Origin of the sequence: Hallella seregens ATCC 51272, assembly GCF_000518545.1 — a bacterium.
Taxonomy (GTDB): domain Bacteria; phylum Bacteroidota; class Bacteroidia; order Bacteroidales; family Bacteroidaceae; genus Prevotella; species Prevotella seregens.
This window is the reverse complement of record NZ_JADU01000001.1, coordinates 230687-346029: the sequence shown is the minus strand read 5'-3', so window position 1 is coordinate 346029 and position 115343 is coordinate 230687. Positions and strand designations below refer to the sequence as shown.

The 115343-nt window shown below is 56.1% G+C and carries 87 protein-coding genes, 6 tRNA genes and 1 pseudogene (2 of these 94 running past the window's edge); 28 read left to right on the top strand and 66 right to left on the bottom strand.

All coding sequences use genetic code 11. The features are described from left to right. A protein-coding gene (locus L888_RS0101550; protein WP_027951598.1) for a DUF4861 domain-containing protein crosses the window boundary here: on the top strand, positions 1–825 show its 3' portion. Its footprint begins 387 nt before the window's first position; 825 of the gene's 1212 nt are visible here — the last part of the coding sequence; its start codon lies off the left edge, out of view; it ends in the stop codon at positions 823–825. Positions 826–873: 48 nt separating this feature from the next. Here L888_RS0101550 and L888_RS0101545 read toward each other — a convergent pair whose 3' ends face one another. From L888_RS0101545 to nspC, 9 genes are all read right to left on the bottom strand, one after another. After that, positions 874–1458: a 4'-phosphopantetheinyl transferase family protein gene (locus tag L888_RS0101545; RefSeq protein ID WP_027951597.1), complete on the bottom strand. Its 585-nt coding sequence runs from the start codon at positions 1456–1458 to the stop codon at positions 874–876. A 22-nt stretch (positions 1459–1480) separates the two neighbouring features. Continuing rightward, positions 1481–2788, bottom strand: a complete 1308-nt coding sequence (gldE, locus tag L888_RS0101540; RefSeq protein ID WP_027951596.1) for a gliding motility-associated protein GldE — start codon at positions 2786–2788, stop codon at positions 1481–1483. Positions 2789–2805: 17 nt separating this feature from the next. After that, a complete protein-coding gene (locus L888_RS0101535) occupies positions 2806–3315 on the bottom strand; it encodes a single-stranded DNA-binding protein (protein WP_027951595.1) in 510 nt (169 codons plus the stop codon). Positions 3316–3325: 10 nt separating this feature from the next. Next, a complete protein-coding gene (locus L888_RS0101530; RefSeq protein WP_005843786.1) occupies positions 3326–3877 on the bottom strand; it encodes a hypothetical protein in 552 nt (183 codons plus the stop codon). A 30-nt stretch (positions 3878–3907) separates the two neighbouring features. After that, positions 3908–3980, bottom strand: a tRNA-Gly gene (locus L888_RS0101525). A gap of 16 nt (positions 3981–3996) precedes the next feature. Then, positions 3997–4080: transfer RNA gene (locus tag L888_RS0101520), tRNA-Leu, on the bottom strand. Between the two features lie 24 nt (positions 4081–4104). Next, positions 4105–4186, bottom strand: a tRNA-Leu gene (locus L888_RS0101515). A gap of 39 nt (positions 4187–4225) precedes the next feature. Continuing rightward, a tRNA-Gly gene (locus L888_RS0101510) sits at positions 4226–4301 on the bottom strand. A gap of 199 nt (positions 4302–4500) precedes the next feature. After that, positions 4501–5682, bottom strand: a complete 1182-nt coding sequence (nspC, locus tag L888_RS0101500; RefSeq protein ID WP_027951594.1) for a carboxynorspermidine decarboxylase — start codon at positions 5680–5682, stop codon at positions 4501–4503. Positions 5683–5812: 130 nt separating this feature from the next. On the opposite strand from nspC, the gene L888_RS0101495 reads away from it, so the two are divergent. Continuing rightward, on the top strand, positions 5813–6421 hold the full coding sequence (locus tag L888_RS0101495; protein WP_027951593.1) for a beta/alpha barrel domain-containing protein: 609 nt from the start codon (positions 5813–5815) through the stop codon (positions 6419–6421). Between the two features lie 73 nt (positions 6422–6494). Beyond that, a complete protein-coding gene (locus L888_RS0101490; RefSeq protein WP_027951592.1) occupies positions 6495–7433 on the top strand; it encodes a ribose-phosphate pyrophosphokinase in 939 nt (312 codons plus the stop codon). Positions 7434–7779: 346 nt separating this feature from the next. Here L888_RS0101490 and nqrF read toward each other — a convergent pair whose 3' ends face one another. From nqrF to L888_RS0101460, 6 genes are read right to left on the bottom strand one after another with little or no spacing between them, the layout of a single operon-like run. Beyond that, the gene (gene nqrF, locus L888_RS0101485) at positions 7780–9051 is read right to left on the bottom strand and encodes an NADH:ubiquinone reductase (Na(+)-transporting) subunit F (protein ID WP_005843795.1); all 1272 of its coding nucleotides are present in this window, start codon (positions 9049–9051) and stop codon (positions 7780–7782) included. Positions 9052–9060: 9 nt separating this feature from the next. Next, positions 9061–9669: an NADH:ubiquinone reductase (Na(+)-transporting) subunit E gene (gene nqrE, locus L888_RS0101480; protein WP_005843797.1), complete on the bottom strand. Its 609-nt coding sequence runs from the start codon at positions 9667–9669 to the stop codon at positions 9061–9063. A gap of 5 nt (positions 9670–9674) precedes the next feature. Then, entirely contained in the window at positions 9675–10307 is a 633-nt protein-coding gene (locus L888_RS0101475; protein WP_015298385.1) for an NADH:ubiquinone reductase (Na(+)-transporting) subunit D, read from the bottom strand. Between the two features lie 5 nt (positions 10308–10312). Then, the gene (nqrC, locus tag L888_RS0101470) at positions 10313–11014 is read right to left on the bottom strand and encodes an NADH:ubiquinone reductase (Na(+)-transporting) subunit C (protein ID WP_027951591.1); all 702 of its coding nucleotides are present in this window, start codon (positions 11012–11014) and stop codon (positions 10313–10315) included. Positions 11015–11063: 49 nt separating this feature from the next. Further along, positions 11064–12224 carry an NADH:ubiquinone reductase (Na(+)-transporting) subunit B gene (locus L888_RS0101465; protein WP_027951590.1) on the bottom strand — a complete coding sequence of 387 codons (1161 nt, stop codon included), beginning with the start codon at positions 12222–12224 and terminating at the stop codon, positions 11064–11066. A gap of 45 nt (positions 12225–12269) precedes the next feature. After that, on the bottom strand, positions 12270–13622 hold the full coding sequence (locus tag L888_RS0101460; RefSeq protein ID WP_027951589.1) for a Na(+)-translocating NADH-quinone reductase subunit A: 1353 nt from the start codon (positions 13620–13622) through the stop codon (positions 12270–12272). A 205-nt stretch (positions 13623–13827) separates the two neighbouring features. On the opposite strand from L888_RS0101460, the gene L888_RS0101455 reads away from it, so the two are divergent. From L888_RS0101455 to rho, 3 genes are all read left to right on the top strand, one after another. After that, entirely contained in the window at positions 13828–18264 is a 4437-nt protein-coding gene (locus L888_RS0101455; protein WP_245594796.1) for a translocation/assembly module TamB domain-containing protein, read from the top strand. Positions 18265–18417: 153 nt separating this feature from the next. Continuing rightward, the gene (gene rpsA, locus L888_RS0101450) at positions 18418–20196 is read left to right on the top strand and encodes a 30S ribosomal protein S1 (RefSeq protein WP_027951587.1); all 1779 of its coding nucleotides are present in this window, start codon (positions 18418–18420) and stop codon (positions 20194–20196) included. 465 nt (positions 20197–20661) lie between these two features. Then, the gene (gene rho / locus L888_RS0101445; protein ID WP_027951586.1) at positions 20662–22665 is read left to right on the top strand and encodes a transcription termination factor Rho; all 2004 of its coding nucleotides are present in this window, start codon (positions 20662–20664) and stop codon (positions 22663–22665) included. Positions 22666–22769: 104 nt separating this feature from the next. Here rho and L888_RS0101440 read toward each other — a convergent pair whose 3' ends face one another. Further along, positions 22770–24977 carry a tetratricopeptide repeat protein gene (locus tag L888_RS0101440; protein WP_027951585.1) on the bottom strand — a complete coding sequence of 736 codons (2208 nt, stop codon included), beginning with the start codon at positions 24975–24977 and terminating at the stop codon, positions 22770–22772. Positions 24978–25002: 25 nt separating this feature from the next. Further along, on the bottom strand, positions 25003–25929 hold the full coding sequence (locus L888_RS0101435) for an ABC transporter substrate-binding protein (protein ID WP_027951584.1): 927 nt from the start codon (positions 25927–25929) through the stop codon (positions 25003–25005). A gap of 107 nt (positions 25930–26036) precedes the next feature. On the opposite strand from L888_RS0101435, the gene radA reads away from it, so the two are divergent. From radA to L888_RS0101420, 3 genes are all read left to right on the top strand, one after another. After that, positions 26037–27446 (top strand): DNA repair protein RadA, encoded by a 1410-nt coding sequence (radA, locus tag L888_RS0101430; protein WP_027951583.1) that lies wholly within the window; start codon positions 26037–26039, stop codon positions 27444–27446. A 47-nt stretch (positions 27447–27493) separates the two neighbouring features. Next, complete coding sequence (queC, locus tag L888_RS0101425) at positions 27494–28147, top strand: 7-cyano-7-deazaguanine synthase QueC (RefSeq protein ID WP_027951582.1); 654 nt, start codon at positions 27494–27496, stop codon at positions 28145–28147. A 400-nt stretch (positions 28148–28547) separates the two neighbouring features. After that, positions 28548–29795: a phosphoglycerate kinase gene (locus tag L888_RS0101420; RefSeq protein ID WP_005843826.1), complete on the top strand. Its 1248-nt coding sequence runs from the start codon at positions 28548–28550 to the stop codon at positions 29793–29795. A 68-nt stretch (positions 29796–29863) separates the two neighbouring features. On the opposite strand, the gene L888_RS0101415 is transcribed toward L888_RS0101420, so the two are convergent. From L888_RS0101415 to L888_RS0101390, 6 genes are all read right to left on the bottom strand, one after another. Next, positions 29864–31903: a TlpA family protein disulfide reductase gene (locus L888_RS0101415; protein ID WP_027951581.1), complete on the bottom strand. Its 2040-nt coding sequence runs from the start codon at positions 31901–31903 to the stop codon at positions 29864–29866. A 13-nt stretch (positions 31904–31916) separates the two neighbouring features. Next, positions 31917–33167, bottom strand: a complete 1251-nt coding sequence (locus tag L888_RS0101410) for a TlpA disulfide reductase family protein (protein ID WP_027951580.1) — start codon at positions 33165–33167, stop codon at positions 31917–31919. Positions 33168–33181: 14 nt separating this feature from the next. Beyond that, entirely contained in the window at positions 33182–34243 is a 1062-nt protein-coding gene (locus L888_RS0101405; RefSeq protein WP_044248383.1) for a TlpA family protein disulfide reductase, read from the bottom strand. A 68-nt stretch (positions 34244–34311) separates the two neighbouring features. Then, positions 34312–34385 (bottom strand) — tRNA-Arg (locus L888_RS0101400). Between the two features lie 285 nt (positions 34386–34670). Continuing rightward, positions 34671–37991 carry a family 78 glycoside hydrolase catalytic domain gene (locus L888_RS0101395; protein ID WP_027951578.1) on the bottom strand — a complete coding sequence of 1107 codons (3321 nt, stop codon included), beginning with the start codon at positions 37989–37991 and terminating at the stop codon, positions 34671–34673. Between the two features lie 21 nt (positions 37992–38012). Next, positions 38013–41684, bottom strand: a complete 3672-nt coding sequence (locus tag L888_RS0101390; RefSeq protein ID WP_245594795.1) for a LamG-like jellyroll fold domain-containing protein — start codon at positions 41682–41684, stop codon at positions 38013–38015. Between the two features lie 220 nt (positions 41685–41904). Here L888_RS0101390 and L888_RS0101385 point away from each other — a divergent pair, with 220 nt between their 5' ends. Beyond that, complete coding sequence (locus L888_RS0101385; protein WP_027951576.1) at positions 41905–44106, top strand: AraC family transcriptional regulator; 2202 nt, start codon at positions 41905–41907, stop codon at positions 44104–44106. 428 nt (positions 44107–44534) lie between these two features. On the opposite strand, the pseudogene L888_RS0101380 reads toward L888_RS0101385, so the two are convergent. From L888_RS0101380 to L888_RS0101370, 3 genes and pseudogenes are all read right to left on the bottom strand, one after another. Continuing rightward, a pseudogene (locus tag L888_RS0101380) lies at positions 44535–44732 on the bottom strand (glycosyl hydrolase 115 family protein); the annotation flags it as partial. Positions 44733–45088: 356 nt separating this feature from the next. After that, complete coding sequence (gene glgP, locus L888_RS0101375; RefSeq protein WP_005843840.1) at positions 45089–47650, bottom strand: alpha-glucan family phosphorylase; 2562 nt, start codon at positions 47648–47650, stop codon at positions 45089–45091. A gap of 14 nt (positions 47651–47664) precedes the next feature. Further along, complete coding sequence (locus L888_RS0101370) at positions 47665–49335, bottom strand: glycogen/starch synthase (protein ID WP_005843841.1); 1671 nt, start codon at positions 49333–49335, stop codon at positions 47665–47667. A 133-nt stretch (positions 49336–49468) separates the two neighbouring features. On the opposite strand from L888_RS0101370, the gene L888_RS0101365 reads away from it, so the two are divergent. Then, positions 49469–49906, top strand: a complete 438-nt coding sequence (locus L888_RS0101365; protein WP_027951574.1) for a hypothetical protein — start codon at positions 49469–49471, stop codon at positions 49904–49906. An 85-nt stretch (positions 49907–49991) separates the two neighbouring features. Here L888_RS0101365 and L888_RS0101360 read toward each other — a convergent pair whose 3' ends face one another. From L888_RS0101360 to dnaE, 5 genes are all read right to left on the bottom strand, one after another. Then, positions 49992–50507, bottom strand: coding sequence for a toxin-antitoxin system YwqK family antitoxin (locus L888_RS0101360; RefSeq protein WP_005843843.1), 516 nt, complete (start codon positions 50505–50507; stop codon positions 49992–49994). Between the two features lie 339 nt (positions 50508–50846). Then, the gene (locus tag L888_RS0101355) at positions 50847–51971 is read right to left on the bottom strand and encodes an energy transducer TonB (RefSeq protein WP_027951572.1); all 1125 of its coding nucleotides are present in this window, start codon (positions 51969–51971) and stop codon (positions 50847–50849) included. Positions 51972–52200: 229 nt separating this feature from the next. Further along, positions 52201–52518: a thioredoxin gene (gene trxA, locus L888_RS0101350; protein WP_005843846.1), complete on the bottom strand. Its 318-nt coding sequence runs from the start codon at positions 52516–52518 to the stop codon at positions 52201–52203. Positions 52519–52629: 111 nt separating this feature from the next. Continuing rightward, the gene (gene tsaE / locus L888_RS0101345; protein WP_027951571.1) at positions 52630–53043 is read right to left on the bottom strand and encodes a tRNA (adenosine(37)-N6)-threonylcarbamoyltransferase complex ATPase subunit type 1 TsaE; all 414 of its coding nucleotides are present in this window, start codon (positions 53041–53043) and stop codon (positions 52630–52632) included. 45 nt (positions 53044–53088) lie between these two features. Beyond that, the gene (dnaE, locus tag L888_RS0101340) at positions 53089–56808 is read right to left on the bottom strand and encodes a DNA polymerase III subunit alpha (protein WP_027951570.1); all 3720 of its coding nucleotides are present in this window, start codon (positions 56806–56808) and stop codon (positions 53089–53091) included. A gap of 131 nt (positions 56809–56939) precedes the next feature. On the opposite strand from dnaE, the gene L888_RS0101335 reads away from it, so the two are divergent. After that, the gene (locus tag L888_RS0101335) at positions 56940–57632 is read left to right on the top strand and encodes a phosphatidylserine decarboxylase family protein (protein ID WP_005843852.1); all 693 of its coding nucleotides are present in this window, start codon (positions 56940–56942) and stop codon (positions 57630–57632) included. 26 nt (positions 57633–57658) lie between these two features. Continuing rightward, positions 57659–58369, top strand: a complete 711-nt coding sequence (locus tag L888_RS0101330; protein ID WP_044248335.1) for a CDP-alcohol phosphatidyltransferase family protein — start codon at positions 57659–57661, stop codon at positions 58367–58369. A gap of 86 nt (positions 58370–58455) precedes the next feature. On the opposite strand, the gene porX is transcribed toward L888_RS0101330, so the two are convergent. From porX to L888_RS0101300, 6 genes are all read right to left on the bottom strand, one after another. Then, the gene (porX, locus tag L888_RS0101325) at positions 58456–60030 is read right to left on the bottom strand and encodes a T9SS response regulator signal transducer PorX (protein WP_027951568.1); all 1575 of its coding nucleotides are present in this window, start codon (positions 60028–60030) and stop codon (positions 58456–58458) included. 2 nt (positions 60031–60032) lie between these two features. Further along, positions 60033–63530 carry a type IX secretion system periplasmic lipoprotein PorW/SprE gene (porW, locus tag L888_RS0101320; RefSeq protein WP_027951567.1) on the bottom strand — a complete coding sequence of 1166 codons (3498 nt, stop codon included), beginning with the start codon at positions 63528–63530 and terminating at the stop codon, positions 60033–60035. Positions 63531–63615: 85 nt separating this feature from the next. Then, positions 63616–63999: a hypothetical protein gene (locus L888_RS0101315; protein WP_027951566.1), complete on the bottom strand. Its 384-nt coding sequence runs from the start codon at positions 63997–63999 to the stop codon at positions 63616–63618. An 89-nt stretch (positions 64000–64088) separates the two neighbouring features. After that, positions 64089–65342, bottom strand: coding sequence for a 3-phosphoshikimate 1-carboxyvinyltransferase (locus tag L888_RS0101310; RefSeq protein ID WP_027951565.1), 1254 nt, complete (start codon positions 65340–65342; stop codon positions 64089–64091). A gap of 17 nt (positions 65343–65359) precedes the next feature. Further along, positions 65360–66526 carry a zinc-dependent metalloproteinase lipoprotein gene (locus L888_RS0101305; protein WP_027951564.1) on the bottom strand — a complete coding sequence of 389 codons (1167 nt, stop codon included), beginning with the start codon at positions 66524–66526 and terminating at the stop codon, positions 65360–65362. Next, a complete protein-coding gene (locus L888_RS0101300; protein ID WP_156924970.1) occupies positions 66526–66816 on the bottom strand; it encodes a hypothetical protein in 291 nt (96 codons plus the stop codon). The genes L888_RS0101305 and L888_RS0101300 overlap by 1 nt, the downstream gene beginning before the upstream one ends. On the opposite strand from L888_RS0101300, the gene L888_RS0101295 reads away from it, so the two are divergent. Continuing rightward, a tRNA-Pro gene (locus tag L888_RS0101295) sits at positions 66790–66862 on the top strand. The two genes, L888_RS0101300 and L888_RS0101295, sit on opposite strands and share 27 nt — an antisense overlap. Positions 66863–66988: 126 nt before the next feature. Here L888_RS0101295 and L888_RS0101290 read toward each other — a convergent pair. From L888_RS0101290 to L888_RS0101225, 14 genes are all read right to left on the bottom strand, one after another. After that, positions 66989–67600, bottom strand: coding sequence for a class I SAM-dependent methyltransferase (locus L888_RS0101290; protein ID WP_027951562.1), 612 nt, complete (start codon positions 67598–67600; stop codon positions 66989–66991). After that, entirely contained in the window at positions 67597–67980 is a 384-nt protein-coding gene (locus L888_RS0101285) for a hypothetical protein (RefSeq protein WP_235777467.1), read from the bottom strand. Before L888_RS0101285 ends, L888_RS0101290 begins: the two co-directional genes overlap by 4 nt. 23 nt (positions 67981–68003) lie before the next feature. Continuing rightward, on the bottom strand, positions 68004–68876 hold the full coding sequence (locus L888_RS0101280; RefSeq protein ID WP_027951561.1) for a hypothetical protein: 873 nt from the start codon (positions 68874–68876) through the stop codon (positions 68004–68006). A 92-nt stretch (positions 68877–68968) separates the two neighbouring features. Next, positions 68969–70939, bottom strand: coding sequence for a TonB-dependent receptor plug domain-containing protein (locus tag L888_RS0101275; RefSeq protein WP_027951560.1), 1971 nt, complete (start codon positions 70937–70939; stop codon positions 68969–68971). Positions 70940–70995: 56 nt separating this feature from the next. Further along, entirely contained in the window at positions 70996–71787 is a 792-nt protein-coding gene (locus tag L888_RS0101270; protein ID WP_027951559.1) for an HmuY family protein, read from the bottom strand. Positions 71788–71794: 7 nt separating this feature from the next. Then, positions 71795–72679, bottom strand: coding sequence for a calycin-like domain-containing protein (locus L888_RS0101265; RefSeq protein WP_245594794.1), 885 nt, complete (start codon positions 72677–72679; stop codon positions 71795–71797). Between the two features lie 51 nt (positions 72680–72730). Beyond that, on the bottom strand, positions 72731–73207 hold the full coding sequence (locus tag L888_RS0101260) for an Ig-like domain-containing protein (protein WP_027951557.1): 477 nt from the start codon (positions 73205–73207) through the stop codon (positions 72731–72733). Positions 73208–73408: 201 nt separating this feature from the next. Then, positions 73409–73939 (bottom strand): hypothetical protein, encoded by a 531-nt coding sequence (locus L888_RS0101255; RefSeq protein ID WP_027951556.1) that lies wholly within the window; start codon positions 73937–73939, stop codon positions 73409–73411. A gap of 113 nt (positions 73940–74052) precedes the next feature. Next, positions 74053–75117: a Gfo/Idh/MocA family protein gene (locus L888_RS0101250; protein ID WP_027951555.1), complete on the bottom strand. Its 1065-nt coding sequence runs from the start codon at positions 75115–75117 to the stop codon at positions 74053–74055. A gap of 11 nt (positions 75118–75128) precedes the next feature. Further along, positions 75129–76196: a radical SAM protein gene (locus L888_RS0101245; protein ID WP_027951554.1), complete on the bottom strand. Its 1068-nt coding sequence runs from the start codon at positions 76194–76196 to the stop codon at positions 75129–75131. Positions 76197–76296: 100 nt separating this feature from the next. Next, positions 76297–78000 carry a sigma-70 family RNA polymerase sigma factor gene (locus L888_RS0101240; RefSeq protein ID WP_027951553.1) on the bottom strand — a complete coding sequence of 568 codons (1704 nt, stop codon included), beginning with the start codon at positions 77998–78000 and terminating at the stop codon, positions 76297–76299. A gap of 316 nt (positions 78001–78316) precedes the next feature. After that, the gene (locus L888_RS0101235; protein WP_027951552.1) at positions 78317–79120 is read right to left on the bottom strand and encodes a class I SAM-dependent methyltransferase; all 804 of its coding nucleotides are present in this window, start codon (positions 79118–79120) and stop codon (positions 78317–78319) included. Positions 79121–79140: 20 nt separating this feature from the next. After that, positions 79141–80892, bottom strand: coding sequence for an ABC transporter ATP-binding protein (locus L888_RS0101230; protein ID WP_027951551.1), 1752 nt, complete (start codon positions 80890–80892; stop codon positions 79141–79143). After that, positions 80889–82670 carry an ABC transporter ATP-binding protein gene (locus L888_RS0101225; protein WP_044248327.1) on the bottom strand — a complete coding sequence of 594 codons (1782 nt, stop codon included), beginning with the start codon at positions 82668–82670 and terminating at the stop codon, positions 80889–80891. Before L888_RS0101225 ends, L888_RS0101230 begins: the two co-directional genes overlap by 4 nt. A gap of 364 nt (positions 82671–83034) precedes the next feature. On the opposite strand from L888_RS0101225, the gene L888_RS0101220 reads away from it, so the two are divergent. The 9 genes from L888_RS0101220 (at position 83035) to L888_RS0101180 (ending at position 94920) form a co-directional block, all read left to right on the top strand. Continuing rightward, positions 83035–85629 carry an SLBB domain-containing protein gene (locus tag L888_RS0101220; protein WP_027951549.1) on the top strand — a complete coding sequence of 865 codons (2595 nt, stop codon included), beginning with the start codon at positions 83035–83037 and terminating at the stop codon, positions 85627–85629. A 72-nt stretch (positions 85630–85701) separates the two neighbouring features. Further along, entirely contained in the window at positions 85702–86724 is a 1023-nt protein-coding gene (locus tag L888_RS0101215) for a GumC domain-containing protein (protein ID WP_027951548.1), read from the top strand. Positions 86725–86727: 3 nt separating this feature from the next. After that, a complete protein-coding gene (locus tag L888_RS0101210) occupies positions 86728–87630 on the top strand; it encodes an AAC(3) family N-acetyltransferase (RefSeq protein ID WP_027951547.1) in 903 nt (300 codons plus the stop codon). Continuing rightward, on the top strand, positions 87627–88967 hold the full coding sequence (locus tag L888_RS0101205; RefSeq protein WP_027951546.1) for an oligosaccharide flippase family protein: 1341 nt from the start codon (positions 87627–87629) through the stop codon (positions 88965–88967). The genes L888_RS0101210 and L888_RS0101205 overlap by 4 nt, the downstream gene beginning before the upstream one ends. Continuing rightward, on the top strand, positions 88964–90322 hold the full coding sequence (locus L888_RS0101200) for a hypothetical protein (RefSeq protein WP_027951545.1): 1359 nt from the start codon (positions 88964–88966) through the stop codon (positions 90320–90322). Before L888_RS0101205 ends, L888_RS0101200 begins: the two co-directional genes overlap by 4 nt. Further along, on the top strand, positions 90315–91403 hold the full coding sequence (locus L888_RS0101195; RefSeq protein WP_027951544.1) for a hypothetical protein: 1089 nt from the start codon (positions 90315–90317) through the stop codon (positions 91401–91403). Before L888_RS0101200 ends, L888_RS0101195 begins: the two co-directional genes overlap by 8 nt. Before the next feature lie 35 nt (positions 91404–91438). Further along, positions 91439–92554, top strand: coding sequence for a glycosyltransferase (locus tag L888_RS0101190; protein WP_027951543.1), 1116 nt, complete (start codon positions 91439–91441; stop codon positions 92552–92554). Between the two features lie 55 nt (positions 92555–92609). Then, on the top strand, positions 92610–93740 hold the full coding sequence (gene rffA, locus L888_RS0101185; protein WP_027951542.1) for a dTDP-4-amino-4,6-dideoxygalactose transaminase: 1131 nt from the start codon (positions 92610–92612) through the stop codon (positions 93738–93740). Further along, positions 93688–94920, top strand: coding sequence for a glycosyltransferase (locus tag L888_RS0101180; protein ID WP_394331037.1), 1233 nt, complete (start codon positions 93688–93690; stop codon positions 94918–94920). The genes rffA and L888_RS0101180 overlap by 53 nt, the downstream gene beginning before the upstream one ends. A 71-nt stretch (positions 94921–94991) precedes the next feature. Here the strand turns inward: L888_RS0101180 and L888_RS0101175 are convergent, their stop codons facing one another. Further along, positions 94992–95750 (bottom strand): glycosyltransferase family 2 protein, encoded by a 759-nt coding sequence (locus L888_RS0101175; protein WP_005843911.1) that lies wholly within the window; start codon positions 95748–95750, stop codon positions 94992–94994. Between the two features lie 103 nt (positions 95751–95853). Here L888_RS0101175 and L888_RS0101170 point away from each other — a divergent pair, with 103 nt between their 5' ends. After that, positions 95854–96960: an MraY family glycosyltransferase gene (locus L888_RS0101170; RefSeq protein WP_027951540.1), complete on the top strand. Its 1107-nt coding sequence runs from the start codon at positions 95854–95856 to the stop codon at positions 96958–96960. Beyond that, positions 96957–97532 carry a sugar transferase gene (locus L888_RS0101165; RefSeq protein WP_005843915.1) on the top strand — a complete coding sequence of 192 codons (576 nt, stop codon included), beginning with the start codon at positions 96957–96959 and terminating at the stop codon, positions 97530–97532. The genes L888_RS0101170 and L888_RS0101165 overlap by 4 nt, the downstream gene beginning before the upstream one ends. A gap of 15 nt (positions 97533–97547) precedes the next feature. On the opposite strand, the gene L888_RS0101160 is transcribed toward L888_RS0101165, so the two are convergent. The 3 genes from L888_RS0101160 to L888_RS0101150 all read right to left on the bottom strand — a co-directional run bounded on the left by L888_RS0101160 (position 97548) and on the right by L888_RS0101150 (position 100705). Then, positions 97548–97991 carry a lipocalin-like domain-containing protein gene (locus tag L888_RS0101160; RefSeq protein WP_027951539.1) on the bottom strand — a complete coding sequence of 148 codons (444 nt, stop codon included), beginning with the start codon at positions 97989–97991 and terminating at the stop codon, positions 97548–97550. Continuing rightward, positions 97988–99559 carry a capsule assembly Wzi family protein gene (locus L888_RS0101155; RefSeq protein ID WP_027951538.1) on the bottom strand — a complete coding sequence of 524 codons (1572 nt, stop codon included), beginning with the start codon at positions 99557–99559 and terminating at the stop codon, positions 97988–97990. The genes L888_RS0101160 and L888_RS0101155 overlap by 4 nt, the downstream gene beginning before the upstream one ends. 75 nt (positions 99560–99634) lie before the next feature. Beyond that, a complete protein-coding gene (locus L888_RS0101150; protein ID WP_027951537.1) occupies positions 99635–100705 on the bottom strand; it encodes a substrate-binding domain-containing protein in 1071 nt (356 codons plus the stop codon). A gap of 402 nt (positions 100706–101107) precedes the next feature. On the opposite strand from L888_RS0101150, the gene L888_RS0101145 reads away from it, so the two are divergent. The 3 genes from L888_RS0101145 (at position 101108) to L888_RS0101130 (ending at position 107010) form a co-directional block, all read left to right on the top strand. After that, positions 101108–104191 carry a SusC/RagA family TonB-linked outer membrane protein gene (locus L888_RS0101145; protein WP_245594792.1) on the top strand — a complete coding sequence of 1028 codons (3084 nt, stop codon included), beginning with the start codon at positions 101108–101110 and terminating at the stop codon, positions 104189–104191. Between the two features lie 30 nt (positions 104192–104221). After that, positions 104222–105715: a RagB/SusD family nutrient uptake outer membrane protein gene (locus L888_RS0101140; protein WP_245594791.1), complete on the top strand. Its 1494-nt coding sequence runs from the start codon at positions 104222–104224 to the stop codon at positions 105713–105715. A 239-nt stretch (positions 105716–105954) separates the two neighbouring features. Beyond that, positions 105955–107010 carry a hypothetical protein gene (locus L888_RS0101130; protein WP_027951533.1) on the top strand — a complete coding sequence of 352 codons (1056 nt, stop codon included), beginning with the start codon at positions 105955–105957 and terminating at the stop codon, positions 107008–107010. 203 nt (positions 107011–107213) lie between these two features. Here L888_RS0101130 and L888_RS0101125 read toward each other — a convergent pair whose 3' ends face one another. The 11 genes from L888_RS0101125 to L888_RS0101070 all read right to left on the bottom strand — a co-directional run. Next, the gene (locus L888_RS0101125) at positions 107214–107720 is read right to left on the bottom strand and encodes a histidine phosphatase family protein (RefSeq protein ID WP_027951532.1); all 507 of its coding nucleotides are present in this window, start codon (positions 107718–107720) and stop codon (positions 107214–107216) included. Between the two features lie 349 nt (positions 107721–108069). Continuing rightward, positions 108070–108903, bottom strand: coding sequence for a DNA adenine methylase (locus tag L888_RS0101115; RefSeq protein WP_027951531.1), 834 nt, complete (start codon positions 108901–108903; stop codon positions 108070–108072). A 44-nt stretch (positions 108904–108947) separates the two neighbouring features. Beyond that, positions 108948–109151: a hypothetical protein gene (locus L888_RS0101110; RefSeq protein ID WP_245594799.1), complete on the bottom strand. Its 204-nt coding sequence runs from the start codon at positions 109149–109151 to the stop codon at positions 108948–108950. Between the two features lie 242 nt (positions 109152–109393). Further along, on the bottom strand, positions 109394–111871 hold the full coding sequence (locus L888_RS0101105; protein ID WP_027951529.1) for an SGNH/GDSL hydrolase family protein: 2478 nt from the start codon (positions 111869–111871) through the stop codon (positions 109394–109396). A gap of 8 nt (positions 111872–111879) precedes the next feature. Then, the gene (locus L888_RS0101100) at positions 111880–112695 is read right to left on the bottom strand and encodes a hypothetical protein (RefSeq protein WP_156924968.1); all 816 of its coding nucleotides are present in this window, start codon (positions 112693–112695) and stop codon (positions 111880–111882) included. Next, complete coding sequence (locus L888_RS0101095; RefSeq protein WP_027951527.1) at positions 112688–113203, bottom strand: hypothetical protein; 516 nt, start codon at positions 113201–113203, stop codon at positions 112688–112690. Before L888_RS0101095 ends, L888_RS0101100 begins: the two co-directional genes overlap by 8 nt. Continuing rightward, entirely contained in the window at positions 113193–114038 is an 846-nt protein-coding gene (locus tag L888_RS0101090; protein ID WP_027951526.1) for a hypothetical protein, read from the bottom strand. Before L888_RS0101090 ends, L888_RS0101095 begins: the two co-directional genes overlap by 11 nt. Positions 114039–114042: 4 nt before the next feature. Beyond that, positions 114043–114318 carry a hypothetical protein gene (locus L888_RS0101085; protein ID WP_027951525.1) on the bottom strand — a complete coding sequence of 92 codons (276 nt, stop codon included), beginning with the start codon at positions 114316–114318 and terminating at the stop codon, positions 114043–114045. Next, on the bottom strand, positions 114303–114833 hold the full coding sequence (locus L888_RS0101080) for a hypothetical protein (RefSeq protein WP_027951524.1): 531 nt from the start codon (positions 114831–114833) through the stop codon (positions 114303–114305). The genes L888_RS0101085 and L888_RS0101080 overlap by 16 nt, the downstream gene beginning before the upstream one ends. A gap of 11 nt (positions 114834–114844) precedes the next feature. Next, positions 114845–115288 carry an N-acetylmuramoyl-L-alanine amidase gene (locus tag L888_RS0101075; protein WP_027951523.1) on the bottom strand — a complete coding sequence of 148 codons (444 nt, stop codon included), beginning with the start codon at positions 115286–115288 and terminating at the stop codon, positions 114845–114847. After that, positions 115275–115343, bottom strand: the 3' portion of a protein-coding gene (locus L888_RS0101070) for a YrzE family protein (protein WP_027951522.1). It continues 195 nt past the right edge of the window; only the last 69 of its 264 coding nucleotides appear in the window; its start codon lies beyond the right edge, outside the window — the gene reads right to left on this strand; its stop codon occupies positions 115275–115277. The genes L888_RS0101075 and L888_RS0101070 overlap by 14 nt, the downstream gene beginning before the upstream one ends.

Sequence of the window (115343 nt, the reverse complement as noted above, 5' to 3'; positions counted from 1 at the left end):
TCCATCACCATAGACCGGCGCACGGCCAATCCCTACAACGTGCTCCACCATCACGGGGTGGCTTTCGAGAACGAACTCATCGCCATGCGCATCTACATGGACAAGCGGCAAACCCTTGATCTTTATGGAAAATTCCGCAAACGGCTGGAGCTTGAAGCCACGCAGTTCTACACCTCCAAGGCACAAAAGGCCGAGGGCTACGGCGACGACGTGCTGTGGGTGGGCAACACTTTCGGGCTGGGTGCCCTGCGCGGATGGGACGGCAAGGAGCCCACACTGCTCGACCAAGTGGCCCGCCGCACGCAGCGCATCGTGGCACAAGGCCCCGTGCGCACCATCGTGGAGGTGGAAGATGGGGGCTGGACCATCGTGCCGGACACCCGGCCGGTGAACATGACGCTGCGCTACACGCTCTATGCCAAGCACCGCGACATGGAGGTGGACGCCACTTTCAACCGCGATCTGGACGGGCAGGAGCTGTCGACAGGCATCATCAACGTGAAAAACTCCACGGAATATACCGACCACGACGGCCTGCGCGGCTGCTGGGGCACCGACTGGCCCTCCACCGACACGCTGAACTGGAAACGCGAGACGGTGGGGCTGGGCATCTATGTGCCGCGAGATTATCGCGTGCGCGAGCTGCCCGCCGACAAGGACAACTATGGATTCGTGGTGAAGCCCGTGGGCCGACACCTGCACTACGGCCTGGCCTACACCAGCGACAAAGAGGACTTCGGCTATCACTCGGCACAAGAGTGGACAGCCTTTCTGAAAGAATGGAAACGGGAAACAGAACATCCCGTTACCGTGGAAAAGGAGTAACGGGAGACGGTAGAACGGCCGCCGCTTCAATAGGAAGCAAAAGTGAGTTCAGTCCACGGCGTGGGTGAGCACGAAATCGCCGTTCAGCTCATAGTCCACCTCGACGCGGCGGGGATGTTTCAAGTCCTCCACCACCACCCGTCCCTGCGCTGCGGGCACGAACGGCAGGAGGCGCATCTCGAAATATTGCAGGTTTTCGCGGCCCAGTAGCTTGTACACCGTTTCCTTGGCGCTCCAGTTAATGAGCTGGCAGGCAAGGCTGTCGCCATCTTCGTCGGGCCGGACAAAACGGTCTCTGACCCGACTCACCCGATCCGAAAAGAACTCAATGTCTACGGCAACTGCCTTGCTGCGCGACTGAATCAAGGCTGCCCAGCCGCGCGTGTGGCTGATGCTGATGTTCCAGCCGTCGACCAGCGGCCGGCCCGTCTCGTCGTGGTCGATCACCAAGTCGGCCCGGCCCGTCATCTCGCGCAGCAGGGCATAGGCCGTGAGCCGCTCGCGCAAGCGGCTGGCCGAGTGGTAGCGCGACAGGTCTTCGGGCGGCACGGGCAGTGCGGCGACATCCTCCGTCATCTGCCACAAACCCAGACGGACATCGGCTCCAAGCTGTTGCAGTCGTATCAAGGGCATGGTATGGAATCCTCGGGCACGCTCAGCCCACCGTCACTTTCACCCGGCTGATGCGCCGTCCTTCCACGGCCATCACCTCGAAAGTGTAGTTCTTGTACTCTATTTTCTCGTGAATGCTCAGAAAATCACCCTTAAGTTCCAGCAGCAATCCGGCCAGCGAATCGGCATCGCCCTCCACTTCGGCAAACTCTTCATCGTCGATTTGAAGTATCTTGCAGAAGTCGCTCAGCAGCGTCTTGCCCTCGAAAAGGTAGGTGTTGTAGCTCAACTTGGAGTAGGTTTTCTCGTCTTCGTCGTACTCATCGTTGATTTCGCCCACGATTTCCTCGAGTATATCCTCCATCGTCACCAGTCCGCTGGTGCCGCCAAACTCGTCGACGACGATGGCCATGTGCACCTTGTTGCTCTGGAACTCGCGCAGCAGGTCGTCTATTTTCTTGGTCTCGGGCACGAAATAAGGCGGTCGGATGAGGCTCTGCCAGCGGAAACCGCCACCCTTGGACAAGTGGGGCAACAGGTCTTTGATATACAGCACGCCACGAATATGGTCGTCGTTTTCTTGATAAACAGGGATGCGGCTGTAGTTGTTATCCACGATACACTTCAGCACATCCTGATAACTGCTGTGAATTTCTATGCCCACAATGTCCTGTCGGCTGGTCATCACCTCCTTGGCCGTCTCGTCGCCGAAGCGGATGATGCCCTGCAACATGCTCTGTTCGTCCTTGATGTCTTCCTTGTCGGTGAGTTCGAGGGCCTGCTCCAGGTCGTCCACGCTGAGCTGTCGGTTCTCCCGGGGCACGGCCTTCTCGGCAATGACGCCACTCTTGATGAGCACCGTCTCGAGCGGCCAGAACAGTCTTCGGAAGAAGAGCACGCCGCCGATGGCGCGCCGGCAGAACTTCAACGGGTCCTGACGACCGTAGACCTTGGGCATAATCTCGCCGAAAAGCAGAAGCAGGAACGTGAGCAACACCGTGATGCAAAGGAACTCCAGCCACTCCACTTTGAAGTGAACCAGATGCCCGAAGATGTAGTTGCAGAGCATGATGATGGTCACATTCACGAAGTTGTTGGTGATAAGGATGGTGGCCAGCGTGCGCTCGGAGTCGTCGCGAAGCTGCTGAATGCGCGCGTCGCGGGCATCCTTGCCGGGGTTCAGGTCGTCGATGTCCTGGGGCGAGAGGCTGAAAAAGGCAATCTCCGAGCCGCTGGCGAAACCGGACAGCAAAAGCAGAAAAGCAGCCAATAGGGCTGCCACGACGATGCCTACGGTCAAGGGCTGGAACTCCACCCACTCTCCGGCCTGTTGTAAAGCTGAAATATCCAATGTTGTCAGTGTGAGATTTAGAAAGGCAGACCGCCGTCGTCGGGCGTTTCGGCCGCCGTCGGGGCTGCTGTGCCGGGCATGGACACCGGCTGGGAGCCGTCGGATGAGGGACGGGAACCGTTGCTCGTAGGACGGTTAGGGTCGGTTGCAGGACGGTTGGAGTCGCTCGCGGGACGGTTGGGGTCGGTTGCAGGACGGGTTTTCGGCGTGAGCATTTCCATATTTTCCACCAGAATTTCGGTCACATAGCGGCGCTTGCCCTGCGGATCATCGTAAGTGCTGTAACGCAGACGACCCTCTATGTAGAGTTTGTCGCCCTTGTGGACGTACTGTTCCACGATTTTGGCCAGCTGACGATAGAACAGCAGGTTGTGCCAATCGGTGTGATCGGGCACCTGCGTGCCGTTCTTCAGCGTATATCCCCGCTCTGTAGTGGCAAGCGAGAGCTTGGCCACGGCCTGGTCGGCATCGTAGTAACGCACGTCGGGCTCCTTGCCCACGTTGCCTATCAGCATCACCTTGTTCATCGCCGCAGCCTTACTTCCACATGCCCAGATACTTGAACCGGAAGTTCTTGCCCTTGGCCGAGGGGAATTGGCTGCGGGTATCCACCCGGTCACGCAGGTGTTCCACAATGCGATTGTAGCAGTCTTGTCCAGAGTTGGCCTTGCAGCGGGCCACGAAATGCGTGTCGCGATACTCGTGCTTGCCCGTCGAAGGAACCATCACCACCCGTTTGAAGTCAAGGTCGCCCTCGTACCAACCGGCGCGTTCTTCGACCAAGCGTGCCATCTGATTGTCGGCGGCACTGCGCCTGTCCTGCCCATTGCCGTTGCCCGAAGCGCGCAGACCCTTTTTCTGCTTGAAGTCAAGCATGGTGGCAGCCACCGTCTTGATGACGATGAAATACACATGAGCACGCACTTTGTACCTCTTGGGAAAGAAGACTTCACTGGCAGCATAGTCGCGAATATCGGCCTCTAGATCGGGAGTGACGGCTATCTCTTGGATGGATCTCAGAAAATCAATGGCTTCGTCAGCATTGGAAACAAGTGTTTCCTTATCGAAATATCTTAAATATAAATTCATGGATGGCGATGTTGCTCTAATAGAAAAACGAGCGGCAAACGAGACTCGAACTCGCGACCCCGACCTTGGCAAGGTCGTGCTCTACCAACTGAGCTATTGCCGCACACCAAAATTACAAGTGAAGAGGAGGAGACTCGAACTCCCACGACACAATTGTCACTACCCCCTCAAAGTAGCGCGTCTACCAATTCCGCCACCTCTCCAGCATGTAAATACTTTGAATAATGTGCCCAGAACAGGACTCGAACCTGCACGTCGTTAAACACACGCACCTGAAACGTGCGCGTCTACCAATTCCGCCACCTGGGCATGAAGGGTTCCCGACCCATCGTTGGTTTATTCAAAGTGTGGAGCGGCAAACGAGACTCGAACTCGCGACCCCGACCTTGGCAAGGTCGTGCTCTACCAACTGAGCTATTGCCGCATGGATTCTGTTTCCAGAAGCATTTCCCTAAATGCGGTTGCAAAGGTACGACTTTTTTTCTTTCTCGCAAACTTTTGGGCGGCTTTTTTTCTATAAAACGCCATTTAATCTTTACACCTTATTAATATAAGAGGGCACTCGGACGGGCCGACGGCCTCCTGCGCCCACGACATGTGCCGACGGGCAGCCGGCCGTCGGGCTAATCCATGCGCGAGCGATAATCGACATAGGTATATTCGCGCAGCCACTCCAACTCGCCGTTCTCACGAGCCAGCCCAATAGCGGGATGGGAAATGCCGTTGAACATGCTGGTCTTGACGGTGGTATAGTGCAGCATGTCCTCGAATATCACGTTCTCGCCCACCTGCAGTTCGTGGTCGAAAACCCAGTAGCCCATGAAGTCTCCGCTTAGGCAAGAGTTGCCGCCCAGGCGGTAAACGTGGTCGCCATGACAGCCCCGAAGCAGTCCGTCGGCATCGGATTCGATGGTGCGTGCACCCCTTACAGCCGGCCAGTAAGGCATCTCAAGGCAGTCGGGCATGTGGCAAGTGAAGCTCACGTTGAGGATGGCCGTGCGGATGCCCTTGTCCTCCACCACGTCGACCACTTGACTCACCAAGGGCCCCGTCTGCCAGCCAAAAGCGCTACCCGGCTCAAGGATGACATGCAGATGGGGGTGGCGGCCGTGAAACTCGCGCAGGGTGCGAACCAGCAAGGGCACGTCGTAGTCGCGGCGAGTCATGAGATGACCACCTCCGAAATTCACCCAGTGCACCTGCGACAGCCACGGGGCGAAGCGTTCTTCGATGTGTGCAAGCGTGCGTGCAAACACGTCGGCTCCACTCTCGCAGTGGCAATGGCAGTGCAGTCCGTCGATATAACCGGGCAGTCGGGCGGGCAGCTTGTCGGCCGTTACGCCGAAACGCGAACCCGGTGCGCAGGGATTGTAGAGCAGCGTCTCCACCTCGCTGTATTCAGGATTGACGCGCAGCCCCAGGCTGATGTCGCCGTTGACGGCGAGCGTGCGACGCGCATATCGTTCCATCTGCGTGAGCGAATTGAACGTCAAGTGACTGGAGCAGCGGGCTATGTCGTCTATCTCGTCGTCGGTATAGGCCGGTGAGAACGTGTGCGTGGGACTGCCAAACTCCTCGAACCCCAGCCTGGCCTCACCGAGCGAACTGGCCGTGGTGGCACGGATATACTCGCGGAAAATGGGAAACGTCTTCCACAGCGCGTAGGCCTTGAAAGCCAGGATAATCTCCACGTCGGCCTCGCGGGCCACGCGCGATATGAGCGCAAGATTGCTGCGGAGCCTCGTCTCTTCCAGAATGTATGCCGGCCGGCGGAGCCCCTCAAAGCTGTCCAGATTTACCTTCATTTTGTCTGTCTTTTCATGCAAAGTTAGGTTTTATTTTCCAATAATATTGCGGATTCAAAGGAAAATTCCTACATTTGCACACGAAAACGGCATAGGCGGCGCGCGACGTCAGCGACGAAAGATATCAACGATGAAATTGATAATCATGACCAAATCCACATTCTTTGTGGAGGAAGACAAAATACTCACGACTCTCTTTGACGAGGGAATGGACAGCCTGCACCTGTACAAGCCGGGGTCATCGCCTCTTTATGCAGAGCGTCTGCTCTCCCTGATACCCGAGGATTACTACCGCAGAATCAGCGTCCACGGCCATTACTACCTCAAAGGCGAGTACAAACTCGGCGGCATTCACTTGGACAATGCCGCGGAAGACGTGCCACAGGGCTACAAAGGCGACGTGAGCCGCACGTGCACCGACCTGTCACAACTCAAAACAATGAAGAAAAAATCGAAGTATGTGTTCCTGAAAAACATCTTCGACTGCATTGAATTTCCCGACGAAAAATCCAACTTCACCCTGCGTCAGCTCGAAGAAGCCTCGGCGCAGAGCCTCATCGACCGCCACGTCTACGCACTGGGCGGCATGGGCATCGACAACATCGGCGTGGCCCGGCAGCTGGGTTTCGGCGGCGTAGTGGTCTGCGGCGACCTGTGGAACCGGTTCAACATCCACAACCAAGCCGATTTCAAGGACCTCATCAGCCACTTCGGGAGGTTGCGCCGCGCCGTCTACTGAGGCACCGCAGCCGCCAAAACCAACACCCCCAACGACCATTAACACAACACCATAAATCATAACGCTGAACGAAATGAGTGAAAACAGCTCTTTTTTGGTCTTCTCGGGCACGAGCACGAGATACCTTGCAGAGAAAATCTGCGCCAGTCTGGGTTGTCCTTTAGGCAACTTGGTGGTTACCAAGTTCTCAGATGGCGAGTTCGCCGTGTCCTACGAGGAGTCTATCCGCGGCCGCGATGTCTTTCTGGTACAAAGCACTTTCCCCAACTCCGACAACCTGATGGAGCTGCTGCTGATGATTGATGCCGCCAAGCGCGCCTCGGCACGCAACATCATTGCCGTCATTCCTTATTTCGGATGGGCCCGTCAAGACCGCAAGGACAAGCCCCGCGTGAGCATCGGCGCCAAGCTCGTGGCCGACCTTTTGAGCGTGGCAGGCATCGACCGCCTCATCACCATGGACCTCCATGCTGACCAGATTCAAGGCTTCTTCAACGTGCCCGTGGACCACCTCTACGCCTCGGGCGTCATCCTGCCCTACCTGCAAGGCCTGCACCTCGAAGACCTCGTCGTAGCCTCGCCAGACGTTGGCGGCTCCAAGCGCGCCAACACTTATGCCAAGTATCTGGGCTGCCCGCTCGTGCTCTGCAACAAGACACGCGCCCGCGCCAACGTGGTGGACAGCATGCAGATCATCGGTGAGGTGAAGGGCAAGAACGTGGTCATCGTGGACGACATGGTCGACACGGCCGGCACCATCACCAAGGCCGCCGACATCATGACGGCCGCCGGCGCCCTGAGCGTGCGTGCATGCGCCTCCCATTGCGTCATGAGCGGCCCGGCCAGCGACCGTGTGCAGGACTCGGCCCTGCAGGAGATTGTCTTCACAGACTCCATTCCTTACACCCACCGCTGCTCCAAAGTGAAGCAGCTGAGCGTGGCCGACATGTTTGCCGAGACCATCCGCCGCGTGGTGAACAACGAGAGCATCTCGTCGCAATATCTGGTGTAGGCTCGCCGCAGTCCTCGCCATCCCGCACATCCCGGGCAGCCATCGCGTTGCCCGGGATGTGCCGTTCTGGCGGATGCCGGCCGACATGGCCATGCGTCCGACCCGTAGCGGCCGTGCGACGACGGCGCAAAGGCGGGACGATTGCGCCGTAACGGCAACGCGACTACACCGTAACGGCAATGCGATTACGGCGCAAAGAAAATGCGGCTGCACCGTAGCGGCCCGTCGGCAACACCGCCGCATGCCTCAGACGGGCCTTTGCAGCCCTATTCACGCCACGGCAAACGTAGCGGCGGGCCCTCTCCATCGAAGAGAGGGCCCGCCGCAAGGGTATGGCGGTCGGCCATCAGCCAAAATTGTCGTACATAATACTGTCGCTTTCCACACCCAACGAATCCAGATAGTCGGTGACGGTCTTGATGAGCATGGGGGGGCCGCAGAGATAATATTCGCAGTCTTCGGGGGCCTCGTGGTCCTTGAGATAGGTGTCGCGAATGCAGTTCACGGCAAAGCCTGTGTAATAGTTCACGCCGGCGGCGTCGGCCTTGGGATCCTGGCGGTCGAGCGAAAGGTGGAAGTGGAAATTGGGGAACTCGCGCTCCAACTCCCAGAAGTCTTCCAGGAAGAAAGCCTCGCCCAGCGCACGCGCCCCGTAGAAGAAGTGCATCTCACGGTCTGTGGTGTGGAGCGTCTTGGTCATGTGCATAATCTGCGCACGCAGGGGCGCCATGCCGGCACCGCCGCCAATCCATACCATCTCGCGCTTGGAATCGAAGTGCGGATGGAAATCGCCGTAGGGTCCGCTCATCATTACCTTGTCGCCTGGCTTGAGCGAGAAGATGTAGGAAGAGCCGATGCCTGTGGGTACATTCTGGAATCCCACCTGCGGTCGAGGCAGGAACGGCGTGGAAGCGATGCGCACCGTGAGGGTGATGATGTCGCCCTCGGCCGGGTAGTTGGCCATGGAGTAGGCGCGAACGGTAGGCTCCGGGTTGTGGGCCTTGAGCGAAAAGAGGTTGAACTGCTTCCACGGGCCGATGTAATCTTCGCCGATGAGTTCCTTGTCGAAGTCGCGGTCGTAGTCGATGGTGTCGTAGGCCGGAATCTTAATCTGCGCATACGAGCCCGGCACGAAGTCCATGTGCTCGCCCGGCGGCAGGGCCACCTTGAACTCCTTGATAAACGAAGACACGTTCTTGTTGGAGATGACGGTGCACTCCCACTCCTTCACACCGAGTATGGACTCGTCGATCTTGATCTTGAAATCGCCCTTTACCTTGCACTGGCAACCCAGCCGCCAGTGGTCCTTAATCTGCTTGCGCGAGAAGTGTGGCTTCTCCGAGTCGAGAATTTCTCCGCCTCCCTCGAGCACCTGCACCTTGCACTGGCCGCAGCTGGCCTTGCCGCCGCAGGCCGAAGGAAGGAAGATGCCGTTGGCATTGAGCGTGGACATGAGGCTCTCGCCCTGGGCCACCTCCAGCTCTTTATCACCGTTGATGGTGATGGTGACGTTGCCGCTGGGACTAAGATACTTCTTGGCCACCAGCAAAATGATGACCAGCAGGAGTATCACGACGAGGAATACCCCCACACTGCTCAATATAAAAGTTGTGTTCATACCTTGTTGTTAAATTTTAAGTCCCGAGAAACACATCATGGCCATGGCCATGAGTCCCACGGTAATAAAAGTGATGCCCAGTCCCTGCAACGGCTTGGGCACGTCGCTGTACTGCATTTTCTCGCGGATGGCACCCATGGCCACGATGGCCAGCATCCAGCCGAGGCCGGAGCCGAAAGCATAGACCACGGCATCCCACACCGAACCGATGTACTGCGTGCTCGAGGGATCCATGTTGATGCGCTGCTGCATAAAGAGCGAAGCACCCATGATAGCGCAGTTCACGGCTATGAGCGGCAGGAAGATGCCCAGCGAACTATAGAGCGACGGGGAGTAGCGTTCGACCACCATTTCCACGATTTGCACCATGCCGGCAATGACTGCAATGAACAGGATGAAGCTGAGATAGGACAGCCCCAAAGGGTCGAGCACGCAGGTCTGCAGCAGGTAATCCACGGGCACTGTAACCACCAGCACAAAGGTGACAGCGGCTCCAAGGCCCAGCGAAGTCATCACATTCTTCGACACGGCAAGGAAAGAACACATGCCCAGAAAGAAGGCGAATATCATGTTGTCCACAAAAATGGACCTGAAGAAAAGACTAATGAGATGTTCCATGACGATTACTTGTTATCTTCTTCTTTGTAAAAAAAGGCACGGTGCACCCAGATGACGCAGCCCAACAGGATGAGGGCCATGGCCGGCATGGTCATCATTCCGTTGTTCATATAGCCCAGATCGTACAGGGCATCGGGCACCACCTTGAAGCCCAGCAACGTGCCACGGCCCACCAACTCGCGCACAAAGCCCACGACGACCAGTATCATGGCATAGCCGAGACCGTTGCCAATGCCGTCGAGGAAGCTGGGCCACGGTTTGTTCATCATGGCAAAGGCCTCCAGCCGACCCATGAGAATGCAGTTGGTGATGATGAGACCCACGTAGACCGACAGCTGCACACTCACGTCATAAGCAAAGGCTTTGAGCACCTGGCTCACGATAGTCACCAACGCTGCCACCACCACGAGCTGCACAATGATACGGATACGCATGGGGATGGTGTTGCGGATAAGGGAGATGATGACGTTGGAGAATGCCGTGATCACCGTCACGGCCAGACCCATCACGATGGCAGGTTTGAGCTGCGAGGTGACGGCCAGTGCCGAACAGATGCCGAGCACCTGGACGAGAATGGGGTTGTCCAGGTTGAGCGGATTGCCCAACACCTCCTTATTCTGTTTTGAAAATAGTGCCATAATCTTTATTTGTCGTTTAAGAAGTTCATATATTTGCCCAGACATTCCTTGAGCATGTCGGTCACTCCATTGGAAGTGAGCGTGGCTCCAGTGACTGCATCGACCTGCGTGGAGGCGTCGTCCACCTTCTTGACCACCGAGAGGGCGATGCCGCTGCGGTCGGTACCATGGAACAGCTTCTTGCCCCGGAACTGTTCCTGCCAGGCCTGGCTGTCCTTGATTTCGGCTCCCAGTCCGGCCGTCTCGCCCTCGTGGTTGAAATAGGCACCATAGACGGTGGCCTTGTCATCGTTGAGTGCGATGTATCCGCTGATGGGACCCCACAGGCCCATGCCGTAAACGGGGATGACATACTTGGTCTTTCCGTCCACCCGGCAGAGGTAGAGAGCCAGCCGCCCAGCCTTGTAGTCGGCCGAGTTAAGCTTGAATCCGGCCGAGGTTCCGCCCTGCGCGCCTGGCTGCGTCACCTTTCCGGAAGCATCGATAACCTCGTCGGCCACGACTACCTCCTTGTATTTGGCAGCGGCGGAAGCATCGTCGAGGTTGCGAATGTTGAGTGAATAGAGTATCTGCTTCTGCTTGTCGAGGGCCACATTGGTGTCCTGCATAGGCTTGAGCGCCTGGAAGACGAATGCCAACAGGAAAGCCACGATGACCACCAGCACGGCAGAATAGATGATGGTATAGGAATTGGAATTTGTTTTCATGCCTTATAAATTCATGCGATGTACACCTTATTATTATATCATCCGCCACTTATTGACGGCTCGCACGCCTGGCACGCTTCGAGATGTTGGACTGAACGACGCAGAAATCAATCAGCGGCGCAAACATGTTGCCGAAGAAGATGGCCAGCATCATGCCCTCGGGATAGCCCGGATTCATGACACGAACAATGATGGCCAGCGCGCCGACGAAGAATCCGTAGACGTATTTGCCGGTCTCGGTGCGCGCCGAAGTCACGGGGTCGGTGGCCATGAACACGGCACCGAAACAGAAACCTCCAAGCACCAAATGCTCGTACCAGGGAGTCTGCGTGGAGCCGGCGGCCGTGAAAACAAGGGCCATGACAATGCCGCCCACGAAGACACTAAGCATGGTTTTCCAGCTGGCGATGCCGGTCCAGAGCAGAATCACCGCCCCAATGGCAATGGCAATGACCGAGGTCTCGCCGATGGAGCCGGGGATAAAGCCCATGACCATGTCGGCCAAACTGGCATCGGGCACGATGCCCTGCCCTATCTCGCCGAGCGGCGTGGCGGCCGTGAAGCCGTCGGGCAGGTCATAACCCAGTCCCAGGATGCCGTGCTGGCAGATCCATACCTTGTCGCCCGTCATCTGGCTGGGATAGGAAAAGAAGAGGAACATGCGGGCGGCGACAGCCACATTAAACACGTTCATGCCCGTCCCGCCAAAGATTTCCTTGGCAAAAATCACGGCAAAGGCCACGGCCAGAGCCAGCATCCACAACGGAATGTTGACGGGAACTATCAGCGGAATGATAATGCCCGAGACCAGAAAACCCTCCTGTATCTCTTTGTGTTTCCACTGGGCCCAAGCAAATTCGATGCCCAGACCGACGATGTAGCTCACCAGAATCTTGGGCAACACGGCCAGAAAACCGTAGCAGAACATCGGCAAAAAGCCGGTCTGCGCCAGCTGACCGGCAGCCAGGGCGTTTTGATAGCCCACGTTGTACATGCCGAAGAGCATGGCCGGAACCAGCGCAATGACCACAAAACTCATGATGCGCTTCGAGTCGATGGCATCGTGGATGCTGGCTCCGGTGGCCGATGTGGCATTGGGCACAAAGAGGAAGCTCTCGAAACCCTCGAAAACACTCCGGAAAGCATGGAGCCGACCTCCATCCTCGAAGTGGGGTTTGATGCCCTCAAAATATTTCTTTAATGCACTCATTTTGCAATTTGGATTACTTCTGTTATAGTTAACGGATGGCCAGGTTCAGGCGTTCTCCTTGCGGAGCGTGTCGAGACCCGCCCTCACAATCTGCTGGAGCGGCAGCTTCGAGGAGTCCACGAACTCGGCCAGAGCGAAGTCTTCGGGGCTCACTTCATAGATGCCGAGCTGCTCTTGCTTGTCTATATCGCCGGCGATGATGGCCTTTATCAGATATTCGCCATAGATATCCATGGGCAACACACGGTCGTACTCGCCACTCATAATCAGGTGACGCTCGCCGCCCTTGATGCGGGCGTCGAGGTCGTAGGCCTTGCTCTTGCCCTGAAGCCAGGAGAAATAGCTGCGCGACACCGAGAAATCGTTGGTGCGCGGGAGTATCCATCCCAGCATCTCGTCGCGGTCGTCGCCCTCGGGAATGACCGTCACCTCTGAGGTGTGAGCCCCCAGATAGCCGTCGATGCCGGTCTTGCGGCCCGTGAGCGGATTGCCGTTGAGAATGCGTACATGCCCTGCAGAGGCCACGCGTCCGGCCAAAAGGTCGGCCAGCGGCGTGCCCACCAGCACGTCGGCATACACAGGCTCGCTGACGCAGCTGCCGGCAATGGCCACCGTGCGACGCAGGTCTACACGGCCGGTGAGGAACAGACGGCCGAAGAAAATGACCGCCGTGGGATCCACTGTCCACACCACTTCGCCCTTGTTGACGGGTGCAACGTGGTTGACCTGCACGCCTACATTGCCGGCGGGGCAAGGCCCGTCGAACACGTGGAGCTCGGCATTCTTCACACCCGTGAGGGCCGGGGCCGACTGCCGCGCGCCAATACCCAAATACACGGGAGCCATGCGCGAGAGGGCTGTGATGCCCACTTGGAATGCCTCTTCGTTGCCTTGGAGTTCAAACTCGAAGTCGCCGGCCAGCGGCATGTCGCGCAGAGCCGAGACGAAGACGGCCTTGGGCGTGGTGTCGGGCGTGGCCGAGACAGCATAAGGCAGCTGGCCAATATAGCCGAAGAGGCCCGCATCGAGCAACGCCTGGCGGACGCCCTCGCCGTCAAGCGCGCCGGCATCCATGCGCCCAAAGTCGTGCGCCTCCTGCTGTGCGTCGGCCTTGACCTTGACGCAAAGCACCTTGCGACGCTCGCCCCGAACCACGGACACAACCGTTCCGCTCACGGGAGAGGCAAACTTCACCTCGGGGCATGCCTTGTTCAGGAACAGAGCCTCGCCGGCCAAGACGTGATCGCCCTCCTTGACGGCCACCTTCGGGGTGACGCCGACAAAGTCTTCGGGCATCAATGCGTACTCCGCAGAGCACGCTATCTCCACCTTTTTTTCCGCGGCCCTGCCTTTCAGGTTAATGTCTAAGCCCTTTCGCAACTTAATTACATTTGCCATAGAAATCTATAATTGTTAGTTGATAATGTGACATTTTAATGGCATGCGCATCAGTAATCACCCTGTGAAACATTCAAATTCTTGTAATTCCCTGCATGTCGCCATGCAAAATGCGATGCAAATTTAGCCAAAAATAGCTTAATTGTGACAAAAAACGGGCTTTTATTTCAGTATGGGCATTATTTTTTTTAAATTTGCAACCTGTTTGAAAAGACTTAAACACACCGTCAACGCCCTGATATGGCTCCTGGCAGGACTGTATCTGGGCATCGCCATCTTTGTCAACATTCCTGTCGCGCAGTCGTTCATCGGGTCGCAGGTAGCCTCGGCACTCGCACAGAAACTGGGCACGAAGGTGTGGGTGGGGCGTGTGGACCTGGGACTGCTCAACCGCGTTGTCATCGACGACGTGCGGCTGCTCGACCAGCAGGGCAAGGAAATGCTGCGCGCCACGCGGCTCTCGGCCAAGCTGGATTACGTGGCCTTGATGGAGGGTCGCATCTCCGTCACCTCGGCCCAGCTCTTCGGATTGAAGGCCAGACTCTGCCAAGCCACGGCCGACGCCCGCCCCAACTATCAGTTTGTACTCGACTCTCTGGCCTCCAAGGACACCACACGGCACACCCCGCTCGACCTCGAAATCAACAGTTTGGTCATCCGTCACGGCGAAGTGAGCTACGACCGGCTGGACCAGCCCGCCCGTCCGGGGCTGGATCTGCACCATCTGCACGTGAGCAATATCAGCGCACACCTTATTTTAAATGCACTGCGCGACGACTCGGTGAACCTGAACGTCAGGAAGATTGCGCTGCGCGAGACCTCGGGGCTCGACGTGCGACAGCTGACGCTGCGCCTCGCAGCCAACCGGCGGACGGCCCGGCTGCACGACTTTGTCCTCGAGATGCCCGCCACGCGGCTGTCGCTGGGCGACATCACGGCCACCTACCAGATGGACGGCAAGCAGCTGGAACTCCCCACCCTGCAATACAAGGGCAGCATCCTGCAGTCGGCAGTGACGCCGGCCGACGCGGCCGCGCTGCTGCCACAGCTCGGAAAATTCACACGGCCCGTGGTGCTGCGGGCGGCCTTTTCGGGCACAAGCACCAGCTTCCGGCTGAACCGACTGGAAGCCGCCATGCCCAAACCCGGCCGCCAACTGGGACTGCAGACGGCAGCCGACATCAGAATAGACGTGAGCGGCTCGGTGAGTTCGTGGAACAGCAAGCCGCGATGGGCAGCCTCCATCGCCGAGTTCTCCATCGACAAGGCCGGACTGGAGCTGCTGGCCGGAAGCATTCCCGATGTGGCCGCGCGGCTCGAAAACATCAGCTACCGCGGCACGGCCGGCGGTTATGGACGCGACCTGGCCACCAAGGGCGTGCTGCGCTCGGGGGCCGGCAACGCCCGCGTGGCGCTGGGCATGCACGCCGACAACTTCTCGGGACGGCTGGAAACCGACGGGCTCAACCTCGCACAGCTTCTGGCCAACGACAAGTTCGGGCAGCTGGCCACCCACATCAGCGTGGACGGCAACCTCAAGCAGAAGCGCTATCGGGCCAAGGGCAGCGTGACGCGCATGGACTACAACGCCTACGCCTACCGCAACCTGTCGGTGGACGGAACTTTCGACAATGGACTGCTCAACGGCAAGCTCAGCATCGATGACGAGAATATCGCGGCTGAATTTACCGGTAAACTGAACGCGAACACGGGTAAAACGGCCGCCGATTTCACCGCCAACGTGACGCGTTTACGGCCTAATGCTTTGCACCTGCTCCAAGGAAGGCTGGCCGAAGCCGTCTACGGGGCCGACATTGCGGCCTCTTTTACCGGCGACAACCTGAATACGGCGCGCGGAAAAGTGGCCGTAAGGCGTTTCGCCATGCGATCGCCCGAGTCCGAATACACCCTCGACTCACTCCTGCTGCAGGCCGGCAACGATGCGCGCGGCCACTACCTGACGCTGCAGAGCGACTTTGCCGACGCCTCGGTGACGGGCCGTTTCGACTACGCCACCATCATCCAGAGCGTGAAAAACACCATTGCCAGCAAGCTGCCGAGCATCCAGCAGCTCACCCCCATCAAATACCGCGCCACCCGCGGCAACAACTTCGACCTGCAGGCCACCGTGCGCCGGACCGACTGGCTGCGGCAGTTCTTCGGCATCGACCTGGCGCTGGCCCGCCCGCTACGGCTCAGCGGCAGCATGGACAGCCGGTCGGCCCACATGGAAGCCAACCTGCAGGTGCCCGACATCAGCTACGGAGGCGGGCACTACAAGGACGTGTCGGTCGTGGTTTCCTCGCCCAATCAGCAGCTTTGCGCCGACATCCAGCTCACCAAGATGGGCGACGACGGCATTGGCGCCGACTACCGGCTGGAAGCCTCGGCGCACGACGACCAGCTGGCCTCCGTGTTCTCGCTGGACAACCACGCCCGCAAGCAGCGTCTGCGGGGCAAGCTCAATGCGGTGGTGCAGTTCGCCCAGGGCCGCAACGGACAGGCCGAAGCCCACGTGGGCATCGCGTCGTCGCAGCTGAATGTGGGCGACACCGTGTTTGCCATCCACCCCGCCACCATCATCTACAGCCGGCAGCGGCTGGAGGTCAACGACTTTGCCGTGACCAGCGGACGGCAGCACATCCGCATCGACGGCGTGACCACGCGGGAGAGCGACGACTCGCTGCTCGTCGATCTGAACGGCGTGAACGTGAGCTATATCCTCGACCTGGTGAATTTCCATGCCGTAGAGTTCAGCGGTTATGCGTCGGGACGGGCCTACGTGTCACGCCTGTTCAGCCGCCCCGAAGCCCGCGGACGGCTGCGCGTGGACGACTTCCGCTTTGAAAACGGACGGCTGGGCACGCTGCACGCCCAGGTGGGCTGGGACCGCGAAAAGGAGCAGATAGACATCGACGCACAGGCCGTGGACACCATGCACAGCGGCGGCCCGCTGCCCCACCCCCGGCTCACCACCATCAACGGCTACGTGTCGCCCAAACGCAACTACATCGATCTGGGCATCGAGGCCGACAACACGCGCGGCGAATTTGTCCGGAGCTTCTGCTCCAGCTTCATGAACCGTGCCGACATCGACGCCCGCGGGCAGCTCCGGCTGTGGGGCGACCTGAATAAGCTGAACCTCACGGGCGAGATGGTGGCCAACGGGCGCATGGGGCTCTCGCCGCTCAACGTGGAGTATACGCTGCGCAACGACACCATCCGTTGTCTGGTGAACGAGATACGATTTGCGGGCGACACCATCCTCGACCGCAACGGCAACGTAGGCGTGGTGAGGGGAAGCCTCCGCCATCAGCACCTGTCCCGCCTCACCTACGACCTCAAGGCCACCGCCCGCCACCTGCTGGCCTACGACTGGGCGGGCGGCAGCTCATTCTACGGCACCGTCTATGGCACGGGCGAGGTGGCCATCAAGGGCAAGTCGGGCGAGGTGAACATCGATGTCAACCTCACGCCCGAGCGGGGGTCGCAGGTGGTCTACGACGTGTCGCGACCCGAAGCCGTAGGCACGCAAGAGTTCATTCACTGGGCCTCACGCGACTCGCAGGCCCTCGTCCCGCCGTCGGGACAGCCGGCTCCGCCGGCCGGAAGCGACGAGGATGCCCCCGACGAGCCCGACATTCCCACCGACATCCGCCTGAACTTCCTCATCAACACCACGCCGGAAGCCACGCTCAAGCTCGTCATGGACAAGGCCACGGGCGACTATATCAACCTGAACGGGTCGGGAACCATCCGGGCCGCCTACTACAACAAGGGTGGGCTCGACATCTTCGGCAACTATCTCATCGATCACGGACTCTACAAACTCACCATCCAGAACGTCATCAAGAAGGACTTTGTCTTCGCCCAGGGCGGCACCATCGTCTTTGGCGGCGACCCGTACCGCGCGCTGCTCAACCTCAAGGCCCAGTACATGGTCAACTCCGTGAGCCTCTCCGACCTGCAGATAGGCCGCAGTTTCTCCAACAACAACATCCGCGTGAACTGCATCATGCACATCACCGGCACGCCCGGCGCGCCCAGGCTGGCGTTCGACTTGGACATGCCCACCGTAGGGGCCGACGCCAAACAAATGATCTACAGCATCATCAACAGCGAGGAAGAAATGAACCAGCAGGTGCTTTACCTGCTGGCCATCGGCCGTTTCTACTCGCAGGGCAACAACAATGCGGCGGCCGAGGGCAACGGCGGCAACAAGACAAGCCTGGCCATGCAGAGTCTGCTCAGCGGCCAAATCAGCCAACAGCTCAACACGGTGCTGGGTTCTGTCGTGAAGAACAACAACTGGAACTTCGGCGCCAACATCTCCACCGGCGACGAAGGATGGAACAATGCCGAGTACGAAGGACTGCTCAGCGGCCGGCTTCTCAACAACCGACTGCTCTTCGACGGCCAGTTCGGCTACCGCGACAACGCCAACGCCACCACCTCGTTCATCGGCGACTTCGACCTGAAATACCTCATCTTCCCGAACGGCAACCTCAGCATCCACGTCTACAACCAGACCAACGACCGCTACTTCACTCGCAGCTCGCTCAACACGCAGGGCATCGGCTTCATTCTGAAACACGATTTCAACAGCTGGAGGGAGCTGTTCCGGCTACGCCGCAAACGTTAAAAAAGAATAAAGCCTTTCCCTCCTTTCACCCCAATTCCCTCTGATTCAGAAAAAAAAGGTACCTTTGCCCCCGATTTGCGAGGGCGTGGCCACGCCATGCCCGAATGATTCACATAAAGTCTAACTTTATTAATTACAAAACATTTAAATTTTATGTCTGATTTCAAGAACGTTCAGCCATTGGACGACTTCAACTGGGACGAGTTTGAAAATGGCGCCGGCAAAAGTGTCGGCAAGGCAGACCTCGAGAAGGCCTACGACGAAACCCTCAACAAAATTCAGGAGCACGAGGTTGTTGAAGGCACGGTAATCTCCCTCGACAAGAAAGAGGTCGTGGTCAACATCGGCTACAAGAGCGACGGCATCATCCCCGCTTCCGAGTTCCGTTACAACCCCGAGCTCAAGGTTGGCGACAAGGTTGAGGTCTATGTAGAGGACCAGGAGGACAAGAAAGGCCAGCTCATTCTCTCTCACAAAAAGGCTCGTTTAAGCAAGAGCTGGGAGCTCATCAACAAGGCTCTCGAGAACGACGAGGTTATTCAGGGCTACATCAAGTGCCGCACCAAGGGCGGCATGATCGTTGATGTGTTCGGCATCGAAGCTTTCCTCCCCGGCAGCCAGATCGACGTTCACCCCATACGCGACTACGATGTGTTCGTAGGCAAGACCATGGAGTTCAAGGTTGTGAAGATCAACCAGGAGTTCCGCAACGTTGTGGTTTCCCACAAGGCGCTCATCGAAGCCGAGCTGGAAGCCCAGAAGAAAGAAATTATCTCTCACCTGGAGAAAGGACAGGTGCTCGAGGGTACCGTCAAGAACATCACCTCCTACGGCGTATTCGTCGACCTCGGCGGTGTCGACGGACTCGTTCACATCACCGATCTGTCCTGGGGCCGCGTCAGCGATCCGCATGAGGTGGTGGCTCTCGACCAGAAGATTCAGGTCGTTATCCTCGACTTCGACGAGGAGAAGAAGCGCATCGCCCTCGGTCTGAAGCAGCTCACGCCGCATCCTTGGGATGCGCTCGACGCCAACCTGAAGGTGGGCGACCACATCAAGGGTAAGGTTGTGGTGATTGCCGACTACGGTGCTTTCGTGGAAATCCAGCCCGGTGTAGAGGGTCTCATCCACGTCAGCGAGATGTCTTGGAGCCAGCACCTGCGCTCGGCACAGGAGTTCCTCCACGTGGGCGACGAGATAGAGGCCGTTATTCTGACCCTCGACCGCCAGGAACGCAAGATGTCGCTCGGCATCAAGCAGCTCAAGGAAGACCCCTGGGAGACCATCGAGCAGAAGTATCCCGTGGGCAGCAGACACACTGCCAAGGTGCGCAACTTCACCAACTTCGGCATCTTCGTCGAGCTCGAAGAGGGCGTCGACGGCCTGATTCACATCTCAGACCTCTCTTGGACCAAGAAGGTGAAGCATCCGTCAGAGTTCACCACCGTGGGTGCAGCAATCGATGTTGTCGTTCTTGAGATCGACAAGGAGAACCGCCGCCTCAGCCTCGGCCACAAGCAGCTCGAGGACAATCCCTGGGACGTTTACGAGAGCATCTACACGCCCGGCACCGTTCACGAGGGCAAGATCACCGAGATGATGGACAAGGGTGCCGTGATTACCCTGAACGAGGGCGGCGAGGGCTTTGCCACACCGAAGCACCTCACCAAGGAAGACGGCTCGCAGGCCCAGCAGGGCGAGGAGCTCCCCTTCAAGGTCATCGAGTTCAACAAGGACAGCCGTCGCATCATCCTCTCCCACTCCCGCACGTTCGAGGAGGGCAAGGACGACATCAAGCCGCGCCGCCACTCTGCTGCAAACAGCCGCAAGCAGAACGACGCTCCCGTCATCAACAATGTTGCTGCCGGCACTTCGCTCGGCGACCTCGACGTGCTCGCCAAGCTGAAAGCCGACCTCGACAAGAACAAGTAAGCCAAGGCCACAGGCCAACGGCCAATCCTCATAGGGCCGCTTCCCGTCATCAGGGGAGCGGCCCTTGCTGTTTCCGCACGCCGCCGGGCGTTCTTTCCCGTGGAAAGCGCAAAGTCCCCGTGGTGTCCGGGGCCTTGAAAAGCACCGCAAGCTGGGCTCGCGGCCTTGCCCGTGATGCTTTCGGGAGTTCCCGAAAGGCTCCCGGCCATTTCTTGCATGGCATAGGCGTAGGGTCCGGCCTCCGAACCGTCCCCACACGGCAAAACCGCACATGCTCCTGTCCTTTGCCAAACTGCCCGCCACCCAAGGAGCCGCTCGTCTTTAATATATGTTAATCGTTATCAATTATTCCAGCGTTGTCTGCCCATTCTCATCGTTTTTCAGTACCTTTGCAACCAATTCAACACAGCGGGTGTTTCCATCCCGGAAACATTCTTCATTTCAACACCATTTTTTATACAATATATGTATAGCAAAGACGAATTATTAGCTAAAAGTATCTCCGAGCTCGAAGATATTGCGCATCAGCTTGACCTCAATCCGCAGGACCACGGCGACCAGGAACAGCTCATTTATGCTATTCTGGACAAGCAAGCCGACGAGGAAGGCAACAAAAACCCACTTGGCTCTTCCAAGCGCAAGCGCACGCGCATTGCAAGACAGGAGACCGACCGCGTCTATTCCGTGAAAGGCAAAGAGGGAGAGAACTTCGATACCAAGAAAAGCAAGGCAGCCAACGCCCCGCAGCAGCTCTTCAAAGACCTGCCCCAAGTTGCCGAAAAACCGGCCGAGCAGCCCGCCGCCGCCGAGGAGACGGACAACGACCACATCAAGGCTCTGGAGGCCGAACTGGCCGCACTGCCCAAGCACCGCGGACCCAAGACCAAGCGTGAGCGCGAACTCATTGCCGAGATTGAGGCTGCACGCGGCACCGCCTACACGGACAAGGACAACGGCGGGGAGCCTGAGGACGAAGACACCAACGACAATACAAACGGGCAGCTCGACGCCGACTTTATCCCCGAAGCCACCTTTGCCACCAGGAAGAACGAAGACAGCGAGGGCGACAGTAGCGACCTGATAGCCCAGCTGCAAGCCAAGGTCAAGATGCACAACGAGTCTAACGGCGACAATGCCGAGCCCGCACCCGACGGCATCTGGGGCGGCGATCCCGCCGACGGCACCGACTTTATCCCCGTCGTCGACCTGCCCATCGAAGATCAAGGGGCCGTACCCAACTACGACATGTTCGACAACCCCACGACTCCCTACCCGCAGCCCGCCGTTCCGGCTTATCAGCAGCCCATGGAGCTGCCCTCGGGCAATGGCGCACAGTCACCTTACGACTTCTCCGAACTGATTGCAGCCAACGGCGTGCTCGAGATTATGCCCGACGGCTACGGATTCCTGCGCTCCAGCGACTACAACTATCTCTCCTCGCCCGACGACATCTACGTGGTTGGCAACCAAATCAAGCACTACGGTCTGAAGACCGGCGACGTGGTGCAGTGCCACGTGCGGCCGCCCCGCGAAGGCGAGAAATACTTCCCGCTGACGAGCATCGACAAAATCAACGGCCGGCTGCCGTCCGAGATTCGCGACCGCATGCCTTTCGAGCACCTCACTCCTCTCTTCCCCGAAGAGAAGTTCTCGCTCTGCGGCGACCCCGCCACCACCAACCTCTCCACGCGCATCGTGGACCTGTTCTCCCCCATCGGCAAGGGGCAGCGCGCCCTCATCGTGGCCCAACCCAAGACCGGTAAGACTATCTTGATGAAGAACATTGCCAACGCCATCGCCGCCAACCACCCGGAGGCTTACCTCATGATGCTGCTCATCGACGAGCGGCCGGAGGAGGTGACCGACATGGCACGCACCGTCAATGCCGAGGTCATTGCCTCAACCTTCGACGAGCCGGCCGAACGCCACGTGAAGATTGCCGGCATCGTGCTCGAGAAAGCCAAGCGCATGGTGGAGTGCGGGCACGACGTCGTGATATTCCTCGACTCCATCACCCGTCTGGCCCGCGCCTACAACACGGTGTCGCCGGCCAGCGGCAAGGTGCTCACCGGCGGTGTGGACGCCAACGCCCTGCAGAAGCCCAAGCGGTTCTTCGGCGCTGCCCGCAACATCGAGGGCGGCGGTTCGCTCACCATCATCGCCACGGCCCTCATCGACACGGGCTCGAAGATGGACGAGGTGATCTTTGAAGAGTTCAAGGGAACCGGCAACATGGAGCTGCAACTCGACCGCTCGCTCTCGAACAAGCGCATCTTCCCGTCGGTCAACCTCGTGGCGTCGAGCACGCGGCGCGACGACCTGCTGCAGGACAAGACCACGCTCGACCGCATGTGGATTCTGCGCAAGTACATTTCCGACATGAATCCCATCGAGGCCATGAACTCCATTCACGACCGCATGCAGACCACGCACGACAATGCAGAGTTCCTCATGTCGATGAACGGATAGCCCCGCCGCTGTCCCATCCACACAGCGCAAGCCCTGCCTTTGGAACCGTCCAAGGGCAGGGCTTGCTGCTTTTTAGAAACGAAGTGAGGCGAAAGCGCAGGTATTTACTCCACCAGCCCGGCAATCAGGCGGCGGTCTACGGCCGGAATGCCGTACACGTCGAGCAGGGCGGCGTCTTTCTGAAACTGGGCGAGCACATCGGGCACAGGTTGTCCCTTGTCACGGCTCATGGCCGTCCAGCGCTTCATCAGCTCCACGGCCTCGCCGCCATGTCCCATGAACCACTGGGCGTAGCCCGCATTCAGGCAGTCGGCCGGCGTGCACTCCTTGCTCTCCACAATGTGCCGATAGTGTCGGGCGGCCTGGTCGGCATGCCCCAGCCACAGGTGGCCCCAGGCCAGTGCACGCTCCACGTTCAGGTTGTCGGGCTGCTCGTAGGCCAGGCGGAAGAGCATCTTTTGCCCCTCTTCTGCCCGTCCGTCGTTGATGAGCGCGATGGCTTGGCTGAGCGCCAGCTGGGGCTGGTCGGGATGGCGTTCGCAAAGCCATCCATAACGCTCGGCCGCCTCGTGATAGTCCTCCACCCTGAAGCTGGCGCGGGCATAGCCCCGCACGGCCTGCTCGTCGTCGGGCTGCAGCTCGCACAGACGGGCGTAGAGGGCCTGTGCCTGGAAATACTGCCCCTCGTGCATGCAGAGCAGGGCCTCCATGCGCATGTCGTCGGGGCGGTCGGTCTGCTTGTAAGCGTAGAAAAGCGCGGACAGCGCCCCGTACATCTGCTGCTTGAGCAGGAACCGCTGCACGCGCCGCGCCTCCTCGCCCATGCGGCCGAGGCACACGCCGCGCTGCATCAGCAGGAAGCGTGAGTCGGCAAAGGGGTCGGCAAAGCTCGTCCGAAAGTCCGACAGGCGGAAGAAACGATAGAGGTCTTGCAGGTACATGCGCCGCACGTAGGCCGGCGACTGCAGGTCGGTCTCGCCGTCGCCCGCAATCTCCATCGTGGCCTCGCCGCGCAGCAACATCTCGCGGATGTTGGCCGGAAGATTGGCAAACACGGTGGAAAGTCCCAAGGCAAAGCTGTATTTGTCGGAGTCGCAGAACGGGCCCGACTGGAACAGATGGGCCATGAAAGCCGAGCCCAGCAGTTCGGTGGGCAGGTGGCGCAGCTGCGGATGGTCGGGCGAGAAGGGCACAAACCAGTTGCTCAGCGTATAGAAAAAGGAGAAACGCTTCATCTGCGAGAAGCCGCCGAAGTAGATGTCGGCCCCCTGCCGGCGCATGTCCATCATCTTCCGGATGCTGCGCTCCATCTCCTCCATCTTCTTGTCGGCCGCATCTGGATGCAGGATGTCCTCGAGCGCGTCCTCGTCTTTCTCCTTGATGCCGAAGCGGGTAATCTCCAGATTCCGGTTCTTCATCAACGTGGGCATGACGTCCTGCTGCAAGCGGGCGTGGTCGCGCTCGGCATTTCGGCAGTAGACCACCTGCATCTGCAGCTCCAACAGCTCTTGGCGCACGTTCTGCGCATCGAGCAGATAGCGCACGCGGGCCGCCACCCGGGGGAACAAGGCCAGCACCTCGTCGTCCAGGGCAAAGGCCCATCCCACCAAGGCCCGCTGGCGCACGTGCTCGTCCTGGGCCATGGCGTAGACCTCGGTCAAGGCCAGCAGCCGTTCGGGGTCGCCCTGATTCATGGCCCCAAGCATGAGGGCCGTGACCAGCAGCTGGGCATCGGCCGCGTCGACCGTGGGCGAGACGAGCAGCTCGGCCATGTCGCGACCGAAATCACGGCTCCACTGATGAGAGAAGACCATGGCGTCGAACAGCCGCTGCGTATAGGCATGGTGGGCGTCGTAGACGGCGCGGAGCCGCGACTGCCGGGCCTCGTCGGGCTCCAGCGAGCTCACGGCCACGTCCGAGACAAAGGCCTCAAGCTGCCGGCGGATGGCCTCGGTCTCGAACGTCAGGCCGTCGCGGTGCTGCACATGAACGGCGAGACGGGCATCGTGGGCCGTCAGGCCGTCAAGCTCAATGTCGCGCACCAGCCGGTAAAGCCGCCGGAACAGCTGCCCGTAGAGCTCCTCGCGCTTGGCGTCGGGATAGCCCCGTAGCAGGAAGTCGCACATCAGCCGGTAGTCGGCCTCTATCTCTTCCAGGCGCGTGCGCTGCGCATCGTAATGATGGTCTTCGACAAACCGGCGGGCGGCACGCAGGGCCTCGCCCAGGGTGCCGCCGTCGGCCATGCGGCGACGCAGCTGTCGCAGCGTCTCCTGCTGGGCGTTCCAGTCGCCGTGTTGCTGATGATGTTCCATATCAATAGGTGGGTATGAGCGTTGGTCATGAGCCCGTGCCGTTGCGTCGGCGGGCCCGCTCCACGTCCCCGGGGCGCGGCGCGGCGGCATGGGCATAGTGCAACCGGGGCAGGGCGGCTATGGTCTTGCCATCCACATCCATGTACTTGCGGATGACGGCGGCGTAGCGGGCCATGCCGTTGCGGTTGATGGAGTCGCACGCTTGGTTGTACGCTTTCACGAAGAGTTGCAGCTGCCGCCGGCGCCGCTTGTCCTTGAGGGCACGCTCGCTGAAGGCGATAACACCCAGCCGAAGGCCCTTATCGCGGCTGTCCATCAGAACCGGGTTGCGGTGCAGACGGGCCACGGTGGCCTGGGGCTCGGGAAGCAGCATGGCGTCCATCTCGTTGTTGAGCAGCATGCGCAACCGCACATGCACGTCGTTCACCTGTATGCGGTACACGTCGTGCTTGGGCTTCGCGCTGTCTACGGCCATGTCGGCCAGCCAGTCGGTGGCCGAATGGCGGGTCATGGCTATCATCTTGTCGGAGAGTTGCTTCAGTTCCTGCACGCGGGCCAGGCGGTTGGCCACGAGCTGCCACTGGGCGTTGGTGGCGGCCACATAGCGCAGCGGCGTGCCCTTGCGACGCAGCCGCTCAGTGCGCACCAGGTCGGTCGCCACGCCCTCCACGTGTCCGCCGGCGATGAGGGTGTCGCCGTCCATCTGCGAACTGCGCGCACGCAGACGCACGTCCACGCCGGCAGCCCGGAACAGGCTGTCGTCCACACCGACAAACAGCGGCAGACAGTCCATCGTGGGTGTGGTGGCAATCTTCAGCGCGGCCGAGTCCTGGCGGGCCAAGGCCCGGCGTTCGGCCCGACTGAGCCGCTGCCGTTCCTGCGCCGAGGGGCCGCAGGAGCCCGCGACAGCCGCCATGACGGCGGCAACGATGAGGGAATAGAGCTTATTCATTGCGTTGCAAAGTTAAGCATTATTTTTGCAACTACAGAAAAAAATGGTACTTTTGCAGCGATTAACATCCGGCAAACGGCATCCGCCTGACGGGGTGCACATTCATGATGGCAAAGGACAAGACAATGTATGTATGCAGCCATTGCGGCTACGAGTCGGCCAAATGGCTGGGCAAATGCCCCTCGTGCGGCGAGTGGTCTACGTTTAAGGAAATCAAGGTGGCGGCTGGCAGCGGCACCCATGCGGCCCGCAACGCGGCCATGACGCTGCGCCGCGGCGACACGGCCGCCCACGCCCACGCGGGTTCTGCAAGCCGTCCCGTGCGGCTGCAGGAGATTTCATCCAGGGACGAACCCCGTATCGACACCCACGATGCAGAGCTCAACCGCGTGCTCGGCGGCGGCATCGTGCCGGGCAGCATCGTGTTGCTGGGCGGCGAACCGGGCATCGGCAAGTCCACCCTCACGCTGCAAACCATCCTCGCCATGCCCGAACGCCACATCCTCTACGTGAGCGGAGAGGAGAGCGCCCACCAAATCAAGATGCGCGCCGAACGCCTGAACCCCGCCCATCCCGACTCTATTTTCATCCTCTGCGAAACCTCGCTCGAGCACGTTTTCAGCCACGTCGAGGAGGTGAGGCCCGAGCTGGTGGTCATCGACTCCATCCAGACCATGGCTACCGAGACCGTAGACTCCTCGCCGGGCAGCGTCACGCAGGTGCGCGAGTGTGCGGCCGCCCTGCTGCGTTTTGCCAAGACCAGCGGTGTGCCCGTGGTGCTCATCGGCCACATCAACAAGGAGGGCACGCTGGCCGGGCCCAAGATACTGGAGCACATTGTGGACACAGTGGTGCAGTTTGAGGGCGACCAGCACTACATGTACCGCATTCTGCGCAGCATCAAGAACCGCTTTGGCAGCACCTCCGAGCTGGGCATCTACGAAATGCGGCAGGACGGACTGCGCCAGGTGAGCAACCCCTCGGAGCTGCTGCTCACCGAAGACCACGAGGGTCTCTCGGGCGTAGCCATCAGTTCGGCCATCGAGGGCGTGCGCCCTTTCCTGGTCGAGACCCAGGCCTTGGTGTCCTCTGCGGCCTACGGCACGCCGCAACGCTCGGCCACGGGCTTCGACCAACGGCGGCTCAACATGCTGCTGGCCGTGCTCGAAAAACGGGTGGGCTTCAAGCTCATGCAGAAAGACGTGTTCCTCAACATCGCCGGCGGGCTGCGCGTCACCGACATGGCCATGGACCTGAGCGTCATTGCCGCCGTGCTCTCGAGCAACGTAGATACCCCCATTGAGCCCGGCTGGTGCATGTGCGGAGAGGTGGGACTGAGCGGCGAGGTGCGGCCCGTGAGCCGCGTGGAGCAGCGCATCGCCGAGGCCGAGAAGCTCGGTTTCGGCCACATCATCCTGCCCGCCTACCACCTCAAGAGCCTCAACGCCCACAGATTCTCCATAGAGCTCCACCCCGTGCGCAAGGTCGAGGAGGCCCTCCGCGCCCTCTTCGGATAGCTCTGGCACGGCGGCGGGGGCCGCCCATTCCTCATATTCTCTTCCAAATGAAAGATTCCATCATCATTGTCAGCGGTGGCATGGACTCCATCACCATGCTCTACGAGTTCCGCAACCGCATTGCCCTGGGCCTATCGTTCGACTATGGCAGCAACCACAACACCCAGGAGCTGCCCTTGGCCCGGATGCACTGCCGGCGGCTCGGCATTCCCCACGTCACCATTCCCCTGGACTTCATGTCCCGCTACTTCAAGTCGAGTCTGCTTGAGGGCGCAGCCGCCATTCCCGAGGGCGACTACGACGAGCAGAACATGCTGTCCACGGTGGTGCCTTTCCGCAACGGCATCATGCTGAGTATCGCCGCGGGCATGGCCGAGAGCCGCGGGCTGAAGCGCGTCATGATGGCCAACCACACCGGCGACCACACCGTCTATCCCGACTGCCGGCCGGAGTTTGTCGAGGCCATGTCGGCCGCCACACGTGCGGGCACCTGGCCGGGCATTGAGGTGTGGGCTCCCTACACCGGTCTGACCAAGGCCGGCATAGCCCGCCGTGGCAAGGCCTTGGGCCTCGACTACGCCGAGACGTGGAGCTGCTACAAGGGCGGCGAACGGCACTGCGGCAAGTGCGGCACCTGCCGCGAACGGCGCGAGGCACTGGCCGAGGCCGGCATTGCCGACACCACGCCCTACGAAGACTGACGCGACGGCACCATGGTGGCGTCGCCGTCGCACCAAAATCGCCGTGCGAAAAACCTGCAATCTCAGCGCGAAAAACCCGCAGACGCGCGGCCAAAACGGTGGAATCGCAACGCCGTTACGGCTCAATCGCGGGGCCGCCAAACCGCCATGGCCGCGGCGCGAGGCATATGCCGCACCGCAAAACCCCGTCTGCCCCCGGGCCACAAGGCCTCGGGGGCAGAATCGTACAGGGCGGTGGCACGCCTCCGCCCGCCGCTTTTTGTCATATACAGCTGACAATCACCGCCCCCGTGACGAAAAAAAAGCAAAAAACCAAGGGCCGCAGTCCCCGTTGTCCCAGAAAAACAGTATCTTTGCAAGTGATAGTACAGACTTTCACTAACTATAAATACAAGCTAAAATGACAATCGAAGAATTTAACTTTGCCGGTAAGAAGGCAATCGTTCGCGTAGATTTCAATGTGCCATTGGACGAGAATGGCAACGTCACCGACGACACCCGCATCCGCGGCGCCCTGCCCACACTGAAGAAAGTGCTGGCCGACGGCGGTGCCGTCATCATGATGAGCCACATGGGCAAGCCCAAAGGCAAGGTGAACCCCAAGCTCAGCCTGGGCCAGATCGTGGGCAAGGTGTCCGAGTTGCTGGGCGTTGACGTGAAGTTTGCCAAGGACTGCGCCAACGCTTCCACCGAGGCCGAGGCCCTGAAGCCGGGCGAAGCCCTGCTGCTGGAGAACCTCCGCTTCTATCCCGAGGAGGAGGGCAAGCCCGTGGGCGTGGAGAAAGGCACACCCGAATACGACGAGGCCAAGAAGGCCCTCAAGGTGTCGCAGAAAGAGTTTGCCAAGAAACTCGCCTCCTATGCCGACGTTTACGTGATGGATGCCTTTGGCACCGCCCACCGCAAACACGCCTCGACGGCCGTCATCGACGAGTTCTTCGATGCCGACCACCGCATGCTGGGCTACCTCATGGAGAAAGAAGTGAAGGCCGTGGACAGCGTGCTCAACAACATCAAGCGGCCTTTCGTGGCCATCATGGGCGGTTCCAAGGTATCGTCGAAGATTGGCATCATCGAGAACCTGCTGGGCAAGGTCGACAAGCTCATCCTCTGTGGCGGCATGACCTACACCTTCTCGAAGGCTCACGGCGGCGAGATTGGCGACTCCATCGTGGAACTCGACAAGCTGGACGTAGCTCTCAGCGTGGAGCAACTGGCCAAGAAGAACGGCGTGGAACTCGTGCTCGGCACCGACTCCGTATGTGGTGACGCTTTCTCCAACGACGCCAACCGCCGGGTATATCCCTCAGACGCCATCCCCGCCGGCTGGGAAGGCATGGATGCCGGCCCCGACACGCAGAAGGCTTTCGTCGAGGCCATCAAGGGTGCCAAGACCATTTTGTGGAACGGCCCGGCCGGCGTGTTCGAGTTCGACAACTTCACCGCCGGCTCGCGCGCCATTGGCGAAGCCATTGCCGAGGCCACGGCCGAGGGTGCTTTCTCGCTCATCGGCGGCGGCGACTCCGTGGCTTGTGTCAACAAGTTCGGGCTGGCCGACAAGGTTTCGTACATCTCTACCGGCGGCGGCGCCCTGCTCGAGGCCATCGAGGGCAAGGAGCTTCCCGGCGTGGCAGCCATCAAGGCCTGATCGCCTCCCGCCTCATCAATAAGCGTCCTCCCCATCCGGGGAGGACGCTTCTGCTTGTCAGGGGTTGCCTATTCGCTCAATTGCCTCATCAGCCGCTCAAATTCCGGCAAGTTCCGTGGGTCGGCATCTGTATCCATGACGTTGCCTTGCGGGTCTATCAGCCGGTAAGTGGGATAGGAATTCAGCCGAAAATACTTCTCTATAGCCTGCTGCTGACTGCGTGGCAAGTTGTAGTGCACGCAGTTTTCCCGAGTCAGCCGGTATTCCTGAATCGTATTTTTCCAAGATTCCTCGGGGCTGTTGCTGGCCAAATACATAAATATCATATCGTAAGGGGTAAGCGTTTCATATAGGGATTCACTGTGCGACAATGCTTCCTTACAAGGGGCGCACCATGTTCCCCAGACATCTATCAGGACATAATGACCGCGATAAGGCTCCGTCATCTTGGCCAACAGTTCCTTGCCCTCCTTGATTCCGGCCAAGGGTTCGTTAGATTTCAGGCAGGTTGCGTTCTTGAAATCCTGCCGTTCCAGAGCCTGATACCTGAGATGCTCGGCCATGACACGAGCCTTTGCCGCGGGCATCCCCACATCGGCATGGAGCCTTTCGAGCAGGGACGGGGCCAAAGAATGACGATTGCGGCTGATGATCTGGCTGTAACGGCCGGCCATCAGCATGTCTTTCAGGTCCGGGCTACATCCCAGTGAGTCCACCGCACGCTTGTAATCCCTAAGCCGGGCTCCCTCCATTTCCACGGCATACTTCTGCGACAAGTTGGCATATGCGTCCCAAATCTCAAGATTGTCATTCTGGTACGCTTCATACACCTTTATTTTCTCTTCGTCGCCTTTAGCCTTTTCAATAGTCTGCCACATGTCTGCAATGAGCTCATCCCATTTTTGCGCTTGCTCTTTTTCCTCGTCTGTCAGTGTTGTATGGTACAATTCTGCGGCCTCCCGAAGCTCTTCCGAAAAACTCTTTTCCATACCATCATCAAGCAAATCGTTCATGAACCATACCAACTCACGATACAGCGTGAAAGGACACGCAGGGTTTTCTACGAAATGTTGAAGGGCGTAAGCGCGGATATGAGGCGGCAATCTGAACGACGGACTCGAATATTTAGCCTGACTGATCGTGTAGGCCTCGCCGTATTTCATCTTCGCCCGGGTGTATTCCTTGAAACGTTCCGACAGGCGGGGATGGGCAGCCAACATCTTGTTGAAAGCCGTTTCGTTCGCTTTCCGGCTGTCTGCCACCTCTTGCATAAAGTGAGGAAAGTCCTCGGATTCGTCCTTCCTCTTGAAAGAGGGGGCGAAATCGGTCATCAGAATCTCATTCTGCAAGCGTGCATGCTTTCCCATGATGAAGCGTTCGCCTGTTTCAAAATCGCACAAAAGGAAATAGGTCTCCCCGGGTTCAAACACCGACATGACGCGACAGCGTTGCCAGTCAAGGTAGACTTCGGTGGTATTGAGCAGCGGGAGCGTCAGGCAGAAGTGCCCGTCCGGGTCTGTTTTTGCGGAAAAGCTCTTTTCCTGATTGGTCATCACATCTGTAAATGTCACGTCGAAATCGCTCTTCTGCGATTTTTCCTTTGCAGACATGTGGCGCAGCCATCCCTCGATGGTCACCGAATCTTCACGAAGACAACCCGTGTCCTTGATGGGCGAAGCGTCTTTCGTCGGATAGTCGGGCAACCGATTTGTCACGATTCGCCGGCAAACGACAGGGCTGCGGTTACCTATTGTCATCTTGCACAAACCGTTTTTGCGCATGTCTGCCCGTACCGACAACTCCTCCTTGCCGTCTGTCAGCAGGAAAAGCCACCGGCTGCCCTGCCGCATCCTTTGCTTGTATTGCCAGAAACGAGCGTCGCAAACAGCCCCCTCGGCATAGAAGCTGATTTCCCAATCACCTGTCTCCGTGTTTCTCCAAGCGGATGGGGCAAGTGCATCGTCAATGATGCCATTCGTCGAACATGGGTTGCCCAACACCGCCATACTATTAAACAAGAGGATGACAAGCAGAAACCGCTTGTACATTTTCAGGATTCTGAAGATGGAAGCACCTGCCACCAGGTGTGAAATTTTAGAGGATTTCATGTGTTACGGATGTCTATAATTGTTCGTTAAGTATCTTTTCCAATTCGTCGGGCTCGGGAGATATGGCCAGAATGGTTCCTTTTTCGTCGATAAGGAAACCGCCGCCACCCGACTGGTTGAGCCCATTCTTGAGCCAGACATGATGCTGGTCGTTAAGTTCCAAAAGGTTCGGCCAAGGGTAACCGTCTTGTTTTGCAGCAGCCTCCATCCGTCCCGTTTCTTTCTCTCGGGCAATGCCAATCACCTGAAAGCCCTTGTCTTTATACTTCTCGTAAATGGGAACGACAGCCTTGGCATGCCACCTACAGGGGACACACCAGCTTGCCCATAGATCGATGAAGACGACCTTGCCCTTATACAGGGACGACAATCTTACAGTGTTGCCGTTCGGTCCCCGCACTTCATAGTCGATATACGGTTTGCCCACCTGCAATCTTGAAGCCGCCACGCCGTAGGAGGCTTTCTGATGATAGGGATGGCCCGCCATATAGTCGGCATAGTGGTTCAGATAAAGCTCTATATATTTTTCCTGAGTCCTGGAAAATTGGTTGGAAGCGACCCCCCTGCTTATCTCGGCAAGCCCATAAAAGCATCTGTGGTTTTCATACCATTTTGCCAACTCCACATGGTAATCATCCATCAATGCGCCATACTCCGCCTCTGTCTTTCTGCCCAATTCCGAAAAACCGTCTTGGGGAAAGAGCTGCAACAAACTGTCCCGCTGCGCTCCCTGGGCACATTTCAACTTCTCATAAACCTCATAAACGATTGGTTTAAAATACTGCCTTGCCTTATCCAAACTATCTCTTTGGGCTGCTTTCCTTAAAAACTTAGGCTTGTAGCTGGAGTAAATAGAATCTTTATAAGTAGAATATTTAATCTTCATCCGGTTCTCCTTTCCATCCGATTCTATCCTGAAAGCATCATCGTCTCCATCAGCTGCACGGGGAATGACGATATGAACATTTGCATTCTCCACAATGAAGTTCGCAACGCGCATGCTCCCCTGTTTAAACTCGCTTAGCAAAACGACTTCATAGCACCGGAGTATATCTGTGTTCAGGTCGTACGAAAACCTGCCGTTCTGAATGTTCACGGTGATGAAATCGTTTACTCTCGGGTCTGTTCCGAGTTCGTATAAAACGACTTGTTTTTCTTCTTTGTCTTCTACTTCGCCGGTAATATGACAAGTAACAGGCTGGGCTGAACTCATGCAAAAGGCCGGCAGCAGTAAGGCGACGGCGAGAAACAGTTGCTTCATCATGCAAATATAAAAGGTTATGGGGTGGATTCTTTCAGCCGGTTGCCGTCCAAAAGATGCTGAATGAAAGCGTAAATGTCTGAGTCGGGGGGGGTAGCATACCTCAAGATACGCCCGTCTGGCGATATGAGCACCAGTGTTGGAAAGGCGTTGACCAGATAGTCTTCCGTGACCTTGCAGTTTTTCGGAGCAAAGACGTTGTGCCAAGGCAGATGGTTTTCCTGCACCGCCTTGCGCCACCTCTCCTCATGGTCATGGCAACTGATGCCGATGACGGCCATCCGGCCCTTGTTTCTTTCGTAAAATTCTTTCAGTCCCGACAGTCCTTTCAAGCAAGGCATGCACCAACTTCCCCAAAAATCCAACAGGACGTAACTACCGCGGAAAGACGACAATTGGAGTTCCGCACCATGAATATCCATCAGCTTAAAGTCCTTGGCCGGCTGCCCCACAAGGGTCGGCTGGTTTTTGCCTCGCGATTGTTTGGTTTGAACAGCATGCAATGTCCAATCAAACAAGGGGCGCATCCGCCCATTCCGCACCTCGGGCGAGAGCAAGTCGAAGGCTTCTTGCAGCTTCCTTTCATCCATGACAAAACTTGTAACGTAGTCGGTAATCAACGTTACACATGCCTCATCGTCCCTGTTTTGCTTGACATAATCCAGAATAGCCACATATTTATCCTCGCTGTCACGATAGGCAGACGACCTGACAAAGCGGCGTGCCTGGGCATATTGCCGGAAGAAACGTGTTCCCTCCATCTCGCTGTAACTCTTGAAATGCAGAGATTCGCCGGGGAGAATGACAAAGCGTTCGGCCCAGTACTCACCCCTCCTCTCCAAAGACGCAGGAGTCGTGACGTTCATGATAGCCGGAGAGTTTAGCTTTACGTCATAGCTAAACCGGTCGTGCTTCATCAGTACGGTATCTGCCATTTCCCTCCCGGAACCGCATTCCGTGACAAATACCAACAGCGTGTCGCCCCAATTGCGGCATTCGGCCGTGACGCGGCACACGCTTTGGGCGGATACCGACTGTAGGAACAAAACCAAAAAGATGAATGCAAACAATCGTTTCATGGCGGTAATCATGAGGGTTGGTATATGGCACACAAGACGATTGGTTCTTGAGGCCGTCTTGGATGAGGTGATTTCGACGGGACTCGAACCCGTAACCTACTGCTTAGAAGGCAGTTGCTCTATCCAGTTGAGCTACGAAACCAGTATGTTTTATAATAACCCCAAGCTCCTTTTATTGTACGACAGCCGTTGGCTTGGAAAGCTGTAATCCTCATTCGACAGAGCAATTGCACCGTCCCTGAGCATTAGGACGGTGCAAAAGTACGTAATAAAATTGAGAAAGGACAAGGCACCCAACGGACGAAGACGAATATTAAGGGAAATTAACTTATCCTTTAACGTGGGCGGATTCCAGAAGCAAGTGTAAAGTTAGACGAATATCATTCGTCTTCATGCCGAGTACACAGCTGTTGTTTCCTGTGGCCTTTCATTTCCGAATGTATTTGTTGCCGTCAATAATACAGATGCCTCTCATGGTCTGCGACAAGACACGCTGACCATTCAGATTGTAAACCGCCGGAACGCCCTTGCCTGTTTCCGAATTGTGTCTGTGGATGCCCGTTATCGAGCCCTCGTCCAGCGTGAAGCTATAACTGCCCGAACCCAACACCACTTGGGTCTCCGTGTCACCGTAGGTCACGGAGAACACACCGTTCTGACCGGCCGCAATGTCCGCGCCGTTCTCCTTGAGCACCTTGCCTGAAACCGTGGGTAGGGCGACGGTGGCCGTGGTGCCGGCAGGCACAGTAAACTGAAAACGATAGCCGTCGGCGGTGCGCTGCCATGCCGAACGGATGGTGCCGTAGGCGCATTGCGTACTGACATCCATGCTGTTCAGGTCGGCCGGGATGTAGGGGCATATGTCAAAGGTGCGGAAAGCATCCCCTGTATTCTGTATGCCGCCCAGCTGCGTGTAGAACCATTCCTCGATGTGGTTCATCATGCAATGGTTCTGCGAGAAAGCCCCCACGTCCCAGTATTCGGGCGTGGTGGTGTAGCCCTGCACAACCCAATAGCCATACGACGGGCAATCGGTCTGCTTGGCCATCTGCCACACCACATGGTTGTAACCGTATTTGGCCAACGACATGAAGACGGGCTTCAGGGCTATCTCGCCCGTTTTTACCTTGTAGTTGTCGGCCTCCACCCGGGCGGCCAGCACGTCGGCCACCGCCTGCTCGTCGCCGTCGGGCACCAAGCCGTAGTAAAGCGGCATGGCCTGTTCACCCTGACGGCCGCCACCACCGCTGACGCCGGTGTACCGATGGGTCGCAGCCGTGTAGAACTTTGCATTGAAAGCCGCCTTGATGTTTGCCGCCAAGGCGTTGTAGGTGGCGGCATCGCCGGCATGTCCCAATTCGGCAGCCATCTCGGCCATCACCCTCACTAAATAATAATAGGTGGTGGTCTCCGTAAACTCGGTGGGCACCAGCGGCGACACGCCGGCCGTTTCCTGTCCCCAGTCGCTGAGAACGCTGAACGAGTTGTTGATGATGTAGTTGGTTGTGTTGGCCGTGTAGTGGTCCAACAGCGATTTCATCTGCCCGTAGTTCTGCGTCATCAAGCTCTTGTCGCCATAGTAGCGCCAGTTGCGATAGGGCACCAATATGGCCGCCCCGCCCCAGTTGGGGTCGTCGCCATAGACCTCCATATAGTAGGGAGCCACCGACGGCACGCGGCCGTCGGCACGCTGTGCGTCGAAGCAGTCCATGACCACTTTCTTGTAAAAGTTCTGCATCTGGAAGTTCATGTTCAGCGACACGTACATTTCATTGGGCACGTCGAGCCATCCCAGCTTCTCGCGATGCGGACAATCGGTGATGCTGTTGTAGAGTTGAGAGGCAATGGCATCGCGGCAGATGACGTGGATGTCGTTGACAAGCGGGTTGGAAGTCTGCACTGTGCCGTGGCATTCCATGTCGCTACGAATCCGCATGGCGGTGAAAGCCGATGCGTCGGGCTGCTCGTCGAGGCCTATGATTTGGAGATAACGGAAGCCATGGTACATGAATTCCGGCCCCCACTCTTCCTCGCCGTCGCCCTTGAAAGTGTAGGTCTCGTAGGTGTCGGCCGGCCCTGTGTAGTAGTTCTCCATGAAAACGGAGCCGTCGGCATTGAGACTCTCGCCGCAGCGCAGGGTGATGGTCTGCCCGGCACGCCCGCGCAGCCTGAACCTGTACTGCCCGGCAAAATTGCGCCCGAAGTCGACCATGCGCAGCGTGTAGCCGCCACTCTGCACGGTCTTTACGGTGGCGGCCTTCCATTGTTCCACCACCCGCAGCGGTTCGTACATACGGCTACGAAAGGTTCCGAAGCCGCTCACCTTGGAATGGGGGCTACTGAACTGCGGATTGCTGATGACGGAGGCCCGTGCCCAGCCGTCGATGACGGCCGGTGTAATGACGGTTTCCAGCTGTGCGTCGTAGTCCTCGCCTCCCCACCAATTACTGCCCAGCGTGGGCGACGGCGCCGTGCGCCAAGTGTTGTCGGTGACAATGCGCTCGCTGGTGCCGTCGGTGTACTCCACCAGCAACTCGGCTTTCAGGCCTGTCTCACCGTTATTCCTCACTTCACCTTTCGAGAAACGTCCCGGAAGATAATCGATGTCGTAGATGCCGCCCGCCACACGCGCCAGCAGTGTGTTCCCACCTTGTTGCAACAAACGGGTCACATCGTAAGTGCTGTAAAGCAACGTCTTCTCGTATTCACTCTCTCCCGGCTCCAGAACAGCGTCGGTCACGGCATGGCCATTCAGCTGCATGGTGAAGACACCCATGGCCGAAGCATAAATGCGGGCGCGCTTCACGGCTTTGTCCAGAGAAAAGTTCTTTCCATAATAAGGTACGCGCCCATCGCCCGCCTTGGCATAAGCCACCGTATAACTACGGTTGTCGGTAGCGGTCTCGACGGTGAATGCGGCAGGGAAATTGGCCGCAATGCTGTTTCCTCTGCCTACGGCATGATCGTTCTGGCGCGGATAGAGCTTGATCTTGGTGATGTTTATGACGCTGCCTAGGTCGGCCGTCAGCACGACCGGCACAGATGGATTCTGGTGTGTCGTCCAGCCAATGTGCGCACCGTTGCCCACAAGTCCGTCGTTGACGTATGCCACGTCCCAGCCATATTGGGGCAGTGACCATGAGTCGGAAGCCGTAAAGGCGGCCGATGCCGCCACATTGGTTTCGCCCTCGTAGATTTCCATCTCGTCGAGTTGCGCGAAAGAATAGTTGGCGTCTGTTGCTGCACGGAAGCCCAGTTCCGACACGTTCAGCCGCACATACCGGCAGGTGACGGGCGCATCGAACGTTATCACCATTGGGTCAAGCGTTTGGTGATGCCGGCCTATCCACTGTGCCGTCCATTCGGAGGGTTGCATGAAAGCCGTCTCAAAGGTGGAGCCGGCCGATGCCGTTTCGCCATTGTTCCCAACAACAGTGACATTCCAAGCGTAGGCCGCACAACTTTGCAGGGCCGTACCCGCATAGGCAATGCCAAACTGCCGGACAGAACGGATGGTGCCCGAAGTCCAGACGGCATTGCCCGAAGCGTCGCGCACCGTGATGGCATACGACTGCTGCACGAAGCCGCGGCCGGCATTCTCTATCTGCCAGCTAAAGGTCGGCATCGGCGTATCGATACCCAACGGCTGCTTCAAGTCGTTCACCCGCAGATGGCCGACCGTAACCGAGGCCTGGGCTGTGATGGCTACCAAGAGCAGCCATGCCATAGAAATGAGAGTCTTTTTCATCGGTGTTCTTGGTTTGGTTCCCTATTTGACAATGAATTTGCGGCCGTTGCGGATATACAGGCCCCTTTGGGGCAGACGGATCTTTCTGCCTTGCAGGTCGTAAACATATCCATTGCTCGTTTTCTCTACAATTGCACTTTCCCTAATGCCATTGACCTCCGGATGCTTGTAAGCAAGGGTGAAGTTGTCCCATACCAACCAAGTATTGCCGCTTGACGGCTCCTTGACGCCGATGGTGAGCGTACCGCCGCTGACATTGAGCGTGACTGAGAGACTGGCGTAGTCAGCATGGGCAGCCATCTTGTCGCGCTGGGTGTCGAAATCGGAGCCGGAACAGCTCTGCCTGACGACGGCCGTCTTCGTCTCGTTGCCGCAGCTGGCATAGAGGCAGCCAGTGTTGGGCCCCTCGCCATTGACAAGCTGGCAACTGACGGTGTACTCGCCATCGGGCAATCCCGCGATGGTCTGCGAGAAGTCGAAGTTGACAGAGTGCCACACCTCCACGGCACCGTTGAAGCGCTGGTTGCCCCACGTGCCGGCTATGGTCCAGCCCGTGCCGTCGACGGTAGCAAAGTCAGGGTTGACAATAAGCGAGGTGGCATCCACAGGATAGGCTCCGCCACCCATGACATGGAGCATGAAACTGTAGGCGACGCCTTGGTAAGTGGCCGTGTCCTGGGTATCCTCCATCAGACTGGGCACCACGCAGGTTGCCCCCGTCGTACCGTTATCCCACGTGATGTCGGCCGTATTGGCAAACGAAGGAACAACCAGCTTCAGCTCGGCCCGGCTGCCAGGCAGCAAGGTGGCCTCATTGGCGAGCTTGCCATTGACCGTCTGCTGGGCCGGCACAACGTTCAGCACGAAACGGCTCTCACTGACGGCTCCGCTCTGGTTGGCATACTGACAGGTATAGGTGCGGCTTTCCATTAACGCGGGAATGATGACCACACTTTCCTTGGTGCCGTTGTCCCACAGAAAGTCGTTGGTCCAACCTGTTGCAGGGCCAGCATAGAGAATGACAGGGGTACCCTCGAGCACGGTCTTTTCTGTCGTGCGCTCTATGATGCCACCAACGGTTACCTCCTCCGTCATCACGTCGGGGGCGGCATCACCGCTGACCGCAATGGCAAAGGCCTGATGGCTGACGGCCCCGTTCGCAGCAGTGTAGCTGACGCGGTAGATGTAGCTACGGTCGGCCTTCACAGTGATGTTGCGCGTGGTTTCGCCCGTGTTCCAGAGCCAGCGGCCGCTGTCCTCGGCACCGTCGGGCAGCTGCGGGACGAGCGTGACTTCGCTGCCGTCGGCGGGGATGGCCCTCGAGGGACACACCTCGTACTTGTATCCCAACCCGCCAAGGTTGGTCTGGTTGGTGTAGGTCACACCTTTATATATTATATCACCCGACAGGGGGGTGATGGCCTCTTCTGTCGTGACGGTGGGTCGCCAGCTGGTGAGGGTGGAAAAGCCGAGGGCATCGAAACCGCCCGAGTTCTGGCTGTAGTTACCCCCGCCGCCGTCGGGGCAGACCTTGGCACTGGCCTGCTCGGCATACTGCAGCTTGACGCCACGCAGCCCCTCGTAATAGCCGATGGCGCGGTCCCAATAGGGGCGGAACTCGCCCTGCCCACCAGTGTTGGGCCCTGTCTGCTGCCATCCTGCACCCATCGTGCCCCGGCAGTCGGCATAGTTGTAGTTGATCCACGGCAACGAGTTGGCGGCTACGCCACCGAAATTCATGGCAGCCACAAACTCTGTGCCGGCAGCGATACGGTCGTTCATATAGGCAAAGAGATCATCGCCCTGATTGAGTCCCACGGTACAGATGTCGAGGGCCAGACCGAGTGCCATCAAGGCATGTCCCTGGTCGCGGCCGCTCTCCTGCATCTGTCCGAGGAAACCCAAGGGGCCGCGCGTGTCGGACTGCACCACAGGCACAAGATTGCCTATGAACTCGTTGCAGCCGTCGTTCAGGATGACCGTATTCTTCGACCGATCCTTATAGTTGCCCACGTGGTCGTACTTATAGAACGAGACACCCTGGTTGTACATGTGCACGTCGTCGCACAGAATGCCAATGTTCATCACGCAGAGCGCATTGCAAAGTCCCCAGTTGCTCCAGTAGTGGCCGGGGCGCGCGCCGAGATTCGAGTAGCGGGCGTTGAGCCACGTGTCGTGACGACGACGCAGAAAGTCGATGGCGGGATTATAGAACACCCTGACTATCCACCGTTTGAACTCCTCGAAATCCTCTCTGCTCCAGCCGTCGTAGTCGCGCATCAGCTCGGCAGCGTTGGCCCACTCATGGCCATAGATGCCAGCGGCCAGAGAGACATTAGTATCGCCACCCAGCCCTTTGCACACCCTGGCCCACTGCATCATGATGCGCACGGCGGCATCGGCATTGGCTTTTGTTCCGCCAATCTTCCAGCGCAGGGCGTTCTGGTAGGCCATAGCTGCCCCACGGGCACAGTTCATGTAGTTTTGTCCACTGCGCCCGCCACGCACAACCGTCTCCGTGGGCCATGTAGCCACGTCTGCCTGCGCATATCCATTGGCACAGAGAATGTCCCATGCTTTCTTGATGCGTGTGTCGCCGTTGGCCAGTAATTGCTTGGCCCGGTCGATGTCTGTCTGCGAGACGATGCCACCGGGGTGGATGAATCCATGATTTTCTGTCCTCTCGAAGACCTGCTTGGGCGCATAGCCCTGCGTAGCCTTGGCCTTGCCGAGCGCAGACTGGAGCGAAGCCACATATTCGTCGAGTAGCGTCTGTGAGGCACGGCCCGACTGGATTTCCCTTTCGGCAATGCTGACAGCATCCTGCAATTCGGCAAGGGCATTGGGTGCATAGCCTGTGGCTGCCGATGTGAGGAAAGTCTTGCATTCCCCAACCGTCTGCCGCAGCAGGGTGAAGTCGCCCGGCATGCCGTATTTGTATTCCTCTTCCATCTCCGCAGCCACGGCGGCAAGCGCTGCCACTTGCCCGTCGCCGAGCGCGGTGTCGTAGACCCGAAAGTCGCTGACAAGCGTCTGCTTCAGGTAGCTGTCCGATGCGAACGGCGGACGGCCTATCCAGTTATAGGCCGGCACGGCGGTCAGCGCATTCTTCAGTACGGGCATGTTGGATGCCTGTCCCACGCGTTTGCCATCGACAAACAACTCGCCATGCCGGCCGCTTTGCCGGTAAAGCATGTGCATCCAACGGCCTTTGGACGACTCGCTTCCCGTCTGTATGCCGGTCTCAGCACCCCAGCCGCCTGTCGATGTGGCCATGCGCTGGGCATTCAATCGATAGGCCATATAGGGCGAGGCCGTCTGCGTGTTGGCTGCCGACTGCGAGAAACACCACAGGAAATAGCCCGCACCCGAGAGCGATGCTTTCGCATCCACACGATAATAGACCGACACGGTAAAGTCGGTAAGGTTTCTCACAACCTCACCTGCATTCTTGGTCATGTCGAGATAGCCCGTACCGCTTCCCAAGTCGAGTACGTGGCGGCGACCCATCTCCACCACTTTGGCCTCACCCATGAGCTTGGCCGTCACGCCCGACACTGGGTCGGTGACGCTCTGACCCGATACATTCTCGAAGTTGAACTGCATTCTCAGATTTTCTTCCTGTGCGTTCGCAATGCCTGTCCAAACAAGCAGCATCAGCACAATAGCCAGCATTTTTCTTCTTTTTGTCATTTTGTTTTAGGTTTCCGTTTCTGTTGCAAAAATACGCATTTCGCTTTATTTTCCTTTTTCCCCATCGTCCAAATCCGATAGGCACCTATGTTTCCCCCTCATTTTGCACGTTTATGCCCATCGTTTTGGATGCTTTTAACCATCGTTTTTAAATGGAAAAGATTATTGCCGGTATATTTTTTGTAACTTTGATGCCTAAAACCGAGAAGACAATACGCCTATGTCGAAGAGATTCTTGCTCCTGACCCTGTGGATGTCGTGGATGTCATGCCTGTTGATTGCCCGTGCCTTTGAAAGGCAGTGGACCGTGGCCGACGGACTACCCACGGGAGAGGTGCATCAAATCGTGGAACTGCCCAACGGCCAAATGCTGGTGAACTGCGAGGGAGTGTTCTGCCTCTCCAATGGCAGAGGATTCCTAACGGTACCATGCGACTACGGCCGAGCGTATCACCTGCCTCTTTTCTCTTTGGGCTACGGACAGCAATGGCAGGGCGACTCACTGCTGTGGCTGCGCGACTTCTACCGAGTCTATCTCTTCGATGCCCGCACAAGGTCGTTCCGTTACGATATGAAAAAGAGAATGTCGAAAGCATTGCTCAAGAACTTTGTCCCCTCGTCGTTGACGGTAACCGACCGGCAGGGGGGAATGTGGGAAGGAACCATGCAGAACGGCATCCGCTACACATCGCCAAAACGACAGCATGCAAAGCTGATAAGGGGTGAGCATCCTTTGATCGACAGGGCCCGAAGCACCATCGACAGCCAAGGACGCATCTGGCACTGCAAGGCCAACGGGCTGGAATACGAAGCAAATGGCACCAAGAAGCACTATGACAAAACCAATGTGGCTTCGCTGCCATACAACCGCACGACTTTCATCACAGAACTTTCACATCGTTTCCTGCTATGCGACTCCCTGTGCGTATTGGGATATTTTCACCCTGAACGCCATGCGTTCGTGTCGCTCAACAACCGTCTTCCGGCACTGAAGCGTTTCCGGCATTTCGTAGGTGCCTGTCCGATAGACGGCAAGTGGGTGGCGGTCTACACGCAGAACGGCAGCTTTCTTCTTGACACGCAAGCGGACACGCTGGCCGCATTCCCCAGGGCAAAAGAGATAGAGCGATACAGCGACAAGTACAACTGCATGGTGCGCGACAACAAGAACAGGCTGTGGGTAGGAACGCAGAACGGACTGTTCAAGATAGAAAAAGAGAACTTTCCCCATCATCAAGCAACCGTGGATGGGAACGGGCGCACTTGTGAACGGATGGAAGGACTAGCCAACCATTGCATCAGAAGCCTGATATTCGATGCCAACGGACATGTGTGGGCAGGAACCTCGTGCGGCATCTCCCGCATTACGCCAAGCGTCATCAACTATGGCCCCGAAGACGGCATCCCCGCCGTCAACATGATGGAACGCGCCGCCATGCTCGCCCCCGACGGCCGTCTCGTATTCGTTTATAGTGCTTCTGGTGCCGTAGCATTCCGTCCGCAATGGCTTGAATCCGCAAAAACGAAACCATTGGCTGTCGTTATCACTGCCGTCAGTATAGATGGCGATCCGCAGTTGTTAGAGAGACTGACACATGGAATGTCCTTTGCATACGATCAAAACAATCTCGCTTTCCAGTTCTCCGCCCTCAACTATGCTGCACCCTCGCACACCCGCTACCGTTATCGCCTGGCTGGCTTGGAGAAGAGCTGGCAATATTGTACGTATGCCGACGGCGGCTTGTGCGAGGTGGAATACCGCGCTCTGCCGCCCGGAGCCTACACATTCGAAGTGCAGGCAGCCATCGACGACAGTACGTGGGGCGAGCTGACCCGACAGCAGGTGACCATCCTCCCGCCATGGTGGCTCACCTGGTGGGCAAAACTCATCTACGGACTCATGGCACTTACAAGTCTTTTGACGCTGATGAGGCTATACCTCAAGCGCAAGCGTCGGAAGCTGGAGCGCGAAAACGACCGGCGCGTGAACCAACTCTTTGAACTGCGCGAGGAAGCCCGCCATCAATTTGCCGAAAACACCAGCATTGATCCTCAAAAAATAGGAGTGAACCATGAAGAGGAGGCCCTGGCCGAACGCATGGTGAAAGCCATAGAGGGACATCTCTCCAATGCAGACTACGGCGTGGACCAATTGGCGCAAGACGTTTTCATGAGCCGCTCGGCCCTGTACACCAAGCTGCGTAACATGCTGGGCATCTCGCCCGCCGACTTCATCCGCGACGTGCGCCTGAAACGTGCCGCCCAACTGCTCAGCGACACCAACATGCCCATCGGCGAAATAGCCGACCGTGTGGGCTATAACACCCACAAAGCTTTCGCCGCCAATTTCAAGAAGATGTTCGGCGTGCTGCCATCGGAATACAGAACCCCAACGCGTCATTCTCAAGGCCTTACCAGTTGACATGACAAATCTTGGGGGAATACTTACCATTCACAACGAAACAAGCATCGAGCTTTTTGCTAAACCGATTTGGACGTTTAGCTAAATTGCATATCTGAAATATCCTCTACTTTTGCATCGAAATGCTGCTGGCAGTGCTTCCAACCCCTTGGAAAGCAAAAAATGCCTCCGGCAACGTTTCCACAACCCCTTGGAAAGCAAAAAAATGCTTCCGGCAACGCTTCCAACCCCTTGGAAAGCCTAAAAAAAGCTTCCGGCAACGCTTCCAACCCCTTGGAAAGCAAAAAAATGCTTCCGGCAACGCTTCCAACCCCTTGGAAAGCCTAAAAATGCTTCCGGCAACGGCTTCCAACCCCTTGGAAAGCCAAATGGCTTCGCATCAAGTCTGACCCAAACCACCCATTAGAGATTTGGGTCAATCAAGTTTCGTAGTTCCACGCCCCTATAGAGTCCTTGCGATTCACGTATTCCTTGTGCGCCCGCATCATTGGTTCATGATGACTTGTACCCATCACAATGCCATATTCGTCTGCCAACCTTGGATTGAGCGGGGAGTCTTCATTAAAGCGCGCATTCCACATCGCCGGCCACAGATAATTGGCATTCAGGCGAAGCAGCAGTTCAAAAGGGCGCGCACCGATGCAGCGCGTGGAGCCCATCGGGCATCCGCGATGACGCCGTAACGGCGATGCGACGACGGCGCAAACGCCACACGTTTACGGTGCAAAGGTCCCGCGATAAACGTGTTGTCGCTGTGCCTTTGCACCGTCTTTATTTCACCGTCCACGCGAAGAAGTCCGCCGGGTATTCCTCGGACTGTTCACCTTGAACCGGCTTACTGTCCCACTAAAATCCATGGGAATGACTCTTCCGCAAAGAGAACGCCCAAACACAAAGGGTGCATCGACAGACGAACCGTCGATGCACCCTCACTTGGTATGAAGCTCTCGTCCCACCACAACATGCAGGACAAGGAAGAATCTTAGTCAAGCCACTTCACATAGCAGAAGTCTTGACGGTGAGGCAGCTTGTCGTTCTTCGGGAACATGCGGACGCAACTGCGGAAAGAGCCGGCCTCGTCGGGCTCCACATTGAGCTCAAAGGTGTAGTGGTTGCCTTCGTGTCCCACCATCTTGAACTCATGGACACCATAAATCTTGCGGTCGGACGGATCGGTTTCGGGCTTCAGCACCACAAGCTCCAGCCCAACAGCATCGTCAAGCCCCTGCTCGTCGATGACATAGCGCATGGTATAGTTTACGCCGGTCTCGCCCCCATTGTCGAGCACACTGGTCTCCTTGCTCACCACGTGTATGCTGTCCCAACGCTCAACCACGGTTTCTTTCCACTGGGCAATCTCCTTGGCCAGGCGGTTGTCGTTGGCTTTCAGCAGGGCCGAACGCTCTGCCTCGCGGATATAGAACTTGTCATAGTAGTCGTCAAGCTGACGCTTCATCGTATAATGAGGAGCTATCGTGGCGATGGAGTTCTTGATGACCTTAATCCAGTTCTCGCTGTAGCCTTTCTTGTTCTTAGCGTAATAAAGCGGGATGATCTCACTCTCGAGCAGCGAGTAGATGGTGGCGGCATCCAGACGGTCCTGGTAAGCTTGGTTCTCGTAAGTGCGCTCCTCGGGCAGAGCCCAGCCGGCATCCTTACGATAGCCTTCCACCCACCAGCCGTCAAGCACGGAGAGATTCACCACACCGTTCATCTCGGCCTTTTCGCCAGACGTTCCGGAGGCCTCGAGCGGACGGGTCGGCGTGTTCATCCAGATGTCCACACCCGACACAAGGCGGCGGGCCAGCTGCATATCGTAGTCCTCAAGGAAGATGATCTTGCCCAAGAACTCGGGACGCTGGCTAATCTCATAAATCTTCTTGATAAGGCCTTGGCCAGCGCCATCGGCGGGATGGGCCTTGCCCGAGAAGAAGAACAGGACGGGATGTTCGGGATCGTTCACTATCTTGTTCAGACGATCCAAATCGGTGAAGAGCAGATGGGCACGCTTATAGGTGGCAAAGCGACGGCAGAAACCAATCATCAGTGCATTGGGATTGATGCGCTCGAGCAGTGACATCACGCGGGCAGGGTCGCCCTGATTGCGAAGCCACGTCTGTGTGAACTTCTCGCGAATATAGTCTACAAGTTTCTTCTTCAACGTGAGGCGCGTCTTCCAGATCTCTTCATCGGCCACGTCATAGATGGCATGCCAAATGTTCTCGTTGCTCTGGTCGTGCATGAAGTTGGGATCGAAGAACTTGTCGTAGAGCTTACGCCACTCGGTTGCCGTCCATGTGGGGAAGTGCACACCGTTGGTTACATAGCCCACATGGTTTTCCTCGGGATAGTAGCCATTCCAAATAGGAGCAAACATCTTCTGGCTCACCCATCCGTGCAGCTTGCTCACACCGTTCACCTCCTGACAAGTGTTGCAGGCGAAAATGCTCATACAGAAGCGTTCGCCGTGATCATCCGGATTCTGACGGCCCATGCCGATAAATTCGTCCCAGCTGATGCCCAGCTTGGCGGGATAGCCACCCATGTACTTGCCGAAGAGAGCCTCGTCGAAGTAGTCGTGGCCGGCGGGCACGGGCGTATGAACCGTATAGAGCGAAGAAGCCCGCACCAGCTCCAACGACTGGTTGAAGTTGAGGCCACTGTCAATATAGTCGCACAAACGCTGCAGATTGCAGAGTGCGGCATGGCCCTCGTTGCAATGGTACACCTGTTTCTCAATGCCCAGCTTCTTCAACGTGAGTATTCCGCCGATACCGAGCAGAATCTCCTGCTTTAGACGATTCTCCCAGTCGCCGCCATAGAGCGAGTGTGTGATGGGCTTGTCGTATTCGGAATTCATCTCGTTGTCGGTATCAAGCAGGTAGAGCTTGATGCGCCCCACGTTGGCACACCACACGAGGGCATGCACCTGATAGTTCATATAGGGCACGTCAACAACCACTTGGCTGCCATTCTCATCAAGCACACGCTCGATGGGCAGCGAGTTGAAGTTCTGAGCATCGTACTGTGCTATCTGCTGACCATCCATCGAGAGGGTCTGCGTGAAGTAGCCATAGCGATACAGGAAGCCCACAGCACAGAGATCGACATTGGAGTCGGAAGCCTCTTTCAGATAGTCGCCGGCAAGCATGCCCAAGCCACCCGAGTAAATCTTAAGCACTTGGTTCAGGCCGTACTCCATCGAGAAGTAGGCCACAGAGGGACGTTTGCTGTCGGGTTTCTCGTCCATATAGGCGCGGAAGCTGGCATACACGTCCTTCACTTTCTTCATGAGGGCCTTGTCTTTCACCACGGCTTCCTTGCGGTCGTAACCCAGACGCTCCAAAAGCAGCACAGGGTTGTGCCCCACCTCCTCATAGAGTTTCTCGTCGAGACTCTTGAACAAGTTACGGGCCTGATAGTTCCAAGCCCACCACATGTTGTGAGCCAATTCGTCCAGACACTGCAGCTGCTCGGGAAGACGCGACTTAATTGTCAGCTCCTTCCATTGAGGAGCATTCGCATAATCTGCTTTAATTTTCATAACTACTTGTTTATTTAATTATAATGAATTGCTTTTCGGCCTTCGGCCTTGCGCAGGGCCACGTCGTAGGCCTGCTCGTAATACTTGATGAACTCGCTCCAGAGCGCACGTTTCGACAGCCGGTCGGCATGGCTGCGTGCCTCTTTCACCTGGCGGTCGGTCAGGTTGGAATAATGGGCAACCGTGTCTTTGATGGCATCGGCCACCTCCGAGTAGTTGTAGTCGGTACGGTGAATCACTTTCACGCCATCCTCTATCTCGCCGTCATGTCCCAATTCGGTGTTGACCCACAACCCGAAACCAGCCAGGTCTGTAGTGATGCAAGGCACCTTGAAAGCAATGGATTCCAGCGGTGTGTAGCCCCATGGTTCATAATAGGAGGGATAGATGCAGAGGTCGTTGCCCAGTATCAAATCGTAATATGGCATGTTGATGATGCCGTCTTCGCCCGTAAGATAGCTGGGCAGGAAGATGAGCTTCACCCGATCTTCCGGACGATTGTGCATATCGAGGAACTTGAGCATGCCCAACACTTGGTCGTGACTCATATTGTTGAGCCAGTGAGTCACCTCGGGCACCTCCAGCGGCATATCGAAAGTCTTCCCCGAAGCCAGTCGCTCCTGCAAGTCCTTGCGCGGTTCGCCTACCCAGCCGGGCACCTCGATAAAGGCCAACACATTCTTCTTCAGGTCGTGGTCACGCAGCAACCGGTTCATAGCCTCGATGTAAACGTCTACGCCTTTGTTGCGGAATTCATATCGGCCACTGGTCGACACTATGAGCGTATCGTCTCCCAATTGGGTACCCAGCAAGGCATTGGCCACGTCAAGCAATCGGCGACGCGCCTTCATGCGCTTGGCGGTAAACGATGCGCCCTTGGGCACGAAGTTGTTTTCAAAGCCGTTGGGCAACACCACATCCACCGGTTTGTCCAGCAATTCTGCACACTCGCGGGCCGTAATGTTGCTCACGGTAGTGAAGCAGTCCACATGGTGGGCCGTCTGCTTCTCTACAGAGTGCTTGCTCTGCATGTTCAGTTCAGCGGCCATTTGGTCACCGTTGTAGGCAAATAGGTAGTCATAGAGCGGCTTGTTGTTTCCAGCAATGCTGCGCCCAATGCTCGTGGCATGGGTGGTAAAGATAGTTGCTACTTCGGGCAAGTGCTTGTTGATATAGAGCAGCCCCAGGCCCGTCATCCACTCGTTGCCATGATAAATCACCTTTTGCGAAGCATCAAGGTAGAACCGATAAAAACTCTCTGTCACTCGGGCTGCGGCATACGAGAACATGGAGGCTTCGTCATAATCGCCATAACCATGCAGACTGTCCACCTGAAAGTCGTTCCAACATTGGGTGTAGATTTCATCTTTCTCCGCATAAAAAGGTGTAAAGTCCACCAGAACTGCCACTGGCTCGCCTGGCACCGTCCAACGACCTACACGCACCCGCAGTCCTTCCGCCTCCGCCTGGTGCTGCCAGTCGGGGAAGAGCTGTACATCTTCAGAGAAATAGGGACAGTCGTTGTCTTTCCAACAGTCGGGGCCTATAAAAATAAGGTGGTCTCGTATTCTGTCCTGCAATGTCTTCGCTCGAGTGGACAGCACGGCATAGATACCGCCAACCTTATTGCAAACTTCCCAACTTGACTCAAAAATATAGTCGGGAAACAATCTGTCTTTTGCCATATCAAACCATTCTATGGCCACAAAGGTACTATAAAAATAAGAAAAGCCCAACTTTCGTTACTATATTTTTGTAAAAACTATGGCTTAATTGATTTAAACCATTAACTTTGCATCAATCAATAAGTTATCGGATATGAAAAAAGCATTGCCATTATTCCTTAGCCTGCTCTTGTGTACGGCGGCCTTGGCCCAGCGGCAAAAAGCCCTCCCCGACTCCACCACTTTCAGGGGCACTCTGTATAATAAGGAGTTCGATGTCTACATGCAGCTTGACCTATACCATGCCAACGTCATCGTGCCCAACCAGGAAATCTACGGGCCACTGCCCGGATTCTTCGGCGACAAGCAGGATGCACGCAAATGGCTCTTCACCAAAGCCACCATCAAAAGTGCCAATATTGCCGAAATACAACTCATCAACGACTATGGCAGCGAAGACCTCACAGCCATGCTCATGCGGCAAAACGACACCACGTTTGTGTTGAAGCAAGAGGAGGGTAGCACCCTCAAGATTGCACGCAACCGCAAATGGGTGAAGCTCCCCAAAAGCCTAACGTTCATTAAAAAATAGCTCTCCGCCACCTGTTGCACCAACGAAGAAGCCCCCATTCTCACGAATGGGGGCTTCGGCTTTTGTTTAGTAGTATTACGTATTATTATTGTAAGAGAGAGCTTATTTCATTGAGCGGACGCTTTTCCTGTCTTCCGTCCTGGTGGGTCAGCATGAAATAGTCATACCTTGAACTGCCGTTCTTGTACATCACCACTGCCACACTACCATCGCGCATCTGCAACGTGAAGTATCCCTCACGCTTGCCATTGACATACTTGCCGTGTAACTTTTCCTTTCCATTCACGTAGTAGGTTGTCACATCACCGTTCAGAATGGTATTGGCATCGTTTCCCAAATCCACGAAGCTGTAACCACCTTCTGCCTTCAGAGTGCCATTCATGTAGTAATCTATAAACACATCTTCCTTGTTCATGCCGACACCCTGCGTCATCAACAAGCGATAATAGGCTGCTTGGCTGGCGTGTCCCACATTGGTACGGTCGGCTGCATAATAGATAGTGTCTGCCACCACAGTAGCGGCTTCGCTGACATGCTTGCGGCCGAAGCTGGCAACGGTCATAAGCATCATGGCTGAGATAAGTACGAATTGCTTTATCATGACGTTTCTTGTTTTTAGTTATTTGGTTTCTTCTGCTGCAAAGGTATGCAAAAAAAACAAATCGCACGCTTTTCTTTAACACTATTTTATCATTATTTTTCGACCAAAAACAACCGTTATCAAGTCTGCTGATTAAATTTAAAACTTTCATCCGAAAGACATTAAAACTATCAAAGTGTAAAATACAACATTTTCAACCAGCAGGAAATTCAAGCCACAACTTTCTTTTTGACACATCAAACTCACAATAGCAAGTACATCAAGAAAGTAAAAAGTTGGGCTCATACTTATAGAAAAAGTTTAGATTGTAAATTTTAAAGAACTTTAGTCAAGCCCCTTCTAACGATAACTGACAGGCAGGTACATGCGCACACACACAGGCATTCCATGGTGCATCCCTGGCATAAACGGTGGCATACCCTTGACCAGAGCAATCGCATGGCGGTCGAGTTCAGGAGTAAACGGGACCACTACCGTGGGGTCATGCACACGTCCATCCTTGCCTACTACAAAAGAGACCAGCACACGGCCCGGCTCAGAGCCGGCAGGCCTGTCCACATGGCCAAGATATTGTTTCAGCGCATCCTGTCCTCCACAGAACTGGGGAGCCTCATCTACCTTATTATATATAGTATCACCCTGCCAGGTTGAAGCGGGACTCACAAATGCTGGTGCAGGTTGGCCTTGCGCTTTCTTCTCCATCAGCCGACGACATTCCTTAGTCATTAAATAACGCACCCCGTCATAGGCCATGGACACCTCGTAGCCCAACTGCTGCCCCTCCGTCTGGCAATCCACATGAAATCCCACCCGGCGAGGCCGCTGCTCCAGCCACACTCCGTCTATAGACGCATGAAGCAACCGGGCATAAAGCTCGTCCGACAGCGGTGTATAGAGTGTGTCGAAAAACTCCTGGTACACATTTCCAGATTGTATGGTGCCCCGTCGAATCAAGTCTTCGGCATTCAGTACCCGATCCTGCACCATGTCGTAAACAATATAGGCCGTGGCCCGCACGGCTTTCACAGGAGAACTCCGCTGGGGCTCCTGACTCAACATCAACATATAACAGATCCATCTTCCCAGTTCATACGACTTGATGCGTGCCTGCAACGTCACATCGCAAAACCGATCGTCGGCCGGCAGAAAGGGCAATTGCCCTATCACCGGCTGGCCAAACTGTGCTTTGTAGGCCGCATAGGCCGAATCCAAGGTGCTTCCTTGCCCACCTAACAGCCGATCCACAATGGCATGACGCAGGGCCATGGGCTGACGATATTCCATTACCTCAGGCCACTCTATATCTGCATCCACTACCGTGAAGTCTGAGTCGCGCTGCAACAGCACATGTTCCTGCACATATCTCACTGCATATTGCAGTGGTGCTTGATATGCCGTCTGTGCATACAGTCTGGCCGGCATCAACAAGATGGCTATTGCAGCCATACATCCAAGGAGTTTCATACGTCGAATATTTTTCGCGAATTTACTATATTTCAGCGAAAGAACAAAGTTCCCTACAAAAAATCGGCGCTTCTACCTATAGTATTTCCAGCTGTTTTTACTATGTCACATCGTGCGCAGCTAATACCATACCGCACGTTGATAGGCATTACATTGCACAAAAAACACGACAGGGCTCCATCCATATTGGATGGGGCCCTGTCGTTAGGGTCAATGGGACTCTATGCCATCACTTCAACAGAGCGTCAAACTTCTCCTGATACTTGTCCTTGGCAGCGGCACCGACAAACTTGTCGACCAGCTGGCCACCCTTAAAGAAGAGCACGGTGGGAATGTTACGCACGCCAAACTCCATGGCGATGTCGTCGTTGTCTTCCACGTTACACTTACCCACGACGAGCTTGCCGTCGTATTCTACGGCCAGTTCGCTCATAATGGGACTCACCATGCGGCATGGACCACACCACGTAGCCCACAGATCCACGACCAAAGGCAACTCACCGTTCTTATAACTCTCGAAATTCTCGGTTGTGATTTCAACTTCCATTTGTATTCCTTTTTTGAATAAACTTTATGTATTGTAAATGTAAGCAATTGGTTTCTGCCGAACAAACTTTGTGCCAAAGATGCCCCACAGCTACATAGCGGACAGCCCATATCAGAACTCCACCACCCGACTGCCATCCTCGTCAGTCGTGATGGTCACCTTAACGGCATCGCCCGGCAGAATGTCTTCTATAAGCTCCGGCCACTCCAGGAAGCACAGGGTACCACTGTAGAAATAGTCCTCGTAGCCCATATCATACACCTCCTCCAGCTTCTTGATGCGGTAGAAGTCGAAATGATAGATCAATTCATCGGTAGTCGCCGAACGATATTCGTTGACAATGGCAAACGTCGGCGACGTAATGACATCCTCCACCCCAAGCTCCTCGCACACTGCTTTGATAAAGGTCGTCTTGCCGGCACCCATCTTTCCATAGAAAGCAAAGACCGTACCCTCGCCCATCTGATTGACAAACTCACGTGCTGCTTCGCGGATATGCTCCAAAGATTCAATCTTGATTTGCATGCTTAAATAGTATATTTTAATTTTTGCGTTCGTCCTGCGCAGTACTTAATTCACAGTATAGCTCATGTTCTCATGTTCCTCCACATACTCCACGAGCTTCTTTCCCACCTCTATCTGTCGGTTGCGGGCATGGAGCAACACGTTGGTATTGTTCTCCTCATCGTTGATGTTGAAGTAGAGACTGGTCTTGCCCACACTGCCGCCCACCATCGAGAGAATGTCGTTCACCACGGTCTCGTCAATGGTCTTGCTCTTCACATTGATGGTGAACCGCTCGATGCGGTCGTCTTTCACGGTTTGCAAATATTCGATGTTCTGGATAGTCATGCTGTAGCTCTGGCTGTTGGCAAAGCGTTTGCCGCACTTGGCTGTAATAAACACCGAGCTACCTTCGATCAGCCTGCTGCCCCAGCGACCCCATTCTTCACCGAAGAGCGCCAACTCGCCCGGCCCATGAAAGTCTTCTACCGTAACGATACCAAAAGGCTCGCCACGTTTGTTGAACCGCTGGTTCACATTGGTCACAATACCGCCGAAAGTAATCTCTTGACGGGCCGACAAGGCCTCATAGTTCTCACGGCTGCCAGCCTCTGGACAAGAAGTGTTGCACAGGTTGTTGAGTATAAGGGCAAACTCGTCCAGCGGATGTGCCGACAGATAAATGCCCACCAAGTCACGCTCGCGCCCCAGCTTCTCAATGCTGCTCCAAGGCTCGGCCTGCCCCGGCTGGGGCATAGCTACAGGAATGTCCGACACCATACCGCCAAAGAGCGAATTGGCGGCCTCGGCCTTGTCCTGCTGGTATTGCTGCCCAAAGCGCACCAGACTGTCAAGGAACACTTCCCCGCGCAGGTTGGGAGCCATATACTGTTCGCGCATCAACCCGAAACAGTCGAAGCCACCGCTGAAGACCAGACTCTCGAAAGCCTTGCGGTTCACATCTTTCAGATTCACCCGCTCGGCAAAATCGTAAATATCCTTGTAGGGTCCATTGGCTTCGCGTTCGCGCACGATGGCTTCGGCGGCGGCCGCTCCCATGCCCTTGATGGCCGAGAGCCCAAAGCGTATCTCTCCTTTCTTGTTCACACCAAACTCCACATAGCTCTCGTTCACGTCGGGCCCCAGTGTAGGTATGTGCATGGCTTTGCATTCCTCCATGAGCTTGGTAATTTCCGTAATCACCGAGAAACGGCGCGTCATCAGAGCGGCCATGTATTCAGCCGGATAGTGGGCCTTAAGATAAGCCGTTTGGTAAGCCACCCAAGAGTAGCACGTGGCATGCGACTTGTTGAAGGCATAGGAAGCAAACTTCTCCCAGTCGCTCCATATCTTTTCCAGAATCTTGGGGTCGTGACCGTTGGCCTCGCCTTGTTTCAGGAATTTGGGCTTCATGGCATCAACGATGGCCTTCTTCTTCTTGCCCATGGCCTTACGCAGGGCGTCACTCTCTCCTCGGGTGAAGTTGGCCAGCTGACGTGAGAGCAGCATCACCTGCTCTTGATAAACGGTGATGCCATAGGTGTCTTTCAGATATTTCTCCATGCAGGGAATATCATAGGTCACCAGTGTGGGATCGTTCTTGCGCCTGATGAAGTCGGGAATATAGTCCATGGGGCCCGGTCGGTAGAGGGCGTTCATGGCTATCAGATCCTCGAACACCGTGGGGTGCAGCTCGCGAAGATACTTCTGCATGCCCGGCGACTCAAACTGAAAGGTGCCGACAGTCTGGCCCCGTTGGTAGAGCTGATAGGTGAGCTCGTCGTCGATGGGGATATGCTCGATGTCGATGACATCGCCCGTGGTCTTGCGGATTACCTTGCAGGCCTCCTTGAGCTCCGACAATGTCTTGAGCCCGAGAAAGTCCATCTTGATAAGTCCGGTGGTCTCAATCACGTGTCCGTCGTACTGGGTCACGGCACACTTCAGCTCCGGGAAGTCGGGGTCGTCGGCCGTAGACACCGGTACCCAGTCGCTGATAGGGTTGCGGCAGATGATGAAACCACAGGCATGGATGCCCGTACCGCGCACCGTTCCCTCCAATTGCTTGGCATATTTGATGGTGTTACGTTCGCGTGAATCGGCCGAAGCCTCGGCCTCGCGCAGCTCGGGCGTATAGGCAATGGCATTGGACAGGTTCATCTTTTTGCCATCGGGCAACCTGTCGGGGATGGCTTTCTTCAGGAAGTTGGCCCTGTCCAGCGGCAGCCGCTCCACACGTGCCACATCGGCAATGGAGTTCTTGGTGGCCATACTGCCGTAAGTGATGATGTGAGCACAGTTTTCTTCACCATACTTGTCCATCACCCAGCGCAGCACACGACCGCGCCCGTCGTCGTCAAAGTCGGTGTCTATATCCGGCAGGTTCACGCGATCAGGGTTCAGAAAACGCTCGAACAGCAGGTCATACTTGAGCGGATCAATCCTCGTGATACCCAGACAGTAGGCCACCACCGAGCCGGCGGCCGAGCCGCGGCCCGGTCCCACCCACACGTCGAGCTCGTTGCGCGCGGCATTGATAAAGTCCTGCACAATGAGGAAGTACCCCGGGAAACCCATCGTCTTCATCACGTGGAGTTCAAAATTGATGTGTTCCCGCACATTCTCGGGCAGGGGGTCACCATAACACTTGCGTGCACCGTCGTAGGCCAGCTTGGCCAGATAGTCGGCCTCAAACTTGATGCGGTATATCCTATCGTAGCCGCCGAGTCGGTCTATCACGCCCTGGGCCTCGGCCTCAGGCAGCGGGTGCTCGCCGTTCTCGTCGGTGGTGAACTCATGATAGAGGTCTTGCTCCGAGAAGCGGCGGCGCCACTCCTCCTCCGTGCCAAAGCTCTCGGGAATGGGAAAGAAAGGCATGATGGGGCCGTGGTCGATGCTGTAGGTCTCCACCTTGTCGAGTATTTCCAGCGTGTTGGCCATGACTTCGGGCATGTCGCCGAACACCTCGTTCATCTCTGCACGCGTCTTGAACCACTCCTGTTTGGTATAGACCAGTCGTGAGGGGTCGTCAAGGTCCTTGCCCGTCGAGAGACAGAGCAGGTGGTCGTGGGCCTCGGCCGTGTCCTGGTCTTCAAAGTGGCAGTCGTTGGAACACATGAGCTTGATGCCATACTCACGGGCAAACTCAATGAGCACCTTGTTGGCTTTCTGCTGCAAGGGGAACACCTCCCGGTTGGCACGCAGCGACGGGTCTTTCACCTCATGACGCTGCAGCTCCAAATAGTAGTCGTCGCCAAACACACGATGGTACCACTCGCAGGCCTCGCGCGCTCCGGCAATATCGCCTTTAAGGATCTTGGAAGGCACTTCGCCGGCAATACACGCCGAGCACACTATCAAACCCTCGTGATAACGCTCCAGATCCTCGCGGTCGGTACGGGGTCGGTAATAGTAGCCGTCCACCCACGAGCGGCTCACCAACTTAATCAAGTTCTTGTAACCGCGATAGTTTTTGGCCAAAACGATAAGGTGGTAGCCGGAGTTGTCGCCGGCGTTTTTGTCCTTGTCTTCCTTGCGACGGTGGGCCACATACATCTCGCACCCGAAGACGGGCTTGAACGGCTCCAGCCCTTCAGCCTTGCGCCTCTTGTTCACCGAGGCGCAATAGTCCGAAAATTCCTTGATGCCATACATCACGCCATGGTCCGTAATGGCCATGCCGCGCATGCCGTCGTTAACGGCTTTGTCCACCAAGTAGGGCACTTTAGACTGTCCATCGAGTATCGAATAGTGCGTATGTACGTGCAAATGCACAAAATCTTCCATTCTCTGAGCGTTTTGGAGCGGTAAAGTTACCGCTAAAAACCGATATGGCCAAAAGAAGCATGCGAAAAATTTGCGGTTTAAACAAAAAACCTTTACCTTTGCAACAGATTGAGCATACCCTATTTTTCAGCATGGGCAAAAGAATAAAGAAACTTAAAAAAATCCGTATACACCGTGAGGGCACAGACACATTGCTCTACGGACTTCTTTCTTTTATCGTCATAGCTGCCGGTCTATGGTACGCATTCGACACCAAATGGCCTTTCTGGGCCTTTGCCGTCGTCTTCGGCACAGCCTATGCCATCGTCGTCAACTTCTATCAATGTCCCATCCGATACCTCAATGTGGAGGATACCGACAAGCTGGTCGTGGCCCCCGCCGACGGGCGCGTGGTGGTGATCGAGGAGGTCGAGGAGAACGAATATTTCCACGACCGCCGGCTGATGATTAGCATTTTCATGAGCCTGTTCAACGTGCATGCCAACTGGTTCCCCGTAGACGGCAAGGTGAAATTCGTGCGCCACCAGGACGGCAACTACCACAAAGCATGGCTGCCCAAGGCCAGCGAGGAGAACGAGCGCGCCGACATCATGATAACCACCGACGACGGCGAGGACATCCTCTGCCGCCAGATTGCTGGTGCCATGGCCCGCCGCATCGTCACTTATGCCAAGGAAGGCGAGGACTGCTACATCGATGAGCACCTGGGCTTCATCAAGCTGGGCTCGCGGGTGGATGTCTTTCTGCCCATTGGCACTGAGGTATGCGTCAAGATGGGGCAGAAGACCACGGGCGACCAGACCATCATTGCCAAGCTGAAATAGCGACTGCAACTTTCAAGGCAACTGCCATGAGCATCAAGAAACACATTCCCAACACCATCACCTGCTGCAACCTCGTCTCGGGTTGCATCGCTACTTGTTTCGCCTTTTTCCATGAGCCCACGCTGGCCCTCCTGTGGATCGTCATTGGTGCCGTATTTGATTTCTTCGACGGCATGAGCGCACGTCTGCTCCATGTGTCGTCGCCCATCGGCAAAGAACTCGATTCTCTGGCCGACGACGTGACTTTCGGCGTGGCTCCCTCCACCATTCTCTTTTCGCAATTGCTCGTGATGGACTACCCCTCGTTCCTGCAGCCGGTGTCCGACTACGTGGCATTCGCGGCCTACATCATGGCTGCTTTCTCGGCCCTGCGCCTGGCCAAGTTCAATCTGGACGAGCGTCAGTCCATGGGTTTCATCGGTCTGCCCACCCCGGCCAACGCCCTGTTCTGGGGGTCGCTCATCGTAGGTGGTCACGAGGTGCTGGAGAGTTCGCCCTGGATGTCGGTGGCCTTGTTGGCACTCATGCTGGTGAGTTGCTGGCTGCTTGTGGCCGAGATTCCCATGTTTGCCCTCAAGTTCAAGCACTGGGGCTGGCGGGGCAATGAGGTGAAATACGTGTTCCTGCTCTCCTGCCTCCCGCTACTGGCCATTTTTCAAATCTCGGCCTTTGCCGTGATTATTGCGTGGTATGTCGCCCTCTCCGTGGGCGTCAACCTTTGGAGCAAGCGGGCTTAGGCCGCCAATCCCTCCTCATCCTTTTTCCATGCCGCCGCAACACCCCTGCGGCAACGGCCGTCCACAGCACAGGATTCCGTGTGCGGTCAGCGTCGCCGCGGCTTCAGCGTCACCAGCGGCACCATCATCTCCTCCATCGAAATGCCGCCATGCTGGAACGTGTCCTTGTAATAGGACACATAATAGTTGTAGTTGTTGGGGTAGGCAAAGAACGCATCGCCAGTGGCAAACACGTAGCTCGTGCTCACATTGGGCGATGGCAGCTGCGCCTTGGCCGGGTCCTTGACCACAAACACCTCCTTGGGATTGTAGCTCAAGTTCTTGCCGAGCTTGTAGCGCAGGTTGGTATTGGTGTTGCGGTCGCCAATGATCTTGATGGGCTTGGAGGCCCGGATGGAGCCGTGGTCGGTGGTGAGGATGACCTTATAGTCGCTTTGCGACAGCCGCCTGAACAGCTCGGCCAGCACCGAATGGCGGAACCAGCTCAACGTGATGCTGCGATAAGCGCTCTCGTTGTTGGCCAGTTCGCGCACCATTTTCGATTCGGTGCGGGCATGAGAGAGCATATCGATGAAGTTGATGACGACCACGTTCAGGTCATTGCCACGGAGTCCGTTGTACTGTTGAAGCAGCCGATCGCCCCCGACGGAGTCGTTGATCTTGTGATAACTGAACCGTTCGTGACGGCGATAGCGTTCTATTTGGGTGCGAATCAGCGGCTCCTCGTTCAGGTTCTTGCCCTCCTCCTCGTCCTCATCGACCCACAGGTCGGGAAACATCCGGGCTATCTTGCTGGGCATGAGCCCGCTGAAGATGGCATTGCGGGCGTATTGCGTAGCCGTGGGCAGGATGCTCATGTACATCTCTTCCTCAATGTCGAACTGGTCTCCAATCTCTTGAGCCAGGACGCGCCACTGGTCCCAGCGGAAGTTGTCTATGACGATGAGAAACACCTTGTCGCCCTGACCGAGTGCCGGAAAGATGCGCTCCTTGAAGATGTCGGGGCTCATGAGCGGACGGGAGCCGCCGGCCCGGAGGGGCGCGGCCTGTTCCGGATCCACCCAAGCCATGTAGTTGTTGCGCACATACTTGGCAAATCCCAGGTTGGCTTCCTCTTTCTGCATCTGCAACATCTCGGTCATCTGGCTGTCGGCAGCACTGAGTTCCACCTCCCAGTGCACCAGACGGCGGTACACTTCCATCCAGTCTTTGTAGTCCTTGCAACCGGCAATCCGCATAGCCAGCTGCTGATACTCCTGCTGATAGCTGCTCTGCATCACCTCGGTCACTATCTCCTTGCTGTGGATGTTCTTCTTCAGCGTGAGGAGAATCTGGCTGGGATTCACGGGTTTGATGAGGTAATCGGCTATCTTGGAACCGATGGCTTGGTCCATGATGTTCTCTTCCTCGCTCTTGGTCACCATCACCACGGGGGTCTGCGGCTGTATTTCCTTGATGCGTTGCAGCGTCTCCAGGCCGGAGAGTCCCGGCATCATCTCGTCGAGCATAACCAGGTCGAACGTGTGCTGGCGGCACTCCTCGATGGCGTCGGCCCCATTGTTCACGGTGACAACTTCGTATCCTTTCTTCTCTAGGAAGATGATGTGAGCCTTCAACAGCTCGATTTCGTCATCTACCCACAATACAAATCCGTTGTTCATCTTTAGAATCCTTCTAAGTCATAATACTCATCTTCCAGGTCGAAGGTCTTGTTCTCCTTCCTAGTTTCCTTGGGTGTCTCGGTCTTCGGCTGCGGTGCATCGGGCTTGGCGGCCGGAGTCTTGCCCGCCGGCTGGCGGTTTGCAGGGGCAGGAACACGCCCGGAAGACTGGGGCTTGGCCCCTGCGGGCACCTGGGTTGCAGGTGTCTGCGGCACGGTGGTGCCGGTTGTCGTGACGGGTGCGGGCGACGGCTCGTCGTCGTCCAGTATCACGTCGGCTCCATTGCTCAACGTGGGCTGCACACGCTTCACGGCGGGCACAGGCACTGAGGCCGGTTCTTTCGCTGCGGGCGTGGGCGTGGAGACCACAGGTTTGGCAGCAGGAACAGCAGGTTTAGCGGCGGGCACCGCGGGCTTTGCAGCCGGAACGGCCTGCCTGGGCTCGGGCGCCACGGGCTTGGCCACCGGGGGCACAGACTGTTCCACCGGCACCACGGTCGTCCCGGCCGGCTGCCGGGCCGGCTCATCGGGCGGGAGAATGGTGGTTCCGGCAGCCTGCGGCCGGGCCTCTTCCTCCATGGGAATCTCTGTTTCGGCCGGCACCGCGGGCTCGTCAGGGGCCACCACGGTGGTGGTGTTCAGGTATTCGTCGATGTCGCGCTCGGTGACGGGCTGCGCGGTCTCGGGCGTAGGCTGCGTGACGACCTCGGCCGGCTCGGTGAGCAGATGGAAAGTGGAGATCTTCAGCGGAGCAAAATGCTTGTTGTAGAACCTGCTGTACTCGTCGTAGCTGAAGTTGGTACCGAGCAGGGGCAGGTTTTCTTCGCTGATGATGACGGGGCGCGCCTTGCCCATCTGCCGCACCACACTCTCCTGAGCCAGCAGCCGGTGGGCATATTGCAGGGCCTCGTCATAGTTGCGGAAGCCGGAAACCACCATGCGATCCACGCCGTCGGCCTCCTCGACACTGATGTCGAAGTTGCGAACGAGATAGCTGGCGAAGTTGTAACGGGCCAGTTCAAAGAGCAGCTTGTTCTGGTTCAGGGAGTCGGGCTGATAGACGAGCATGAACACAAAGTTGGCATTGCGCTCGTTGCTCAGCCGCCGGGCCTGCAGCGAGTCGCTGTCGGCCAGCACCACGCTGCGCCGCTGCCACACGTTGCCCAGGTCGAACTTGCCGCCATGCAGCCGCCGTCCCTGCTTCACTCCATTGACTATCATGCCGGCCATTTCGGCCAGCTCGCTCTGCGGATATTTCTCCACGAGCGTCTTCATGTCGGCCACACAGGCTTCGCCCTGCCCGTTGTTGAGTTTGCTCAACCCGCCGATGAAGAGGAATTTGTCGCGGTTGGCCCCCAAGGGAAAACGCGTCTCGGAGAGCCCGGTATTGGCCGCCACCTCGGCCAGGCGGTCGGCCTTGAAGGCCGCATAGGTGGCCGCATAGAGCGAATCTTCGACATGAACGCCCTCGCGCGCATTCTGCACGAAATAGGGGTCGGTGAGAATCTGCGTCCACTGGCTCTCTGGCCAGCGCGCCCGCAGCGAGTCCACGTAGCCGTTGGCCCGGTCCATCCGGCCCTGGCGAGCATAGAGCAGGAAGAGGTGGTAACAGGCCTCGTCCATCTTTTCGTAGTCGGGATACTGGGCGGTGAGTCGCGCAAAGGCTTTCTCGCTGAGCGGCAGGTTGTCGAGCTTGTCCTTGAAGATGACTGCGCTGTTGAACAGTCCGTCCATGATGATGAGGTTGCTGGCCTGCCGCTGCTCCTCGGTGAAGGGAATCTGGGCCAGGTAGTATTCGCGTTTGTGAGGGTTGTTCCGTGCGGTGTCCTGCACCTGCGCCAGCGAGTCCTGCACGGCCTGTGCCTGCAGCATGGAGTCGCGCTGCGCGTCGGTCATGGCGGCCGCCCCGTCGTCAAAGCCCAGCCCGGCCACCACGGTCTTGTTGTTGCGCTGCCAGTTGTCCACGTTCTCGCGCTTGCCCCACAGTCTCTGGAACTGCTGCTTGCCCTGCTGCACGGCCAGCTGGTTGTAGAAATACCAGCCGCCACCCTGTTGTCCACCCACGACGGGACGGTTGGGCGTACGGCTCATGCCGCCCATGCCACCATTGCGCTGCTGCACTTGCTGCACCTCCTGCTCGGCCAGCTTGTTGCGTTCCTCCCTTTCCTTCTTCTTCAGAGCCTCGATGGTGCGGTCGATGGCGGCGTTGCGGTCTTTCTCGTCCATGCGGGCCAGCGACTGCAGCGAGTCTTGCAGGTGCACAGCCTCGGTGTAGGGCACCAGCTCGTCGAGCACCTTTGATCGGTGGGAAAGCTGCCCGTAGTCGGGCCGCTCCTTGTCGAGCAGACCGATGGCCTCGCCGTAGCAGCGCTGGGCATCGGCATATTTCTCCTGCGTCCAGTAGAGGTCGCCCAACCGCAACAGCAGCACACCTTTCTCTATGCCGCCGCGCGTGGCCTTGGTGTTGCCCCTCTCGTAGTTGGATATGGCCTGGGCGGTGTCGCCCTGGGCCAGATAGATGTTGCCGATGGCATAGTACACCTGGTCCAGATAGTCCTTGTTGTTGTCCGAAGCAGCCATGCGTTTCAGCTTGCCCACCATCTTGCGGGCCTGCCGTCCGGCCATCACCTCGGTCTGCGCAATGCGGGCGTTGAACTCCAACTGGTAGGGCGGGTTCAGCCGAATGACGCGCTGAAAGGCGCGGTAGGCCTGTTCGTCGTGGCCCAACGCCGCCTCCAACTGGCCCAGCAGATAGCACTCGCGCGCCTTCTGCCGCCGGCGCATCTCGTGCCTGATGACCTTGCGCAGATAGGGGATGGCCCGGGCATAGTCGCCCGTATGGATGTAATAGTCGGCATAGGTATAGTCCCATTCTTTCTGTGCGCGCCAGTGAATGGAGTCGCGTTCCATGTTGCGAATCACGTCTTCGGCATCGTAGAGGAACCCGTTCTCGATGTAAGCCTTGGCCAGCCAAGCCCTTGCCCGGCCATAAATGGCGGGTTGCGTCTCGTAGAGTCGGCTCATGTAGCTGAAAGTGGAGGAGGCGCCGTCGAAGTCGCCCTTGAAAAATTGCGAGCGGCCCATGAGCATCCAGGCCTTCCAAAGAAAGGGATTGTACTCCTTGCGACCGAGCCATTCCAGGTCGCGCTCGGTCTTGCGGCGTTGCTTGTTCCACTCCGGCCGACGCTTGATGGAGTGCAGCTTGATGGCTTTCTCGGCCTTCTCGATGGCCTTGTCAAAGCTGCTCTTGCCCAGTTCGCGGCTCTTTTTGTTGGCCACGGTGTAGAGCGGGATGAGCTCTGTGTAGTCATCCTGGTTGCCGTTTTCCTTGGCCAGCGAGCCGTCTATGTAGGCCAGCGTACCATTATAATAGGTGTTGTATCGGGCATTGAACGAGTGCCACCACCGAGACTTTGCCGTATTCTTCTCGGTGGAACAGCCGGCCAATGCCAGGACTACGCCTGCCACGGCCAGAAAAAGTAGGTGTCGTTCAATTCTCAATTGTTAATATAACTCCTCGGCGGCCCGATTATTGCATGCGCCGGCACGGTTGCGCTGCATATTGCCGCACTCCCCTGCCCCGCCGTCAGCCGGCCAGCTGCACATATTCGTCCTTGATGCCATCGGGCATGTTGATGCCGCGCAGGATGAGACTGCGGTTCCAGGCCTTCACCTCCTCGGGGCGTAGCGTCTCCAGCACCTCGGCAAACAGCCCGGTCTCTTCCTCCGTGTAGCCGTCAGACGGCCGCCCGCGATAGGCATCGAGCTCCTCGTCGTCGAAGTATTCCACCTCGCGGGTGGCCGCTTCCATCATGCACACCTGCTCGCACTTGTCGCCGGAGCCGTCGCAGCTGGCGCAGTCGCCCGCTGCTTTCACGATGGGTTCTTCGCCGTTGCGCCGCTGGGAGACGAGCCCGAGCACGGCCGCGAAGAGGCCTAAAAACAGGATTGAAAGGATGAGTAAGAACATACGGTGGGATGAAAACGCCGCAACGGGCCCGAGAAAAGGCCGCAAACGCAGCGCGATTACACTGATTTCATGACGCGTTTGCGCCGCATTCATTCGGCCTCCACGGGGCAGACGCTGAAGCCCGCCCGCGCCAGGTCGTCCCAGTAGCGGGGATATGACTTCGACACCACCTCGGGATGGCGGATGCGCAGCCCCGGAAACTTGACGGCCAAGGGCGCAAAGGCCATGGCCATGCGGTGGTCTTCGTAGGTGTCGATGGGGGCGAACGTGGGCTCGCAGCGGCCGTGCTCCCAGATGAGCTCGGAGCTGTTCTCGCTGCGAATCAGGTAGCCCAGCTTGCGCAGTTCGGTCTTGAGGGCTTCGATGCGGTCGGTCTCCTTGATTCGCAGACTGGCCAAACCCGTGAAGTGAAAGGGAATGTCGAGTGCGCAGCAGGTGGTGACCACCGTCTGGGCCAGGTCGGGACAGTTGGTGAAGTCGAAGTCGAGGTGGCGCACGCGCGCCATGCGCCGCTCCAGCTCCACGCCGGGAGCTGTGCCGTCGGAGCCGCACACGAAGTTGGTCCGCACGCCCAGCAGCGAGAAAATGTACTTCACCACGGAGTCGCCCTGCCTGGAACCGTCGGAGAGTCCGCCCAGCCTGATGCGGTTTCTACCCCCATAGAGCGCCAGCATTTCGTACCAATAGCTGGCCGCGCTCCAGTCGCTCTCGATGAGGTAAGGGGTCGTGGCATAGAGCGTTGGCCGCACGGAGATGGTGTCCACATCGGTCCAGTCGGCCGCGGCTCCGTGCTCACGCATCATGCAGAGCGTCATGTCGATGTAGGGGCGCGACACGATGTTGCCCGTAAGCTGGAGCACCAGCCCGTCGGCCATGACTGGGCCCACCATCAGCAAGGCCGAGATGAACTGCGAACTCACGTCGCCCTGCATCTCCAACCGGCCGCCGGGCAGCCGCCCGCCGCGGACGCGCAGGGGCGGAAAGCCCTCTTCGCCCTCATAGTCTATCTGGGCGCCCAGGCTGCGCAGGGCGTCCACAAGGATGCCGATGGGCCGGTGGAGCATGCGCTCGGTGCCCGTGAGAACGTGCTCGCCCGGGGTCACGGCCAGATAGGCCGTCAAGAACCGCATGGCCGTGCCGGCCGCCTTGATGTCGATGACGGGCGGCATGAGGCCGAGTGCAGCCCGCATCACGGCCGTGTCGTCACAGTCGGAGAGGTTGGATGGCTGGACGGCGCCACCCGTCAGCGCGTGGATAATGAGCGCCCTGTTGCTGATGCTCTTCGAGGAAGGCAGGGCGACGGTGGCTTCGAGAGAGGGCGGAGCTGTGATTTCGTAGGTCATGAGTTATCCTGTTTGCGTTATCTGATAAGACGTGGACGGGTGTAGAGCTGCGTGCCCCCGACGGTCGTGGCACGCGTACGACGGTTGGCGCCGTTGAGCTTGGGGCCGGGAATGAGCGGACTGTAGTAGAGCACGTTGCGGATGCGGGCCCGTTGCTCGTCGGAGATTTTGAAGCCCAGCGTGAAAGCGTAGTCCATGATATTGGCGCTGTAATAGGAGGAGGTGTCGCAGGCATACCGCCTGAGCAAGTCCAAAACGTTCATCGTGCTGTTGCCTGCGGCGTAGGAAGAAAGGTAGCGGCTGTAGTCGGCGCGGTTGTAGGAGGGGGTGTCTTTGCAATAATCAGTGTCGCCACACGAGTCGACCGGCTCAAAGACATCGGCCGCCGCCGTGGAGTTGCCGGCTTCTGTAAAGACATGGTAGAGACCCAGATAGTGGCCCAGCTCGTGCGCCAACGTGACGACGACATCGACCGAAGAGATAAAACTGGCCTGGTGATCGGCGGCCATGTAGCGGTCGGACTGGTAGTAACCGCCCCCGGAAGCCTGTGCGGCATAGCGGCTGTTGATGGACGAACAGAGAGGATAGCCCAGCCGCGACTTGGAGATATAGGTCTCGGCGGTGGTCTCCAAACCGGCAAGGGCATGGTCGCCCTTGATGGTATAGGGCATGTGCGACAGGCCCAACACCGTGCCGCCATCCTGTTCCTTGAAGGGGTACAGCATGACATTGATGTACTCATTCGGGTCCCAGATGTACCGGGCATTGGCCTGTGCGGTCATGAAAGCCGACTCGTCGATGGGGTATTCGCCCGTGTAGCGAATGTATTCCACGCCGGGCGTGGCGAGCGTCTTGCCGCTCTCGTCCTGCTCGGCCAGTACGAAGCGGAGGCGCACATTGGCGCTTTCGCCGTAGATGCCGCCCTGATAGATCTCGTTGACATACTGCAACAGGTTCTTGAGACGGCTTGCCGGGATATACTGGGCGGCGTTGTTGGCATCCTGATAAAGCACGTGGAAGATGACGGGCAACTGGTACACGTAGTTGCTGTCCACGGTGGCCGTGGTGCCATCTTCGTCCTGGTCGGCCCCGCTGTTGCCGACCATCAAGCCGTCGTCGCCCCCGCAAGAGGCCATCAGCAGCACTGCCGGCAGCAGCAATAAAGTTGTTATTCTTTTCATCATCAATCGTTATGGTCGCGCCCCTGCCCTTTCGTTTCGCCTGAAGTCCGTGTTCCCGGCAGTTGCGCCACACCCTCCCGCCGCCGCCCGTCCTTAGGAAACGGCACGCGGGCGAATGCTCGTGCAAATTTACGAAAATAAAGAAGAAACCACCGAAAACGCCTCCGTATAATTACTTTAAATATCCAAAACAAAGCAAAAACTTGCCCGAAAGTTTGGTTGTTCCAAAAAATATCCATACCTTTGCAGCCGTAAAACAGATAGTTCGGGATTTGGCGCAGTTGGTAGCGCACACGTCTGGGGGGCGCGAGGTCGCTGGTTCGAGTCCAGTAATCCCGACTATATTCAAAAGAGGCCGATTGAATCGGCCTCTTTTTTTAATCATAATATCGGCCGCCACGACGAATATTGGAGGGAACCAGCCCGTGCGGGGCATCGCGATTCTGGCAAACCGACTATGTATGCTTATGGATTTACACCGAAGAGGACGGCATACGATGGCTTCTTACGGTGGATTTCTGTTTGGGTGAAACCTGCATCTTCGAGCAGTTCTTTGAGTTGCTCGGGCGAATAGGCCGTCATGCCATCCACCACTTTCGTCCATACGGAATCGGCGTTGGCCACTTCGATCATGACGACGAACCGGCCGCCCGGCTTCAACACACGGCGCACCTCTTGCAAACAATGAGGAAGGTTGGGCCAGAAATAAATCGTCTCGACGGCCGTCACAAGGTCGAACTCCTGGTCGCCATAAGGCAGAGACTCGGCAGTCCCTTGGCAGACGAACACTCGTTTGCCAAGCTCTTCAGCATTCACCTCACGTGATTTTGCCACACTTTCTTCCGAGATGTCGATGCCATAAGCCCTGCCGTCCCTGCTCCTTTCCAGCAGCCGTTTCAACGTAGCCCCGCCGCCACAGCCAATGTCAAGCATCGTCCATCCGTCCCTGAAGCCGATAAGGCTAAGCCCCCATTTGGTCAGCGGGGCGTGACCTATATTCATGAAGCGCAGCACGACCCGTCCCATCCGGCCTTGCGGATGGGCGCAGTTGCTGAAAAAGTTGTTCAGAAGTCTCATCGCTGCCCCTCCCTCACATGCTGAATGCTTTGCCATGCCAGCACAAGACCGATAAGAATCATCGTGGGCATGACGACATACTGCCCCGCATTGTCCGACGGCAATTCCATCACGGCATGGGCAATGTTGAACAATGCGATGAGCACGGCCAGCACGGCATTGGTTATTCTCAAAGCCTTCGCCCGCTGCCATGAACAGAAAATGCCGCAAACGGGGACAAAGAAAGAGAGTAGCATCATGAAGACCATCATGCCTTGGTCGACGTTGCCGTCGGTAGCGACGACTGCCATATCCTTGCCCCAGAACATGGGCAGCATGTCACACACGGAGTGGCTTGCGAAGCCACAGATAACCAGCAGCCAAAGAACTGCAATCTTCATACCTTTTGTCATAGTTGTTTTATTTAATGGTTAGGTTTCCGTTTCGACGCTTTCGCCCAGAAATAAAACAGCAACACGAGGAAAGCGACGAGGATGCAGAGCATCAATGTGGTATATTTCTCGGGCTCTACCCAGAACTCTTGGAAGAAGTTGATGCGCCCGAGGATCTCAACGGGCGTCCAAAAGATGATCACTGTAGCGACTGCCATACGAATGTTGGCCCCCCAAGCGGCAATGTGGAGCTGTCGCTTCATCATGAACAGCGAGCCGATGAAGCAGCCAATGCCCACCAGATAGGTTACGGGATGGTGGTCGCCGAGGAAGTTCTTGTCGTAACAGAACATGAGCAGCAGGTACATCGCCCAGAGCATCATGTTGAGTTCCATGAAGGTAATGATGGACGTATGGCGTGTCATGGGCTGGAAAACGATTTCCTTGTGACGATTGCCGAAGAGTCGTTTCTGAACCCAAGTAATGAAGTCGCAACCGTTCTTGACACTGAAAATGTACATCGTCATCACCATCATCCACATGCCAAACGAGGCGGGCATGATGAGATACTCGGGCTTGGTGACGATTTCGCCATGCTCTATTTCGGGCTGCACGCCATAGCGGCGGGCATAATAGAGGAAGAGAAACTCCACCCAACCTGTCCAAAAGAGCAGTCCACCAAAGAGTCCCCACAGGGTTTGGCGGGTGTCGCCCTTGACAAACACGCCCGTTATGACCATCACCAGTCCGACCAATCCGAGTGCGAAGCCGGCGTAATGCACCGCTGTGGGCTGCATAAACTTCTCCATGAGAATCATCAGTGCATGGCCAAGGGGCATCGTGAACAATACGAGAACAAACGAGGCGACGGTTCGCCACCAGTAGATTTTCTTTTTCATTTTCATTCTTGGGAGTTAGAGGAGGAGAAGAGTTTGGGAAATTGTGCCAAATAGCAGTGCGTCGTCAAAGGCCCGTGGAACGGATTTGCCATGGCCATCTAAAAGAGTTTGTCGACATCGACCGACAATCCCACCATCAGATTTGTCCCATCCGTCAGGGGGCAGTTCAGGTAATAGTACTCCGGCTTGTAGTTGAAGAGGTTGTCGAGGGCGACACTTAGTTTCACCGCCTTGCCCACCCGCTGCACCAACGAGAGCTTGCAGAGCGCATAGGCAGGATAGTGAATGGTGTTGACTCCCTTGGAAATGTCGTAGTAATCGACAAACTCCAGATTGTCAACAGCCGAAAGAAAGCGGGCGTCCAGCCCAATGTTCAACCCATAGTTTCTCGAGAACTGGCGGTCCCAGTCCACGTGTCCCGTCAGCGAATGCTTGCGGGCCGGGATGTACTGGTTGTTCACGGAGTTGCTGTTCTTGTCCTTTGGCAAATGTTCGTCCGTATAGGCGTAGGACAGACGCGCCGTGATGCCGTCCGGCCAACGCACCTGTGCCGTTGCCTCACCACCGATCACGGAATAGTTGTCAAGGTTCAGATAAGGCAGGTGAGGCATGACGTCGGAAGCGTTTTTATAGAAAGGCGCACCCGTGGCTATCTTGTTGTCGATACGGTTGTAGTAGCTGCTGATCGTGAGATTGCACCGTCCTTTGGTGTATTCCCCGGAGAGATTGAAGTTGTGGCTCACCTCGGGCTTCAGGTCAGGATTGCCCTCTACCATCCAGATGCCGGCCATATCGAAACTGTAGAACTTCTCTTTCAGCGTCGGTGCGCGGAAGCCCATGCCATAGCCAAAGCGGATATTGAGGTTGTGAATGGGCTGATAGCGGACGCTCACTTTCGGCGTAAGGCGGGAGGTGCGGCCGTTTGAGAAGTAGTCGTAGCGGAGCGCACCCACCACTTCCCAGTACTTGCTTGCATTCCAGTCGTACTGCGCATAGGCGTCAAAAGTGTCCTGCTTGCGCATGTGCCCTGCCAGGTTGATGTTGAAAAGATAGTCGTGCATGTAGTCGGCACCAGCCGAAAGCACGTCGCCATCACCGGAAGTGTGACTGTAGAGCAGACGGAAGCTGTTCTGCACGTTGGAGTAATCGCGTATGTCGAGCCGGGTGATGCGCTGATAATCGGACTTGTCGTACTCGTCAAAGGCGTAAGCGAGCTCCATGTTGTCGTGTTTGGTCGGCTTCCATACCGCACGAAGTCCGCCCGAAAAGTCGCGATAGCGCTCGGGTGTCTCCGTCGTGCGCACCAGTTGCCGGTAGAAATACCCGGCGCGCCCCATGATACGGAGCTTCTCGCTCGGAGCATAGGCAAGCTGTTCCCTGAAGTTCCACGTTGCGTCGCCATAAATGGCAGACACCACTCTACTGGCAGGATGGTCGCCATTGTGCACGCTATAGTTGTCAGTGGAGTTGCGATTAACCGTCAGCAGGTTGCTCCACCGTCCCTGTCCAAGCTGCAAGGACAGTCCGTAGCGTTGTTCGTTGTGGCGTGCCAGCCGCGCATTCATATTGAGGGCAAACGGGCGGACGGCATCTTTGGTGATGACATTGATGACACCACCGGCGGCATTCGACCCATAAAGAGCCGACGCAGCTCCCTTCACAATTTCGATATGGTCCACGTTCTCCATGCCGATGCGGGCGAAATCGACGTCGTCCATCGTCTCGCCGGCCAGCCGCTCGCCGTCGACCAATATCAGGATGCTCTGGCCTCCGAACCCTGCAAAATTGAGATGCACCTGCTGGTTCATGGCATACGAGAACTCAACGCCGGGAATCACTTGCTCCAAAAGATCGCGCAAGTTGGTGGCATCGCTCTTCCGAATGTCGGTTGACGATATGACTTTTGTCAGCACAGGAGTTTTGGCAAGGAGTTTGGGCGTGCGCGTCCCTGTAACCACGACCTGTTCCATCTCGACACTTTTGCTGATGGAGTCAGACAACGCGTCTGTCCGTCCCATGGTGGGGAGCGCACAAACCAATGCCGAAATGATGATGGATATCCGTTTCATTTTTAAGAAAATACGGTCTGCTTCCCTTTGGAGGGAAGAAGTTAGGAGAGACTTTACTAATATGGATACTTGTAGTTGATGGTCAACCAGCACTTCGTACCGGCAGCATCCATATAGTTCTCCAGTTGCACGGCAGCATAACTGCCACTCTTCAGGCGGATGATGAAGACGTGATTGTTCAGCGTGAATGCGGGGGGCATGGGGGGAATGTCCAACCGAAGCCAGGACGACAGCACCTTATTGATGGCAATGCCCTGGCAACCCACCAGACTTTGGAGCATCTGCGACTGATCGGCCCAGACTTCCGTCTCCGTCCATTCGTCGGTTTGAAACGTCGCTCCAGTGAACGCAGTACTGTTCTTCGGCAGGTCGTTCAACGAGGTATAGTTGGTTTCCAGCACGGCACCACCGTTCGTCCGCACGTTGTTGCGGTGGACGGCAATGCTCCACGACGGCGGCTCGGGTTGTGCTTCGGTAGCGACAAACCCACGCTTCTCGTGGTTACCCAGGCCTTTACCGAAGACATCGAACCAATAGGTATAGAGTCCTGTCGGGTCGTCGGCCGCCCCATCTGTTTTCGACATGGGGATGGGATAAGCTGTAAAATGGGTCTGCGCCCTCATCAGCCCAGCCGTATCTTTCCGTTCCACGTACTGGCGGAGCGAGTCAAAATCTATATAATACCAGTCTTTCCAGCTGGAAGCATTCACATAGACCTGTCCCTCCAAGATGGTTGGCGCGGCAGGAGCATCGTCGTATACACCGTCGAAAATGCCATTGCAGGCTGTCGCCATCATAGCAATGGCGCAGCCTGCAACGATATTTATGGTGTGGGAGACCTTGTGCATGGGCCTGTTATCGAGCAGTTTTTGTTCCGGTATAGGTTGCTGTTATCGGGAATGGCATGTTGCCTATCTGAAAAGTGTTGGTGATGGTCAACGTACCGGTCTCGCCAAGACTGACGGAAACCCTGCTGCCATCCTTGAAGTCATAGTCCTTATCCATGGTTGTCACGCCTTCGCTGACGGCTTTGAAGTGAACCGTCAACCCGTCCTTGCCGTAGTCGCGCACGAAGCTCTTCGACTCTTCGTCGTATACAAGGTTGGAAACGGTATAGGAACCAAGAGTGAGGTCGCCCATTGCCGTGGCGGTATAGTTCTCTACCGAAGTCGTAACATTGATGGTACCGTCGGCATTGGCTACGATCTTGTAGAGGGCATCGGCAGCCACATACGGCCCAAACATACCGCCAACCATCAGCGAGTTCGTCCCCGTGTAGTCGCCGGAGACCTTCAGTGCGGCCGGAGCCTTGCCGTAGTGCCAAGTGATGGTTGTGCCGCCCATCAAGCCGGGAACGGAAATAGCCATCTCCGTCATCTTGCCACCGATCGTTGCTTCGTACTCTTTCACGCCACCGCCATGCTGGTTGGGGACTGAGATTTTGCCGGTTCCGGCAATTGTTCCCTTATCCATTGTGATGTTGAAAAGGCCGTTGCCCCACTGTGCATCGCTGAAGCGCGCAAGGTATTGCTCACCTACCTGCATGACTTTCATCTGGGCAGCGTCTCCATAATACATGTTGGTAAAGAACTTGCTGCTGACTGTCAGGTAACCCGTGAACTCGTGAAGCACCGTCGTGTCAGGAGCAGCCGGCCCAAATTGGATGTTCGTTATTTCATCGGCACTATAAGTAACTGACGACCCGTCCTTCTTATTGATGGTTACAGTCTGCGCCTGCATGCTGGCCGCAAACAGTAAAGCTGCAACGACTAAGGTAAAAATCTTCTTCATTTACTTCTTGATAAATTTAAATGTCTTGTTTAATGATTTTACAATGAACACGCCCGACTGGCCATTGAGAGAAATCTCGACAGAGCCGTTGGCGGTTACAATGGCTGTGCCGACAGTCTGGCCGTTAACTGCATAAACGTCAACACGGCTACCAGGCTGCAAGCCTTCGCCCTTGATAGAGGAGCCAAACCTGAACACAGCATTCCCTTTCGCAGCCTGAGTAGCGGCGCCAATTCCTGTCGTCTCGTCGGTAAACTCGAAAGTAAGCACATCACTTAATGGATAATTGACCGTCTCTCGCTCTGTCTTCAGCACGAGGTCGTTTCCAGAAAACGTCACCTTGGGCTTTTCCGAAAGAGCAAAACAGGTCGCTTTTCCGTCCTTGCCACTTACCTTCACATAGCCGGCCGCAAGTGCCGACACGCTGACTGTCATAGCCAGCGACGCAAGTACGATTGTCCGAAAAATCGATTTCATTATTCTATAATTTGTAAAAGCTTTCTATTTGACTGCAAAGTTAACCATTCTATAAATGTAGCACAATACCTATTTTTTATGATTTTGCACTTTCATGAAATAAAAAACCAAAGAGCCGTTCATAGAGAACAGACCCTTTGGCAGCAATTCCCAAAGGCAGACCTACCTTTACTGTCGGCCCAATGGAAAACCCATCATGCCTTAATTTTCCGGTAAAACCATTTCGGGCTTGAGCGTTACGCTAACCTTTTTGTTCTTTACGAGATTGACCTGTCCCTGATATGCCATATCGGATTCGTCATATTTCATGTTGGTTCTGGCATAGTACACTTTCAATTGATAGTTGCCGGGCGTCAGTTTACTCATCTTGAAATTGACGTCAAAGTCGCAAATGCAGTCCGCGAGCACTTCAAGCGGCTTGTGATACACAAGCAGAATCATTTGATTGTCCTGATTGGCGATGTCCACTAAAATGTTTCTTACAGCGCAGTTGGCTTTCACATCTTCCAGCATACACCGGGCAATCCCGTCCTCTTTCAGCTCAATGTCAAGCGTAGCGAGCTTGGAATAATTTGCCGCATAGAAATCACGCTGCGTCTCTGTTGGAGACAAGGAGGTCTTGCAAGTCGAGTTTGCGACATCATAAACTTTTAATCCACTAAGGACTACATTCTCAGAGGAGCATGCCGACAGTCCAACGAGACATACCAGACTATAGAATACCTTTTTCATGATGAGATAGATTTGATATTGTTACTATTAGTATTAAAGAGGAAAAGCACACACGCTGTAGACAACGAACCTGTTGTTTTTTTAATTTATTACTAAGAAAATACGCATACTGCCTAAACCTTGTTTATCTTTGCTTTTATTTCGCCCAAAAGATAGTAGGTTGCCTTCATGCTTTCCAGTCCATACTTTCGGCTCTTGCCTATGTTATCTTCCACCATATCAGCAAATGTTTTTATCTCCGAAAAGAAGCCTTGCGAGACAATTTGGTTGTTGGGCACGGTCGGAACAAAGCCATTTCTTCCGTATAGATTGACGACAACGGTACGGCTTGGGGCAACTTTCTCCCATGGAATTCCCAACACTGCAGAGCGTCTTGGGGAGAAATCAAGTTTCTCCATTCTGTCCAACATATACTGTCCTTTATCCGTACTGATACTTAACAGCTCTTGCGCATCCTGCCAAGAATAGTCCGTTGACAGTTCCAGCATGCCTGTTACGTCTTTGTGTTCCAAGACAAGAAACAAGGTCTGCCCACCATCCCTGCCAATGATTACGTCTGCCATCTTCACCTTTGCCTGGCCAAAGAGAAACACAACATAGTCAAGCGGATGGATAAACAAATCAAACAAGGCATCACCCTCCGGGTACAGTCCTGTCAGATAACGGTAATGATAATGCCGCTTGCCCTCACCCCTCAAACGTTTTTGGAGAATCCGGGTAGCAGGAGCAAAGCGTCTTTGCAGTCCCACCATAATATCTTTTGTTCCACACCGCTTGGCGGCATCGGTCAGAGACTCCAACTCACTGCCATCCCTACAAGGTGGTTTCTCTATGAACAAAGATTTCCCTGACCTAATGACCTCTCCGGCAATGTGAAAATGTGCATGCGGATTGGCGGCGACAAAGACACCGGAGACCGTATCATCACTCAAAATGTCCTGTAGAGAAGACGTTCCCTGAACTCCCCTGTACTTTTGGGAAATCAACCCTGCCTTTTTCTCTGAGGTGCAGCAGATATATTTCAGTGGCAACTGAAGATACTGTATGACCGGCAACAGATTGCTGACACAATGGCTGCCAAGTCCAACGAGCGCATACTGACGGGTATAGACACGGTCCAACTCCCTCATGCTGCGCATGCGCTTGTATCTACCAATGATGTTGTCCAAATATCCCATGACTGTTCTGACTATGCGGTTATCGTCTTGAAATGCTTCTTATAGGTAACATGCCTGTCCTTTGTCCATTGATATTTCCCATAAAACAGCTCTATCATTCGTTTGGGAAGTATTCTTTCCAAGTTTCTCAACAGGATAATATCATACTTCCGATGGTAGTTTATCCAACATTGGTTGCATTCTCTCGAGTGTCTGCACTGGATTTTACAAGTCTTCCGTGAGTTGAAAATCTCGTCAAGCGTGTTCTCATGGACGTTTCCCAGAATCACATCCAAGTTTTGACATATAGGTACATCCCCATTCGAGTGGATGACCAACTCGCTGAAAATACTATGGCACCGAAGTTTCAGCCTGTTATTCTTCCACTCGTCATACAATGCCACGAAGTCATAGTTCTCGTCAGTTTGGTGTATGGAGGGAGGTATCCGGCTAATAAAGTCCGTGTCGCTGGCTTCCATCAGCTCCTTTGTCGTATCAAAAAACGACATTGTACTGTAAATACCGATACGCACGTCAATGTCATACTTCCTCGCAATGCCTATGACGTGTTCCATATCCTCGAACGAATTCCATGGGGAAAGGCAGAACATCAGGGAAACGGGTACAATGTCCTTGCATGCTTCCACCACTTCTATTACCTTGTCATACCCATCCCGCCCCCGCATATAGCGGTAGGTTTCCCTATTGCCGTCAAGCGAAAGGTACAGGTGCTTGGGGTGATGGTCCTTCACAGACGCAATCACTTTGCTTGCAGCAAGGCAATTGGAGAGCAGCGTATAATTGGGATGATGCGCGTCAAACCATTCCAATATCCTCTCGGCTTCGGGATGAAGGATGAATTCTCCCCCCTCCAAACCGACCATCGTTCGTTTCGTCACACATTTGCTACCCATGATTTTGACAATGTCCTCCAGACTTAGATTCTCCTTTGGCTTCTTCCAGATGGAACAATGCTTGCAACGCGACTGACAGCTTGTGGTGGAATAGATCATCAACGAGGTGAGCTCCTTATGCTGTTTACGTACTATATTGTTGACAAATACCATCCCATTGTGGATGTAGTCATAGATGCTGTACATTCTTTCTCCTTGTTATTGTCTTTATAAGAAAGAGAAAAAAACAGCAAAAAGACTGCACAAAATCTATGACTTCTCCCTTATTTTCTCATCATTTATCGTCTTACCACGTGAGCCGCAGCCCGAACGGCACCGTTATGAAGAACGGATGCTCCGTGCGATAAGTCTCAAGACCGCTGCCATTGCCAAAGTAATAGAACATGTTAGGTTCCAGATACAGGCTGAACGGCTTGAATATCTTGTACTGCACACCGGCTCCCAAGTTGACGGACCACTGGCAGCGGGCCTTGATGTCGCCCCTCAACGTGAATGAAGAATCGGCCGTTACCGTGAATTTCTTGTCGAGCGAGCTGTGGACGGGCATTTCAAAGGTCACGCCACCCGTCGTGTATGCGTTGAAACGACCCTTGCCCCATATCTGCCAGGTCAGGCGGAGCGGTATGCCCACGTAGTCTATTTTCTGGGTTTTCACCAGTGCCGCCTTGTTGTATTGGCTCTCAAACTCTGACTTGAGCCTGGTATAGGTCAGGCCTGTGCCGAATGTCCACCTTGGGCTCAACTGCTTGTTGACGGAAAGGCCGAATGTCTTGGGGCGGTGATGGTGCGCCACTTCACCCAAGGGACTGTCGTCATCCATAGGGTGGTTCATAAGTATCAAAGACATTCTGGCCCGCTCGACAGAATCCATCAGGGCATTGTTCCTGACAAAATAGCTCTTCAAATCGCCCCAAGTATGCAGTTTGGCAGCTGCGCCGCCATTGGCATAGTCCACAAGAGACAAGTAGTCCAGATTCGAGATGGCTCCACTCGCACCGGCATTGGAGGAATAGCCGAAGTTGAATGTCCACGGATATTTCTTTTTGTGACCGGGGCGGAAGACCGTTTCTTCGTTCATCGCCACCATCTTGATTTCGGGAACCCGTGGCAAACAGTGCAGGGAGTCGCCAATGCTGATGCCTGTTGCCAGATATTTCTGCAAGGAATCTGCGCTGAATGGCACGGCCCGCAGTCCAGCTTCCACGCTGTCCTGTTGCACTTGGGGAAGCAGTTTCTCCATGGGGGCAGTTGTTGTTGCCAGCCTCCTGCCGCCATCGCCGCCGATGCCCGAGGGGACAGACTGTTCCGCTTGCCTTGTTTTCCGTGCCGTTTCCGCTCTCTGAACCCTCCCCGTTTTACCCTTACGGGTGTCCACCGCGGTCGGCCCGACATCGACGGTTCCCTCCGTCTTGTCCCTCATGATGAAATAGAGATACACCGGAATCAAGAGCGGCAACAAGAGCAGCATCCAGTAGTTGGCCAGCAGGGCCCGCAGCATTTTCTTCGCCCTGAACAGCTGTGAAGAGGAGCTGTGCGGGTTGATGCCGAGCAGTTCTCCTATTTCTTTATGCGACAAACCGTCCAGCACCGAGAGCTTGAACACCTCGCGGTTTCCCTCCGGCAGCGACTCTATGGCCGAAAGCAGCTGTCCCAGTTCTATGTTCTTTTGCTCCTCGGCTGCGTCATCTTGGATTTCGGCATCCAGACACGATAGCGGAATGGTGTCTTTCCCTATGCTTTGGAGGTACTTCAAAGACATGTTCCTCACGATGGTTATCATCCATCCCTCCAGCTTTGCATTGTCTTTCAGCGTCTTGATGGAGGAGAAGATGATGATAAAAGCGTCGTGCAAAATGTCTTCCGCCGCGCTTTCATCTACCACATAGTGCAGGCAGACTTTCATAAGTCTGCCTGAATATGCCTTGTACAGATGTTCAAGCGCCTCCCGTTCCCCCTGTTTACATGCGTCTATATCAACGTCCGAACTCATAGATACATCTATCCTTTTTATTAAAAGAGTAGATTGTACCTGAAAGACTGCATGGAATTTGGCACTTTTTTGGAAGAAACGCTCTTTTTTAACTCCAAATGTCACCGGCCACGACACTGGCTGCCGACCCCGTCAGGAGGGAAACGCACAGCATGAAACGGAATAGGGAATGCTTCTTCATCTGATTTTACACCTTATTATATATATCCTCTTCCCAAAGGAAGCACTGCAAAATTAGCAATAAAAGCCGAATCAGCAGTCCCACCCCGCCGTTTTTCTGCACCCCGGCAGGCCTTTCGGCCGGCGGCGAGGCCCATCAGGCCTGGCCGCCGGGCTTCCGTCCGTAGATGAGCCCGATGTGGCAAATCATCCACGGCGCGCGCAGGAAGCGGGGAACGAACCCCTGCCGCTCCACCTGCCCAATGTAATGCAGGTCGGTGTAGCCGTCGGCGCGCAGGCGGTCGAACAGTCGGCGGATGTCGCCATACACCATCTTGCTGTCGAAAAGATCCTGAAAGGCAAAGCTGCCGCCGGGCTTCAGCACGCGCAGTGCCTCCAGCACAAGCTGCTGTTTGTCGGGCTGCGTCTTCACCTCGTGGAACACAAAGTTGCTCACCACGGCATCGAACGCATCGTCGGCAAAGGCCAGCCGGGCCGCGTCGCCACGCTCGAACCGGATGCGGTTGGCCACGCTCTCGGCGGCGGCATTGCACTCGCACTGCGCCTTGCCATAGTTCCACATCTTGCCCCAGTAGTCAATGCCCACAACTTCGGCCTCGGGAAACTGCTTGGCGCAGCGAATGCTCAGCGCGCCCGAGCCGCAGCCCACGTCGAGCAGCGTGCCCCGTCCGTCCCAGTCCAGGTGTTCCACCAGATGCGCATGGAACATACCCATCAAGCCTCCACCGTCGAAAGCAAAGGCCCTGCGGCACAACCACATGTACACCAGCATGGCCAACATCAGCACCACGAGCAGAGCTGCCAGTCCCGTCACGACAGGTTGATGGAACGCCCACTCCACCGCAGCCAGCACAACCACCGCTCCCAAGGTGACGATCACCAAGAGTTGCAACACATAATTGGAAACCCAGTTCCCATAATCAGCTTTTCCTTTTTCCATGATTCAGTATATTTACAAGTTTAGTTTTCGTTTCCTATCTCTTCGGCGCACGCCTGCTTTTCCATCATTTCCTTGAAGAATCCGCCCTGTGCAAGCAGTTCGGCCGGCGTGCCCTGCTGGGCCACGGTGCCATTCTGCAGGACGACGATGCGGTCGGCACCGGCCACAGTCCGCATGCGGTGGGCAATGAGGAGCACCGTTTTATTCTGAATGAGGCGGACAACAGCCTGTTGCACAAGCACCTCGTTCTCCACATCGAGCGACGATGTGGGCTCGTCGAGCAGGATGATGGGGGCGTCCTTGAGAAAGGCGCGGGCAATGGAGATGCGCTGCCGCTCGCCTCCCGAGAGTTCCGAGCCGTTCTCCCCGATGAGCGTCTGCCAGCCGTTGGGCAGCCGTTCCACCATCTCGTCGCAGTGTGCCATCCTTGCAGCAGCCATCACTTCCTCGTCGGTGGCGTCCCGGCGGCCTATGCGAATGTTCTCCATCACCGTGTTGTTGAACAGCGTCACGTCCTGAAACACGATGGAAAAGAGCGTGAGCAGCCGCTCGGGGTCGGTCTGCGACACATCCATGCCGCCGATGCAAACCCGCCCGTCGGTGCAGTCCCAGAAGCGGGCTGCCAGCCGGCTCACCGTGGTTTTACCGCCTCCCGACGGACCGATGAGGGCCGTCACCTCGCCTTGGCGTGCGGTGAACGTCACGTCGTGGAGCACGTCTTCACGGCCTTGGGCGCCGGCATCGTAGCCAAACGACACGTGGTCGAAGCGGATGTCGTAGCCCTGATTGGTCAGTTCGTCGCGGCCCTCCTGCACGGGATGCTCCAGTATGCCGTTCATCCGCTCGGTGCGAACACGAAGCATTAGGATGGCCGCAAGGTTGACCAACGCCCCGCCCATGGGATCGTAGAGCCGCGAAATCACCAGCATGAACATGAAAAATGTGAGCACCGTGACGTTTCCCGCGGCCAGCAAGCCGCCTCCGACGATGGCCGTAGTGGCTATACCGACCTTGAGCACCATCTGCGCCGGCACGACAAACAGGGCCCCGCCCAGCTCGCTCACCTGCGCCCTGCGCTCCACAGCCTTGATTTTCAGGTCCAGTCCCCGCAGGTAGTCGGCTTCGGCATTGCTGGTTTTCAGTTCGCGCAAGGCTTCCAGGCATTCCTGTATGCCGTCGGCCAGCGCCATTTTGGCCCCCATCTGCCGTCGTTCCAGCCGGTCGATGACGTGGGGAGAGAGTGCTACGACCGCCAGACTCACGGGCAACGGCCACAACGAGCCCAACGCCAGCCGCCAGTCGAAGAAGAAAAGTGGCACCGCCACGAGCAGCGTGGAGGCAATGGAGCCGTAGAACTCGGGGATGAAGTGCGACGAGGCTGTCTCGATGGAGGCGCAGTCGCTCATGATGGTACTGGTAAGGTCGGCCAGGTCTTTCTTTCCGAAGAAGCTCAGCGGCAGCCGTCTCAACCGTTCGGCCACGGCAATGCGCCGCACGCCGCTCTCTATATAGGTGGCATAGAACGTTTTCTTGTATTGCCAGGCATAGCTGGCAGCAATGAGCAGCAGACAGCCGGCGGTGCCCGCAGCGTAAAGCCACATCCGCTCCGGCCGGAGCGGCCCTTGCAACAAGTCGGCCACGAGCCAGAACAGCAGCCCCACAGGCATCATCAGCACCCAGTTGCTCAAGGTGCAACTGGCGCACGCCCACATCATGTCCCTGGCTCCCCGGCGGGAGAGGGCGTACTGGTGTTGCAGTTTTTCGACAATCATCTTCTCTGATAGTTTAGGGTTTCGTTGTATTGTTTCCACATGGAGGCATAGAGCCCGCCCTGCGCGAGCAGTTCGGCATGGGTGCCCTGCTCGGCCACGCTGCCGTTGCTGAGCACAAAGATGCGGTCGGCCCTCACCACCGTGGAGAGCCGGTGGGCTATCATGAGCACGGTCTTTCCCCGGCCCAGCACGTCGAAAGCCCGCAGCACGCGCTCCTCGTTGTCGGGGTCGGCAAAGGCCGTGGCCTCGTCGAGAATCAGTATCGGCGTGTTGCGCAGCATGGCACGGGCGATGGCCACGCGCTGCTGCTCGCCCCCGGAAAGGTAGGTTCCGCGGCTGCCTATCACGGTGTCGATGCCCCGCGGCAAGCGGGCCACGATGTCGCCGCACTGTGCGGCCTCGAGCGCCGCCTCCACCTCGGCCCGCGTGGCCGCCGGACGGCCCAGGCGCACGTTCTCGAGAATGGAGGTCTTGAGCAGGCAGCTGTCCTGAAAGACAAAGGAGACGGTGTCCATCATCGTGTGTTTGGCTATCTGCTTCACATCCACGCCGCCCACGCTCACCACGCCGCTGTCGGCATCCCAGAACCGGGCCACGAGGCTGGCCAGCGTGGTCTTGCCGCCGCCCGACGGCCCCACGAAGGCCACATGCTCGCCGGCTTTCACCTCCAGCGACACGTGGCTGACGGCGGCCGAGCGGCCCCGGGCCGAGAGATAAGCAAACGACACGTCGGCGAGCACTATGCCATGGTCGCGGGGCTGCCGGGGGCTGGCCGTCTCGGGCAGGGGTTCCATGGCCATCACCTCGCCAATGCGGTGCAGGGCGTCCTCCACCAACATGAGGTCTTCACTCTGAAACATGATACGCGTAAGCATCAGCGTGAGCACCGGGGACACGATGACGTAGTAGACAAGATTGAGCAGAAACGCGTGTGTGGCGGCCTCGGCGGCGGCCCAAAGCGCATAGCCCACGAGCACGGCAAACACGCCATTGCTGATCGTTGTGTAGAAAATCATCGGCGTGCGCACCGAGCGCGTGTAGCCGATGACCCAGCAACTGTAGTCGTCGATGGTCTGTTTGAACCGCTTGAACGAGAACACCGTCTGCCCGAACGTCTTCACCACCGGGATGCCGCGCACGTATTCCACGGCCTCGTTCGACATGCGGTCGAGCGCATTCTGGTATTCGGTCATGGTCTGGCGGAGCGACGGCCCTATCATGAACGCAAAGAGGATGGCAAAGGCCAGTGCCACGGTGGCCATGCAGAGCAGTCCCATGTGCCAGTCGAACCAAAACAGCAACACCAGCATGCCCGCGGGCGTGGCATAGCTCCCGGCCATATCGGGCAGCCGGTGGGCCAGATAGGTCTCCGTGGCGGCGCTGGCCTCGTTGACCGTCTTGCGCAGCCGTCCGCTGCCCATGCCGTCCATGAAGCCCAGGGGCAGCCGCACGATGTGGCGCAGAAGCCGCCGGCGAATGTTGGTTGCCACACGGAATGCCGCCACGTGCGAGCACATCAGCGCCCCCACATAGACCGCCATCGCCGCCACGGCCCAGCCCACGGCCACCCATCCGTAGTGCGCCACGTGGGCCATGCGGCCGTCAAGCACGTCGTGCAATATCTGCCAGATATAGACCAAGGGCGCCAACCCCATCAGTGCACTCGTTGCCGAGAGCACCCACGAGCCCACCAGGAGCCAGCGCAACGGCCCAGCATAGCCCATTAGGGTGCGCAGGGCCGAGGGTTTCTTCACCTTATTATTATCAGACCTGTTCATGTTTGCGGTTTTTGTTCCTTACAAAAGTAAGCATTCCGTCCTACTGCCGCAATACCCAATAATGGTGAAACTTTGCGGCGCAGCCGCCCGCCCTGCCCGCAGCACGCCGTGGGCGCGTGGCGATCACGCCGTATTCGCACTGAGATTGCACCGTGGACGCGCGGCGATTACGGCGCAGACGCGTTGCGATTGCACCGTCGTCGCAAGGCCGCCACGGCCCCACTGCAAAGCCCCGGCCGCGCCGCCACAAGGCCGGGGAGGCCCCGGCACACACCCGGGATGGGGCGGGAGAAGTCAAAAAGCCGCGGCAAACCTTTCGCCGTTCACCCAATTTGTTGTACCTTTGCAGCCAAAACAAGGCCGTATGAAAAAATTAATCATAGCACTTTCCCTCCTCTTGCTGGCTCCCATGGCCGTGCAGGCCCAGTCGTCGATGACCGACACGCAGGTGGCCCAGTTCGTGCAGCAGGAAGTGGAACGGGGCACTCCGCAGTCCCAAATCGTGACCAAGCTGATGCAGCGGGGCGTGGACATCACGCAGATTCGCCGCGTGCGCCGCAAATACCAGCAGATGAGCCAGGACGGCGGACTGGGCCGCGCCGACCAAAGCAAGGCCACCGACAACCGTCTGCGCACCAACAACGGCAAGGACAAGGAGGCCGACAAGGCCCGTACCCAGCGCGAGGGGCAGCAGCGCGAGGCCACCACCTCGCAGCGCATACAGGGCACAAGCAAGTGGAAAGAGAAGTACGACGAGAACGATGCCGACTTCGTACAGATGCAGGACGAGCTTGCACTCATGACGCCCGAAGACTCGCTGGCCCTGCTGCGCCGCATGCTGAACTGGCAGAAAAAGGAACAGAGAAAGGTGTTCGGCCGCGACATCTTCAACAACAAGGAGCTCACCTTTGAACCGGAAATGAACATTGCCACCCCACAGAACTACCGGCTGGGGCCGGGCGACGCGGTGGTCATCGACGTGTACGGGGCCTCGCAGAAGAGCCTCACGACCACCGTCTCGCCCGACGGCGACATCGTGGTGGAGAATTTCGGGCCCATCGCCGTGAGCGGACTGACGGTGGCACAGGCCAACGCCCGTATCCGCGGCCGCTTGGGAGCGCGCTATCAGAGCAGCCAAATCAAGATTTCGCTGGGCCAGACACGTACCATCTCCATCAATGTGATGGGCGAAGTGAAGAACCCCGGCACCTACACGCTCTCGGCCTTTGCCACCGTGTTCCATGCACTCTACATGGCAGGCGGCACCAACGAGCTGGGCACACTGCGCAATATCAAGATATACCGCCGCAACAGGCTCGTCAGCGTGTGCGACATCTACGACTATATCCTGAACGGCAAGATGACGGGCAACGTGCGGCTTGCCGACGGCGACGTCATCATCGTCGGGCCCTACGACTGCCTGGTCAACCTCACGGGCAAGGTGAAACGCCCCATGTTCTACGAGATGCGCAAGAGCGAGAGCGTGGAAAGCCTGTTGCGCTATGCCGGAGGATTCACCGGCGACGCCTACACCAAGGCCGTGCGCGTGAACCGAAAGACGGGCCGCGAGTATGCCGTCTTCAATGTGGAGGAGTTCGATATGAGCAGTTTCCGCATGGCCGACGGCGACAGCGTGAGCGTGGACTCCATCCTGCCGCGCTACCAGAACACGGTGGAAGTGAAAGGAGCTGTGTTCCGTCCCGGCATGTACCAGATGGGCAACAGCATCAACAGCGTGCGCACACTCATCCAACATGCCGAGGGACTCACCGAGGAGGCCTTTACCAACCGCGCCGTGATGCACCGTATGAAAGCCGACCGCACGCTCGAAGTGGTGAGCGTGGACGTGGAAGGCATCATGAGCGGCCGCGTGGCCGACCTGCCGCTCAGGGAGAACGACGTGCTCTTCATCCCCTCCCGGCAGGAAGCCATGACCGAGCGCACCATCACCATACACGGCGAAGTGCACTATCCGGGCATCTACAAGTATGCCGACAACGAGACGCTGGAGGACTTCGTGCTCCAGGCTGGCGGCCTCAAGGAGACAGCCTCCACGGTGAAAGTAGACGTGAGCCGCCGCGTGGGCAACCCCCGGGCGCTGTCCACCGACAGCATCATCGCCCGCAGTTACAGCTTTGCACTGAAGGACGGCTTCGTGGTAGACGGCCAGCCCGGCTTCACGCTCATGCCCTTTGACGAGGTGTATGTGCGCAAGAGCCCGGCCTATTCCGAACAGAAGAACGTGTCGATCGAGGGCGAAGTGGTCTTTGCCGGCGACTACACGCTCACCCGACGTAACGCCCGTCTCACCGACCTGCTCAAGGCGGCCGGCGGCATCACCGACCAGGCCTACGTGAAAGGCGCCCGCCTGGAACGCGTGCCCACCGAATCGGAACGCGTGCGCATGGAGGCGGCTTTCAAGATGCAGCAGGAGCAGTTGCAGCAGCAACTCATGGCACTGGCCGCCAGCAGCAACTCGGGCAACATACAGCAGGTGGCCCAGCAGGCCAACTCGCAGCTGGACAAATACCAGGTTCCCAACACCTACCCCGTGGGCATCGAGCTCGACAAGGCCCTGGCCGACCCCACGAGCGACGCCAACATCGTGCTGCGCGAGGGCGACAAGCTCATCCTGCCACAGTACACGGCCACGGTAAAAATCAACGGAGCCGTGATGTATCCCAACACCATTGCCTACCAAAAGGGCAAGGGCGCGAAGTATTACATCAATGCAGCCGGCGGCTTTTCGCAGAACGCACGCAAGAGCAACGCCTACGTCATCTACATGAACGGCATGGTGGGCAAGCTGAGCCAGGGCGCACACATCCTGCCGGGCTGCGAAATCGTGGTGCCGAGCAAGATCAGCCGCCGCATGAGCATTGCCGAGACCATGAGCCTGGGCTCGGGTATGGCCAGCATCGCAGCCATGATTGCCACCATCGCCAACCTGGCCAAGTAACCATTACGCCCCACCCTCACACGTGACGGCCACGGCTGTCGGCCCGCCTGCACGCACGTAATCTATAGAACAATGAACGAAAAAACCCAAACGGCAGTCATAGACCTGCGGCTCATCATCAGGAGAATCAGGGAGCACGGACGGCTCTTCGCCATCGCGGTGCCCGTGAGCCTGGCCGCCTACTGCCTGCTCATCCTGAGCATGCCACGATACTACACCACCGATACCAAGCTGGCCCCCGAGACCGGCAACGCGACCAACACGGGCTCCATAGGCTCGCTGGCCTCATCGCTGGGCATCGACATGTCGCAAATCAAGAGCACCGACGCCATCACTCCACTGCTCTACCCGGAGCTGATGGAGGACAACCGCTTCGTGGCCGAGCTTTTCAGCATCCCCGTGCGCACCAAGGAGGGACAGCGGTACACCTACTTCGACTATCTGGCCAACCGGCAGAAGACTCCCTGGTGGGTCGGGCTGCTGGGCAAGAAAGAGGAGCCTCTGACCATGAACAGGCTCTCGCCCTATGCCCTGGACAAGAAGCAGAGCCGCGTGGCCGAGGCCATTCGTGACAACGTGACGCTGAAAGTGGACTCCAAGGACGGTGTCATCACCATCACGGCAACTGCCCAGGACCCGCTGGTGTGCAAGACACTGGCCGACTCGCTGAGCACCCGACTGAAGGCTTTCATCACCGCCTACCGCACGGACAAGGCCCGCAAGGACGTGGCCTACTATAAAAAGATAACTCAGGAAGCGCAGGCCGAATACGAGAAAGCCCGCCGCAGCTATGCCGCCTACTCGGACGCCAATCAGGATTTGGTGCTCCAGGCCGTGCAGTCGAAGATAGAAGACATGGAGAACAACATGCAGCTGAAGTTCAATACCTACTCCAATGCCCGCAACCAATACGAGGCTGCCCGGGCCAAGCTGCAGGAGAAGACGCCTGTGTTCACCCTCCTCAAGGGTGCCTCGGTGCCGGTAAAGCCGGCCGGTCCCAAGCGCATGCTGTTTGTCTTGATTATGGAACTACTCACCTGCACGCTGCTCACGGTGTGGGCCGTGCGGAAAGACGTGCTCAAAATCTTTGTCTGACCCATGCGGCAGAGCGCGCTGACCACACTGGGAATGGCCCTGAAGCGAGTGACCGGCATACGGGATTTCTCCTTGTTGCGCAAGAATTTGCACAAGCGGATGGGCATGCTCGTGTATCATCGCACGTACACGGCCGACGACATAGTGGGCGTGATGTGCGCGCTGGGCATGCGGGCGGGCAGCGTGGTGTGCATCCACGCCTCAATGAAAGAGTTCTACAACTACCGCGGAACAGCCGAAGAACTCATTGCCCGCATACAGCAAACGCTCACCCCCGAGGGCACGCTGCTCATGCCAGCCTACCCTGACCCAGCCCTGCAACACGACGACAGCCGCATCTTCGACCCCGCACACGACAAGACCTTTGCCGGACATCTGGCCGAGACTTTCAGGCAGAGTCCCGGCGTGAAGCGCAGCATCAACGTGCAGCACTCCGTGTGTGCCTGGGGCCGGCACGCCGACTGGCTGCTGCGCGACCACAGCCACTGCGCAAACTGCTGGGACGAAGACTCGCCCTGGTACCGCATGACCACGCTCGGCGCACTGGTCTTCACCCTGGGTCTCGACAGCCACTACATCGGCACCTTCGACCACTGCGTGGAGGCCCTGCTCTACAAGGAACACCCTTACTGGGCGCAATTTTTCACCCTCAGGAAGACCTACCGCTACTACGACCCGCAGGGACAGGTGCGGCAGTACAGTTGCGTGGAAGGCGACCTGGAGCGCCGAACGCACGAGATGACGCTCATCCGCCACTTCGGGCCCGCCATCTACCGCAAGACGCGCCTCTCCAATCTGCTCGTCAAGGTGTTTGAGTCGAAGCCCTGCCTGGACAAAATGCTGGAGCTGGGGCGCAAGGGAGTCACCATGTACTACGTGCCCTCGCCTAAAAGATACAAGTTTTGAAGAAGATTGCCCAAAGCATCAAGAACAGTCCGCTGTTGCTCAACACGATGAAAATGTCGGCCAGCAACATCGTCATGTTCCTACTCCCTGTGGTAGTGACACCGATTCTCTCGCGCCTCTACCAGCCGTCCGACTTCGGCGAGTGGGGCGTGTTCTCGTCGTTTGTCGCAATACTGACCATCGCCATCTTCGCCGGATATGAGAACACCATCGTCAAGGCTTCGGAAGAGGAGGTGCCCTACGTGTCGGCCCTCTGCCTTACACTGGGCGTGCTGGTCTCCGCCGCCACACTTCTTGTCTTTGGCTGGGGCCGCAACCGGGGCATGGCTTTCTTCGACCACTTCCCGTCGGTGGTGCTCCTGCTGGCCTATCTGCTGGCGTATGCCGCCCACACGGTGGCGAGCAACCTGTGCAACCGCTACGGACAGTACACCCATCTGGCCTTGGAAAGCGTGGTGCTGGGAGGGTCGCAGGCTGCTTTCCGGGTGCTCTTCGGGCTGGTGACAGTCTCCGCTTTCAACGGACTGATACTCGGCACCACCCTTGCCCAGCTGGCCACATTCCTGTTTCTGCTCATCTGCCTGGTGCGCACGGGCAAGCTGCGCAGCCTCTGGGCTTTCAACATCAGGCGCATCGGGGCCATCGTGTCGCGCTACCGCAACTTCGCTCTCTACGACGCTCCCTCCAGTCTGCTGTGCTACGCGGGCTTCAGCGTGCCCCTGCTGGTGCTGGTGGGCTACTTTGACAAGTCGACGATAGGCTGCTACTCCATCATCCTGCAACTGTTACTGCTGCCCATGACGCTCGTCGGATCGGCCATCGGCCGCGTGTATTACGAGCAGCTCTGCACCAACCGCGGACAGCTGGAACACCGGCTGCGGTGCACCCGGCAGGTGGGCAAGGTGGTGGCACTCATCGCTTTCGTGCCGATGCTGGTGCTTGCCTGCGGCGGCGACAAGCTCGTGGTGGTGTTCCTCGGAAGCAAGTGGGCCACGGCGGGCAACATTGCCTTGTGCCTGGCTTTCTGGTCTTTCCCCACCATTCTTACGCAACCCCTCATCCCCTTGTTCCGCTTTCTCAACAAGCAGCGTGTGCTCTTCGGCTACAATCTGGCCTATTCGCTGGTGGCTATCGGGAGCATCATTTTGGGTTGCGAGCTAAGCCACAACCTCTATCACATCCTTACGGTGTATGCCGTGGCCTGTTCCTTGGTGAACCTGGCCATGTATTTCCACATCCTGCACCTAAGTGGAACAGGCGTGGCGCCTTTCCGCCGGTACATGCCGCTGTGGGTCGTCTCGGTCGCCATACTGGCTATAAGAATCGCGTTGCTATGAAGAAGCTGCTGGCCTACATATTCGATGCCGGCAGCATGACCTCACGCATGGTCTGCGCCCTGACATACATTCTGGTGTATGACTATGCCTTTAAGGACTTCGTCTACAAGCTATTCAGCTACATGGACATCGACTACATCGACATGAGCGCGGGCCGCTTCATGGCATGGGCCGTGCTGTCGGTGGTGCCGATGCTGTTCTATCGGGGCATACGCAACGTGTCGTCGTTCTTCACCATCTTCCTCTACGTCCTCGTTTACATCCCGTTTGTACATGCCTTGTTCACCATGTGGAACCTCGACGGCTTCAGCATGGCCAGCTATGGCATCGTACTTTGTGTGCTCTTCGTTCTCTACTTCAGCATCGGCGAGGAGAACACCATCCTCAAAGACCTCGTCATCCGGCCGCAGATACCATTCAAGTGGGTGGAGCTGGCCACGCTGATTCTCACGGTCGTGCTGGTTGCCACGAGCATCGGATCGATGCACTTCGTCAACATCTTTACCCAGTCGGACCTGATGTATCAGCTGCGCGAGGAGAACTCTGAGGGAGGAACGGGCATCGGGGCCTACATCAAGGGCTGGCTGTTCGGCGGTTTCTACCCGTTCCTGCTGGTGAACTATCTGGGGCAGAAGCGGTGGGCAGCCACGGCGATTATCATTGGAGCCTACTTCGTGCTGTTCATGATCGACATGCAAAAACTCACGTTCTTCATGCCTTTCGTGCTGATTCTGCTCTACTTCCTCATCAAGCGAGAACGCGAAGCCATCACCAACAGGTTGCATGCTTTCGTCATGTACTTCTTCACGGCCGCAAGCATCCTTGTCGTGACTCTCAAGAACGAGGTGCTTCAGCTGGCCATCGGCTTCATCGTCATCCTGCGCACGTCGGCCGTGGCGGGATGGCTCTCGCAGTATTACCTGCGCTTCTTCTGCATCAACGACAACCCTTTCACCTACTATTCCCACATCAATGTGGTGAATATCGTGACTCAAAGTTACCCCTACTCGCAGCCGCTCGGCAAGGTTGTGGCCTACGGCTTGCAGAATGCCAACGCCAACTTCTTCCTCACCGACGGGCTGGCGGCAGCCGGATTCTGGGGTGTGCTGGGTATAGGCCTCGTGTTCTACCTGCTGCTGCATCTGGTCAATTCTATCTCGTATCGGTATCGGATGTCCGACCTGCTCATTATCTTCCTGCCGTCGCTGTCGTACATTCTCAACACCTCACTCTTTACAACGCTCCTGTCCAACGGGCTGCTCATCCTGTTCCTGCTCATTGCCGGAACCGACTGCCCCATGGACATATACAACAATAGGAAAGCAGACGATGAACAAAAAGTAGACCATGGATAAAAAGATACACATTACTTTTTTCTATTTGATTTGCTTGCAAACCTGCGTGCTACTTGCAGGTTGCGAAAAAGATTTGGACATCCCACACCATCATGGCCCCCAATCTGCAGAGCCCTATTGGTGTTACTATGCACCAGAAAAAGAAATATTGCCCAATGGGCAGACGGCAGCCACTATCTTCATTGGGGGAATCCAAAACGGAACAGACCAGAAAAGTGCCGTCATGACTTTTGGGAATAAAGTCGGGACTCCGAATCTCAACTTCGATTTAGGAAACATTTACGTAGTTCCCAAGTCAGATTCGACCCTCCGTCCAAATAACAACAGCCAATATTGGATATTTGGACATCAGACCGACAACATACTGCCCATACGGTTCAAAGTAAAGAACCATGCAGACGGAGACTTTTTGGATGACGGCCAGAGCTTCTTTACTGGAGGCTTTCACGGCTATAAGAACATGACTTCCATTGATGCCACTCCAACATTATACGAGAAAGAGAAGGTTGTAATCGTAGATGGAGATACCATGAGAATGGGAGAAATCAGAAAAGGGAACCATATCCAAATCATAGTAAGAGACCTGCTTCAAGCCAGCAATACTCAGAAAAAGGACGGCCATGGACGCTATGCCATGGAGCAAGATATATACATGGATTTTTGCAGAGACACCGCTTTTGTCCGCGTTGACTTTACGCCTCTGGAAGATATACTTGCCTATCAGATTGATGGCTTGGGGTTTTACAATGATTTGGATAGCATACAATTCATAGGTTCCCGCACCAAAATGGGTATCTACAAGAACAATATTGTCAACAGAGCAGACAAGTTTGTAAAAGCCATCCGACAATTTGACAGCGAATACAAGCTAGACGCCTTTATCGATCCTCATTATGGAATAGGAGATTTAAAGTATAATTCGGAGAGTTACAATGCACAAACCACAGAGGTTCAGAAATCCTATTTTCATTTGTTAGCCTCTCCCAATGATACGCCCTGGACATTTACAAAAGGCGAAACCATTTCTTTTAGAGGAGGATATGTCTTCTCTTTCAAGGGAATCCCAGGCTGTCGGCCATGAAAAAGGAGCATCATGACTATATAAAATAACCAACGATGAAGAATCCCCATAGTCTCTGCATCATCACGAACATGGCTCCCCACTACCGGGAACCTATCTTCCGGCTGATAGATCAGCACTTCAACTGTGCGTTCTATCCCGGTGACAAGATCGAGACGCCCATCAAGGCCCTCGACTGCAGCAGTCTGAAAGGCTATCGCAAAACCCTGCACAATGTTTTTCTGGGCCACTTCTACTGGCAGCGGGGCTCGGTGCGGCTGGTCTTTGCACCCTATCAATACTATGTGCTCGACGGCGAGCCTTTCTGCCTCTCTTCGTGGTTCATCCTTATTCTTGCACGCCTCCTGGGCAAGACCACGGTCTCCTGGTCGCATGGCTGGTATGGCCGCGAGCGGGGAGTCAAGCGGCTGGTGAAGCGTATTTTCTTCTCCATGTTCTCCAAACTGATGATTTACAACGAGTATTCCATCTGTCTCATGGAGCAAGAGGGGTTCGACCGATCGCGCCTCTACTGCATTGCCAACTCGCTGGACTCCGACCGAGAGCAAGCCATCAGGCAGACGCTGAAGCCCACCGACATCTATACTGCCCACTTCGGCAACGCCCATCCCACCGTCATCTACTGCGGACGCATACAGCAACGAAAGAAACTGCCCCTGCTGCTTGATGCTATCGCTTTATTGAAACAGCAGGACCAGCTGGTCAATCTTGTCGTCGTGGGCAAGGATTCCGAGCAGGTGGGGCTGGAGCAGGAGGCCCGGCAGCGAGGCATCGACGGGCAACTATGGATGTACGGCCCCTGTTACGACGACAGCCGGCTGGGCGAGCTGTTCTACAATGCCGCCGTCTGTGTGTCGCCGGGCAACGTGGGACTAACGGCCATCCATGCACTGACCTTCGGATGTCCGGTCATCACCCACGATAACTTCCCATACCAAATGCCCGAGTTCGAAGCCATACAACCAGGCATCACAGGAGACTTTTTCAAGCAGGACAGTATTACGGATTTAAAAGAAAAAATAGAGAAATGGATCTCGACAGACGGCAAAAAAAGGGACGAAACAAGACAAGCCGCATACCAAGAGATTGATAGAAAATGGAACATACATTATCAATTAGATACCATTAAAAGCATCATTTACGAAAGATGATACAATCTTTTTTTCATCAAGGCGTTCTTATTAAATAGGTATAACAATAACAAACATGGATATAGCTTTTAACAAACCAGCCCGTTTCCAGTCTGACATAGAATACATCTCAGAAGTTCTTAACCAAAGACACCTCTGTGGGAACGGCACTTTCACCAAGCAATGCAACACTTTCTTCACTGGGAAATACGGTTTCAAGAAAGTACTATTGACCACATCATGCACTGACGCCCTCGAAATGGCAGCCATCCTGACAGGAGTTGGCCCCGGCGACGAGGTAATCTTACCCTCCTATACGTTCGTTTCAACAGCCATTGCCTTTCTGAGGCAAGGTGCCAAGCTCGTTTTTGCAGACAGCGGTTCCAAGCACCCTAACATCACTCCAGAGGAAATCCGAAAGCACATCACCCCCAAGACAAAGGTTATAGTCCCCGTGCATTATTCCGGTGTCTCCTGCGATATGGATGCCATCATGGATTTGGCACATCAGCATGGCATCGCCGTGGTAGAGGATGCAGCCCAGTCTCTGGATGCTTATTATAAAGGAAAGCCATTGGGAAGTATCGGCGACCTGGGATGTTTTTCGTTTCACGACACCAAGAATGTCACATCGGGAGAGGGCGGCATGCTGACCGTCAACAACGAAGCATTCATACGGAGAGCAGAAATCATTTGGGAGAAAGGGACAAACCGTTCCGAATTTTTCCGCGGCGAGGTGAACAAATATGGATGGATTGACACAGGATCATCGTTCCTGATGGCAGACCTTAATGCAGCATTGCTCTATTCTCAACTGCAACATCTTGAGGAGATTCAGGCACGCCGCATCCAAATATGGAATAAATACATGGAGGCCCTTACACCTTTCAACACAGAAGTGCAGCTTCCATACATTCCCGACTATGCTACCAACAATGCCCACATCTTCTATATGACATTCAAGTCTCTGGAAGAAAGAACTGCCTTTGTAAGCCACATGAGACAACACGGCATCGCTACACCTTTCCATTACCTGAGTCTCCATCAATCCCCTTACGCAGTCGCACATGGATTGAACCAAGAGATTCTGCCCCATGCAGACCGTTATACCGACTGCCTAATCAGGCTTCCGCTGTTCTATGACATGACCGACGATGAGGTTGCATATGTCATTGATACCACAACCCACTATTTTAGTGGCAGGTAAGCACATGAAGGTTTTGATTATCAACACTTGTGGAACCTATACGTCTACAGGAAACATAACAACAGCACTCTACAAACGCCTTATCTCACTGGGGCACGAGGTAGAGGTATGCTATGGGTACAAAGACGGATATGACAAAAACTTCCATAAGGTTTGTTCCCGCATGGAGTATTATATCTCTGTGCTGGTCTGCCGATTATTCGGCATACTGGGGTTCAACCCTCTCTCTACACGGAGGGTCAAGCGAATCATCGACCGCATGCAGCCAGATGTCATACAGTTGTACAACCTTCATGGCTATTATATTGACGACATTGCATTGCTCAAATATATCAAAACTAAAGGCATTAGGACAGTATATAGCATGCTGGACGAATATCCGTATATGGGCAAATGCGCCTATCCCGGCCCATGCACGAAGTTCCAGTCGGGATGCCGCAAGTGTCCCGCCATCAGTCTTTATCCCCGCTCTCTTTTCTTTGACACAGCCCACCGCTACTTCAAGAAAAAAGCAGAAGCCTACGCACAATTCGAGCACATTACATTCACCGGGCCCCAATGGGTCATAGAGCGTGCCCGGCTCTCTCCGCTGCTTCATGGCAAACATCTGTTTATGCTCAATGAACCCATCGACACTGACATATTTCATTCTCGCCAGACAGTGCCTCATTCTCTTTCCAAGGAACAGCTTCAGGGTAAGATCATCATACTCACTGTTGCCGTGTTGAGCAATCCAAGAAAAGGAGGAAGAGACTTTATCAGGCTGGCTGAACGGTTTGTCGACAAGCCTCAATTCCTCTTTATCTACGTCGGGTACGACCTGTCCCTTGCCCACTCCGATAACCTCATCGCCATCCCCTACGTCTATTCGCAGGAGGAACTGGCTGAATACATGTCTTTAGCAGACTTGTTTGTTTGTAACAGTAAAGAAGACACCATGCCAAACGTCTGCCTACAGGCCATGCTGTGCGGTTCTCCCATCTTGTGCTACAACACTTCGGGAATGCCCTACCTTGCCCCCTCGCCGATAGGAAAATATGTGAATGACATGGACGACATGGCCCACGAAATTGAACAATGCCAGAAAAAGGATAATCAGATAAGCCAGAACTGCGTGTCTTTTGCCAAAGAGCAATATGGGCACAACGATGTTTTCGACAGACTGTTAAGCCTCTACTAAAGGTGATTAGGTCAATACGGACTGAGTATAGGTTCGAGCACAGGTTCATAGCTGCACTGGCTCTGCCATCATCACCTACGCAATAACCCGAAGAGCTTGTACACAAACTTCGTGCATATCATCAGCGTGTTGGTGTACACTCCATTGTCACGGCACGCCCGCACATCTTCACGGATGAGCGTCAGTCGGCTACCGATGTTGCGCGTACTGGCACCGCCGGTGCGCATCGTGACAAAATCCTGGGGCAGATAGCGTGCCTTGATGTGGTGTTTGAAGAACAGGCGCACCATCATTTCATAGTCGGCCCCGATGCGATAGTCCAGCCGGTATCCGCCCGCCTGCCTGTAAATATCGCGCCGCAGATAGAAAGAGGGATGGGCCGGCATGAACCCAAAGCGCAGCCAGCAAGGGCGGAACAGACGCGAAGAGTAGTAGCGCACACACTGCCCGGGATTGCCGACGTTCACAAAATGAATGTCGCCATATACAGCATCCGGCGTACCATCGGCAAAGGCTGCCACCAACCGCTCCACCACTTGGGGCGAGGTGAAGTAGTCATCGGAGTTCAGAATACCCACTACATCGCCCGTAGCTTGACGTATGCCCTTGTTCATGGCATCGTAGATGCCACGGTCGGGTTCCGACTGCCACCGGAGCCGCCCGTCGAAAGCTGGCTCAAACGACCGAATGATCGCAATGCTGCCATCGGTCGATCCACCGTCCACCACGATGTATTCGATATCTCCGTAGGTCTGGTTAAGCACCGACTGCATGGTGTCTGCCAGCGTAGCTTCACTATTATATGCGACGGTAATGATGGAAACTCTCATTCTAATTCGTTTTAGTATTAAACCCTTTTACCCGAATTTTTATTGTTCGGTTGTACAATAAATGTTTAAAAAACATGTTTTATCTATAAAAGCGCATAGCGACATGACTCTATACATACTGTTGATTTTGGGTGCACTGGGCATCAGCATGGGGTGCGGCTTCGTTGCCATACCCGTCATTCTGGACTATTGCAAGGAAAAGAAGCTGTACGACATTCCCAACTCTCGCAAGATGCACAAGACTCTCATTCCACGCCTTGGCGGCGTATCATTTCTGCCCAGCATGCTCATAGCCTTTATCCTGGCCCTGCTGGTCATGGCTTACGACCGCCAAAGCAAACTGCTCTCCATCAATCTCTGGTCCCTTTACTTCATGGTAGGGCTACTCGTTATCTATTTCGTGGGGCTCATCGACGACTTGATAGGACTCGGTGCCAACCTCAAATTTGCAGCACAGCTCATTGCCGCCACAGTGCTTCCCTTGTCCAACCTATACATCAACAACCTGTACGGACTCTTCGGGCTGCACGAAATACCATTCTGGGCCGGGGCACCACTCACTGTATTGGCCATCGTTTTCATTTGCAACGCCATGAACCTGATCGATGGTATCGACGGTCTCTGTGCCGGTCTCACAGAGATAGCTCTCGCCGGATTCATGTATGCTTTCTATGAAGAGCGCATCTACGTGTACTGCATTCTCATAGCTGGGCTTATGGGCGCACTGGTGCCCTACCTGTATTACAACCTGTGGGGCAAGGAAAGCCGCAACCGAAAGATCTTCATGGGCGACAGCGGGAGCCTCACACTGGGCTTTATCCTGGGTTTCTTGTTTGTGAAATACTCCATGAACAACCCTACTGTCATGTACTATGCTCCCGAGCGCATGCCTTTCGCCATGACGCTATTGCTCATCCCTACATTCGATGTGGTGCGCGTAGTGCTCCATCGTCTGCGTACCCATCGACCTATCTTTGATGCCGACAAAAACCATATCCACCACAAATTCATGCGGTTGGGCCTCTCCATGAACCAAACACTGGTCATCATCTTGTCCTTGGCCTTGTCTTTTATCGTGATCAACCGGCTGGCTTACACAGCGGCAGGCTTCACTTTCGTCTTCATTCTTGACGTTCTTTTATACACTGCCTTGCATTTGGCCCTCAACTACCTGACGGCCCGTGCCATCAAGGAGGGCCGAACGCGATGAAAAGAATTGTCGACCTTATTCTCGCTTTCGTATGCCTCGTGGTCTTCTCGCCGCTGCTGGCTGCCTGTGCACTGGCCATACGACTGGAAGACGGACTTCCTGTCATCTACCGTCAGGAGCGCATAGGCCTGCACGGACGGCCTTTCGTTATCCTCAAATTCCGCAGCATGCGCATCGATGCTGAGCATGACGGCGAGCCCCAGTTGCTGGAAGTAGAAGGCGACACGCGACTCACTCGCACAGGTCGCTTCCTACGTAAGCACCACCTGGACGAGTTGCCTCAGCTTTGGAATGTCCTTAGGGGCGACATGGCTTTCATCGGTCCACGCCCCGAGCGTAAATACTATATCGACCAAATCATGCAACACGACCCACGCTACACTTTCCTTTATCAGATACGTCCGGGTGTCACCTCCTACGCCACGCTCTACAACGGCTACACCGACACCATGGAGAAGATGCTGCGTCGACTGGAGCTCGACCTGTATTATCTGGAGCACCGCAGCTGGTGGTTCGACACCAAAATACTGGTCAAGACTTTCCTCAACATCATGTTCGGCAAGAAATTCTAATGCCGCTTACAAGCTTCAGAACTTGCGATAGTACAGCCGCAAACGGTCGCTTACAAGCGTCAGGCGGCTGCGACTGATGGCCTCAACCCGCAACACGGGCTGTAAACTGTCGAAACCAAAGGGCACCAATACCATGGAATCGGTGACCAAAGGATCCCCCCTTTCGCGATCGTTGACCCGCGCATCGCTTAACGTCAGCTTGTCGTCAACATAACTATAACGAAAAATATATTGTTTTCCCTCGTCGGCATCACGCAATTGCAGGATGCCACCCTCCACGGCCATGAACTTGCGGTCGGTATGCACATCGGCTACACCGCCGGTAGCCAACGTGTCAACTGTTGTCAGCAGCCAGTTTCCACCCAGTCTGCCGTCGTCCGTCGTTTCTATTAAATCGCCACAAGCAGCTACGTTCAAGGCTGCCAACAGCAGTCCCAAGGCTTTTCCAATAATCTTCATAAGCTGAATATTCCTGATTTTGACACTGTGAACTGAAAACCGGCATTGGCTCCGAGAATGTGTCCGAAGTCCATCCCGTAAGCTCCCTGCACACACCAACCTTTAGGCAGACGGTAATTTGCTTCTACCATCAAGCTCACATTGTGGTGCTTCTTGTCGTAAGGATCACTGTAAGTACCCAATCCCTCCTGCCATGTGGCCAGCACCCGGTAGCCAAACCGATCGGTCGGCTGACCGTCGAATCCAAGATGAAAGGCTACAAAGCGGTTGTTCTTCACCTCGATTGTTCCGTCCTCATTGTAGAGAGGCGACCGATAAAGCGGATTGCCCATGACCTGCCCCCAGTGCTGCCAGCCAGTAAAAATATAGTGATTGTAGAAGTTGTCTTCGCCGCCCACGTGTTCCGACCGCCCTGCAGAGTGGTCATGGTAGATCGGACCACTCTGGTATTTGCTGTAAAGATACTCCAGCACCACTCCGCGCAGCCACTTTCCATACTTCACATTCAGCTCTGCCCCCAGCATCCAGTCCTTGAACTCGTACAGGCGGAAACGTGTCTTCTTCTTCACGTTCCAGTCCTTTCCCGTGCCGTACCCGTCGTAATCGAGTTGAAACATGGACGAATGATCCTCAAAAAATTTATCGGCATAGAGTCCAATCGCCCACGTGTCGGTCTCATAGTTCAGCCGGGCAAGCCAGCTACCCAGAATGTCTCCGGCCTCGTTCTGATAGGCAGTGCCAGCCTCCGGTGCGTCTCCTCCACCCGGTATCAGCGCCCGCCAGTAGCTCTTCAGCCCCGACGCATTCTGTATTTTCGACAGACCACCGTTCCCGTCAGGCGTGTAGCTCATACCGCCAAACAGGGCAGCCGACTCAAAGCCCAGCTCCAGCGACAACGGTACAAACCGCTCCTCACTGCCTATTTTTACATAACCCGCCTTGCTGTGATAGCGCACATGGTCGGAATATTTCGACTTCATCCCGGTAAAATCGTGCTGCCACCCGTCATCGGTCATCAGTCCATAGGCGATGTGTCCTTTCAGATGCACCCACCTTCCCAAGGCAGGAATTGTCCAATAGCGGGGCAAAGCCAGTCTCACCTGGGGCACTGGCCGGGCATTGATGCCCAAGGCTTGCGCCCCACTGCTTAGCCTCTGGTTCTTCAGTTCCATGGGATATTCTTTGGCACCCACGCTGAGTTGTCCGTGCAGCCACCTCACCTCGGCAAAGGCCTGCTGCACCACCACTCGGCTCGTATAGCCTGCCGCCACGGCCATGTCCACTCCGTAGCCAACGCCCCAGCGGCGTGCCGAGTCATTGTCAACGGGGCGTACCACCTGTCCGCGCAAATAGCCGTTGTCCTTGTCGAGCGACGAAAGCCCCTGCTTGTTGGCATTGAGCCACAGCGGTGTCCGCCCTCTTGACAGCGAGCCCTGCATTTCGGCCTTGTAATGGACGTCGCGGCCCAAGTCCAACCGACCGGGCATGCCGCCCTCCTGCCAGGCATACTGTGCCACCGACGAAACGGAAACAAGTGCTGTAGCCAGCATAGAGAATAGTCGTTTCATCCTTACATCTTTTATATATTGTGCAAAGGTAAGGATAAAAACCGAGAACTTGGCAGAAACAAGAGGACTTACACCTTATTTTAATGAAACCGTTGGGTCGGAATGCAGAAAGTAATCCACAGTCTCTTTGAGCATAATATCGATCGGTGCATAGTTGACAGGCCTTGGCGACGAGCCGGACATCAGATTGTCGGCTATCGCCTTTACCGCCATGTAGCCTTGGTACTCGGGGTGTTCCTCTATCAGAAACGAGATGCTGCCATCCTTGAGCAACTGCACGTTTCGGGCATTTGTTCCATAGCCGCACACCGGTACGGCGAGCCGTCCCAGCGTCTTCAGCTGATGGACAAGCAGGTGGGCCTGCGAGTTGAAGACTGCCACAGCCCCCACGGGGTAGGCGGTAAACAGCCCGTCCAGCTCGTCGAGCGTATTGCGGCTGGGCTTACAATCATACACCCCATACACATATTCAATGTCGGGGGCGTTCTCTGCCAGATATGAGATAAAGCCACGCTGCCGCTCGAACGAAGCAATGGACGTGTCATCGCCTACTCGTTTGGACTGCAACAGGAGCACCTTCTTGGAGTGATCCATGATGGCCGTGAGCAACCGGGCCTGTGCCTTGCCGCACTGCACGTTGTCAGGGACAAATGCTGTCAGGGGTTCAGCATTCCTCACCAGGGCATCTACAAAGATGTATTTCACGCGCTGCAAGGACAGTTGACTGGCAAAGATAAAGGTCTCGTCCGAAAAAGTGGGCCCGATAATGACGGCATCTTTCTTGTAGGAAGCCGCTGTCCTGAACGTGTTCTTGCAGGAATTGATGTCAAATTGGTTGTAAGTCAGATAAGTGGTTTGGAAAGTACACTGCACGAAATGCGTCATGGCCCGCTCTATTCCTTCCCTCACCCGATCCCAATAGTCTCCCTTATGATACTGCGGAATGATAACCAACAGCCTCACCGTCTTATGGCAGGACACACTCTTGGAATGAATGCGCTTGACGTAATGGATGCGTTCGAGCACCGCCTCAATCCTTTTCCTTGTCTCGGGCGACACCTCGCCCCGTTCGTGAAGCACACGGTCTACAGTTCCGACAGAGACCTCTGCCATCGCCGCTATGTCGCTAATCTTGTATTTTTTCATGCCTGTTGCTGTTTCTTTTCACAAATCTAAGCCTTTTTCCGCTCTGTCACAACACTTTCATGCCGTTATTTTGATTTCTGTATCACTTCTTCGTCATTTTCGCACGGAAGCACGGAAATATTTTTAATAAGGCTTAAAAATATTGGTCTGAAAAGCGGTTTGATATGCCTTTATTGCTTATTTTTGCCGCGACGGGCCTTATAATGGCAGGAAAAACTGAAAACATCCAAAAGACACGGCGACCTGCAATGGCCGGTGTTTATGCAAAAACAACGACCGACCCTCCGCGGACATTCCATGAAAAAAGATAAATACTGTCCTATTCACTAAAAACCAACAAGTATGAACCTAACATTAAAGACGCTATTAGCGTTAAATCTGACGTTAATATCCCCTGTCGCCATGAGGCAGGCACTTGCGCAAAGCTCGGCCCAGCAGAGTAGTGTGACGGTGACCGGCGTTGTCACCGATGATGCCGGTGAGCCCATCATCGGTGCGACGGTCAAAGTTCCGGGAACCACCAAGGGGAGCATCACCGACCTGGACGGCAAGTACACCATCCAAGTGCCCCGCGGAACTGCCATCGAAGTGTCCTACGTGGGCTACGCCACCCAGAAATTCAATGCCACCGACACCCACCACAACGTGGTGCTTCTCGAAGACAAGCGCTCCCTGGAAGAGGTTGTGGTCGTGGGTTACGGCTCTGTAAAGAAGTCCAACCTTACCTCGTCCATCTCCAAAATCAGCTCCAACGCACTCGAAGACCGTCCGGTGACCAATGTCTCGGAAGCCATGCAAGGCCAACTGGCCGGCGTCAACGCCCAGGCGGCCAGCGGCGGCGTGCCGGGCCAGGAACTCACCATGCGCATCCGTGGTGTCAATACCATCAATGGCGACTCCTCGCCACTTTATGTCATCGACGGCGTGCCCCGCGACAATATGAGCGGCATCAACCCCAACGACATCTCCTCCATTCAGATTCTGAAAGATGCCGCCGCCACGGCCATCTACGGCAGCCGTGGTGCCAATGGCGTCGTTCTGATCGAAACCAAGGAGGGCAGCGGCAAGCCTACGGTGGCTTTCAATGCCTACTACGGCGTACAGAGCCCCGAGAAAAAACTCGACCTGATGAGCGGCTACGAATACATAGCCTACAACATGTTCATGCGCAATGCCAGCCATCTCCGCGAAGGCGGCTCCATGAGCGACCCCATGACCTCACGCACCATGGGTAACCGCATCCCCGGATGGTGGAGCACCACCAACGATTTTACCGACTGGCAGAGCGAAGTGCTGCGCACTGCGCCCATCCAGAGCTACGACGTGTCGGCATCGGCCAGCGGCAGCATCGGCAATATTTACGCCTCTTTCGGCTACCTCAACCAACAGGGCATCGTGCGAAACACCAACTTCAAGCGTTACAACACCCGTGTCAACGGCGAGCTCAACATCACAAAGAGCCTGCGTGTAGGCGCCAACCTTTCTTTCTCAAGGAGCGAGCAGAATGCGGCCGGCACCACCTATGCCGGTGGTGGCGGTGGCGGCAAGGAGAGTGCCCTCCACCATTCGCTCATGACCTCCCCGCTCGTGGGCATCGGCAAGGTCATCCGCACCGACGACAATCCCAGCGGCAACCTCGCCTCTACGGAGTCGTCCACCGACTTCGGCTCCTACTGGATAGACCCGCTGGCACAGCTGGCCAAGACCAAGGACGTGACCTACAACAACCGCGTGCAGTCCAATCTCTGGGGAGAATGGAACATTCTGCCCTCGCTCACCTACAAACTGCAATACAGCCAGAACTACGACGGTGAGGAATACGACTATTTCCAGCCGGCCTCTGTCAACGTGAGTGGCTATGCCTCGGCAGGCAACAGCCATTCTTCACACACCACCACCTGGGTGTTGCAGAACACACTCACCTTCGACCAGCAGTTCAAGGCACATCATCTCAACGTCCTGCTGGGCCAGAGTGCCGAGAAAGACCGCACCTATCTCGGTTCGATGGCTGCTCTCGGCTGGCCCTACGAGAACATCGCCACGCTCAACGTGGCCTCCACGCCGACCATAGCTTCCACCACCATCACGCCCTATCGCAACATGTCCTACTTTGGCCGTGTGAGCTACAACTACGACGACCGCTACCTCCTGACGGCCAGTATCCGGCGCGACGGCTCCTCGCGCTTCGGCCAAGACAGCAAGTGGGGAACGTTCCCTTCGTTCTCGGCCGGTTGGAAAATCAACCAGGAGAGCTTCATGAAGAACGTAAAGTGGATTGACCTGCTCAAGCTCCGCGCCTCCTACGGCACGTCGGGTAACGACCGAATCGGCAACTTTGCCTATCTGGCGCAGCTCGGAACCTACTATGCCGCCTATGGCGAAGCCAAGAACAACGGCGCAGCCGCATCCAACATTGCCAACCCCGACCTGAAGTGGGAGCAGACCGGCTCGCTCGACATCGGCTTCGACTTCTCGGCTTTCCATAACAGAGTGCAGTTCAACTTCGACTTTTACTCCAACACCACGACCAACCTGCTCTTCGACGTGCCCGTTCCGGCAGCCACGGGCTTCAACTCGCAGCTTACCAATATCGGCAAGATTCGCAACACCGGATGGGAAATCGACCTCACCACACACAACATCGTGGGGCTGTTCAAGTGGACCAGCAACCTCAACCTCTCCCACAACTCCAACAAAGTGCTGGCACTTGGCGGCAACCAGACGCGCATCATCTCCAAGCTGCACAACGACTTCCAGTTCATTACCGAGGTGGGCGGCCCCGTCTCTGCTTTCTATGACTATATCTACGACGGCGTGCTTTCGGCCGAAGACATTGCCAACGGCGTGGCTATCAGGGCCGGCGAACAGGAGGGCAACGCCAAAATCGTGGACATGAAGAAAGACAGCAAGATTACCGACGAAGACCGCGTCAACCGCGGTTCGGCGCTGCCCGACCTCACCTGGGGCTTCACCAACCGCTTCTCCTACAAGAATTTCGAGCTCAGCATCCTGCTCCAAGGACAGTTCGGCGGCAAGGTTTACTATGTGGGCTCGCGCCACAACGACGCCGGCGGCAACTACAACCGCCGCCTCTTTGCCAACTGGTTCCACTGCTACATCCCCGACAACCTGAAGGCTGCCATCCCCACTGAATATCTGGCCGCCCACGGACTGTCGATGGATTGGGACGGCAAGACCTCCAATCCATTCAACTGGGGCCCGCAGGACAACATCTACAGCGCCACCTATTTCCGCGTGAAGAACATCACGCTGAGCTACTCTTTCCCCAAGCGGCTGCTAGCCAAGACGCCGTTCACATCGCTCCGCGTCTACGCTTCGGCCGACAATGTGGTCAAGTTCGACGGCTACAAAGGATTCACCACCGAGACCAACACCTACGGCAACGGCACCACACAGCTGGGCGTCGACTACAGCACCTACCCGCTGAGCCGCCGCTTCACCCTGGGCCTCAACGTGACTTTCTAACCATCCATTCACCAAACCATGAACCATCTTATGAAAACAAAGCATATATTAGGTGTGGCTGCACTGGCTCTGAGCAGCCTGACGCTTGCGGGTTGCAGCGATTTCCTGTCTCCCGAACCAGAATCCACCTACACCACCAACACGTTCTATTCCTCGCAGAACGATTTCGACAAGGCCATCACCGCCGCCTATGCCGTCATGGAAGACTGCTACAAGGGCGACAAGGGCTACCTGCACTTTCTCACGGCACGCTCCGACGAGACCAACAGCATCAACACCAACCTCTACTCGGACGGGGCCGAGAGCTTCACCGACAACTCCAGTTGCTCGCCCACCGAGAAGCTGTGGAACTACATGTACCAGATGATCTCGCGCACAAACAGCATTCTGGTGCACATCGACAACGTGAAATTCTCCAACGAGACCCTGAAGAACTCCATCAAGGGCGAGGCCTACGGGCTGCGCGCCTGGGCCTACGAGACGATGGGCAAGATGTTTGGCGGCGTGCCCCTGCTCGTCGACAAGGAGTACACCGTGGCCGAAACCCACCAGGTGGCACGCTCCACCCAGAAAGAAACGCTGGAGCAGGCCGTCAAGGACTACAAGAACGCCATCAGCCTGTTGCCGTCTTCGTGGGACAGCGCCAACAGGGGGCGCATGACCAAATGGGCGGCCAATGCCGCCCTCGGCCGGCTCCTCATGTTCATGAACCAGCCCGCAGAGGCCCGTCCCTACCTGGAAGCCGTCATCGGCAGCGGCCTCTACCAGATGGCCGCCAACTATGAAGGCATCTTCAGCGACGCCTACGACAACGACCCGCAGAACGACCGGCTCTGGGAAGTGCAGTATGTCGGCGGACAGTCGACCGAGGGACAGGACTACAGCGAAATGATGATGATGGAAGACTGCGGCATCGACCGTGGCTGGGCCTACCGGGGTGCATCGTCCGCCATGCAGGTGTCGACCGACCTTCTGAGCACGTTCGAGTCGGGCGACGGCCGCCAGGCATGGTTCACCGTCGACGACCTCACCGACTCCAAGGCGCGCGGCTACACCTGGTGCACCAAGTTCTGCCGTGCCCGCAAGTGGGTACCCACGTCGGGTTCCGACTGGGCTGTCAACCTGCCCGTCATCCGATACACCGAGGTGCTGATGCTTGAGGCCGAGGCCATCAACGCCACCGACGGCCCCACGGCCACCGCCATTGGCTACGTCAATCAGGTGCGCCAGCGTGCAGGACTGCCCGCCCTTGCTTCCGGCAAGACCGACACGCAGGCCCATTTCCTGGAAGCCATCAAGCAGGAACGGCGCATTGAGTTCATGTGGGAGGGGTTGCGCTGGTTCGACCTCATCCGCTGGGGCGACATGGTGTCCACCTACCAGAAATTCTTTGCCCAGAGCGACGAGGGCAACGGACAGTATGTCAAGCAGGTGGACAACAACCGCGCCATCTTCGCCATACCGCAGACCGAGATGGATATTTACGACAATACCAGCATCTTGTGGCAGAACGACGGCTACTAAGAAGCCCTCTTTCACCGTCAAGCGGAGGAATTTCCCACCAAGGGGAGATTCCTCCGCTTGGTCTTTCTCTTCTTGCCACACCCCCCGAACCAGCTTTTCCTTTTAGGGATTTTCCCCTGCCGACATAGGGAAAAACCTTTCCCCCACCCCATGTTTTCCGCTAATTTTGCAGTGTGAAGAACGGGAAGCCACGGCCTCCCGCCTCCGACAACATCACAGAACCCTAAAAGACAGAGCATATGAAAAAGTTCATGTTAGCGCTTGCAGCACTGTTTGTCATGACAGTCCAAGCATCGGCCATGAGTTATGAGCAGGCCCGCGAGCAGGCCCTCTTCCTCACCGACAAGATGGCCTACGAACTCAACTTGACCGACGACCAGTACGAGGCTGCCTATGAAATCAACCTCGACTACCTGATGAGGGTCGACAGCTACAACGATCTCTACGGCGCCTACTGGTCGCAACGCAATCTTGACCTGAGCTACATCCTGCTCGACTGGCAGTATCGCATGTATGTGGACGCTGCTTACTTCTATCGTCCGCTCTATTGGGACGCCGGCTACTGGCACTTCGGCATCTATGCCCGCTATCCGCACCGCGACTATTACTTCTTCGGCCGGCCGGGCTTCTACGTGAGTTACCGCGGTGGCCACAGCTGGTACATGAACGGCGGGCGCAGCTGGTACCATGGCCGCAGCTTCGGCGGGCCGCGCAACGGCATGGAGCGCATGGGCATGCGCGACGGATTCAACCGGGGCGACTTCGGCCGGGGAACGCGCTTCGGCACACAGGGTAACCGCTCTTTCGGCAACGGAAGCCGTTTCGGCACACAGCCGCAAGGCCGTCCCCGCTCTTTCGGCAGCAGCAACGGCAACAACGCCCCGCGCACTTTCGGCGGCTCAATCACGCCCAGTGACCGCACATTCGGCGGCGGCAACCGCAGCTTCGGCAGCAGCAACCGCACATTCGACGGCAACAGTCGCCAGAGCAGCACCCGTGCCACGGTGACCCGTCCGAGCAGCAGCTCCTTTGGCAGCCGCTTCTCTTCATCGGCCCCCAGCCGCACTTTCACCCCGAACAACAACGGCAGCACCCGCTCGTTTGGCGGCGGCAACTCCTCTGCACCCAGCAACTCCATGGGCGTTCCCTTCACCCGCTCGGGCGGCAGTTTCGGCAGCGGCGGCTCGGCGCCCTCGCGCAATTTTGGCGGCGGCAGCCAAGCCCCGGCGCGTAGCTTCGGCGGTGGCAGCAGCGGCAACAGGCCCAGCGGAGGCCATTTCGGCAACGGACGCTAAACCCCAACCCGACGAACCGGACCGGAATGAATACAGAGAGGAACCTTTAAACAGATACAGACAGTAAGGAATCTAAGGTTAGAGAGTTACATTACAGATTAGAGAGTTACATCACGAACGAAGGGCTGCTGCGGACAACAAGTTCCGCGCAGCCTTTCTTCCATGTGGATTCCCCTGCACCGGCCCGCCATGCGTCCACGTGCTCAGAACATCAGCACGCGCACCTCGGCATTGCCCATCCTGGGCACTTCGTTCATCGGCTTGCCGAAACAGACACTTTGAATGGCTTTGTTGATGATGCCGTGCCCCACGGCCAGCACCGTTTGGTCGGGATGGGCCACTTTCAGCCACGTCAGGAAGTTGCGCGCGCGGCTCTTCATCCGTTCCAACGTCTCAATGTCGTCGGGCCACTCTACATCCTGCAGGTCGGGAATGAACCTCCCCGTGAAGCTGCCCCAGTCGCGCTCACGCAGCAACACCGTGGTCTCCACAGGCTTGCCGTGGGGTGCGGCCACAATCTCGCAGGTCTGCACCGCCCGTTGCAGGTCGCTGGCTACAAAGGCATCGATCGGCTCCGAGCGCATCCGCTCCCGCAATTCGCGGGCCTGCGCCCGTCCCGTCTCGTTGAGTTCGCCCTGCATCTGTCCCTGCATAATTTGCGCTTTGTTGTCCACGGTCTCGCCGTGGCGCACCAAATATAGTTTAATCATCGTTTAATCCTATTCTTAAAACGTCTTAATGGCAAAGCCATGCCTCAAGAATCATATCGCCTCGACAAACAATTCCAACTGCCGATTGGACACTGCACATGTCTGCTTTTGCAGTTCAAAGTTGAAGACCAGAGCCTCCACCATGGCATGTCGGTTCTCTATTCTATAATCGCAAAATCGAAAAGTACAAATATTAAAAACGAAAAGTACGGGAAAGATGCTTTTTTACGAAAACGAAATGAGTCTCGAAAATACGCATGAAATAAGGGCAGCATGTTCAATGCTGCCCTTAATCTTATCCAATATCGAATAGAATTTGTTCATCATTTAAAGAGTATTCTAATGTTATTTAACCGGCATTCTTATACAACATCATATCTGTATAGGAAGCGTTGTAATTCATCTGGGCTTTGAACTCCACTCGGGTGCTATGTTCAAATGGGTTACCCATGTCCCTGTTCTGCCCCAACCACTCACACAATTCGATGATGGAAGACTTGTTGCTTGTAAAGTAAATATAGGCGTGTCCCTGAAGGACTTTAAGCACATCTAAGTAGTCTGCCAGTTTCCAGAACATCTTATAAGTCCCGACCTCTGTACCCAGGTAAGGTGGGTCGACGAGAAATACTACATCGGGCTTGTCCCTATATTCTTTAAAAAGTTGCTTGTAGTCCTTTGAAACAATTGTCAGACCATCAAGATAGTCAGGGCATTCAGAATAATCCGAAGACCTCACTTTGTTATAGAGGGCCTCCTTGCGCATATCGTCTATGCTCAGACAGTATTTCGCGGAGAACATGATTGAGGATGACACTGTGATAAAGTCGATATACCCATATCGCTTCTCATGCTGTAGCAGACAGCCAAACACATGCTCTCGGGTCTCTCCTGTGATAGCCTTGTACCGAGGGACATCCCTAACGATGTCTCTCAGTTCAGCCAACAGCTCATTGGTCTGGGGAATATGCTCCAGCCGTCGTCGATAGCCGTCAAAGTCGTTGTACACCACCTCAGAATGGGGCTTATCATACTTAGCTATGTGCGACAGCAGACCACTGCCCCCAAACAGGTCCACGAACGTGGTTCCATCGGGGATTTGATCCAACACTTTTCTAAACTCCTTGGCAAACATCCTTTTTTGGCCCACAAATGGAAGTGGAGCCGATAAATACAATCTTTTCATAACGTCTGCAAAGGTAGCTCATTGGTTCTTACCGATGAACTATCTTAAGACATACCCACTGCAGCCATCCTGCAGTCTCTTTCCATCCGCTTCACCAGCACATACACCTGCCGCACGCTCACGCCATATTTCTCAGCCAATCGGGCAACAATATAGGTTACCTTATTATGCATTCCTTTCATTTTCATATAGTCCTGATACAGGCAGATATACTCCACATCGTTCATCTTCACTCCATTGTCCTTCATCAATTTCAAACTAATCCTGTTAAATTCCAATAACTCAAATACCTTCATCTGAAAATTTTTATTACCTTTGCAATGCCAATCACTTATTTTCAACAACTAACACGCCTGTATAGCGCGGTAGAGGCTATATGCCCCCGGCCGGCGCTGCACAGGCGTGTTGTTAATAGTGATTGGCGTTACTTTTTAACAGGCTGGGGGCTTTTTATCTTTCCCTTAAATTCCCCGGCTTTCATTGTATCCTGTCATGCGGAACTCCATATCTGTTCCGTCTTGCCCACCATCCATTTCGCCAGGATGTCGGCCCCGGACTGGTTGAGGTGCAGGCCGTCCGAGAACTTCGATGCGTCACAAATGGGATTGAGCCCGCTTTCCGAGTAGGCATCCATCACGGGGATGCTCCAGTATGCGGCTATCTCCTTTATCATGTCCACGTACTCCCTGAACGTCTTGCCCGAATCGGCATTGGCCCCCTCATGCAGGGAACCGTCGCCGTCAACCACATATTCCCTGGTGTCCAGTGTGGTTCCGTGGTGCAGCGGGGTCATGATCGCGACGGGCCTGTTGCCGTATTTGGCGCGCAGGTTCCTGCACAGCCTGTGCACTCCCGCACAGAACGTGAGCCGGCCGTCATTGGCCCCGTCCACGAAGCTGCCGAACGGCGGGGTGCCGCCAAACCCGGAATTGATGCCGGATGCGTGTCCGAAGTCGTTGGTCCCGCCAAAGACGACGACCATGTCGGCGTCATCCGCCATGGAACCGACACGTGCCTCCATGGCGTTGGCGGTGTCGGAAAGCACGTTTTTGGCAAGGTGCGAGCCGTTGCGCCCGTAGTTCAGCACCTTGCATCCGGTCAGTGCCGAAAACGCAGTGGTATACAGCCCCCCGTAAGTGATGCTGTCGCCCAGGAAAGCGACCTTCCTGTCCTGCAGGAAGGATGAATCGGAAAAGTTTCCCAGCTCGTCAAAGACAAGCTGCACGTTCAGCGAGCTGTGCAGTGGATTGTTGTCCGTGAAGACATCCCCTGCAAAGGAGTCGCCGGGCCTGTAATACATGGTTTTGGGAAGATTGTAACTCGGCTCGTCGTGCATTCCGATGACATTGGCGCCGTAAAAGCCCACGCATTCCCCCATGTTGATGATGATTTTCTCGCCGCTTACATCCGTGGAAGTGCCGTCGAGGGTCACCTTGTATTTGCGGACCAGCCTGATATAGGGCGAATCCGGTTCAGGCATGCCTGCCAATATATACACCTCGCCGCTCACGGCCGAGCGGGTCTTGACCGCCTTGAGCACGGCGACGTGCCTGAATGCATCAATGTACATGTAGCTGAGGTCGGTTGCCTTCATGTTTTCCATCGTGCCGTAAACTTTCCTCACCCTTTTGCTCGCTCCGCTGGCTGCGTTCCACCCCATGTCCAGCCTTGTGTCAACGTCTTCCTTGTCCGCTTCCAGGGCCTTGACCCTTGAGTACAGTTCTCTGGCAGTCATTGCATTCTTTCTCTGCAAGACGGTCAGGGTATATGACCAGGTACTCCCGAGCGAAGCAAACACGGCATATCTGGCATCCCCGGGCACCGTCATCTTCATGGCAATTGCACCATCCTTGACATTGCCCATGGAGACAGGCTTCCTCGAGGCGTCGTAAAATGCGTATGAGGCCGTACTGTCATTTCCCGGCTTCATGCCCGAAACGACCAACGTCTCATAGGGAGAGACCGGCAGGTAGTCCGAGCACGGCCAATCCGACCCGGAAGGCATGATCTCACCGGTCACGGGATTAATCAGGGCCCCTACGGTCTTTCCGACGACGTTTTCAAGGTCGTAGACAACCTTGGCCCGGTCTATGTTGTCGATGGCTTCCTGCAGCGTGTCCGCTCCGATCCGGGACTTCCTGTCGTCAAAGGCTCCGGCATTCCCCGTGTTTTCCCAGTCGTCCGGATTGGCTGACCATTCCACCGTCTTCCGCCTATACTGTTTTACCGCACCGTCTGTACCCATATACGTCACTTGCTTCACATACTTCTTGGCCATAGCACTCAACGCTGCGTCCACCGCTGCCAAACACATCGAACAGTCCGCATACGTCTCGCCGTTGGGGCTGGCATCATAGATTACCCGGTTCTCAACGACGCTGTCCATGATGGTTGCCTCTGCCGCTTTGGCCCGGGTCACCTCCTCAATCAATGCCGAGGCGTGTGTAGACTCCACGCCCTGAGCGCGGGCCGTCTCGTCTGATATTGCGGTAGCGTTCACTTTTTCCACCGCCTTGGCCCGGGCCACTTCGGCCTTGATGGCCGCTTCGTTATCGCTGACTCTACCGCCCAGCAATTTGCCCTGCTCCGCGCTCAAGGGCACGTTGCTTCCGCCTGTCACGAGGTCGTCCACCACCTTCCCCTCATTCAGGTTACCCACGAGCAGCCAGCCCGGTTTCTGCCAGGCATAGATGTTCCCGTTCTCGTTGTCCGCGCTGCGGATCACGGCCAGCTGGCCATATCTCATAGCTTTACCGTTCGTACCCACGGGTGCCATGTCGGCATCCATCTCTGCCTTGCTGGCGTAAGTCTTCTTCACGCCGAGGCTGCCATCACGCCGTTCCATATCGGCTATATAGTCCAGCGTGTCCTCGTGCAACCGTCCCAGTTCCTCCGGGGTGATGCTCTCTTTCTGATATTTGGCCTTGAGCGTTGCGGCCCTCTGCCGTAATTCTACGATTGTACTCATTGTTCCGTTTACTTTGGGATAATCATTATGGTGTTGATGGGACAATTCAAAGGAGTGTTTGTGTCACTGGTCAGGTCTATACCGGACAGTAGGGCGCCTCCGTCCACAATTTTAATCTGGGCAATCTGTTCCCTGGCCGGGGCATCACCTCCCGTCAGGAAGCTGTTTGACACCTTCTGTGCCATGAAGCCATAGGTGGAGGGGTTGATGCCGAACAGTGCTCCGCTGCTCAAGTCCCAGCCCGTGTTGTGGCTCGTCAGCTTGACAATCACCTTGTAGTGATCCAGCTCCTCCTTGTACTGCACCTTTCCCGTGTAGCCATTATACAGTTGCACGGGAATATCTTTGTACACACTTACCGGCTCATTGGCATTCACCAGCGGTCCCATGAGTTCAAAGAGCGATTTCAGGTCAAACAGGTTCACCATTTCCGGTTCGGTATTCTCCAGCGAAAGATAAGCCTCTTTGGTCTCCACACAGGCATGCTCCTGACCGTCCTCAAAAGTCCTTGTCTCTGTCTTGGTCGAGCGCAGTCCAACATAGACAGGTGTGTCCCATGAGGGCACTGTCACCGTAGTTTCAGGTATCTCATAAATCATACCGTTCCAGGCTACCCAGTTCTTGGAAATCTTGAAAGTCGTCGTAAAGTTCACCGTGTCGGAGCCTACTATCTCCGCATTGGCCTTGTTCAGAAGGAATACGCTTGCCCCGCCGCTCAGCACGTTCAGCAGCATTGATTCCTGCTCCTCAGGGTTGCCCTGCAGCAATTTAAGGTCATCGAGATACACCGGCTGGCCGCCGTCGTTGAACAACATTCTATTCATAGTCGTATATTTCTATGCGGTACGTCCGTCCCGCAGGTTTATAATAGTTCAGCAAATTCGTTATCGTCCGCAGGTTCGCTCCGCCATATTTGTCCTCCTCAGCCTTCAGCGACGTGCAGAGGAATGAAGGCACATAGATGATGAACGTATCCTGCACGGGAACGTCGTCCTCCTGTCTCACGACGAGCGTCGATACGCCACCCACATATACCGGTGCCTGACCCTCGCTCACATGGTAGAACGCCGTCCGGGGTAGCTCCTCGCCACTCTCTATGTATATCTGGTCCTCTTTCAGGAAGAAGGCATCGTTCAGCACCTTTTCCAGATACTGCACGTTGGCGGTCATGTCAAGCCACCCCGTCACGCCTGTACGATAGGACGTGAACAGGTCGTAGAGATATCTGAGCGGTGTCACCAAAACTTTCAGCAATGCCATCATCACCTTGCTTCTCAACACCGGCGGCAGCAGCTGCCGGGCCAGTTCCACGAAGTCTGTCCTATACCACATAATCCAGCGTATTTCTAAGATTTGCAGCTACAAAACTTCCGCCCGTAGCCGTATAGTTGTTGCCCGTTATCGCCTTATAGGTCGCACCGTCAGTGCTGTACGTGCAAGCCGTCAGCTCCACATCCGTCACGCCCTCCACGTTCTGTATGGCGTCCACCAATTTTGTCTTGTTGAAAGTACCACCATATATGATGTTGGCCAAATAAGAGCGAATGGCTTCTTCCACGGGGTAGCTTCCGTCCACTATCCGCATACCCGCCGTATTGATGACAAGAGGGTCCACCGTCACCGTGGCAGCAATACTTACCGAGTCAGCCGGGAGCGACCTCACGGCCAGCACCACGCCCGCTATTTTAACGCGGTCCAAATACTGTCTGAACGCCGTCAGAACGTTGTCATCCAACACCGCAGGACTCCCGTCCTTATCCCCAGAGGCAAGAATCTGTATCGACGTTCCCCGGTCTCTCACCGCCACGTATCTTACTACCTGCTTAGACTCATCTATCTCAGGGTAGACATACTGCTGCGTCGTCTCGTCAAATACCAGCGCATCCCCCAGCTGGAACGCCCGCGCCATCTTGTAATACCACGGCACGCTGGCCACCACCGCACGGCTTATCTTCTCGTCCACGTCCGCACGAAACTGGTCAAACAATACTTCCATCACATGACAGCACACCGCCACGATGTAGAACAGGATACTCTCGAGACTCACCGTCGAAAAACTTCCCTTGAACGTGTCTTCCACGCTCAGTCCATACTTCTCCCTGATTGTCTCGTCCGCCATGAAGGCATCCGTCATCGTCTGTTTGATTTCGTTGATAGTCCTTGCCATGTCATTAACTGAATTGCATTGTAAACTCGTCTGTAAACACTCTCAGCCTGATGCCACTCTCGTCACGCTGCGTTGCCGGTCTCACGTCGTGGTCCTTGCAGTAGCCTTGCATGAGGCGGTTGTATATCTTGTCAGGCAGTGTCAGGACATCGCCTGCCGACAGCTCTTCCGTCATACTCCTGCCATTGGCAAGAGCCAGCGCTGGCAGAGCCTCTATTGCCCCATACTCCTGTATCGCAATATCGGCCAGCGTCTGGCCGCCTTTCACAACCACTTCCATTGCTTGCCCTGCTTGATCAACCAATATCCCCCGAACCCGACAAGCACCATCAGCACAGCCGTCCAGACCGCATATCCTGTCCACAAGGCCACCTGCTGCACCATTGTCAGCTTCTTCTTCACCTCCACTGTCACCGTTTTCTTCCGTGCCGTACTCGACTTCTCCATCTGCTTAGTTCCGGTCGTGCGTGTCGTATCGGCAACTGTCACCTGACCTGTCACCGTTGCCCCGGGCATCGTTTCCATGCTATGGTAGAGCAAGCCGTTCCTGATAGCCGCCGTCGACCGGTACAGACCGTTCTGCAGCGTGCTCGTCGTGTCCCTTGTAGTCCGCTCCAGGTGTGTCTGAGGCAGGGCAATGCTTACCGTCATCGGTCTCTGGTTCACCTTCAGGGTGTCGTGCGTCTCTACGACCAGCGTGTCTGTGCGCACGGTCTCAATGGGGAGATATACTTTTCGCGAACATCCCGTAAGGATGGCGACAAGCATGATGAAAAACAGTAATTTCGTCTTCATAGCTCGATATCTTAAATGTCCATATATTCGCCCTTGGCATCAAAGCAGGGACACATTTTTATATATTCGTTCGGTGTTATCCGCCCGTCGTGGTTCAAGTCGGGTGAGAAATCGTGGTGTCCCTGGATCACTGCCTTCGGGTAGCGTTTCCTCAGTATCCTTAGCAAGGTCCTCAACGTTCCTTTCTGCTTATCCGTGCGGTTGTCTATGGCATGCCCCTGGGCGTCAATGCCACCGATATAGGCCACGTTCACCGTCACGCTGTTGTAGCCTTTCACGCCGTTGCTCACCTTGGTCTCGTCCAGCAGCTGGGCCACCGTCCCGTCTGGCTTCACCACATAGTGGTAGCCCGGGTTCTTCCATCCCTTCCGCCTGAATTCCTGCTGCAGGTCGGCTATCGTCTGCGTCTGATGTCCTGCCGTACAGTGTACGGCGATATATTTAATGGTTCTCATCACTATTTCCTTTCTTTTCGTTCATCATTTTGTCCACATACCCTTTCACGTCGCC

Excerpts from the sequence above, each read along its gene's own strand:
- L888_RS0101110 (WP_245594799.1), bottom strand. The coding sequence starts at position 109,151 with ATGAAGGACAATGGAGTGAAGATGAACGATGTGGAGTATATCTGCCTG.
- L888_RS0101530 (WP_005843786.1), bottom strand. The coding sequence starts at position 3,877 with ATGAATTTATATTTAAGATATTTCGATAAGGAAACACTTGTTTCCAAT.
- nqrE (WP_005843797.1), bottom strand. The coding sequence starts at position 9,669 with ATGGAACATCTCATTAGTCTTTTCTTCAGGTCCATTTTTGTGGACAAC.
- tsaE (WP_027951571.1), bottom strand. The coding sequence starts at position 53,043 with ATGCAAATCAAGATTGAATCTTTGGAGCATATCCGCGAAGCAGCACGT.
- rpsA (WP_027951587.1), top strand. The coding sequence starts at position 18,418 with ATGTCTGATTTCAAGAACGTTCAGCCATTGGACGACTTCAACTGGGAC.
- L888_RS0101535 (WP_027951595.1), bottom strand. The coding sequence starts at position 3,315 with ATGAACAAGGTGATGCTGATAGGCAACGTGGGCAAGGAGCCCGACGTG.
- porX (WP_027951568.1), bottom strand. The coding sequence starts at position 60,030 with ATGAACAACGGATTTGTATTGTGGGTAGATGACGAAATCGAGCTGTTG.
- L888_RS0101250 (WP_027951555.1), bottom strand. The coding sequence starts at position 75,117 with ATGGGATATTTGGACAACATCATTGGTAGATACAAGCGCATGCGCAGC.
- L888_RS0101440 (WP_027951585.1), bottom strand. The coding sequence starts at position 24,977 with ATGGAACATCATCAGCAACACGGCGACTGGAACGCCCAGCAGGAGACG.
- L888_RS0101125 (WP_027951532.1), bottom strand. The coding sequence starts at position 107,720 with ATGATTAAACTATATTTGGTGCGCCACGGCGAGACCGTGGACAACAAA.
- L888_RS0101190 (WP_027951543.1), top strand. The coding sequence starts at position 91,439 with ATGAAGAATCCCCATAGTCTCTGCATCATCACGAACATGGCTCCCCAC.
- L888_RS0101365 (WP_027951574.1), top strand. The coding sequence starts at position 49,469 with ATGAAAAAAGCATTGCCATTATTCCTTAGCCTGCTCTTGTGTACGGCG.
- L888_RS0101170 (WP_027951540.1), top strand. The coding sequence starts at position 95,854 with ATGACTCTATACATACTGTTGATTTTGGGTGCACTGGGCATCAGCATG.
- L888_RS0101305 (WP_027951564.1), bottom strand. The coding sequence starts at position 66,526 with ATGATGAAAAGAATAACAACTTTATTGCTGCTGCCGGCAGTGCTGCTG.
- L888_RS0101075 (WP_027951523.1), bottom strand. The coding sequence starts at position 115,288 with ATGAGAACCATTAAATATATCGCCGTACACTGTACGGCAGGACATCAG.
- L888_RS0101090 (WP_027951526.1), bottom strand. The coding sequence starts at position 114,038 with ATGGCAAGGACTATCAACGAAATCAAACAGACGATGACGGATGCCTTC.
- L888_RS0101245 (WP_027951554.1), bottom strand. The coding sequence starts at position 76,196 with ATGTACAGCATCTATGACTACATCCACAATGGGATGGTATTTGTCAAC.
- L888_RS0101085 (WP_027951525.1), bottom strand. The coding sequence starts at position 114,318 with ATGGAAGTGGTTGTGAAAGGCGGCCAGACGCTGGCCGATATTGCGATA.
- queC (WP_027951582.1), top strand. The coding sequence starts at position 27,494 with ATGAAAGATTCCATCATCATTGTCAGCGGTGGCATGGACTCCATCACC.
- L888_RS0101330 (WP_044248335.1), top strand. The coding sequence starts at position 57,659 with ATGAGCATCAAGAAACACATTCCCAACACCATCACCTGCTGCAACCTC.
- L888_RS0101415 (WP_027951581.1), bottom strand. The coding sequence starts at position 31,903 with ATGAAATCCTCTAAAATTTCACACCTGGTGGCAGGTGCTTCCATCTTC.
- trxA (WP_005843846.1), bottom strand. The coding sequence starts at position 52,518 with ATGGAAGTTGAAATCACAACCGAGAATTTCGAGAGTTATAAGAACGGT.
- L888_RS0101140 (WP_245594791.1), top strand. The coding sequence starts at position 104,222 with ATGAAAACAAAGCATATATTAGGTGTGGCTGCACTGGCTCTGAGCAGC.
- L888_RS0101475 (WP_015298385.1), bottom strand. The coding sequence starts at position 10,307 with ATGGCACTATTTTCAAAACAGAATAAGGAGGTGTTGGGCAATCCGCTC.
- L888_RS0101290 (WP_027951562.1), bottom strand. The coding sequence starts at position 67,600 with ATGAGACTTCTGAACAACTTTTTCAGCAACTGCGCCCATCCGCAAGGC.
- L888_RS0101265 (WP_245594794.1), bottom strand. The coding sequence starts at position 72,679 with ATGCAGGCGCAGACTGTAACCATCAATAAGAAGGACGGGTCGTCAGTT.
- nspC (WP_027951594.1), bottom strand. The coding sequence starts at position 5,682 with ATGAAGGTAAATCTGGACAGCTTTGAGGGGCTCCGCCGGCCGGCATAC.
- L888_RS0101165 (WP_005843915.1), top strand. The coding sequence starts at position 96,957 with ATGAAAAGAATTGTCGACCTTATTCTCGCTTTCGTATGCCTCGTGGTC.
- L888_RS0101335 (WP_005843852.1), top strand. The coding sequence starts at position 56,940 with ATGGGCAAAAGAATAAAGAAACTTAAAAAAATCCGTATACACCGTGAG.
- L888_RS0101255 (WP_027951556.1), bottom strand. The coding sequence starts at position 73,939 with ATGAAAAAGGTATTCTATAGTCTGGTATGTCTCGTTGGACTGTCGGCA.
- L888_RS0101260 (WP_027951557.1), bottom strand. The coding sequence starts at position 73,207 with ATGAAATCGATTTTTCGGACAATCGTACTTGCGTCGCTGGCTATGACA.
- L888_RS0101360 (WP_005843843.1), bottom strand. The coding sequence starts at position 50,507 with ATGATAAAGCAATTCGTACTTATCTCAGCCATGATGCTTATGACCGTT.
- L888_RS0101355 (WP_027951572.1), bottom strand. The coding sequence starts at position 51,971 with ATGAAACTCCTTGGATGTATGGCTGCAATAGCCATCTTGTTGATGCCG.
- L888_RS0101080 (WP_027951524.1), bottom strand. The coding sequence starts at position 114,833 with ATGAAGACGAAATTACTGTTTTTCATCATGCTTGTCGCCATCCTTACG.
- L888_RS0101175 (WP_005843911.1), bottom strand. The coding sequence starts at position 95,750 with ATGAGAGTTTCCATCATTACCGTCGCATATAATAGTGAAGCTACGCTG.
- L888_RS0101420 (WP_005843826.1), top strand. The coding sequence starts at position 28,548 with ATGACAATCGAAGAATTTAACTTTGCCGGTAAGAAGGCAATCGTTCGC.
- L888_RS0101385 (WP_027951576.1), top strand. The coding sequence starts at position 41,905 with ATGTCGAAGAGATTCTTGCTCCTGACCCTGTGGATGTCGTGGATGTCA.
- L888_RS0101460 (WP_027951589.1), bottom strand. The coding sequence starts at position 13,622 with ATGGCAAATGTAATTAAGTTGCGAAAGGGCTTAGACATTAACCTGAAA.
- radA (WP_027951583.1), top strand. The coding sequence starts at position 26,037 with ATGGCAAAGGACAAGACAATGTATGTATGCAGCCATTGCGGCTACGAG.
- rho (WP_027951586.1), top strand. The coding sequence starts at position 20,662 with ATGTATAGCAAAGACGAATTATTAGCTAAAAGTATCTCCGAGCTCGAA.
- L888_RS0101490 (WP_027951592.1), top strand. The coding sequence starts at position 6,495 with ATGAGTGAAAACAGCTCTTTTTTGGTCTTCTCGGGCACGAGCACGAGA.
- L888_RS0101315 (WP_027951566.1), bottom strand. The coding sequence starts at position 63,999 with ATGTTCTTACTCATCCTTTCAATCCTGTTTTTAGGCCTCTTCGCGGCC.
- nqrC (WP_027951591.1), bottom strand. The coding sequence starts at position 11,014 with ATGAAAACAAATTCCAATTCCTATACCATCATCTATTCTGCCGTGCTG.
- L888_RS0101435 (WP_027951584.1), bottom strand. The coding sequence starts at position 25,929 with ATGAATAAGCTCTATTCCCTCATCGTTGCCGCCGTCATGGCGGCTGTC.
- L888_RS0101130 (WP_027951533.1), top strand. The coding sequence starts at position 105,955 with ATGAAAAAGTTCATGTTAGCGCTTGCAGCACTGTTTGTCATGACAGTC.
- L888_RS0101150 (WP_027951537.1), bottom strand. The coding sequence starts at position 100,705 with ATGAAAAAATACAAGATTAGCGACATAGCGGCGATGGCAGAGGTCTCT.
- L888_RS0101195 (WP_027951544.1), top strand. The coding sequence starts at position 90,315 with ATGGATAAAAAGATACACATTACTTTTTTCTATTTGATTTGCTTGCAA.
- nqrF (WP_005843795.1), bottom strand. The coding sequence starts at position 9,051 with ATGAACACAACTTTTATATTGAGCAGTGTGGGGGTATTCCTCGTCGTG.
- L888_RS0101280 (WP_027951561.1), bottom strand. The coding sequence starts at position 68,876 with ATGAAAATGAAAAAGAAAATCTACTGGTGGCGAACCGTCGCCTCGTTT.
- L888_RS0101370 (WP_005843841.1), bottom strand. The coding sequence starts at position 49,335 with ATGGCAAAAGACAGATTGTTTCCCGACTATATTTTTGAGTCAAGTTGG.
- L888_RS0101395 (WP_027951578.1), bottom strand. The coding sequence starts at position 37,991 with ATGAAAAAGACTCTCATTTCTATGGCATGGCTGCTCTTGGTAGCCATC.
- L888_RS0101545 (WP_027951597.1), bottom strand. The coding sequence starts at position 1,458 with ATGCCCTTGATACGACTGCAACAGCTTGGAGCCGATGTCCGTCTGGGT.
- L888_RS0101240 (WP_027951553.1), bottom strand. The coding sequence starts at position 78,000 with ATGAGTTCGGACGTTGATATAGACGCATGTAAACAGGGGGAACGGGAG.
- glgP (WP_005843840.1), bottom strand. The coding sequence starts at position 47,650 with ATGAAAATTAAAGCAGATTATGCGAATGCTCCTCAATGGAAGGAGCTG.
- L888_RS0101100 (WP_156924968.1), bottom strand. The coding sequence starts at position 112,695 with ATGAATAGAATGTTGTTCAACGACGGCGGCCAGCCGGTGTATCTCGAT.
- L888_RS0101270 (WP_027951559.1), bottom strand. The coding sequence starts at position 71,787 with ATGCACAAGGTCTCCCACACCATAAATATCGTTGCAGGCTGCGCCATT.
- L888_RS0101095 (WP_027951527.1), bottom strand. The coding sequence starts at position 113,203 with ATGTGGTATAGGACAGACTTCGTGGAACTGGCCCGGCAGCTGCTGCCG.
- L888_RS0101235 (WP_027951552.1), bottom strand. The coding sequence starts at position 79,120 with ATGGAAAAAGGAAAAGCTGATTATGGGAACTGGGTTTCCAATTATGTG.
- L888_RS0101105 (WP_027951529.1), bottom strand. The coding sequence starts at position 111,871 with ATGAGTACAATCGTAGAATTACGGCAGAGGGCCGCAACGCTCAAGGCC.
- L888_RS0101160 (WP_027951539.1), bottom strand. The coding sequence starts at position 97,991 with ATGAAGATTATTGGAAAAGCCTTGGGACTGCTGTTGGCAGCCTTGAAC.
- L888_RS0101155 (WP_027951538.1), bottom strand. The coding sequence starts at position 99,559 with ATGAAACGACTATTCTCTATGCTGGCTACAGCACTTGTTTCCGTTTCG.
- L888_RS0101285 (WP_235777467.1), bottom strand. The coding sequence starts at position 67,980 with ATGAAGATTGCAGTTCTTTGGCTGCTGGTTATCTGTGGCTTCGCAAGC.
- L888_RS0101210 (WP_027951547.1), top strand. The coding sequence starts at position 86,728 with ATGCGGCAGAGCGCGCTGACCACACTGGGAATGGCCCTGAAGCGAGTG.
- L888_RS0101215 (WP_027951548.1), top strand. The coding sequence starts at position 85,702 with ATGAACGAAAAAACCCAAACGGCAGTCATAGACCTGCGGCTCATCATC.
- L888_RS0101405 (WP_044248383.1), bottom strand. The coding sequence starts at position 34,243 with ATGAAACGATTGTTTGCATTCATCTTTTTGGTTTTGTTCCTACAGTCG.
- L888_RS0101310 (WP_027951565.1), bottom strand. The coding sequence starts at position 65,342 with ATGACCTACGAAATCACAGCTCCGCCCTCTCTCGAAGCCACCGTCGCC.
- L888_RS0101145 (WP_245594792.1), top strand. The coding sequence starts at position 101,108 with ATGAGGCAGGCACTTGCGCAAAGCTCGGCCCAGCAGAGTAGTGTGACG.
- L888_RS0101390 (WP_245594795.1), bottom strand. The coding sequence starts at position 41,684 with ATGACAAAAAGAAGAAAAATGCTGGCTATTGTGCTGATGCTGCTTGTT.
- L888_RS0101115 (WP_027951531.1), bottom strand. The coding sequence starts at position 108,903 with ATGAAAAGATTGTATTTATCGGCTCCACTTCCATTTGTGGGCCAAAAA.
- L888_RS0101180 (WP_394331037.1), top strand. The coding sequence starts at position 93,688 with ATGAGGTTGCATATGTCATTGATACCACAACCCACTATTTTAGTGGCA.
- L888_RS0101230 (WP_027951551.1), bottom strand. The coding sequence starts at position 80,892 with ATGATTGTCGAAAAACTGCAACACCAGTACGCCCTCTCCCGCCGGGGA.
- L888_RS0101495 (WP_027951593.1), top strand. The coding sequence starts at position 5,813 with ATGAAATTGATAATCATGACCAAATCCACATTCTTTGTGGAGGAAGAC.
- rffA (WP_027951542.1), top strand. The coding sequence starts at position 92,610 with ATGGATATAGCTTTTAACAAACCAGCCCGTTTCCAGTCTGACATAGAA.
- L888_RS0101225 (WP_044248327.1), bottom strand. The coding sequence starts at position 82,670 with ATGAACAGGTCTGATAATAATAAGGTGAAGAAACCCTCGGCCCTGCGC.
- L888_RS0101220 (WP_027951549.1), top strand. The coding sequence starts at position 83,035 with ATGAAAAAATTAATCATAGCACTTTCCCTCCTCTTGCTGGCTCCCATG.
- L888_RS0101465 (WP_027951590.1), bottom strand. The coding sequence starts at position 12,224 with ATGAGTGCATTAAAGAAATATTTTGAGGGCATCAAACCCCACTTCGAG.
- L888_RS0101275 (WP_027951560.1), bottom strand. The coding sequence starts at position 70,939 with ATGAAACGGATATCCATCATCATTTCGGCATTGGTTTGTGCGCTCCCC.
- dnaE (WP_027951570.1), bottom strand. The coding sequence starts at position 56,808 with ATGGAAGATTTTGTGCATTTGCACGTACATACGCACTATTCGATACTC.
- L888_RS0101200 (WP_027951545.1), top strand. The coding sequence starts at position 88,964 with ATGAAGAAGCTGCTGGCCTACATATTCGATGCCGGCAGCATGACCTCA.
- L888_RS0101410 (WP_027951580.1), bottom strand. The coding sequence starts at position 33,167 with ATGATGAAGCAACTGTTTCTCGCCGTCGCCTTACTGCTGCCGGCCTTT.